This window comes from Streptomyces sp. NPDC032822 (assembly GCF_055578825.1).
In genome coordinates this window covers 135991-225830 of record NZ_JBVIOL010000012.1, presented here as the reverse complement: position 1 = coordinate 225830, position 89840 = coordinate 135991, and the positions used below count along the sequence as shown (strand labels likewise).

General features: G+C 68.8%; 69 protein-coding genes and 3 pseudogenes. 35 read left to right on the top strand and 37 right to left on the bottom strand.

All coding sequences use genetic code 11. From position 1 onward, the window contains the following. Window positions 1-182: 182 nt before the first annotated feature. A complete protein-coding gene (locus ACZ5VD_RS30905; RefSeq protein ID WP_468683995.1) occupies window positions 183-758 on the bottom strand; it encodes a CGNR zinc finger domain-containing protein in 576 nt (191 codons plus the stop codon). Window positions 759-861: 103 nt separating this feature from the next. Between ACZ5VD_RS30905 and ACZ5VD_RS30900 the strand changes: the two genes are divergently transcribed. From ACZ5VD_RS30900 to ACZ5VD_RS30890, 3 genes are all read left to right on the top strand, one after another. Continuing rightward, entirely contained in the window at window positions 862-2043 is a 1182-nt protein-coding gene (locus tag ACZ5VD_RS30900) for an epoxide hydrolase family protein (protein ID WP_468683993.1), read from the top strand. Window positions 2044-2687: 644 nt separating this feature from the next. After that, window positions 2688-3821, top strand: a complete 1134-nt coding sequence (locus tag ACZ5VD_RS30895; protein ID WP_468552524.1) for a S1 family peptidase — start codon at window positions 2688-2690, stop codon at window positions 3819-3821. Window positions 3822-3859: 38 nt separating this feature from the next. After that, window positions 3860-4051 (top strand): hypothetical protein, encoded by a 192-nt coding sequence (locus tag ACZ5VD_RS30890; RefSeq protein ID WP_468683992.1) that lies wholly within the window; start codon window positions 3860-3862, stop codon window positions 4049-4051. 200 nt (window positions 4052-4251) lie between these two features. Here the strand turns inward: ACZ5VD_RS30890 and ACZ5VD_RS30885 are convergent, their stop codons facing one another. From ACZ5VD_RS30885 to ACZ5VD_RS30870, 4 genes are all read right to left on the bottom strand, one after another. Continuing rightward, entirely contained in the window at window positions 4252-5268 is a 1017-nt protein-coding gene (locus tag ACZ5VD_RS30885; protein ID WP_468552523.1) for a DNA-directed RNA polymerase subunit alpha, read from the bottom strand. Window positions 5269-6922: 1654 nt separating this feature from the next. Further along, the gene (locus ACZ5VD_RS30880) at window positions 6923-7249 is read right to left on the bottom strand and encodes an SCO4225 family membrane protein (protein WP_468683989.1); all 327 of its coding nucleotides are present in this window, start codon (window positions 7247-7249) and stop codon (window positions 6923-6925) included. A gap of 44 nt (window positions 7250-7293) precedes the next feature. Then, a complete protein-coding gene (locus ACZ5VD_RS30875) occupies window positions 7294-7974 on the bottom strand; it encodes a response regulator (RefSeq protein WP_468554086.1) in 681 nt (226 codons plus the stop codon). Further along, a complete protein-coding gene (locus ACZ5VD_RS30870) occupies window positions 7971-10367 on the bottom strand; it encodes a sensor histidine kinase (RefSeq protein WP_468683987.1) in 2397 nt (798 codons plus the stop codon). Before ACZ5VD_RS30870 ends, ACZ5VD_RS30875 begins: the two co-directional genes overlap by 4 nt. Before the next feature lie 278 nt (window positions 10368-10645). Between ACZ5VD_RS30870 and ACZ5VD_RS30865 the strand changes: the two genes are divergently transcribed. Beyond that, entirely contained in the window at window positions 10646-11095 is a 450-nt protein-coding gene (locus ACZ5VD_RS30865) for a DUF5707 domain-containing protein (RefSeq protein ID WP_468554084.1), read from the top strand. 199 nt (window positions 11096-11294) lie between these two features. On the opposite strand, the gene ACZ5VD_RS30860 is transcribed toward ACZ5VD_RS30865, so the two are convergent. Both ACZ5VD_RS30860 and ACZ5VD_RS30855 read right to left on the bottom strand, forming a co-directional pair. Then, the gene (locus ACZ5VD_RS30860) at window positions 11295-11900 is read right to left on the bottom strand and encodes an SLC13 family permease (protein ID WP_468684007.1); all 606 of its coding nucleotides are present in this window, start codon (window positions 11898-11900) and stop codon (window positions 11295-11297) included. 171 nt (window positions 11901-12071) lie between these two features. Further along, complete coding sequence (locus tag ACZ5VD_RS30855; protein ID WP_468683985.1) at window positions 12072-15203, bottom strand: FG-GAP repeat domain-containing protein; 3132 nt, start codon at window positions 15201-15203, stop codon at window positions 12072-12074. Window positions 15204-15634: 431 nt separating this feature from the next. Between ACZ5VD_RS30855 and ACZ5VD_RS30850 the strand changes: the two genes are divergently transcribed. From ACZ5VD_RS30850 to ACZ5VD_RS30830, 5 genes and pseudogenes are all read left to right on the top strand, one after another. Beyond that, entirely contained in the window at window positions 15635-22432 is a 6798-nt protein-coding gene (locus ACZ5VD_RS30850) for a polymorphic toxin-type HINT domain-containing protein (RefSeq protein ID WP_468683984.1), read from the top strand. A gap of 37 nt (window positions 22433-22469) precedes the next feature. Next, window positions 22470-22874 (top strand): hypothetical protein, encoded by a 405-nt coding sequence (locus ACZ5VD_RS30845; protein WP_468554078.1) that lies wholly within the window; start codon window positions 22470-22472, stop codon window positions 22872-22874. 48 nt (window positions 22875-22922) lie between these two features. Next, entirely contained in the window at window positions 22923-23192 is a 270-nt protein-coding gene (locus ACZ5VD_RS30840; protein ID WP_468554077.1) for a hypothetical protein, read from the top strand. Between the two features lie 323 nt (window positions 23193-23515). Continuing rightward, window positions 23516-23833 (top strand): annotated as a pseudogene (locus tag ACZ5VD_RS30835) (catalase-related domain-containing protein); the annotation flags it as partial. Between the two features lie 98 nt (window positions 23834-23931). After that, the gene (locus ACZ5VD_RS30830) at window positions 23932-25341 is read left to right on the top strand and encodes an IS701 family transposase (RefSeq protein ID WP_468683983.1); all 1410 of its coding nucleotides are present in this window, start codon (window positions 23932-23934) and stop codon (window positions 25339-25341) included. 107 nt (window positions 25342-25448) lie between these two features. Here the strand turns inward: ACZ5VD_RS30830 and ACZ5VD_RS30825 are convergent, their stop codons facing one another. From ACZ5VD_RS30825 to ACZ5VD_RS30815, 3 genes are all read right to left on the bottom strand, one after another. Beyond that, entirely contained in the window at window positions 25449-26240 is a 792-nt protein-coding gene (locus ACZ5VD_RS30825) for a class I SAM-dependent methyltransferase (protein WP_468683981.1), read from the bottom strand. 154 nt (window positions 26241-26394) lie between these two features. Next, window positions 26395-27513 carry an ACR3 family arsenite efflux transporter gene (gene arsB / locus ACZ5VD_RS30820; RefSeq protein WP_468554074.1) on the bottom strand — a complete coding sequence of 373 codons (1119 nt, stop codon included), beginning with the start codon at window positions 27511-27513 and terminating at the stop codon, window positions 26395-26397. Beyond that, entirely contained in the window at window positions 27510-27818 is a 309-nt protein-coding gene (locus ACZ5VD_RS30815; protein ID WP_468554073.1) for an ArsR/SmtB family transcription factor, read from the bottom strand. The genes arsB and ACZ5VD_RS30815 overlap by 4 nt, the downstream gene beginning before the upstream one ends. 94 nt (window positions 27819-27912) lie before the next feature. On the opposite strand from ACZ5VD_RS30815, the gene ACZ5VD_RS30810 reads away from it, so the two are divergent. Both ACZ5VD_RS30810 and ACZ5VD_RS30805 read left to right on the top strand, forming a co-directional pair. Next, complete coding sequence (locus tag ACZ5VD_RS30810; protein ID WP_468554072.1) at window positions 27913-28335, top strand: arsenate reductase ArsC; 423 nt, start codon at window positions 27913-27915, stop codon at window positions 28333-28335. 264 nt (window positions 28336-28599) lie between these two features. Beyond that, window positions 28600-29019, top strand: a complete 420-nt coding sequence (locus ACZ5VD_RS30805) for an ATP-binding protein (protein WP_468554071.1) — start codon at window positions 28600-28602, stop codon at window positions 29017-29019. Between the two features lie 158 nt (window positions 29020-29177). Here ACZ5VD_RS30805 and ACZ5VD_RS30800 read toward each other — a convergent pair. Next, a pseudogene (locus ACZ5VD_RS30800) lies at window positions 29178-29645 on the bottom strand (transposase); the annotation flags it as partial. Between the two features lie 338 nt (window positions 29646-29983). Here ACZ5VD_RS30800 and ACZ5VD_RS30795 point away from each other — a divergent pair. The 3 genes from ACZ5VD_RS30795 to ACZ5VD_RS30785 all read left to right on the top strand — a co-directional run bounded on the left by ACZ5VD_RS30795 (window position 29984) and on the right by ACZ5VD_RS30785 (window position 32430). Further along, complete coding sequence (locus ACZ5VD_RS30795; RefSeq protein ID WP_468554070.1) at window positions 29984-30409, top strand: DUF6003 family protein; 426 nt, start codon at window positions 29984-29986, stop codon at window positions 30407-30409. 742 nt (window positions 30410-31151) lie between these two features. After that, window positions 31152-31856 carry a hypothetical protein gene (locus tag ACZ5VD_RS30790; protein ID WP_468683979.1) on the top strand — a complete coding sequence of 235 codons (705 nt, stop codon included), beginning with the start codon at window positions 31152-31154 and terminating at the stop codon, window positions 31854-31856. 295 nt (window positions 31857-32151) lie between these two features. Next, window positions 32152-32430 (top strand): GlsB/YeaQ/YmgE family stress response membrane protein, encoded by a 279-nt coding sequence (locus ACZ5VD_RS30785; RefSeq protein WP_468554068.1) that lies wholly within the window; start codon window positions 32152-32154, stop codon window positions 32428-32430. Window positions 32431-32595: 165 nt separating this feature from the next. On the opposite strand, the gene ACZ5VD_RS30780 is transcribed toward ACZ5VD_RS30785, so the two are convergent. The 5 genes from ACZ5VD_RS30780 to ACZ5VD_RS30760 all read right to left on the bottom strand — a co-directional run bounded on the left by ACZ5VD_RS30780 (window position 32596) and on the right by ACZ5VD_RS30760 (window position 39654). Then, window positions 32596-35151: a CBM35 domain-containing protein gene (locus ACZ5VD_RS30780; protein ID WP_468683978.1), complete on the bottom strand. Its 2556-nt coding sequence runs from the start codon at window positions 35149-35151 to the stop codon at window positions 32596-32598. 130 nt (window positions 35152-35281) lie between these two features. Then, window positions 35282-36136: a carbohydrate ABC transporter permease gene (locus tag ACZ5VD_RS30775; protein ID WP_468554066.1), complete on the bottom strand. Its 855-nt coding sequence runs from the start codon at window positions 36134-36136 to the stop codon at window positions 35282-35284. Further along, window positions 36133-37089, bottom strand: coding sequence for a carbohydrate ABC transporter permease (locus ACZ5VD_RS30770; protein WP_468554065.1), 957 nt, complete (start codon window positions 37087-37089; stop codon window positions 36133-36135). Before ACZ5VD_RS30770 ends, ACZ5VD_RS30775 begins: the two co-directional genes overlap by 4 nt. Before the next feature lie 73 nt (window positions 37090-37162). Continuing rightward, window positions 37163-38473 (bottom strand): ABC transporter substrate-binding protein, encoded by a 1311-nt coding sequence (locus tag ACZ5VD_RS30765; protein ID WP_468683976.1) that lies wholly within the window; start codon window positions 38471-38473, stop codon window positions 37163-37165. Window positions 38474-38583: 110 nt separating this feature from the next. Beyond that, on the bottom strand, window positions 38584-39654 hold the full coding sequence (locus ACZ5VD_RS30760; protein WP_468554063.1) for a LacI family DNA-binding transcriptional regulator: 1071 nt from the start codon (window positions 39652-39654) through the stop codon (window positions 38584-38586). A 105-nt stretch (window positions 39655-39759) separates the two neighbouring features. Here ACZ5VD_RS30760 and ACZ5VD_RS30755 point away from each other — a divergent pair, with 105 nt between their 5' ends. The 3 genes from ACZ5VD_RS30755 to ACZ5VD_RS30745 all read left to right on the top strand — a co-directional run bounded on the left by ACZ5VD_RS30755 (window position 39760) and on the right by ACZ5VD_RS30745 (window position 44353). After that, the gene (locus ACZ5VD_RS30755; RefSeq protein ID WP_468683974.1) at window positions 39760-41985 is read left to right on the top strand and encodes a glycoside hydrolase family 36 protein; all 2226 of its coding nucleotides are present in this window, start codon (window positions 39760-39762) and stop codon (window positions 41983-41985) included. A 313-nt stretch (window positions 41986-42298) separates the two neighbouring features. Continuing rightward, window positions 42299-42814, top strand: a complete 516-nt coding sequence (locus ACZ5VD_RS30750) for a hypothetical protein (protein WP_468683971.1) — start codon at window positions 42299-42301, stop codon at window positions 42812-42814. Between the two features lie 105 nt (window positions 42815-42919). Continuing rightward, window positions 42920-44353, top strand: a complete 1434-nt coding sequence (locus ACZ5VD_RS30745) for a flotillin family protein (RefSeq protein WP_468554060.1) — start codon at window positions 42920-42922, stop codon at window positions 44351-44353. 196 nt (window positions 44354-44549) lie between these two features. On the opposite strand, the gene ACZ5VD_RS30740 is transcribed toward ACZ5VD_RS30745, so the two are convergent. The 6 genes and pseudogenes from ACZ5VD_RS30740 to ACZ5VD_RS30715 all read right to left on the bottom strand — a co-directional run bounded on the left by ACZ5VD_RS30740 (window position 44550) and on the right by ACZ5VD_RS30715 (window position 53639). Continuing rightward, window positions 44550-46130: an RICIN domain-containing protein gene (locus tag ACZ5VD_RS30740; RefSeq protein WP_468683970.1), complete on the bottom strand. Its 1581-nt coding sequence runs from the start codon at window positions 46128-46130 to the stop codon at window positions 44550-44552. Window positions 46131-46316: 186 nt separating this feature from the next. Then, entirely contained in the window at window positions 46317-47675 is a 1359-nt protein-coding gene (locus ACZ5VD_RS30735) for a poly(ethylene terephthalate) hydrolase family protein (RefSeq protein WP_468683968.1), read from the bottom strand. A gap of 102 nt (window positions 47676-47777) precedes the next feature. Further along, entirely contained in the window at window positions 47778-48833 is a 1056-nt protein-coding gene (locus ACZ5VD_RS30730; protein ID WP_468683967.1) for a glycoside hydrolase family 5 protein, read from the bottom strand. A 234-nt stretch (window positions 48834-49067) separates the two neighbouring features. Continuing rightward, a pseudogene (locus tag ACZ5VD_RS30725) lies at window positions 49068-49781 on the bottom strand (SGNH/GDSL hydrolase family protein); the annotation flags it as partial. Window positions 49782-51384: 1603 nt separating this feature from the next. Continuing rightward, the gene (locus ACZ5VD_RS30720; RefSeq protein ID WP_468683965.1) at window positions 51385-52611 is read right to left on the bottom strand and encodes a lactonase family protein; all 1227 of its coding nucleotides are present in this window, start codon (window positions 52609-52611) and stop codon (window positions 51385-51387) included. 257 nt (window positions 52612-52868) lie between these two features. After that, the gene (locus tag ACZ5VD_RS30715) at window positions 52869-53639 is read right to left on the bottom strand and encodes an SDR family NAD(P)-dependent oxidoreductase (protein WP_468683964.1); all 771 of its coding nucleotides are present in this window, start codon (window positions 53637-53639) and stop codon (window positions 52869-52871) included. A 515-nt stretch (window positions 53640-54154) separates the two neighbouring features. Between ACZ5VD_RS30715 and ACZ5VD_RS30710 the strand changes: the two genes are divergently transcribed. The 5 genes from ACZ5VD_RS30710 to ACZ5VD_RS30690 all read left to right on the top strand — a co-directional run bounded on the left by ACZ5VD_RS30710 (window position 54155) and on the right by ACZ5VD_RS30690 (window position 58090). Continuing rightward, complete coding sequence (locus ACZ5VD_RS30710) at window positions 54155-54517, top strand: fumarylacetoacetate hydrolase family protein (protein WP_468683963.1); 363 nt, start codon at window positions 54155-54157, stop codon at window positions 54515-54517. 87 nt (window positions 54518-54604) lie between these two features. Then, on the top strand, window positions 54605-55348 hold the full coding sequence (locus tag ACZ5VD_RS30705) for a methyltransferase domain-containing protein (RefSeq protein WP_468683961.1): 744 nt from the start codon (window positions 54605-54607) through the stop codon (window positions 55346-55348). 96 nt (window positions 55349-55444) lie between these two features. After that, a complete protein-coding gene (locus ACZ5VD_RS30700; RefSeq protein WP_468683960.1) occupies window positions 55445-56434 on the top strand; it encodes a hypothetical protein in 990 nt (329 codons plus the stop codon). Further along, entirely contained in the window at window positions 56434-57537 is a 1104-nt protein-coding gene (locus tag ACZ5VD_RS30695) for an alcohol dehydrogenase catalytic domain-containing protein (RefSeq protein WP_468683959.1), read from the top strand. Before ACZ5VD_RS30700 ends, ACZ5VD_RS30695 begins: the two co-directional genes overlap by 1 nt. Window positions 57538-57943: 406 nt before the next feature. Further along, complete coding sequence (locus ACZ5VD_RS30690) at window positions 57944-58090, top strand: hypothetical protein (RefSeq protein WP_468554050.1); 147 nt, start codon at window positions 57944-57946, stop codon at window positions 58088-58090. A 262-nt stretch (window positions 58091-58352) separates the two neighbouring features. Here the strand turns inward: ACZ5VD_RS30690 and ACZ5VD_RS30685 are convergent, their stop codons facing one another. From ACZ5VD_RS30685 to ACZ5VD_RS30675, 3 genes are all read right to left on the bottom strand, one after another. Further along, window positions 58353-58982 carry a TetR/AcrR family transcriptional regulator gene (locus tag ACZ5VD_RS30685; RefSeq protein ID WP_468683958.1) on the bottom strand — a complete coding sequence of 210 codons (630 nt, stop codon included), beginning with the start codon at window positions 58980-58982 and terminating at the stop codon, window positions 58353-58355. Between the two features lie 187 nt (window positions 58983-59169). After that, window positions 59170-59631 carry a MarR family winged helix-turn-helix transcriptional regulator gene (locus ACZ5VD_RS30680; protein ID WP_468554048.1) on the bottom strand — a complete coding sequence of 154 codons (462 nt, stop codon included), beginning with the start codon at window positions 59629-59631 and terminating at the stop codon, window positions 59170-59172. 146 nt (window positions 59632-59777) lie between these two features. Further along, window positions 59778-60773 carry an ABC transporter permease gene (locus ACZ5VD_RS30675; RefSeq protein WP_468554047.1) on the bottom strand — a complete coding sequence of 332 codons (996 nt, stop codon included), beginning with the start codon at window positions 60771-60773 and terminating at the stop codon, window positions 59778-59780. Window positions 60774-60992: 219 nt separating this feature from the next. Here ACZ5VD_RS30675 and ACZ5VD_RS30670 point away from each other — a divergent pair, with 219 nt between their 5' ends. From ACZ5VD_RS30670 to ACZ5VD_RS30645, 6 genes are all read left to right on the top strand, one after another. Next, on the top strand, window positions 60993-61385 hold the full coding sequence (locus ACZ5VD_RS30670; protein WP_468554046.1) for a MarR family winged helix-turn-helix transcriptional regulator: 393 nt from the start codon (window positions 60993-60995) through the stop codon (window positions 61383-61385). Between the two features lie 383 nt (window positions 61386-61768). After that, window positions 61769-63304 (top strand): aldehyde dehydrogenase family protein, encoded by a 1536-nt coding sequence (locus ACZ5VD_RS30665; protein ID WP_468554045.1) that lies wholly within the window; start codon window positions 61769-61771, stop codon window positions 63302-63304. 406 nt (window positions 63305-63710) lie between these two features. Beyond that, the gene (locus tag ACZ5VD_RS30660) at window positions 63711-64793 is read left to right on the top strand and encodes an amidohydrolase family protein (protein WP_468554044.1); all 1083 of its coding nucleotides are present in this window, start codon (window positions 63711-63713) and stop codon (window positions 64791-64793) included. Between the two features lie 80 nt (window positions 64794-64873). Beyond that, window positions 64874-65794, top strand: coding sequence for an NADP-dependent oxidoreductase (locus ACZ5VD_RS30655; protein ID WP_468554043.1), 921 nt, complete (start codon window positions 64874-64876; stop codon window positions 65792-65794). A gap of 79 nt (window positions 65795-65873) precedes the next feature. Next, window positions 65874-67379, top strand: a complete 1506-nt coding sequence (locus ACZ5VD_RS30650; protein WP_468683955.1) for an aldehyde dehydrogenase family protein — start codon at window positions 65874-65876, stop codon at window positions 67377-67379. Between the two features lie 265 nt (window positions 67380-67644). Further along, complete coding sequence (locus ACZ5VD_RS30645; RefSeq protein ID WP_468683953.1) at window positions 67645-68052, top strand: PNPOx family protein; 408 nt, start codon at window positions 67645-67647, stop codon at window positions 68050-68052. Between the two features lie 159 nt (window positions 68053-68211). On the opposite strand, the gene ACZ5VD_RS30640 is transcribed toward ACZ5VD_RS30645, so the two are convergent. Beyond that, entirely contained in the window at window positions 68212-69093 is an 882-nt protein-coding gene (locus ACZ5VD_RS30640) for a helix-turn-helix domain-containing protein (RefSeq protein ID WP_468683952.1), read from the bottom strand. Between the two features lie 9 nt (window positions 69094-69102). Next, window positions 69103-69927, bottom strand: a complete 825-nt coding sequence (locus tag ACZ5VD_RS30635) for an alpha/beta fold hydrolase (RefSeq protein ID WP_468683951.1) — start codon at window positions 69925-69927, stop codon at window positions 69103-69105. Window positions 69928-70399: 472 nt separating this feature from the next. On the opposite strand from ACZ5VD_RS30635, the gene ACZ5VD_RS30630 reads away from it, so the two are divergent. Then, window positions 70400-71269 (top strand): helix-turn-helix domain-containing protein, encoded by an 870-nt coding sequence (locus ACZ5VD_RS30630; protein WP_468554038.1) that lies wholly within the window; start codon window positions 70400-70402, stop codon window positions 71267-71269. A 5-nt stretch (window positions 71270-71274) separates the two neighbouring features. Here ACZ5VD_RS30630 and ACZ5VD_RS30625 read toward each other — a convergent pair whose 3' ends face one another. The 7 genes from ACZ5VD_RS30625 to ACZ5VD_RS30595 form a co-directional block, all read right to left on the bottom strand. Beyond that, window positions 71275-72234 carry an amidohydrolase family protein gene (locus tag ACZ5VD_RS30625; protein ID WP_468683950.1) on the bottom strand — a complete coding sequence of 320 codons (960 nt, stop codon included), beginning with the start codon at window positions 72232-72234 and terminating at the stop codon, window positions 71275-71277. Between the two features lie 50 nt (window positions 72235-72284). Next, window positions 72285-73871: a Na+/H+ antiporter gene (locus tag ACZ5VD_RS30620; protein ID WP_468554036.1), complete on the bottom strand. Its 1587-nt coding sequence runs from the start codon at window positions 73869-73871 to the stop codon at window positions 72285-72287. 67 nt (window positions 73872-73938) lie between these two features. Beyond that, on the bottom strand, window positions 73939-74310 hold the full coding sequence (locus tag ACZ5VD_RS30615; protein ID WP_468683948.1) for a DUF2255 family protein: 372 nt from the start codon (window positions 74308-74310) through the stop codon (window positions 73939-73941). 448 nt (window positions 74311-74758) lie between these two features. Then, a complete protein-coding gene (locus ACZ5VD_RS30610) occupies window positions 74759-75775 on the bottom strand; it encodes a zinc-dependent alcohol dehydrogenase family protein (protein ID WP_468554034.1) in 1017 nt (338 codons plus the stop codon). A 36-nt stretch (window positions 75776-75811) separates the two neighbouring features. Then, on the bottom strand, window positions 75812-76219 hold the full coding sequence (locus ACZ5VD_RS30605; RefSeq protein WP_468554033.1) for a (R)-mandelonitrile lyase: 408 nt from the start codon (window positions 76217-76219) through the stop codon (window positions 75812-75814). A 95-nt stretch (window positions 76220-76314) separates the two neighbouring features. Further along, window positions 76315-76647, bottom strand: a complete 333-nt coding sequence (locus tag ACZ5VD_RS30600) for a carboxymuconolactone decarboxylase family protein (RefSeq protein ID WP_468554032.1) — start codon at window positions 76645-76647, stop codon at window positions 76315-76317. A 31-nt stretch (window positions 76648-76678) separates the two neighbouring features. Continuing rightward, complete coding sequence (locus tag ACZ5VD_RS30595) at window positions 76679-76918, bottom strand: hypothetical protein (protein ID WP_468683946.1); 240 nt, start codon at window positions 76916-76918, stop codon at window positions 76679-76681. Between the two features lie 262 nt (window positions 76919-77180). On the opposite strand from ACZ5VD_RS30595, the gene ACZ5VD_RS30590 reads away from it, so the two are divergent. Together ACZ5VD_RS30590 and ACZ5VD_RS30585 are read left to right on the top strand one after the other, a co-directional pair. Further along, window positions 77181-78059 carry a helix-turn-helix domain-containing protein gene (locus ACZ5VD_RS30590; RefSeq protein WP_468554031.1) on the top strand — a complete coding sequence of 293 codons (879 nt, stop codon included), beginning with the start codon at window positions 77181-77183 and terminating at the stop codon, window positions 78057-78059. 107 nt (window positions 78060-78166) lie between these two features. After that, window positions 78167-79036 carry a helix-turn-helix transcriptional regulator gene (locus ACZ5VD_RS30585; RefSeq protein WP_468683943.1) on the top strand — a complete coding sequence of 290 codons (870 nt, stop codon included), beginning with the start codon at window positions 78167-78169 and terminating at the stop codon, window positions 79034-79036. Window positions 79037-79307: 271 nt separating this feature from the next. On the opposite strand, the gene ACZ5VD_RS30580 is transcribed toward ACZ5VD_RS30585, so the two are convergent. Continuing rightward, the gene (locus ACZ5VD_RS30580; protein WP_468684005.1) at window positions 79308-81353 is read right to left on the bottom strand and encodes an MDR family MFS transporter; all 2046 of its coding nucleotides are present in this window, start codon (window positions 81351-81353) and stop codon (window positions 79308-79310) included. Window positions 81354-81893: 540 nt separating this feature from the next. Between ACZ5VD_RS30580 and ACZ5VD_RS30575 the strand changes: the two genes are divergently transcribed. The 4 genes from ACZ5VD_RS30575 to ACZ5VD_RS30560 all read left to right on the top strand — a co-directional run bounded on the left by ACZ5VD_RS30575 (window position 81894) and on the right by ACZ5VD_RS30560 (window position 86972). Further along, window positions 81894-83162 (top strand): MFS transporter, encoded by a 1269-nt coding sequence (locus ACZ5VD_RS30575; RefSeq protein ID WP_468683941.1) that lies wholly within the window; start codon window positions 81894-81896, stop codon window positions 83160-83162. 48 nt (window positions 83163-83210) lie between these two features. Continuing rightward, a complete protein-coding gene (zwf, locus tag ACZ5VD_RS30570; protein ID WP_468683939.1) occupies window positions 83211-84605 on the top strand; it encodes a glucose-6-phosphate dehydrogenase in 1395 nt (464 codons plus the stop codon). Window positions 84606-84788: 183 nt separating this feature from the next. After that, the gene (locus tag ACZ5VD_RS30565; RefSeq protein ID WP_468683938.1) at window positions 84789-85961 is read left to right on the top strand and encodes an MFS transporter; all 1173 of its coding nucleotides are present in this window, start codon (window positions 84789-84791) and stop codon (window positions 85959-85961) included. A gap of 48 nt (window positions 85962-86009) precedes the next feature. After that, entirely contained in the window at window positions 86010-86972 is a 963-nt protein-coding gene (locus ACZ5VD_RS30560; RefSeq protein WP_468683937.1) for an SDR family NAD(P)-dependent oxidoreductase, read from the top strand. Window positions 86973-87238: 266 nt separating this feature from the next. Here ACZ5VD_RS30560 and ACZ5VD_RS30555 read toward each other — a convergent pair whose 3' ends face one another. Together ACZ5VD_RS30555 and ACZ5VD_RS30550 are read right to left on the bottom strand one after the other, a co-directional pair. Next, complete coding sequence (locus ACZ5VD_RS30555) at window positions 87239-88171, bottom strand: NADP-dependent oxidoreductase (RefSeq protein ID WP_468683936.1); 933 nt, start codon at window positions 88169-88171, stop codon at window positions 87239-87241. Window positions 88172-88725: 554 nt separating this feature from the next. Then, complete coding sequence (locus ACZ5VD_RS30550; protein WP_468554024.1) at window positions 88726-89595, bottom strand: helix-turn-helix domain-containing protein; 870 nt, start codon at window positions 89593-89595, stop codon at window positions 88726-88728. Between the last annotated feature and the right edge of the window lie 245 nt (window positions 89596-89840).

The following is an 89840-nucleotide window of genomic DNA, read 5'->3' as shown; positions in this document are numbered from 1 at the left end:
CCTGACCTTCGATCAAGATCAGGTTGGTCAGAAGACCACGAAGTGGGTCAGTTTTGATCCGCCGTCAGAGGGTCACGATTCACCCGTCGCCGACAATGGCTCTCAGCGGTGCCGTTGGGGTGTGCCCGGCGCGACAGAGGTGTCGCAGGCGTGGGGCCCACTTGAATGTACCGAGGGCACGATCACTCCGCTGATCTGGGGTTTTTGCGCTGGTTGGCGTGGAAGCGCGCTTTCTTCTGACGATTCCCGCACGTGTTCATGTCGCACCATTTGCGGGTGCGGCTCTGGCTGGTGTCGAAGAAGGCGGCCTGGCAGGTGGGCGATGCGCACAGGGCCAGCTTTCCGTCTCGTTCGCCTGCGATGATGCTGATCGCGTCGGCGGCGATCACGCTGAGGGCGTCTTCCACGCGGGAAGCCGAGCTGAGCCGCCATCGCCGCTTGCCCTCGGGCGTCAGGATCGCCGCGGCCCGACCCTGAGTGCTGCGGTCATTGATGACTTGGACAGCAGACGCGGGGAGAGCGTCCTGGAGCGCGGCTGCTGTCGCGGCGGCGTGAATCGACTCCCTCAGTTCCCGAGCGAGGTCCAGCTGTGCGGTGGTGCAGGAGTCCACGGTGAGGCCGTTCACCGCCAGCCAGTCGATGAGTCGGTGCGGCGTGGGAATGCGCTCCACGGCGTCGCCGTGACGCTCCGACAGAGTCCCCGTGAAGCTGGTCGCCAACACGCTACCGAGGCGGAAGTCAGGGAATCCAGCACGCATGGAACCACCTTAGCTGGTTGCGTGCCGACGCAGAGGCCTGTTAGAACCGTCTTAGCCGGTTCGCGTCAGGTTGTAGCCGGTTCCGCGATGGCCAGGAGGTCTCATGCCCGGTCCGACCAGCGACGTGCAAGCATTTGAAGCCCACGCAACTGACGCTGACCTTGACGACCTGCGCGCCCGGCTGGCCGCGGCGCGGCTGCCGGAGGCCGAGACGGTCCGCCGCGCCGCGCCCGACCCTCGCCGATGGGAGCAGGGCGTTCCTCTCACCGACCTCGTCGATGTCGTGAACTACTGGCGCACCGGGTACAACTGGCGGTCGTTCGAAGAGCGACTCAACCGGATCGGCCAGTTCCGTACGACCATCGATGATCTGGGAATCCACTTCCTGCACCGCCGATCCGCGCGCGCAGATGCCACTCCTCTGATCTTGACGCACGGTTGGCCGGGCAGCATTGCCGAGTTCGTCGATGTGGTGGACGAGCTGGCAGATCCGAAAGGCGCGGACGCGCCGGCGTTCCACGTCGTGGTCCCGTCGCTTCCAGGCTTTGGCTACAGCGACAAGCCGGCCACCACCGGGTGGGGAACCGAAAGGATCGCGGCCGCGTGGGTGGAACTGATGGGGAGGCTCGGCCACAGCACGTTCCTGGCCCACGGCGGCGACTGGGGAGGAAATATCACCACGGTGCTCGCCGGCAGGTTCCCGGCGCACGTACTCGGCATCCACACATTGTTCGCTGAGGCGCCGCCCGGGCTGACAACGGACGGGCTGACGGCGACCGAGCGTAAATGGACCGAGGAAACCCGCGACTTCTGGCGCCACCGCGCGGCGTACGCAAAGCAGCAGGCGACCCGACCGCAGACCATCGGCTACTCGCTCGTCGACTCACCGGTCGGACTTCTGGCCTGGATCCTCGACAAGTTCGCCGAGTGGTCAGACACCGAAGACAGCCCGTTCGAGACGATTTCCCTAGACAGGGTTCTTGACGACGTCACCCTGTATTGGCTGACGCGGACCGGCGCATCGGCGGCCCGCATCTACTACGAAAGCCACAACTCGCTCGATCCCGAACTTCGGGTCGACGTCCCGTCGGCCATCACTGTGTACCCCCGCGACATCGAGAAGTGCCCGCGCCCCTGGGCACAGGAGCGGTACCGAAGGATCGTCCGATGGAGGTCACCCGAAGCCGGGGGACATTTCCCGTCGCTGGAGGTTCCCGAGTATTTCGTCAAGGATCTGCAAGAGGGACTCGCGGCAGTGCTGGCCGCTACTGAGCTTGACTCATGAAGTCGTCGGAGTGAGGGATGGTCCGGTTCCGGTGAGGCATCCGTCGATGCGGATGCCCTTCTCGTTGGGTGCAGGCGCGTTCGTTGCGTTCGGCGGTCAGGACGTCGCGGTGGTGTGCGTTGGCGTTGCGCCACCGCAGACGGGCGTGCGGTGCGGATCGACTTCAGCGCGGCGAGCGTGTTCACGGCACCTTTCTGGTGGCGGTTGACGCCCCACAGTGTGTCGTCGGCGATCGAGTAGCAGTCGTGGAGGTACCGGACGCCGTGGGCGCGGTGGTTGGTGGCCGGCAGCCGGTCGGGACGCCCGTGCCCAGCTCGGCGTTCCCGCGTCCGCGTCGACGGCGATCCGGCCGAGTTCCGCCACGGTCCCCGCGTGTGTCGAGATGATCTGATCGATCAGCGGCTGGGGCAGGCCGCGACTCGCGAGGCCCGTCGGGTGGAGGGCCGTACGCACCAGGGCACCCGAGGGCCTCACGCAAGGCCGGGAACCAGTGGCGTCGGTGTGAGCCGCGGGGCCGGAGTGGACGCAGCGCAAAGCTTCTGTGGACTCGCCGACAACGACAACTCCCGTACCCGGCAACCATTCTGCTTCCGTACACGGCGATCGACCACGCCGTGGTCCCTGACCGACGGAGGAACAAGCCCATGCGGAAACTCCTGACCCGTCGCACGTCGATGGCTATGACGGTGGCCATCTGCAGCCTGTTCGGGGTGCTTGCCTCGCCGACCGCGAACGCAGCCCCGACGCCGGCCCCGATCACCGACCCGGCCCGGGCACGGGCGCTGGCCGCCACGATCGGCACCGACCGTACCGCCGGCGTCTATTACAACGACTCCAGACAACTCGTCGTCGCCGTCACCGACGAGGCCGCCGCCCGGACCATCCGGGCCGAGGGCGGCACCGCAGAGATAGTGAAGTACAGCACCGCCGCCCTGAAGTCCGTTCACACGGCTCTCGACGATCGGATCGCCGAAACCGACCCGATCCCCAACACCGCCTGGGGCATCGACCCGAGCACCAATCAGGTGACCGTCTCGATCTTCGGCAGTGTCTCCCCTGCTGACGAGAAGCGGCTCATGGCCTTCGTCGCCGGCTACGGCGACGAAGTGCGCGTGGAGAATCTCACCGGCTCCATCCGGGACACCGCCTACGCGTCCTACGGCGGCATCGGGATCGTCTCGGCGGACAGCGGCGTGGGATGCACCCTCGGGTTCAACGTCCGCAACTCCGCCGGGCAGAAGTACTTCGTCACCGCCGGGCACTGTGCCGACACCGCGAACGACCTGTTCTGGCACAGGGAGGAAGGGAACATCTATTTGGGCAAGCGGACGGAATGGTACGACTCCGGCGCGAAGGAGCAGAAGGACTACGCCGTGGTCAAGTACAACGAGGACGACAACACCGACGTCGCCGCCTACGGGGCAGTCAGGGCGGCCGGCGCCACGTACGAGATCACCGACTCCCGCTATGCCGACGACGGTGATGTGTCCAAGCGCGCCGGTGCCACCAGCAGCGACCTCGTCGGCGAGGTGCTGTCACCGAGCGAGACCATGACCAACAGCAACGGCGTGGTCCGGAAGAACATGATCAAGACTTCGCACTGCGCCCTTGGAGGGGACAGCGGCGGCCCTCTGTGGAGCGGGACCTACGCACTCGGCATCACCTCCGCGAGCAACACTCCGGACAGCGCGTCGTGCAACAGCGCCCAGGGTAATTACCGGACCTGGTTCCAGCCGGTGCACTGGGTGGTGGGGCACTACGGGCTGAGCGCCTTCTAGCGCCAGTCGACGGGGGCCGTGGCCAGGACGACCTCGTCGTGCTGGCCCTGCTCGGCAGGCTCTACCCCGAGAACATCGCCCTGCGGTTCGACGGCCGGTCCGGCGGCCGTTCCGCTGCTCGGACCACCGTGGACGGCACCGGACCGAGCCGTCTGGTGACCCTCGTCGATCCGCCGCAAGCCCACCGACACGCGTATCGCCCAGTGCATCAGGAAGGTGGGAAGGCATGATGTTCGACCATGAGGGAACGCCCGTCCGCACGGGCCGAGCCGCCGTTGACGGAACGAGCCCGCACCACGTGCGGACAGGGTGACGATCCACCCGCGCGCGGGCGCCGACCCGGCCGGGGTCACCCGGCCGGCTGGAAACAGCGTGGAGGTTCTCGTGTCCCCGTACGCGGGGTGTCTCCATGGTCGGCGCAGCGCGGTGTTCAGTACTGCTCGGTCTCCACGAAGCCCGCGTCCGCGTCGTTGTCCACGCCGATGGCGGCGGCGGTCGGATCGAATCCGGCCGGGCTGTCCTTGAGGCCCAGGCCCATACCGGCGAGCTTTTCCTTGACCTCGTCGATGGACTTCGCGCCGAAGTTACGGATGTCGAGCAGATCCGCCTCGGACCGCGCCACGAGTTCGCCCACGGAGTGGACGCCCTCGCGCTTGAGGCAGTTGTACGACCGGACGGTGAGGTCGAGTTCCTCGATCGGCATCACCAGATCGGCGGCGAGGGCGGCGTCCACCGGGGACGGGCCCATGTCGATGCCCTCGGCGTCGATGTTGAGCTCGCGCGCCAGACCGAACAGCTCGACCAGGGTCTTACCGGCCGACGCCATGGCGTCACGGGGACGCATGGCCTGCTTGGTCTCGACGTCGACGATCAGCTTGTCGAAGTCGGTGCGCTGCTCGACACGGGTCGCCTCGACCTTGTACGTGACCTTGAGCACCGGCGAGTAGATCGAGTCGACCGGGATGCGCCCGATCTCCTGACCGACCTGCTTGTTCTGCACGGCGGAGACATAACCACGGCCACGCTCGACCGTGAGTTCCATCTCCAGCTTGCCCTTGCCGTTGAGCGTGGCGAGGACGAGGTCGGGGTTGTGCACCTCGACACCGGCCGGGGGCGCGATGTCGGCGGCGGTGACGAGCCCCGGGCCCTGCTTGCGCAGGTACATCACCACCGGCTCGTCCTGCTCACTGCTCACGACGAGCTGCTTGATGTTGAGGATCAGGTCGGTGACGTCCTCCTTGACGCCCGGCACGGTGGTGAACTCGTGCAGGACACCGTCGATACGGATGGACGTGACCGCCGCACCCGGGATCGAGGAGAGGAGCGTACGACGCAGGGAGTTGCCGAGCGTGTAACCGAAGCCCGGCTCCAGCGGCTCGATCACGAACCGGGAGCGGAACTCGTCGACGACTTCTTCGGTCAGGGACGGACGCTGAGCGATCAGCACTTGGTGTTGCCTCCAGTGGTCTGGCGCCCGCTATGTGACGCCGTGGACACCACGAAGGGTACGGGCGATACGCGGGATACGGCCGCCACAGAGGCCGAACCGCCCGACTCAAACCCGGCGAAGACGCTTCTGGCCTCCCCTCCGCCCGCAGCCCCAAGGCCGTTTTTTCGCTGAGAAGCTGTTGTCTGCCCGCACGTGATTGCCGCGTTTTCGCTGGTCAGGGAGGAGACCGGTGATTCCGTGGGAGTGGTGGCCCGCCAGGTCGTTCCCGGGGAGGCCGCGGATGCCTTCGATTGTCGGACTGCTGGAGCGCCAGGAGGTTGCTGCCTGTCGCCGTGTGGACGAACTGCGGGAGGCGGCCGACCGGATCCAGGCCGGGCCGGCCGCGGCCGCGCACGACGGGCAGGAGTGGAAGATCGCTCATAGGCGGGTTGCCGTGGTGCTGACTTCGAGCTGTGAGAGCGCTGCAGACACGCAGGGTGTCCAGGAGGCGCGGGGAACGGCCGGGCTGCCAGTGGGCAGGGAGGCGGCGAAGTCGCAGGTGCCGGTGTGGTGCCAGGGGCTGCGGTGGTCGGTGCGCTGGGCGGGTATACCCCAGGGCGGACAAGCAGGTCCTCCTTCGGGGTGATGCGGCCTCCCGTCCCGGTCAGAGAGGCTGCTACGCAGGATCAGGGGGAAGAGGAAGGCAGCATGGACACGTCCTGGCCCCTCGGCTGGAACCTTGTGGGAATCCTGAGGGCTGCTCGGGGCGGGTAGGGGGGCTGGGGGAGTCGGCGGCACCGGGCATCTACTGGCCGGCATCGCTACAAGGGGGGTGGCGTGCGACGCACGCGTGGATGTCGGGGTGACGAAGAGGCGCTGCCGGAGCTGTTGCCGAGGGCGGGAGGCGCGCTCCCAGGGCCCCTTCGCGGAGGACGCGGTAGACGAGGGCCGAAGGTGATTTCCGTGCCGGCCGGTTGGACTCCTGGGCCTTGATGTCGGCGAGCCGGGCGGAGAGTCGCGCGGGCGACCGTATCCCAAGAGGCATGAGGAAGGGATGCGGCGGTAGGAGAGGATGAGATTATGGCGAAGTGTAAGAAGTGCGGTGCGGGTAAGCGCAGTTGGACCCGTTCCTGCTCCCGGTGTCGTTCCAAGTCGGACCGGCTGGACGCTGCTGCAGACGCCGCCGATCTTGCTGTGGCGGGAGGACTGTTCAATTGGATCTGGCGAGGAGTCATGGCAGTGGTGCGGCTCGTGCTGCGTGCGTTCAACTGACCGGTTCCAGCGGACGCTATCCGCCTGGCGGGCCCTACTGAACGAGACGGGTGAAAGCGAGCCCTTTGGGCGACTCCTCAGGCGTACCGACCCCTCTGCTGAACGGGACACAGCTGGGCCCCGGGCCGAGCCGTGGCAGCTTCTTGCTGTCCACCGCAAGGGTGTCGACCCCGGCCGGATCCGCGCCGATCCGCAGACCCGCCTAGGCAGGCGGTATGCGCGATTCTGCGCAGGTGTCAGGGTACCCTGCGCGTGCTCCGACGACGCGCTCCGCGGGAAGGGCGGTATGGATTCCGCGGGCTGCCTGTGGCTGGCAGGGCCCACGAGGCTGCGCCGCATGCCGTCACAGGCTCGTGCCTCTTCGGGAGGGCTGTGCCGCACCGGACTTCCGCGATTCCTTCTAGTCCGTGCGACCGCCGCGGCGCAGTGCGCGGGTGCACCAGCTGATGATCGCGGTGTTGACCGCTGCCCCGAGAGCGACGGCGATGATGGCCATGACGCTGTGGTCCGGCAGCACGAGGAGTACGAGGCTGACAGGGGCGGTGGCGAGGAGGGGGATGACGCCGGCCATGGACTCGTCCGTACTGTCGAGGGCGGTCACCACCAGTGCCCACACGAGCAGGACGACGCAGACGCCGAAGTAGGCGACGGCGACGACGCCGACGTGGTCGAGCAGTCGGCGGGTGGCGGATCGGCCGGAATCGGTATCCGTATCGGTGCCGGTCATGGGGGAGGACTCCTTCGTTGCGTAGGGGTGGTCGGTCGCGGTGGTCAGAGGTGGGAGCCGGGCGGGTTCGGGCGGGCGAGGCCGAGGTCGTACGCGAGGATCGTCGCCTGTACGCGGTCGCGTAGGCCGAGCTTGCGGAGCAGTGCGTTCACGTGCGACTTCACGGTGCCGACGGTGATGCCGAGTTGCTCGGCGATCTCCGTGTTGGTGAGTCCGGCCGCGACCAGGGTGAGGACGCCCCGCTGGCTGCCGGTCAGGCTGTCCAGTTCGGGGGCGCTCCCGGCCGGGACCGCGGCGGGTGGTCCGGACGCGTAGTGGCCGATGAGGCGGCGGGTCGCGGACGGGGCGAGTACGCTCTCGCCGGCCGCCACCTCCCGGATGCCCTGCAGTAGTTGGGAGGGGTGTACGTCCTTGAGGAGGAAGCCCGAGGCGCCGGCGCGCAGCGCGTCGAAGACGTACGCGTCGAGGTCGAAGGTGGTCAGGACGAGGACCCTGGGCGCGTTCGCCCCTCCGGTGATGATGCGGGTGGCGGCGATGCCGTCCAGTTCGGGCATGCGTACGTCCATGACGACCACGTCGGGAGCCAGTTCTTTGGCGAGCCGCACCGCGGCGGCGCCGTCGGCGGCCTCGCCGACGACCGTCATGTCCTCCTCGGCGTCGATCACGGCGGCGAACCCCGCCCGTACGATGCCCTGGTCGTCGACGACCAGCACGTTGAGGCTCATCGGTGTCTCTCTTCGTTGTCCGGGTTGTCCTGCGCGACGGTGAGTGGCAGCCGGAGGTGGACCGTTCCCTGCGGGCCGGTGGTCAGGGTGCCGCCGAGCGCCGCGACCCGCGTGATGAGTCGCTGCCGTACCGCGGAGTCGGCGGCGCGGGGCACCCCGGTGGCCGTGAGCGTCAACGTATCGCTGTCCACGTCGAGTTCGAGCATCGCAGGCTCCTCGCCGCCGGCCGTGAGTACCGTCTCGGCGGCGTGGTAGGCGGCCAGGTCCACGGCGGTGGGCAGCCGTTCCGGTACGCGGTCGGTCAGCCGTATCTCGACGTCGCGGCCGGTGGCCCGGAGTTGGTGGGCGAGCAGATCGAGCGCCTGGAGGGTGGGCTGCGGCCGCAGTTCGGCCCCGGTCTCGCCCTCCCGCACGGTGTCGAGCAGGGCGCGCATCGCGGCCAGGGCCTCACGGGCGCGGGTCGCTGTCGCGTCGAGTCGGCCCGCCGCCGCCTCGGTGACCATGTCGGCGGTGCGGGCCAGGACGGTGGTTTCGAGACCGGCGGCGATGCGGCGGCGCTCGGTCCAGGCGTCACGGACGGCCTCCTCGGTCCACGCGGCGAGGCGCTCGTCGTGGGCGCGGAGGTCGGCTTGCCGGCGCCGGATGCGCAGGCCTCCGGTCAGGTGAGCCCCGGTGACTGTGAGGGTTGCGCCGGCTGTGGTTGCCGCGATCACCGCCCAGATGGGAACCGTTGTGCCGCGGTCAAGGACCGCGGTGGTGGCGGCCGAGGCGTGCACCAGCACCGTGAGGAGAAGCGTCGTGACGTAGCCGCGGCCGGGTGTGGGCCGGTCGCTCTCCCGTGCCTGGGGGACCCCGCTCGGGGCGGAGCCGGATTTCGCTACAACTCCGCGCCTCGTTCGGGGCGTCGCGGTTGGGGTCGGTTCCCTCACGAGGGCCGCGCACGTGGCCAACAGGCTCAGCGCGGGCGGGAGGAGGACCGGGCCGCTGTAGTGCCCCATCGCCATCGCCACCGGCCACAACAGCGAAAGCCCCAGCAGCATCCCGTACGCCGTCCGCGGAGCCCTCCGCAGCCACAGCAGGGCGACCGCCTGGCCCGCCGCCAGCAGGGCGAAGAAGACACCCGCGGACACCTGCGTCGTGTTCGACGTCTCCTCGGCCCGGATGACCAGTACGGGCAGCAGCGGCTGCAGGACCAGGCCCGTCGCGGCCACCACCTGTGCCACGCGGTAGGTCCTCGGTGTCGACGGTTCCACCGTCGTGGCCGTCCGGCCCGGCAGTACCGCCCGTACCTCCCAACCGCCCTCCGCCGTCGGGCCGCTGTGCACCGTGCCGCCCGCCTCCCGTGCCCGGGAGCGCAGGAAGCCCTGCCCGCGACCGCCGCCGAGTCCCGCACCGTGCGCCACCGCGCCGGCCGGCGGGGGCGTGCTCGTGACCACGATGTCCGTGCGGGTGTCGCCGTACCGGCACAGCACCCTCGTCTGCGCGCCGGGGGCATACCGGGCCACGTTGGTCAGGGCCTCGCGCACGATGCCGTACGCCGCCTCCGCGACGGCGCCGTCCGGCAGGGAGTCGATCTCGCAGTCCACCCGCTGGTCCAGGCGGCGGAACCCGGCGACCAGGTCCAGCAGGCGCTCCTCCGGTGACGGCACATCCCCTCGGGAGGGCGCCGGTGCTCGTACCGCGCCGAGCGCGCGGGTGACCTCGCCGCCGGTCTCGACAGCGAACTCCAGCGCCTCCTGGGCCAGTTCGGGACGGCGGTCGCGCAACCCGAGGGCCGCACCCGCCGTGACCACCACCGCCGTCAGATGGTGGGCGCTGACGTCGTGCAACTCCCTTTCCATACGGCGCCGTTCGACCGCCGGTAGACGATGGCGCTCGGACTCGGCCCGCTTCAGCACCTGTCCGGCCGCTCGCCGTGCGCGACGGGTCCGCCGTGCGAGGAGGCCGGCGCCACCGGCGGCGGCGTACAGCACAACGGTCAGGACGAGGTCGAGCCCGTCGCGGTCGCTGAGCCCGTGCAGGCTGATGCCCTGCAGGAGCTGCCAGAGGGCAAGCGCCACCACACACAACACGGCGGTGAAGGCGTCGCGTTCGGTCGCCACCGTGAACAGCGCCAGCGCGACACCCGCGGTCCCGAGCACCGCCACCGCCCCGGCGGGCAGCGGCCCGGCACCCAGCGCGCAGGCGGCGGCGACCACGACGAGGGTGGCCACCGGGCGGCTACGGCGCAGGGCGAGCGTGGCCGTCACCACCGCGGCGACCAGGGCCGCCACGAGAAGGGAGGCCATGGTGGGGGCCGGAACGGCCCCGCGCACCAGCGGCGCTCCGGGCCACACCACGGCCTGGGCGCAGATCAGCAGGACCGGGAACAGCCGGTCGTCGGTTCGATTCATGACGGATCAAGGCTATGGCTCCAGGTGAGCGGACCGGCTCCGACTGGAGGCGGATTCGGGTCTCTTACCTGGGTTGCAGAGTCTCTACCTGTGGTTCGACGGGCTATTCGTCCCGCAGCACGAGGACGGCTCCCTGTCCCCGGCCCTAGTGTCGATCACATCGAGAACGTGGTCGGCCGGCGCTTCTACGGCCGCTTCCAAGACCGGCTCCACCAGCGGTACTTCCACGCTCTTCGGTGTATCCGACGCAACTCTCCAACCATTCAGGGGGATCTCCCATGTCCAAGCGCATTCTCTTCTCGTCACTCATCGGTGCCGTCGCCCTCGGCGGAGTGGCCGCCGGCGGCATCGCCCTGGCCTCGGCACCCACGGAGCCGACCCTGGAGAACGGCTCGGCTCGTTACGCGGCTCCGTCCGACAGCGGCGCGGGCTCGTTGGCCTACACCGTGGATGTGAGCGACGACTCGGGCATCCGGGGCCTCAAGGTCATTGCCTGGCCCGCGAGTTCGAAGCTCGACCCGACCGAGGCGGAGCTTCGCGAGGTCGACAGCGCCAAGTGCCGGAGCACCTCGGACGAGACCACCCACTGCACCTACACGCTGAAGGTCACGAAGCAGCAGGCGGCCGAACTGGCCAAGGGCACCTGGTACGTCTCGGCACTGGCGACGGCCAAGGACGGCGGTACGACGTTCGTGCCCCGTGCCGCCACGTTCGACGTCACACGCTGACACACCCTTCGCACCGTCGTCCGCTGAGCTTCTTCGCGCTGGTCACCGATCGGGTGACGGTCCGCGAAGCGCAACGAGCGAGGCCCCCGGCTGCTGGTCGAGATGTCCGACGTCTCCACCACGCTGCTCGGGGGGCTCGTCGGTCCTGCACACAGAAGCAGGACGGAGGGCGCCCTGTGCTGTCCGTGGGCGGTCTCTGCTACGACCAGGGCAGGACCAGGGCGCCCCAGGCGACGACGGGGCCGAGGGCGACGATCCCGCCGGTGTAGCCGAGGACCTGGCGGTAGAAGCGGCGGGTGTCCACCCCACGGGCGTTGCTGAGGACGAGTGCTCCGTTGGTCGAGAAGGGAGAGGTGTCGACGATCGTCGTGGAGACGGCGAGCGCGGCGATCAGTCCGGCGGCGCTGAGGTGGCTGGAGAGCAGCAGCGGTACCGCGATGGGGATGATCGCGGTGAGGATCGCCGTGGAGGAGGCGAAGGCGGAGGTGATGGCCACGGTGAAGCACAGCAGCAGGGCGACGACGACGGGGGCGCCCAGGTTGGCGGCATGTTCGGAGATCTCCTCGATGATGCCGGCCTTCTCCAGCATGGCGATGTACGTCATCATGCCCGCGACCAGAAGCAGGGTGGACCAGCTGACGCCGTCCACGGCCTTCTCCTGCCGCTTCATGTCGACCAGGGCCAGCAGTGCGCCGGATGCCAGGGCGAGGAAGCCGATCTCCAGGTGGAAGCCGAGCGCGCCGACGACGAGGGCCACCAGGGAGGCGAGGGTGAGCCACTGCCGCCAGTCGGGCCTGCCGGAGATGGTGAGGTCCTCGCCGTCGGCTGCCTCCGCGGCGCCTTCGAGCAGCGGGGCGTGTGCGTCTGGAGTCTGTGCCGGAACGCCTCTGACCTGCTGATTCCTCCGCTTTGACAGCGATGCGGCCGGTTGCCGGTCGCGCCGGCAACCGGCCGCATCAGTGACGGGGCGGTCGGATCAGGAGATCTGCTTGATGGCCTGCCATCCGCCCGTGCCGACCACGGTCGGCGGGCCCACCAGACCGGTGCGGCGGCCCGGGAGGAACTCCAGCCCCGCGGTGGTGTTCGCCGTTGTCGACCACAGGTCCGGGATGCCGTCGCCGTTGCTGTCGCCGGAGGCGGTGAACAACGGGCGTGCGGTCGTGGTCCAGCCGGTGGCATAGGCCGTACGGTTGGCGCCCGCCCCCAGTGACCCCGGATCGGTGCCGCCGTCCGGGACGCCGTCGCCGTCCGCGTCACCCGCGCTCTTGCCGTGGTAGACCCACAGGTCGCCGGTGGAGGTGTTGCGGGCGACCAGGTCGGCGAAGCCGTCGCCGTCGACGTCGCCCGGCGAGGCGAGCTGCATGACACCCCAGCCGGAATTGCCGATCAGGTAGCCGGAGTCGACCGCGCCGGAGAAGGAACCCGGCAGGAACCACAGCTGGTCGCCGATGACCGCCACGAAGTCCGGGTAGTGCTCCTCGCTCTCCTGGGTGATGTCGCCGACCGAGACGATCTGCTTGATCGTCGCCGGGTCGATCGCCACCTCGGTCTCCTGGTCGGGGAAGAAGTACACCTCCTGCTTGGTGTCCTCGGTGAACTCGCCCAGCCCGTTGTTCGGGTAGAGCCACAGCTTGCCGTCGGAGCGGCGGGCCACCAGGTCCTCGTAGAAGTCGCTGGTCCAGTCGCCGCGGTGGGACAGCAGTGCGCCGTTCCAGCCGCCCGCGGCGGACAGGGGGAGCATCGTGGCGACCTTGCCGCCACCGATGCCGCCGTACAGACGGAGGTTGCCGGTGCCGTCGACGGCGAGGAGGTCGGGATCGCCGTCGCCGTTGACATCACCCGGCTTGTCAGGGATGCCGGGGCTCTTGACGTAGAACCGGTAGGGATAGATCGGGCCGGGGTTGCCTCCGGCGTCGACCATGCGCACGTACAGGGTGTGCGGTCCCGGGGTGAGGGGGGTGACCGGTGCCGTTGCCGGGCCGCCCTTGGTGGCGGGCTTGGCTTCCTTGCTCGGCGGGGTCCGGTCGAGGTCGTACAGGTACCGGGTGGTGTCCGCGACGTTGTTGGCGCCGAACTGGAACACCCCTTCGGTACGGGCCAGGGCGCCCTCCACCGGTTCCATGTCAGCGGTGGTTTCCGGGAACAGGTCGCCCTCGGAGTCGACGGTCGGCATCACGGTCGGGGCGTTCGGGTCGAAGCCGAAGCGGCAGCCCGCGGCGCCCTGCGTCGGTGTCCAGTCGGAGGCGAACGCCGCGTCGGAGACGTCCTCCGCCTGTGCCTTCCAGGAGAACTGCCCGTTACTGGCACCGAGATGCTTCAGCAGCGTGGCCTTGGGCACCTTGACCCGCGCCTGGGCACCCTTGGAGTTGCCGGAGACGACGGTCACCTGGACTCGGGTGTCGAAGATGATGCCCGGTGACACGTCTTGCTTGCCGGTGGCCCACAGGTGGAACTGGACGTTGACCTTGCCGCCGTCGGGGTCCCACACCTGAGCGGTGAGGGTCACGTCGGTGTTGCCCAGCGTCACGTACGTCGAACCGTTTCCGCACTCGGTGGCGCCGACCTTGGTGCTGGGGATGGTGTCCAGCGCCCAGGGGGCGTTCGGGCGGCGGTTGAACTCGACGATGAGCTTGGCGTCCGGCTTGAACTTCTTCCAGCTGTAGGCGTCCTTGTTGTCCTCGGCGCTCTGCGGGGCGCGCAGACCGAAGGTGATGTTGGGCCACTTGCCGGCGGCGGCCTTGACCGCGGCGTCCTTGGCGGTGAAGTCGACCGGCGCGTTCGCACAGCCGTATGTCTCGTTGCCGTGCGCGTAGTTGCGGCTGTCCTGACGCGTGGACCAGGACGGCTGTGCCTTCCACGTGGTCTTCGAGGTGATGCCACCCGTCAGCCACAGTTCCACCGGTTTGGGCGTGCAGGACCACGAGTGCGTCTCGGTGATCTGGAACTGCGCGTCGACCACCTTCACCCCGGCGAGGAACTTCGAGCCCACCCGGAAGAAGGAGCGGGCGGTGCCGCCGGTCGACGACTCGTAGCCGACCCTGGCCTCGCTGGTGGTGCCACCGCTCCAGCCCGTGCCGTTCCAGTAACTGTCCGTCGGATGCGGCTTGTAGGCGATGGTCCACGCCTCGCGGGTGCCGGTCATCCGGGGGTCGATGTACACGGGGAACTCGGTGTCCGCGGCGTCGAGCAGTTTCTGGTCCGGAGTGAGCAGGATCTGGTCGTCGGTGACTTCGACACCGACTTCGCTGCTCTTGGTGCCGGGAGTGAGCGGGGACGGTTCGGGTTCGGCCGCCGGTCCCTGCGTGGCGGCGCCGGCCGCGGTGCGTGCCGCCTTCGACGCGGGCACGGAAGCCTGCTCCGCCGCGGTGGAGGAGTCCCACATGCGGGCCGTCGAGGTCGCGAACACCGTCTGGCCTGCCGCGTTCACGACCTGGAGGGTGCCGCTCTCACCGTCCTGGCGCACCTGAAGGTTCTCGGTGTGCAGGCCGAAGCCGACCTCGGCGAGTTCCGGACGCTGTGCGGCCTCGGGCGTCTTGACGATCAGCGCTTGGCGGAAGCCGTCGACGCTGGCGCCCACCGCCAGGTCCACGCCGGGGAAGACGTCCGGGTAGGTGGCGGTGGAGCCGTCGAGGACCGGGGCCGGCAGCGGCTCGGGCCAGGTCAGGCTGAGAGTTCCGCCCTGGTCGGCAAGGGTCACCAGCCGCGGGTCGCCGCCCGCGGAGAAGCTGACGTCACCGGGCACCGCCTCGGGCCGCACCCGGCCGGCCGCCTCGGTGAGCGTGGTGTCCACCGGGAGCCAGGTGCCTTCGCGTTTCACGCGCACGGGCAGGGTGTGCTGCGTGGTGCGCAGATTGCCGTTGGGCAGGGCGTGCGTCTCGCTGGTCTCCGAACGGGCGGACACCACCTCGACGGGCTCACCCGTCTCGGCGGCCCGCTCCCGCGCGCGTTCCTCGGCACTCGTGGCCGTCGGGGAGCCTGAGCCGGCCGGCGTGTCGGACGCCAGAGACGTGAGCGGTGTCAGCCCCATTGACGTACCGGCGAGCACCGCGACGAGCGCGGCCCTGCTCAAGCGTCCGGCCCGACGCTGTCTTCGGGATGTTTCTGGCATGGGCGAATCCCCCCGGAATCGTTGCCAGGCGGACCCCTCCACGGGGTCCGCCGCGCACCCGCCGACGCGGGCCGCAGCGCCGAACAGTACACGTCACAAGGGGAGTTCTTTGCTCAAAAATGATCAGAGTGGGGATAGTCGCATTGCCTCCCCTTTGCTTGCCAGGGTGATCTTCACGCTTTACTGTCTGACTGTTCACGACTTAATCACACAGAGTGAGCAAAGGGGGAGGTCCTTCAGTGGACCAACTAACAAGACAGCTGCGCTATTTCGCCCACTGGCACAGATCCGTGTCCCTCATCGTGGGACTCATCCTCTTCGTCGGACTCATACCCGACGATGCCAGTGCGGCCGACGGTGAATCACGACTCGGGGACATACGGCGCGAAAAGTCCGTCCCTGGCAGGGACTTCGACAAAGAGCGCCCGAAGGTGCGCAACGATGCCGACGGAGCCTTCCGGCCGTCGGCCGGAAAAACCACAGCCGACACCTTCACAACCCTCGTCACCGACCGCGACAACAAGCCGTCCCGACGGGCGCCACTGACCACCGGCACCGCCGTGGACGGGTTCGCCGGCGACGGCCTGCTGAACCACATGGTGAAGGTCCGTCAGGCCTCGGCCCAGGCATCGACCACCGGCACCGGCCGCGGCGTCCGCGCACGGGGCGCGGCCCCCAAGCGCGCCGCCGCCGAGCCCGGCACGGCCGTCCAGGTCCAGGTCCAGGACCAGACCGTGGCCGACCGGGCCGGCGTGCGAGGCGTGGTCTTCACCGCCGCGCCGACCGACGACGGTCCGGCCACCGCCGCTTCCGGCTCGGTCGAACTGGAGTTGGACTACAAGGCGATCAGGGACACCTACGGCGGTGACTGGGGCTCCCGGCTCCGGATCTACCGCCTGCCGGCCTGTGCGCTGACCACGCCCGAGCTGGAGAAATGCCGTACCCGCACCGCACTGCCGGGCGCCAACGACCCGGCCGCGCAGAACGTCACCGGCACCGCCGACCTGGCCGCGGCACCCACCGTGTTCGCCGCGACGGCCGCGGCCTCCGGCCCCGGCGGGAGCCACGAGGCCACCTCACTGTCGCCCTCCGGCTCATGGATGGCCGGCTCCTCCTCCGGCGGTTTCGCCTGGACCTATCCGATCGAGGCTCCCGAGGTCCCCGGCGGCCCGCAGCCCGAGGTCGAACTCTCCTACTCCTCCCAGGCCGTGGACGGCCGCACCGCCTCCACCAGCGCGCAGTCCTCCTGGCTCGCCGAAGGCTGGGACTACGAACCGGGCTTCATCGAGCGGCGCTACCGCTCCTGCTCGGACGACAAGGCGGCCATCAAGGACGACAACGGCAAGGAGCTGAAGCCGAACAACACCGGCGACAGCGGCGACCTGTGCTGGGGCTCCGACCATGTCGTGATGTCGCTCGGCGGCAACACCACCGAACTCGTCAAGAAGGACGGCACCGACGACTGGCGTCCCGCCGACGACGACGGCTCCCGCCTCCAGCGCAAGAGCGGCGCCGCCAACGGCTCCAAGGACGGCGAGTACTGGGTCCTGACCACCACCGACGGCACCCAGTACCACTTCGGCCTGAACAGACTGCCCGGCGCCCCGGACGGCACGCTCACCAACTCGGCACTGACGGTACCGGTGTTCGGCAACCACCCGACCGAACCGTGCCACGCCACCGCGTTCATGGACTCCGACTGCAAGCAGGTCTACCGCTGGAACCTGGACTACGTGGTCGACCCGCTGGGCGACGCCATGACCCTGTGGTGGACCAAGTGGGCCAACTTCTACGGCCAGAACATGAAGGCCGACCAGCAGGCGTCCTACGACCGCAACGCGCAGCTCTCACGCATCGACTACGGCCTGCGTTCCGACAAGCTGTTCGGCGTCCTGCCGGCCGGCCGGGTCGCGTTCACCCTGGCCGAACGGTGCATCGCCGACGCCGCGTTCGACTGCGCGGAGTCCAAGCGGACCACCGCCAACGCCAAACGCTGGCCCGACACCCCGCTGGACCAGGAGTGCGCGTCGGGGGCCAAGTGCACCGACAAGTACGCGCCGACGTTCTGGTCGACCAAGCGCCTGACGAAGATCAGCACCAGCGTGCTCTCCGGCTCCGCGCTCAAGCCGGTCGACTCCTGGGCGCTGGACCAGTCCTTCCCGGCCACCGGTGACGGCACCTCGCCGGCGCTGTGGCTGGAGTCCGTCACCCGCAGCGGGCACGGCGCCGGCGCCACCGCCGCCATGCCGAAGGTCACCTTCGCCGGACTCCAGCTCGACAACCGCGTGGACGGGGTCGAGGGCCTGCCGCCCTTCTCCCGCTACCGCGTCCACGCCATCGACACCGAGACCGGCGGCCGCATCGGCGTCACGTACTCCGACCGCGACTGCCGGGTCCTGGAACCGAGACGGATGCCGGCGTCCCCCGAGTCCAACACCATGCGCTGCTACCCGCAGTACTGGACGCCCAAGGGCGCCCTCAACCAGGTGAAGGACTGGTTCCACAAGTACCTCGTCACCGAGGTCACCGAAGAGGACCTGGTCACCGACAGCCCCGCCAAGGTGACCGGCTACGAGTTCCTCGACGGCGCCGGATGGGCGTACGACGACGGCGAGTTCACCGAGAACAAGCACCGCACCTGGTCGCAGTTCCGCGGCTACGAACGCGTCCGCACCCGCCAGGGCGCCGGCGACGACGTCAAGCAGCTCACCGAGCACCGCTACTTCCGCGGCCTGCACGGCGACAAGCAGCCCTCGGGCACCCTGACGTCGGCCGTCGTGACGAGCGACAACACCAGCTACGACGACCTTCCCCAGTACCAGGGGCAGTTGCTGGAGCAGATCAGCTACGCGTCCGACGGCGGACCCGTCGACTCGGCCACCGTCACCACCCCCTGGGCGGTGAAGACGGCGACCCGGACCCGAGCCGGAACCACACCCCTTGAGGCGTGGATGACCCGTCCGCAGACCGCCCGCACCCGTGAGCGCGTCAAGGGCGACACCTGGCGGACCTCCACCGAGACCACCAAGTACGACAGCTACGGTCTGCCGTACGAGGTGGAGGAGAAGACGACGGGTGGCCGGCTCCGCTGCTCCACGGTCGACTACGCCCGCAACACCACGGCGTACCTGATCGAACTGGAGTCCCGCGAGAGGACCACGCTCGGCGCCTGTGGCACCACCGGCGGCGAGGTCGTCGAGGACACCCGCACGCTGTACGACAAGCTGGCCTTCGGCGCGGCCCCCACCAAGGGGCTGCCCACCGAGGTCCAGGAGATGAACGCCACCGGTGACGGCTACGTCACCATCGACCGCACCGAGTACGACATCCACGGCCGCGAGACCGTGACCTGGGACACGGACAACAACAAGACGTCCGTCAAGTACGTGCCCACGACGGTGGCCCGCCCCACCCAGCAGACCTCCACCGACCCCCTCGAACACACCGAGACCACGGTGTTCGACGACGTCCGTGGTCTGCCGCTGACCGAGGAGGACGCCAACGGCAAGAAGGCCACGATGGAGTACGACCCGCTGGGCCGTCTCCTCAAGGTCTGGGAGATCGACCGCGACCCGACGGCCCAGACACCCACCGCCACCTACGACTACACCGTCCGCCGCGACGGCCCGACGATCGTCACCTCGCGCACCCTGAAGGACAACGGCCAGTACGCCGTGTCCTACGAGATCCTCGACGGCCTGCTGCGCGAGCGGCAGACGCAGGACGAGGCGATCGGCGCGGGACGGATCGTCAACGACACCTTCTACGACAGTGCCGGGCGCCAGTGGAAGGAGAACGACGGCTACTTCAACGACGCCGAGCCCGAAGCGGTCCTCCTCGAGGTCGGGGACAACGCGGTCCCGTCCCAGAACCGTGTCCTCTTCGACGGCATGGGCCAGCCCACCGCGGAGATCACGTACTACCGTGGCACGGAGAAGCTCCGCACGACGACCGAACGCGACGGTGACGTCTCCACGACGATCCCGCCCAAGGGCGACACCGTCACGGCCGTCTTCGAGGACGCCGAGGGCCGCACGGAGCGGCTGCGCGAGTACACCGACAGCGCGCGTACGAAGTGGCGGGACACCGACTACGAGTACGACGACCTCGACAACCTGAGGAAGGTGACCGCTCCCGGCGGCGCCGTCACCTCCTTCGAGTTCGACAAGCGGGGCCGCCAGACGGCGGTCACGGATCCCGACGGCGGCCGTACCGAGATCCGGTACGACAACGCGGACAACGTGATCGCGACCGTCGACCCGTTCCAGCGGGCCCTCTACACCACTTACGACGCGGGCGGCCGTCCGACCTCTGTGCGCGAGGACAGCGACACCGGCCCCAAGCGCGTGGAGTGGACGTACGACACTCTCGGCAAGGGGCTGCCCACGGCGGAGATCCGCTACGAGAACGGCCGTGAGTACCGGGAGGAGGTCACCGCCTACGACAGTGCCTACCGGGTGAAGTCGACGAAGACGGTGATCCCCACCGAGGAGACCGGCCTGGCCGGTACGTACGAGTACGAATACTCCTACACTCCGACCGGTCACCTCGCCTGGGTGCAGGTGCCGGGTGTGGGCGGCCTGGTGACCGAGCGGGTCGTCTTCCGCTACAACTCCGACGATCTGCCGATCGCCATTGGCGGAGCGGCCACGTACCTCGCGGACGTCGAGTACTCGGCGTTCGGCGAGATCCTGCGCACGGACGCGGGGCCCGCCGGCAAGAAGGTCTACGGCAGCTACGTCTACGACGAGTTCACGCGGCGCCTCCAGACGGCCACCTTCGACCGCTCGGTCGCCCCGGGCCGCATCAGCGAGACGCGGTACGGGTACGACGAGGCCGGCAACGTCACCAAGATCACCGACGTGCCCGGCAGCGCGGCGCCCGGAGCGGGCGGGACGGACACGCAGTGCTTCGTCTACGACCAGCTGCGGCAGATGTCCTCGGCCTGGACGGCGAAGACGGACGACTGCACGGCGGCTCCGTCCAAGGACACCGTCGGCGGTCCGGACGCCTACTGGAACTCGTACGCGTACGACACGGCGGGCAACCGTAAGACCCTCGTCGAGCACGACCCGACGGGCGACACGACGAAGGACGTCACCCGCTCGTACACGTACGGCAAGGCGGGTGTCGGCGGCCCGAACGCGCTCGCGGAGATCAAGTCCGAAGGCCCGCAGGGGGAACGCCTCAACACCTTCTCCTACGACAAGGCCGGCAACACCACGGGACGCCAGCACGGCGGCAGCAACCAGACCCTTGAGTACGACGTCGAGGGCCAGCTGCGCAAGGTGACCCTGCCGGTCGAGGGTGGCGGCACGAAGACCACGTCGTACCTCTACGGCGCGGACGGCGGACGACTGATCCGCACCGGCGCGGACGGCAGCCGCACCCTCTACCTAGCCGAGGCGGAGCTGACCGTCAACGCGGCCAACACCAGCGCGAAGGCGGAACGCTTCTACCCGCACCCCGACGGCTCCACGACCGTCCGGGCAACCGGAGGCGTCCGGCAGCTCATGGTGGCTGACCATCACGGCACCTCCCACACGGTCGTGGACCTGGTGGACCCGGCCATGGGCGTCACCCGCCGCAAGGCGATGCCGTTCGGCGAGGCACGGGGGCAGCAGCCTGCGGCCTGGCCCGGACAGAGCGGCTTCGTCGGCGGAACTGTCGACCAGGACACAGGTTTGACCCGGCTGGGCGTCCGTGACTACGACCCGGTGACGGGACGGTTCATCACAGTCGACCCGATGGTCGACTACGGCAGTCCGGCCACGATGAACCCGTACGCCTACAGCAACAACGCGCCGGCCACCTTCTCCGACCAGTCCGGGGCGTTCTTCCCCATCCTGATCGGGATCGCGGCCCGTATCGCCATCCAGGCGGCGATCCGCGCGGCGGCCCGCCGGGCGGCGATCATCGCGGCCCGCAAGGCGGCCCAGGCGGCTGCCCGTAGGGCGGCGGCCCTGGCCCGCAAGCGGGCGCTCGAAGCCGCGAAGCGTGCGGCGGCGAAGGCGAAGCGGGAGGCGGCCCGTAAGGCCGCGGCGGCGAAGCGTGCGGCGGCCAAGCGGGCAGCGGCCCGTGCGGCGGCGAAGCGGGCGGCGGCGCGTAGGGCGGCCTCTCAGGCCCGTGCGCGCGCGGCGCGTGCGGCGGCCAGGAAGGCGTCGGCCAAGCGGGCGGCGGCCCGCAAGGCGGCGGCTCGTCCCAAACCGCGTGCCAAGCCGCGTTCCCAGCCGAGGCCCCGTCCCAAGCCGTCGCAGGTGAGACGGGCGGTCAAGAAGGTCGCGAAGGAGGTCAAAGAGACCGTCAAGGAAGAGGTCCAGTCAGCGGCCTGCGAGTCCAACAGCTTCAAGCCCGGCACCCGGGTGCTGATGGCCGACGGATCGGCCAAGCCGATCGAGAAGGTCAGGGTCGGCGAGAAGGTCGTGGCCACCGACCCGAAGACGGGGAAGACCTCCGTCCAGACGGCCACGGCGACGATCATCGGCAAGGGCAGCAAGGACCTGGTACGGATCACGCTGACGGTCCACGACGGCTCCGCCAGCCGGGCCGAGGCCACCACGACGGTCACCGCCACAGCCGGCCACCCCTTCTGGGTGCCGTCCCTGGGTGAGTGGATCGACGCCGGTGAACTGAAGCCGGGCCAGTGGCTCCAGACGTCCTCGGGCACCTGGATCCAGATCGGCGCGGTTGAGGCGTGGACGGCGCGGACGGCGACAGTCCACAACCTGACGGTCACCGATGTCCACACGTACTACGTGCTGGCCGGTTCCGCACCCGTCCTCGCTCACAACTGCGACAGCGTCGTACTGGGAATCCAGGAACACTCCGACCCGCTCGCGGCGAAACTCCGCGCGGGCGGCGACTCCGCGGCCCACACCTTCAACGGGCCGGCCTACGGCGGCAGGGATTCCGCCGGGGTCCCGGCGTGGATGAACGGAGTGATGGGCAGCGCGCGGGACTCCAATGTGACCCTCTCCATCACGCTCGACGGGATGCCGGGGGCCAACAACGACCCTCGCCACATCGCGAACGCGTTCCACACGGCCGTGCTCCGCGGCCGGAAGTTCGGAATCGGTCCCGGGCAGGAACTTCCCGGCCCGACCAACGGCACCGCGTGGGAGATGAGCGTGGTGGAACGGCAGGTCAGAATGGGCAATCGCTCATGGAGCTCGATCCGGTGGTATTCGGGAGGCAGACGGATCGAGGGGGTGGTGAACCCGTTCTCGTGACATCGGCGGCCGAGCACGACCCGACAGGAGGCAGGACATGGAATTCAGCCAGCCGGACCGGCTTTTCAAGGTGTGGGACTACTCGGTCACGCATCGGAGCCTGCTCCTGCGCAGCGACGCGTATCTCGGCCTTGAAGCCGGGCCGCGCATCGAGGTGTCCGCCGGCCATGTCGAGGCCATGTTCCTCCGCTCGTCGATGAGGGGACTGACCATCCGGAAGGTCTCCGCCGCCGACGAGGTGGAGGCGGTGGCCGAGCGGTACGGCATCACCGAACACCTGGACTACATGTTCTTGCTGGAGTCCGCCGACGGACCGGGCCTCATCGTGTCGGGGAACCCGTCCTGGGCCATGGCCGAATGCCCCGTCGACGCACCGTCCCTGTTCTCCAGGGCAGGGGAGGTCGACCGCTACCCCGGTGGCGTCATGAGGGGGATCGATTAGCAGGAACCAGCCGCTGCGCGGCGGTCGAGTCCAGTTCGAGGGATGGCCATGAGATCGTTCTCCGTCCAAGGGCGTCAGTTCATGGCCCTGATCATCCTGAGCGACCACAACGACTACGAGTCGATGGAAGTCGTCGAGATGATCGACGGCAAGCGGGAAGAGCTCCTGCTGGAGTTCCGCTTCGACGACGGTTCGGCCCGGCTGAGCTACATCCGTCCGGAGATCGACATCCCTCTTCTCAGGACTTCCCTGGACGTGTTCCGGGAGGAGTTCCTGGAGCCGAGGAAAGCGAGTGGCCTGCCCTGTCCGCCCTGGTGACAGGGTGTGACGCGGCGCCCTGCCGGGCCTCGCGGGACGAGTGAGACGACAGTTCCCCCGGAGATTTTTCCGGGGGAACTGTCCGTTGCGGGGCCCCAGGACCGGCAGGAATTCCGTCCAGTCGGCCACGGCGACGATCGCCGGAAAGGGCAGAGAGGATCTGGTGCGGATCGGAGTGGATGCGCGGCAGGGTGGTGAAGTTGTGGCGGGGTGGCGGCCAGGAGGTGGCCCACTCCAGTGAGCGGTCGTAGCCCCAAGGGTCGTCGACCTCGACTCGCTCGCCGACTTTGGCGCTCTTCCATATGTTGTACAGGAAAGGGAGGGCGCACATCGAGGTACCGGCCGAGGTCCCTGCCGCCCGCAAGATGTGGGACGCGCCGACGTCCTTCGACGGCCACTTCAGCCAGGCCCGGTTGTTCTGGCTCAGCATGTCTCCCACCAAGCGCGAACACATCGTCGCCGCCTACACCTTCGAGCTCGGCAAGTGCGGGGAGACGGCCATCAAGGAATGGGCACTGCAGGTGTTCGCCAACACCGACCCGGAGCTCTGCACGCGGATCGCCGCCGGTCTGGGTCTCCCGGTCCCCGAGGTGAGCATCCCGCCGGCAGTGGTCGAACCGAGCCCCGCGCTCTCCCAGTTACCGGTAGTTCGTTGAATCCGGTGGTGGTGCGGGTTGACGGTAGGCCAGGGTGGTCGTAGGCCGGTGGTAGGAGTCAACTGCCTGGCTGGGGGCTGAAGATGACCGCTCGCCGTCCGTGTCCGCCCGCGCCGGGACCATTGGAGGAGTACGCGGCCCGGTTCGACGACCTCTTCTTCAGCCTGGCCCAGCGGCGAGGGTTTCGCGAGTACCTGACCGGGCTGCTGGCGCCTCGGGAGCGGAACAAGACGATCACCTGCCTGGCGGGGGCGGAGCCGGTGACCGGGGCGGGCATGCCGGGGGTGCAGCGGCTGCAGTTCTTCCTGTCCGAGTCGCCGTGGGAGGGCGAGCGGGTCAACGACCGGCGGCTTGAGCTGCTGCGCGAGGAGCCGGCGACGGCTCCGCACGACGGTGGGGTGATCGTGATCGACGATTCCGGGGACCGCAAGGACGGCACGGCGACCGCGAACGTGGGCCGGCAGTGGCTGGGCCGGTTGGGAGAGACCGACAACGGCGTCGTCACGGTGACCACGGTATGGACCGACGGCCGCGTGTATGACCCGCTGCACGCGAGTCCTTACACCCCCGCCCACCACTTCGCCCGCGGCCGCTCCGACCCGGCGTTTCGTACGAAACCGCAGCTGTCCGCTGCTCTCGCGGCCCGTGGGAAGGAGGCGGGTTTCGGCTGCCGGGCGGTGGTTGCCGACTGCGCCTACTCCGTCAGCGACAATTGGTACCTCGCTCTGCGCGAGGCCGGCCTGGCCTATGTGGTCGCGCTCAGGCCGCACCGCGGCACCTGGGCCCGAGCCGACCAGCCGCACACTCCCATCGAAGCAGCCCACGCCCTGGCCTGGCACGATGCCAGGCGTCCCGGCGAGTGGACACCCGTGGAGCGTCACTTCCGTGACGGGCACACCGAGACCTGGTGGGCCGCCGATGCCCACTTGAGTGGCTACGGTCCCGGCTCACGCTGCCGTCTGGTCGTGGCCACCACCGACCCGGCCACTCTGCCACCGAAGGCCACCTGGTATCTGGCCACCAACCTGCCCCACCCCGACGCACCCCACGCCACCACCGGCCCCCACCCCTCGGCTGACCTCGCCGAAATCGTCCGCCTCTACGGCCTGCGGCCCTGGATCGAGCAGAGCTACAAGCAGGTCAAGGACGAGCTCGGCTGGGCCGACTTCCAAGTCCGCTCCGACCGTGCCATCCGCCGCCACCAGACCCTGGTCAACTGCGCCTTCTCCTTCTGCTGGGACCAGTGGTTCACCCCATCCGGACCCCTGGATCCCATCGCACCGGACCCGTGCCCCGACGACCGGCCAGAGAGGGGGACCAAGCGAACCCCACCCACCCCAACTGCCCTGCTGGCCCAGGGCATTACGTTCAGTCCGCGCATGGCTCACCCCCGCCGCCACCCTGAACCGATGGTGGCTAGCCTGGACGGACAAGGACCCGCCCGCCGAGCTCCAGGCCCTGATCCACGCGGTCACCAACGGACACGGCATTGACCTCTACCGCCGCATTTAACGAACTACCGGTAGTGGGGGTCGGCCCGGCACAGCGCTCCACTTGGCCATTCGGAGACACGGCCGTCTCGGACGGCCCCACGGCTGGGTCAACCCGGCTTGACCGCCAGCGTCGCAAAATAGTTCGACATGTATTGAGCGGATGCGTTGGATTGGTGCGGCGCTTCCGCGAAGCCGGTGAGGACGAACCCCGCGGCGAGTTGCCCGCCGATCTGGTCGGTGAGGGCGTGGCTGTATTCAAGAGGGGCATCCGCGCCGAACTTCGTGGCGCGTTCCTCGGCGGAGTACTGCGTGACATCGCTGTAGGGCAGTTTGTGCACGACGATCAGCTCGCCGCGCTCGTCGAGCGCCTCGTGGTCGAACAAGTACGCATCAGGATTGAGGAAGCCCACGAGCAGAGTTCCGCCCGGTCGCAGGACACGGAAGCACTCAAGCCACACCGGTGCCAAGTCTGGTACGAAGAGGTTGGAGACCGGATGGAATACGACGTCGAATGCTGCGTCGCCGAAGGCGCTGAGGTCGCGCATGTCGCCCAGGACGGTGCGCAGCTCAAGTCCGTCGCGCGCCGCCACCATCTGGTCCTGGCCGAGCTGGCGGGGTGAGTTGTCGAATACGGTGACCCGCGCCCCTGCGGCGGCGAGGATCGGACCCTGCTGGCCACCGCCGGAGCCCAGGCACAACACGTCCTTGCCGGTCAGGTCTGTCGGCAGCCAGGAGCGGTCGACTGGCTCACGCCCGATGAGGACAATCGACCAGTCGCCCATGCGGGCGCGCTCGACATCCTCAGCACTCACCGGCCTCGACCACTCGTTGCCCTCTTGGACACACTTGTCCCAGGCTGCCCGATTGTGGGCAACGGGGTCGACAACAATGTCCTGCACGTTTAACTCCCTGCTACAGCCAAGCGGACACCCGCGGTACTGACAGTTCGGTGCCGTTAGCCAACACGACTGCAGGGTGCGGGCTCAACGAAATTAGCGGGTCACGCGGCCGGGTGGCCCGCCGGCTCTCCGGTCACCACATCCGCGTGCTGCGTCACGGGGCCGTCGTCACCGCATCGGGGGCGAACCTCTTGCGCCAGGCGAGCGCGACGTACACCAGCCCGATCAGCACCGGCACTTCGATGAGTGGGCCGACGACGCCGGAGAGGGCCTGGCCGGAGGTGACGCCGAAGGTGGCGATGGCGACCGCGATGGCCAGCTCGAAGTTGTTGCCCGCAGCCGTGAACGCCAGCGTCGTGGTGCGGTCATAGGCAAGACCCAGGCTCTTGCCGAGCAGGAAGGTGCCGAAGAACATGATCGTGAAGTAGACCAGCAGGGGCAGCGCTATCCGGGCGACGCCCAGCGGCTGAGCAGTGATCGTTTTACCCTGAAGGGCGAAGAGGATGACGATCGTGAACAGCAGCCCGTACAGAGCCCACGGGCCGATCTTCGGAAGGAACTTCGCCTCGTAGTCGGTACGGCCCATCTTCTGCTCGCCGATGCGGCGGGTGAGGAAACCGGCCAGCAGCGGGATGCCGAGGAAGATGACGACGTTCAGCGCGATGTGCCCGACGGACACCTCCAGGCCGTGGCCATCGCCCAGGTTCAGCCAGCGCGGCAGCAGGTCGAGGTAGAACCAGCCCAGCAGGCCGAACGCCAGGACCTGGAACACCGAGTTCAGTGCGACGAGGACGGCCGCGGCCTCCCGGTCTCCGCACGCGAGGTCGTTCCAGATGATGACCATGGCGATGCAGCGGGCCAGGCCGACGATGATGAGGCCCGTACGGTACTCGGGCAGGTCCGGCAGGAAGATCCATGCCAGGGCGAACATCAGGGCCGGGCCGACCATCCAGTTGATGACCAGCGAGGAGATCAGCAACTTCTTGTCGCTGGTCACCTGGTCGAGCCGGTCGTAGCGGACCTTCGCCAGGACCGGGTACATCATGACCAGCAGGCCGAGGGTGATCGGCAGGGAGATCCCGCCGATCTCGATCTTCGCGAGCGCGTCGTTCATGCCGGGAATGAGGCGTCCCAAACACAGGCCGACGGCCATGGCCAGCAGGATCCACACGGCGAGGTAGCGGTCGAGGGTGGAGAGCTTCTTGACGATCGAGTCGTCCCCGGCCGGGCCGGTGCCTTCGGCGGAGGCGGTGGTGGGCTCGGAGGAGGTCACGGGCAGGCCCTCTTGTTCACGGAAGCGGTACGGGCGGAGGCGGCGAGCGCGGCGAACTGCTCGGACAGCCCGGCCAGGACCTCGGGCTTGAGCTTGTAGTAAATGAAGCGGCCGCACGGCTCGGTCTCCACCAGCCCGGCCTCGCGCAGCACCTTCATGTGGTTGGACAGGTTGGTCTGCTTGGCTCCGGTTTCCTCGACGAGGTGCGTCGTGCAGAGTGTCTCGCGCGCCAGCAGGGTCACGATCTTCAGGCGGAGTGGATCGCCCAGTACCCGGATCACATCAGGATCGACTGAAGTCAGCATGCGCTGATATTTTCACACCGTCGCTCGCTGATACCAGCGGGGGCTGAGTCATTGGCGGCTGGGTTCCGCCATGCGACGAGGGAGAACGATCACCATGGCCGACAAACCGTCCGTCCTGTTCGTCTGCGTCCACAACGCCGGCCGCTCCCAGATGGCCTCCGCGTGGCTGACCCACCTGGCCGGAGACCGCGTCGAGGTTCGCTCCGCCGGATCCAACCCCGGCCATCAGATCAACCCGGCCGCCGTCGAGGCCATGGCCGAAGTCGGCATCGACATCTCCAAGGAGACGCCGAAGGTCCTCACCATCGACGCGGTCCGGGAGTCGGACGTCTGCGTCACCATGGGCTGTGGCGACACCTGCCCCGTCTTCCCAGGCAAGCGCTACCTGGACTGGAAGCTGGAGGACCCGGCCGGCCAGGGCGTCCAGGCAGTGCGCCCGATCCGTGACGCGATCAAGACGATGGTCGAGGGCCTGATCGCCGAGATCGCTCCCACGAAGCCGGAGGCGACGGCGTGAGCGAGATACGCGAGGTCGTCATCGTCACCTCCGGCCCCGCCGACTACACCGCTGCCCTCACCCCGCCCGCGCCCAGCTGAGGTCAAGACAGCTCAGTGCGACAGTGGGCGGGCGCTGTCAAGTCGGTCGGTGGCCTTCGCGGTTGGCGATCACCGGGACGGGGCATCACGACGGAACGACACCAGCCGCGCACCACATACTCCGGCCCCGGTGAGCGACCAGCGCGCGGGGTGCCGGTTGTCCTAGGAGGGGAAGTGATCCGCCATGCGTACGCATCGGCGTACCCATAGGCGTTCCGTACGAGTGGAGTACCTGCTGCCCGACGAGGCTGCAGCGCCGGGGAGGGCGCGGAGGCTGACCACCGTGTTCCTCACCCGGTCCCGCCACCGGATGGCGCAGGTGGATGCCGGGCACATCGACGACGCGAGCCTCATCGTGTCCGAGCTGGTCACCAACGCCACCCAGCACGGCCGCAGTGCCTGCCGTCTGCGCCTGCAGGTGTCCGACGAGCGGGTGACCGTCGAGGTCTACGACGACAACCCGAACCAGCCCTGTGTGCGGCCGTTGACCGCCGAGGCCGAAAGCGGGCGGGGCCTGGCCATGGTGCTGTGCCTGGCGCAGCGATTCGATGTCACCCCGGTCAGCGGGGGCGGCAAGAGAGTGCGCGCGGTCCTGGCCATCTGATTCCAGGGCATGGGCGTTGATCGCGCCATCGGTGTCTGGTGCACCGCACGGAGCGTGCGACCGACCGGAGTAACACAGGGTCGTCACAGAGCCCGGAATTCTTACGGAGCACCAAAGGGCGAGATCACCGCGGTCGTCGTGGGTATCAGCCACGGCGCGACGTGCTCCAGGTGGGTCTGGACCTCGCCGGTGGGCAGCCCGTTCGCGGCCAGCGAGATGACCATCTCGGCGAGGCCGGGCAGGCGTTCTTGCCGTTTCCTGCCGACCTTTGGTTCGAAGGAGCCGTCCCGGTCACGCGGCACGGTTGTCTCCACCGGCCCGACATCGGGCACAACGTTCTTGGAGCGTTTGCCGTTGCGGGAGTTGCCGCCGTCCTTGCCGGCCGGATCGTGCTTGTCATAGCCAAGATGATCGGTGATCTCGCCCTCAGAAGCGGACTCCAGCAGTCCCTTGGTCACCTGCTGCAGCAGTCCGCACTCGCAGGCCAACTGCAGGTCCTTGGCCTGGGCCCGGTCGACCAGTTCGTCGATCAACTGGTCATCCACGGCCTTCGCCGACACAGCCGCTGCCGACACGACAGCCTCCTGCTCGGCCACGTTCTCACTGACCGTCGATGCATCTTCCATGATCGGGAGTTACACCGAACGTCTCTACAATCCCAGTGTCCGCTTGCGCGAGAGCATCCTGCCGTTGAGCTGGCCGTAGGGGATCACTTTCGCCGAGTCAGAGTGCCAGGACGGCACTCACCCCTTGCCTTCGCAGCAAGCCAGTGACCAGGTGCGGGATCTCGGCCATTCCGAAGCCGCGGGTGTTCGGGAGGAATCCTGGCGAGAGGCAGGCGTACGTGAGACCGAGCCGGACACCCACGCGGGTGAGTTGGCGATTCCCTTGGGTCGGAGTGCCTCCGGCGGGTATTGGCATCACGTTCGTGTCCAAGTCTCTCCGAGAGAGTGGTGCCGTAGCTATGGCCGATGATGCCTTGCTGTTCGTCCTCCCCGAGCGCCATCCGCGTCTGGGCGCGGCCCTGTCCGCTGTCGGGGGGTTGGAGTGTGCCGAGACTCCTGCGGTGCTGGGGTGGCTGCACGCCCACGGCGTCCCCGTCTCCTCCGAGTGCGTCAGGATCGTCCCGTCCGGAGCCGAGGTGCTCATCCCCGAGGATGCAGAGCGCCTGCCGGTCCCTCTGAGCGAGGAAGAAACCCTGCGGGTGGAGCACGCGTGTGCACCCCAGTCCGTGACGGACATGGAGGCCGAGTTGCTCTGCTTCCGGGACACCACCCAGGACTGGCAGTCCCTGGTCCATCGGGCGCTCACCTCCGGAATTCCCGAGCCGCGCATCGTGCAGCTCACCGGTTTGGACCCGCAGGACATCGTCCAGGCTGTCGACGGCTGATTCCCTGCCGATTTCACGGGACTCAGGGCTGGTGGAGATCATCGAATGTTCAAAACTCCTGGAGGCGGCCCGGGGTGCGGCCAAACGGAGGAGGCAGCTCCGGCAGTGCCGAGCACGTGGCGTTCGCGAGCTTTACCCAGGCGCTGATCTATCTGGCGGACCTGCAGTGCGAGACGCTGCAACTGCTGACCGGCCGCGGACTGGACGCCGCGGGCGAAGCAGGCGGTGAGGAAGCCGGGATCAAGATCGAGGATACGCTGCCGGGCCGGGCGTTCCAGTACGGGCAAGCACTGCCGGCGAGTCCGGCATTGGTCTGCGTCCGACTGCCCACGCCCGGTAGCCCCCTTCCCGTCCCGCCCTGGCGGGATACTGGACAGCCATGTCGGAGGTCCGGCTCACGGCGGGCAGCGGCCGTATCGGCGAACACCTCGACCGCGGAGTCCAGCCCCGTCAGCTCCAGCAGCCGGCACACCTGCGTGCCGGGACCGGCCGGCCTCAGCCGACCCCCCAGCGCGGCGGTACGCCGAAACGCGTACGTAACGAGGCGGGGCCGATTCCGGTGTCCGACGTGTTCGCGGCAGGCGTCGGCATCACTGTCACCTCCGCTTCGGCTCGACGTAGGGTTGCGGATGCACCCGGCCACGCCCGTTCTCAACTACCGCTGGCCGCCGCGGTAAGTGCCGCCAGCACCGGAAGCGCTCTGGTAGGGCTGAAAAGCTCAGAATCGGGGCACACGGCGAACATGGACACTGACCCGCTGGACGGTCCGTCCACGACAAGCGACGCCACACGGCCCCCGCGGACACACGGGCAAGAGGTCGAAGAGCAGCAACGGGCGGCCGACGAACGGGGCCGCGCCGCTGACGTCCGCGAGGTCACGGCCGATGAGCGGGAGGCCGCCGGCGACAGACGGGACGCCACTGCCGATGAGCGGGAAGCCGTTGTGGACGCGTGGCAGGACCAGCTCGCCATTCAGGAGAGCCGCCTGGACTCACGGCGTCGTGCAGCGGGGGCTCCGGCTCCCAGCGTGCGGAGGCGCTCGTACGAGCAGATCGACCGGGCCCAGGGTCGGTTGGCGGCCGGCCAGGAGCGTCTGGACCGCGGCGAGGCGGCACTGCGCCGGACGGATGCGGCGGACCTGCGGGAACAGGAGACCATCGACCGGGAGACGGACGTCTCCTCCGCGCAGATGGCGGCGCGGGGCCCGGTGTCACTCACGGTCCTGCAGGCCAGGGCCGAGCGGCTTCGTGAGCAGGCCGCAGCGGCGGCCGAGGCACTGAGCAAAGCAGAGGACGACCTGGTCCACGAACACGAACAGCATCACCGAGCCCAACAAGCGGCCGAATGTCGAGGCCGCGCCACGCAGGCCCGCACCGCGGCCGGCATCCTGCACGACATCACCAAGCCGTCCGACGGTGAGGACGGCACCTCGGTACTTCCCCGCTGACCAGCGTGGACACCGGCGTCGCTGAGCACTGCGTCTTTCGGGAAACCGGCACCACGACGGCCCAGCCCGGCACCCGGTCGGGAGCGCCGTGTGGCCACCGGTTCCACGGACGTGGCCTGCGTGGCCGTCCGGTCCGTACGTCCACCACAATGCCTGCAGCCGCGGGGTGGGCACGGCGCGGGGCCACCGCGAAGAAAGGGTGACGGGGCTGGTGTACGGAGAGGGCGTTTGGTCGGGCGTATTCGGTGTACACGATGAGCTGACAAGGCCTTTATCCGAGGAAGCGGAGGAAAGCGTGGGTATCATCGCGTGGATCGTCATCGGCTTGCTCGCCGGCATCATCGCCAAGACCCTGATGCCGGGCAAGGACCCGGGCGGCATCATCGTCACCATGCTCATCGGTATTGTCGGCGGTCTGCTCGGTGGCTGGCTCGGCAAGGTGATCTTCGGCGTCGATTCCATCGACGGGTTCTTCGACATCTCGACCTGGATCGCCGCGATCGTCGGCTCCTTCATCCTGCTCGCTCTCTACCGCGTCGTCACCGGTAACCGGCATTCGAGCCGTCACGCATGACCCGCTGACGGCAGTACGTGTGCAACGCGCTGGACGGCTCCCCCTGTTCGCCAGGCCGGGAGCCGTCGGTCTGCCAGGGAGCAACAGTGAGGGGCCTTGGCGCCGCGGCTTCCTGGGCGGAAGCCGCGGCGCCGGTTCGAGCAGGGGCTGTTGTGCGCGGTGCCGTCAGTCGTTCAAGGGCGCGACGGTCACCTTGTCGATGTCGGGTGCGTATGCCGTGGAGTTGGCGAAGGTGATGGTGTTGACGCCGGTCTTGAGGGTCACCGGGACCGGCAGGGCCCAGAAGTTGGACCAGCTGTAGGAGTTGCGGAACATGACCGTCTGGGAGGTGTCGTTGACGGTGATGTCCGCTGCCCGGGAGATGACGTTGGTGTTGTAGTTCCCTGAGCCGGCGACCTCGTTGTTGGCGTAGCGCACGTTCATCACGTAGCGCCCGGCCGAGGGGGCGTTCACCTTGAAGGTGAGGGTGTTGCCGGTACCCAGGCCGATGTGGCCGACGTACTTGTCGCCGGAGGCCCAGGAGTTGCCGGAGACCGACGCGGTCCCGGCGGGGGTGGCGTCCTCGGCCTCGTAGGCCTTGGCCCCCGAGGTGCTGACCACGCCGGTGACGCGCAGGTCGCGCAGGGTGAGGCTGCCGCCTCCCGGGACGCCGGCGGTGATGCGGTTGTTGCCCGCCGACAGGTACAGCCGCAGGGCCTTGTCGGTCACGCGGCCCCGGGTGGAGGAGAGGACGGCGGCGCGGGCGCCGTCCAGACTCAGGGTGGCGTCGCCGGTGGCGGCGTAGTCGGCGTGCACGGTGTAGTAGCCGTCGGCCGGGGCGTAGACGTCGAACGCGGCCTTGTCGCGGCGGTCCAGGACCAGGGCGCCGGCGCCGCTGATGCCGGAGGCGCTGTAGTCGTACGACGGGGATCCGGTGATGTCGGCGTAGGCCGCGGGGTAGACGGAGTCAGGGGTCCTGGACGTGGTGAGGTCGATCTTGTCGAGGGTGACTTCGTTCGTGCCCTTGGCCAGGGTCAGGGTGTGTGTGCCGGCGGTCAGGGACACGGGTGTGCTCGCGGTGGCGCGATAGGTCCAGTTGAGGGTGGACCCGTAGGTGAGGGTCTGGGGCGAGCCGCCGTCGACCGTGAGGGTCTGGGTGGCGGGTCCGCCGGACTGGTTGCCGTAGAAGACGTCCAGATCGTAGGTGCCGGTCTTGGGGACGTCGACGGTGAAGGCGACCTTGCTGTCGGACTGGTTCAGGCTGCCGACGTCCTTGGTGCCCGAGGTGGCGAAGCCGTAGGGGTTGGTCACCGAGCCCTGGGAGTAGACCGTGCCGCTGGTGATCGTGGCGTTCTCCGCCTCGTACGACGTGGCCCAGGGCAGGCTCGTCGCGGTGGGTGAGCCGCTGCCGGCCGGGTTGACGGTGACGCGGTAGGCGGACATGGCGTCCAGGCCGGCCAGTGGCACGTCGACGCTGCCGTTCCTGGCGACCTTGCTCGTGGTGCGGGACACCACGCTGGGCGCGGCGGCACCCTCGTAGCCGCTCCAGCCGATGCGCTCGACGGTGACGTTGACCTTCTTGCCGAAGCGCGAGGGGACGTTGCGAATCACGGTGTCCACGGTGCCGGAGGTGCCGCCGAGCAGGACTTGGGCCTGCTTGCGGCCGGTGTCCAGTGAGGCGATGCCCTGGACGGTGTCGATGGTGTTGGGCTGTGGCGGGTCCAGTTTGACGGTCTTGCCGGTCAGGCCCGCGTACCAGCGCAGCAGCCACCAGGTGCCGTTGGGGATGTTGGTCTGGGCGGCGTTGTCGTTGAGGTTTCCGGCGATGTTCCAGTACGCCTGGTCGGCGTAGACCTTGTTGCGCTCGAACATCGACATCCACTGGACCATTTGTCCGGGCACGGACTGGTCGCGCCGGTTGCCGTACTCGTTGATGCTGACCGGCCGCTTGGTGATCCCGGCGTTTTTCTCGATGGTGCGGTAGTCGGCGAGGTGGGACTCGAAGTCCTTGAGGGAGTCCGGGCCCAGTTCGTGCCAGGTCGTGATGTCCGGGAGCACCTTGTTGGCCTTGGCCCATGGGTAGAAGTCGCCCATGAGTTTGCGGTCGTAGTGGGTCTCGTTGGGGCCGGCTATCCGGGCGTCGGGGATGATGGAGCGGATTTTTTTGTAGACGGTGGTCCAGTCGCTCTGGAACGTGGCCAGCGCGCTCGCGTACTTGGCACTGTCTGAACTGCCCAGATCCGGATACCAGATGCCGTTGGGTTCGTTGAACGGCACCCACACGAAATCGTCCGCGTCGGGGCGTGCGGCGACCTTGCGGACCATGGTGTCGACCTTGGTCAGGTAGTCGCTCAGGCCGAGGTTCTCGTACGGCCACTGGGCGTAGATGTCCTGCATGTAGATGTGGACCTCGCCGCCGCCGTTGCGGTCGTATCCCTTCTTGATGGTGAGGGCGTCCCCGTTGGGGTGCTGGGCGCCGTCGGGAGCTTTCTGGATGACGGTGGTCATGTGCAGCGGTGCGACCAGCTCGTCACCGGGGACGCCGTCGTCGCTGAGCCCGTACAGCGTTCCGTTGGCTCCGTGCATCACGTCGCCGGTGGTCTGGCCCAGGTCGACGGTGATCCGTGGGGTGGCGGCCTGGGCGGACGGCACGGTCACGGCCGTGCCGATCAGTGCGGCGGTGAAGGCGACCGCTCCCATGAGGCGCGCGGTGCCGCGTGATCGGTGAGGGGTTCGGGGCATGTGTGTCCTCCGCCTCCCGCGTCGTTGCGGGAGGATCGTGAGTGGGCCCGGGGAACCCGGGTGGGCCGGGTGACCCGGAGGTGAGGGCCGGGGCGCGCGCGGGGAGTCACGCCCCGGAGCTGGTGAGCGGCTACTTGACGGCGCCGCTGGTGATGCCGGCGACGATCCGGCGCTGGGCGATGACGAAGACCGCCACCATCGGCAGGCTCATCATCACGACGTAGGCGAAGATGAGGTGCCAGTTGTTGAGGTACAGCTGGGCGTTGGCGACCTGGTAGAGGTTGAGCGGGAGCGTGGCCTTGTCCCCGCCGCCCAGCACGAAGAAGGCGTAGAAGACGTCGCTCCAGGCGAAGAGCATCACCATGATCGTCGCGGTGGCGATGACCGGGCGCAGGAGCGGAAGGATCACCTGGAAGAAGACCCGGGCCGGGCCGGCGCCGTCCATGCGCGCGGCCTCCTCCAGTTCCTCCGGGAGGTTTCGGATGAAGCCGGTCATGAAGAAGATCGACGTGGAGAGGTACATCCCGGTGTAGACCGCGATCATGCCGAGCTGGGTGCCCGCCAGGCCGATCTGACGGAGCTCCATGACGATGGTGATGACGGCCGGCGGGAGCAGCAGGCCGCTGATGCTCAGTGCGTACAGCGTGCCGGCCAGGCGTCCCTTTCGGCGGGCGAAGACCCATGCGGCGCCGGCGCCCAGTAGCAGGACGAGGACGACGGAGGGGACGACGACCAGCAGGCTGTTGACGAATCCCTGGACGACCTTGCCCTGGTCGAAGGTCTGCTGGTAGTTCTCGGTGGCCTGCAGCTGGTGCGGCAGGGAGAGGTTGGGTTTGATCGCCTCGGCCTGGGGCTTGACGGAGGTCACCGCGACGAGCCAGAGCGGGATGCCGATGGTGACGGCCGCGACCAGCAGGACGGCTGTGGGCTGCAGCCAGCGCGGGGCGCGGCGGCGCAGGGGAGTCAATGCGGTGGCGGCGCTCACTGGTTGATCTCCCTCCGGCGCAGGCCGACGATCACGGGCACGGCGAGGACGACGACCACGAGGAAGAGCACCAGGCTCATCGCGGACGCCTGGGCGTACAGGCCCTGGCCGAAGATGCGGAACATGTAGATGTTGAACACTTCGGTCTCGCTGCCGGGGCCGCCGGTGGTGGTGGCCTGGACGATGTCGAAGGTGTTCATGGAACCGATCAGAGCGGTGGTCACGTTGAACGTCACCGCGGGCGCCAGCAGCGGGAACCGGATCGACCAGAAGGTGCGCCAGGCGCCGGCCCCGTCGATGTGGGCGGCCTCCAGTACGTCCCCGGGCATGCTCTTGAGACCGGCCAGGTAGATCAGCATCGCCAGGCCCATCCACTTCCAGCCGTGGATGAGGGTCACCACGACCAGGGTCCACGTGGTCGACCCCAGCCAGGGGGTGTCGACCTGGTGTCCGGCGAGGGAGGACAGCACGCTGTTGAGCGCCCCGTCCTGCGAGAGCAGGGCCCGGAAGATGTAGCCGACGGCCAGGGCGGAGATCAGCACGGGCAGGAAGAACACGGTGCGGAAGAAACGGTTGAAACGGGTGTCCCGTTCCAGCAGCAGGGCCAGGCCCAGACCGAAGCCGTTCTGGAAGAGGGCCACCAGGACCGCGTACTGCAGGGTGATGCGGATGTCGCGGGCCATCGAGCCGTCGTTGAGGATGGTCTCGAAGTTGTCCAGACCCACGAAGCCGATCTGCGGGTGGAACGCCGACCAGTCGGTGAACGGGTAGACGAAGTTCAGCAGGTTCGGCAGCAGGAAGAACAGGCCGAACACGGCGAGCGCGGGAAGCGCGAACCACCACGGCTGGTCGGCCTTCTTCCGAGTGCGCTCGCGCCGCCCGCGACGGGATGAGCCGCTCTGGTCCTTCGCACGTGTGGGCTCGATGACGCCCCTGGTGGCGGTGTCCACCACTTTCTACCTCCGGTTGCGGGCCCCGGGTGCGCCGACGGACGGCCCGGGGAAGGGGCTGGCGAAGGGACGCCGGTCAGAAGCCGGAGACGCCGCGCGCCTTGAGGACCTGCTCGAACTGGTCCTGAGCGGCCTGGGCGACCTGCCCCGGGGTCTTCTTGCCGTAGATCATGTCGGCGAGGGCGAGGTGGATGTCGGGTGCGGTCAGGGCCTTGACCTGGAAGACGCCGGTGGCGGTGGACAGCGCCTTGGCCTGGGCGATCGCGGTCTGCGGCAGACCGTCGGGGTTGGGGACGGACGGTTGCACCGACACGAGCTTGTTCGCCTTGATGTAGGCCGGGTAGTCCTGGCCGAGCCAGAAGGAGAGGAACTGCCGGGCGGCGTTCTGCCGCTTGGTGTCGCCGGTCTTGAAGGCGACGACGCCGTTGGTCTGGTCGGGGGAGTACTCGGCGCCGGCGGCGCTGTTGGCGATGGGGAACCAGCCCAGTTTCTCGTCCATCTCCTTGGTGCTGGAGGTGGCCTGTATCTGGGCCTGGAGCGAGGTGACGTTGAGGGCCATCGCGGCGCTGCCGTCCATGATCGCCTTGCCCTGGTCGACGAAGGTGGCCGTCTTGTAGTTCTTCTGGGCCAGGCCGCCGTCGAGGACCTTCGTCTTGTACTTGGTGATGGCGTCGACGATGACCTTGTTGGTCCAGCTGTCCTTGTTCTTGTTCAGGTTGTCCCAGAAGGTCTGCGGCAGGTCCGTCATCTGGACCTGAACCTGCCATTGCAGGGGCCACTTGTCGCCGCCGACCTCGAAGAACGGGGCCGTGCCCGTCTTGGACTTGATCTTCTTGGCGGTGGCGAGGAGGTCGTCGTAGCTCTGGGGCATCGAGGTGATGCCGGCCTTATCGAAGACGTCCTTGTTGTAGTAGACGCCCAGGACCGCCGGGCTGGTGACGATCGCCGCGTAGCGGTGGCCGTCGACCTGGCCGAGGCTCTTCTCCGTCTTGCCGAGTGTGGAGACCCAGGTCTCCTTGTCGAGTTGGAGCAGGTTCTGCTGCGGCTGGATGAACGGCAGTGTGCTGCCTGTGGGTTGCCAGAACATCAGGTCAGGCTTGACGCCCGAGGCGAGCTTGGTGGGGACGTTCGACTCGTAGGGGTCGGGGATCACCTCGGTGTTGATCTTGGCGCCGGTGGCCTTCTCGAACGCCTCGATGGCCTGCTTGGGCTGTCCGACGCTGTTCTGGGCCGTCCACATGGTGAGCTCGACGCCCTTGAGGTCCGCGGTGGGGTCGACCGATCCCTCGGGTGCGGTGCCGGTGCCGCCGGCGGTGCTGTCGCTGCAGGCGGTGGCGGTCAGCCCGAGCAGACAGGCGGCGGCAAGGACGGAGAGGGCTCTTCTCATGGCGGGATCCTTGGTCGTAAGGGGAAGGAGGCGGAGCGGTTCTGCCAAGACGGGTGCGGGCTGCGGGGTGGTGACCTGGGGAGACGGTGAGCGTGAGCTGCCGGTGCGGCTCATGTCTCTCGGGAGCTCGCGCTCTCGCGAAGGATGAGGGCGGGTTCGGCCGGCACCGGCGCGGGTTCCTGCTGTTCGGTGTCGAGCTGGGTGCGCAGCAGCCCGAAAGCGGTGCGGCCCAGCCCCTGGAAGTCCATGCGGACCGTGGTGAGGGACGGTGTGACGAACGCGGAGTGCGGAGCGTCGTCGAATCCGATGACGCTGACGTCCTGCGGAACGCGCCGGCCCGCGTGGTGCAGGGCCCGAAGGACACCCAGTGCCAGGTCGTCGTTGCCGCAGAGGATCGCGGTGACGTCCGGGTCCCGGGCGAGTTTCTCCCCGGCCTCGTATCCGGCCTGGGAGTCCCACCCCTTGCCGGACGGCTCGGGGGCGGCGACACCGGCCGCTTCCAGTGCCTGGCGCCAGCCCTCGGCACGCGGTCCCACCGAGCTCCGGGTCCCGGTCGAGGTGGGAATCGCCACGTAGTGGACGGTGTCGTGTCCGAGCGCGAGGAGGTGCTCGGTGGCGGCACGGGCCGCCTCACGGTCGTCGGCCCACACGGCGGGAAGCCCCGGTGACTGTCCCTGGGGCGGCGCTTCCACCACCGCCGCGCAAGGCACGTGGGCCGGTACCCGCTCAAGGGCCGCTGCGCCGAGCCGGTCGAAGCCGATGACCACCAGCCCGCCACCGGCGTCGGCGGCCGAGGCGATCGTGCGGTCCAGATCGTCCTCGGGGGTCAGGACGCGCACACCGAGCGTGTAGCCCACGGCGCGGGACGCCTCCTCCAAGCCCTGCAGGGTGGCTGCGTAGCCGTAGAGAACAGTGTTCGACGTGAGGACCGTGACCGACCGGGTCACGCCGCTGGCCAGCGCGAACGCGGTGGCGTTGCGCCTGAAGCCCAGGGCGCCGATGGCTTCCTGCACCCGCTTGCGTGTCTCGTCCCGGACGTTCGGGTGGCCGTTGATGACCCTCGAAACGGTCTGGTAGGAAACGCCGGCCGCCTGGGCGACATCGCGGATACTGGCAGCCTTCTGCTGCCCCTGTGGGGGGTCGGCGCGGCTGTCCGACCTTGTGTGACCGGTCACATGCATGCGAGGATTGTGAGCGGTCACAACGTGGGCGTCAAGAGACCGTAACCGGGGGATTACCGCCCCGGAACATCTGCCGGGGTTGCCCGCCCTCACCGCCGGGTGTGAATGTGCAGATCAGCTCCACGAGAACCAACCGCAGGACCGAACCATCCCGGAAGGGGAATCGCGTTGACCGCTGCCGTCGAAGCTGCCGAGGGATCCCGGCTCTGGTCGCATCCGGAACTCGGCCTGCACGCCGTCACGGACGCCACCGGCGCGGTGAGACTGGGCAGACCCGGCCAGGACTGGGCCGGCCTGGTCCCCCTGGTCGAGGTCACCGCCACCGGCCACGGACGCATGTGGTCGGGAGAACGCTTCATCGAGACGGCCATCGGTGACCGCCTGACCTACGTGAGCCATGAAACGGTCCAGGACCACGGCCAGGAGCGTACGACGATCCGGCTGGCGGACTCCGCGACCGGCCTGACCGCCGACGTCATCCTGGAGGCCCGCCGGGGCAGCCATTCCCTGCGGGTCCGGGTGCGCCTGGCCAACGAGGGCGGCACCACCCTTCGGCTGGAGAGCGTCACCACCCTGACCCTCGGCGGCATCGTCGATGCGGACGGCGGTCTCGACGACCTGACCCTGCACTGGGCGGACAACGACTGGCTCGCCGAATGCCGTTGGCGGCAGGACGCTTTCCGCAAGCGGGTCGTCCCGCTGAGCCGGTCCGCCCACGGCCATGAAGGCCGTGGGTGCTTCGAGCGGTACTCGCAGGGAAGCTGGTCCACCGGCCGCCACCTGCCCGTGGCCGGCCTCACCGACACCGGAGGCCGCGCCTGGCTGTGGCAGATCGAGTCCAGCGCGGGCTGGCGCTTCGAGACCGGTGAACGCGAGGGCGCCGCCTACGTGGCACTGTTCGGCCCCGACGACGCCCACCACCAGTGGCACCACAACCTGGCCCCCGGCGAGGAGTTCCACACCGTCCCGGCCGTCCTCGTCCACACACAGAGCGGCGGACTGGACGCGGCCTTCGGCGAACTCACCGACTACCGCCGGAGCATCCGCCGCGACCATCCCGACCACCGCGCCCTGCCGGTGATCTACAACGACTACATGAACACCCTGATGGGCGACCCCACCACCGAACGCCTCCTGCCGCTGATCGAGGCAGCCGGTGCGGCCGGTGCCGAGGTGTTCGTGATCGACGCGGGCTGGTACGACGACGACGCCCAGGGCTGGTGGGACGCCGTCGGCGCGTGGGAGCCCGCCGCCCGCCGCTTCCCGGGCGGCCTGCTGGAGGTCCTGGACGCCATCAGAGCCCACGGCATGACCCCGGGACTCTGGCTCGAACCCGAAGTCGTCGGCGTACGCAGCCCCCTGGCCCGCACGCTGCCGCCCGAGGCGTTCTTCCAGCGCGGCGGCCTGCGCGTCACCGAGCACGGACGCCACCACCTGGACCTGCGCCACCCGGCCGCCCGCGCCCATCTCGACGAGGTCGTGGACCGGCTGGTCGGCGAGTGGGGCGTCGGCTACCTGAAGCTCGACTACAACATCAACATCGGCCCCGGGACGGAGAATGGCTCCGAAAGCCCGGGCGCCGGCCTGCTCGGGCACCACCGTGCCCACCTCGACTGGCTGGCCTCACTCCTCGACCGGCACCCCCATCTCGTCCTGGAGAACTGCGGGTCGGGGGGCCTGCGCATGGATTACGCGCAGTTGGCCGTGGCTCAGCTGCAGTCCACCAGCGATCAGCAGGACTTCCTGCGCTATCCGCCCATCGCCGCCGCGGCGGCCACCGCCGCGACGCCGGAGCAGGCCGCGGTCTGGGCCTATCCCCAGCCGGACCACACCCTCGACGAGATCGCCTTCACCCTCACCGGGGCGCTGCTCGGCCGTGTCCACCTCTCCGGGTTCCTCAACCTGATGAACGACGAGCAGTTCGGCCTCGTCCGCTCGGCGATCTCCGTCTACAAGGAACTCCGGCCGGAGCTCGGCGGCGCGCGGCCGTTCTGGCCTCTGGGGCTGCCCGCCTGGGAGGACACATGGATTGCCCACGGACTGCGAGGCCAAGGGGCCACGTTTCTCACCGTCTGGAGAAGGGAGCCGGGCACCGTCGAAGCACCCACGCCAGGCGGACACGAACGGAACGGATCCACCGACACCGACCGCATCCTCACCATCCCCCATCTGCGCGGCGTTGACGTTCAGCCCGTGGTCCTGCACCCCGTGACAGCCGATGCCACCACGAAGTGGGACGCGGACGCAGGGCGGCTCACCGTCTCGCTCCCGCGTGAGAACACCGCCGTCCTCCTCCGCCTGAACTCGCTCACGGTCGACGCGGCGCATTGACTTCCGCCCCCTCCTGGAGGAAAGGGATTGCCACGGCTCGCGCAGTAGGGGCTTCCGCTTCCGGAGAGGAACTCGCGGCTGGGCCGCGCCGCGAGTGAAGAACGCCCGGTTCATCGGCTGGGACGTCGCTGTCGACATGCCGGAGCGCAAGCGCTGCCGCGCCCGGCGTTCGCCGTACTCCGGCCGGGCGGTGCGGAGACCGGCATCAACGGGGCATGGACATTGCCGGAACCAGGCAGTGTTTTCCTCCGGGCCCCGTGTGAGTGTTCACCTCACCGGCGCGGTGACAGTGGGGGAGAGGCGGTGGACGCGGATGACCTGGTTTCTGGGTCTCGGTATCGCAGGAGTCGTCGTCCTCGTGCTCTCCCTCCTCTTCGACGGTGTCCTTGAGGGCCTCTTCGACGGCGTCGACGCGCTCGACGGTCTCTTCGACGGCTGGCTGTCGCTTCCGGTCGTCGCCGGGTTCGTGTCCATGCTCGGCTTCTCCGGCGCGATCGTCATGGGATCCACCGGGCTCGGCGCGATCGGGGCCACCGCGATCGGAGTGCCCGCCGGAGCCGCCACGGGCTGGCTCGCCTACCGGCTTGGCCGCGCCTTGCTGAGCGACGGGTCCGGTGCCGCCCCGCGCGACGACGACCTGATCGGCGCCGCGGGCAGCGTGGTCACGGCCATTCCGGCCGGCGGCTACGGCGAGGTACTGGTGCACCGGGCCGGGCAGCCGGTGAAGCTCGCGGCGAAGAGTCCGACCCCGGTGGCGCGAGGCGCCGAGATCTGGGTGGAGGAGTCGCTGTCGCAGACAGCGGTCTCCGTACGCCCCATCGATCGCTGACCCGCCGCGCACCCCACACCATGGGCGCCGAACACCGGTGCTCCGTCACCCCCATGTACTCGTATCGATCTGCCGTCCCCTGGGAGGGCTGAGGGGAGAAACGTCATGAGTCCAGTCGTCTTCGCCGTCATAGGAGTGGTCGTACTCCTGGTTCTGCTCGGCCTTGTCGTCGTCACCCGATACAAGGTGGCGGGTCCGAGCGAGGCGTTCATCGTCACCGGCCGGCGCGGCAAGCAGGCCACCGACCCCGAGACCGGCCGGGTGTTCACCGACAACAGCGGGCAGAAGGTCGTGGTCGGCGGCGGGGTGTTCGTCGTGCCCTTCGTGCAGCAGAAGTTCACCCTCGACCTGTCGTCCCGGCACATCCCGGTCGCCGTGCGCGGCGCCGTCACCCTGCGGGGCGTCAAGGCACACCTGGAGGGTGTCGCCATCGTCAAGGTGGGCGGCACCGAGGAGTCGATCCGCGCCGCCGCGCAGCGGTTCCTGATGCAGCAGAACGGCATCGTCGGCTTCACCCAGGAAGTGCTCTCCGGCGCACTGCGGGCCATTGTCGGCCGGATGTCCGTGGAGGACATCATCCGCGACCGCGCCGTGTTCGCCGGGCAGGTCGCCGAGGAGGCCGAGGCCAGTCTCTCCGGGCAGGGCCTCGTCCTCGACGCCTTCCAGATCCAGGACATCACCACCGAGGGCTCCTACCTTGAGGACCTCGGCCGCCCCGAGGCGGCCCGCGCCAAGCAGGAGGCCGACATCGCCGAGGCCGTCGCCCGCCGCGCCGCCGAGCAGGCCCGGCTGAAGGCCGAGGAGGAGATCGCGATCGCCCAGCGGACCTTCGCGCTGAAGCAGGCCGAGATCAAGGCCGAGACCGACGAGGCCGGCGCCCGCGCCGCGGCCGCAGGCCCGCTGGCCGAGGCCGCTCGGCAGCAGGAGGTGCTCGCGGAGCAGGAGAAGGTCGCCACCCGGCAGGCTGCGCTGACCGACCGCGAACTGGACACCAAGGTGCGCAAGCCCGCCGACGCCGCTCGCTACCAGGCCGAGCAGGAGGCCGAGGCCCGTCGGATCGCGCTGGTCAAGGAGGCCGAGGCGACCGCCCAGCGGGCGAGGCTGACCGGTGAGGGTGAGAAGGCGCAGCGCGCCGCGCTCGCCGACGCCGTACGCATCGAAGGCGAGGCGGACGCCGCCGCCATAGGTGCCAAGGGGTCCGCCGAGGCCGAGGCCATGCGGAAGAAGGCCGACGCCTTCGCCCAGTACGGCGACGCCGCCGTACTGCAGATGCTGGTGGAGGTGCTGCCTCAGGTCGTCGCCAAGGCGTCCGAGCCGCTCAGCGCGATCGACAAGATGACGGTGATCTCCACCGACGGAGCCGGCCAACTCCCGCGCACGGTCGCCGACAACGTCGCCCAGGGCCTCGAACTCCTCGGTTCCACCACCGGAGTCGACATCACCGAGCTGCTGAAGGGCATCACCGGCCGGGGCGGCGGTGCACAGGCCGCGACGACGGCACCCACCCAGGCCAACGGCAAAGTCGAGATCACCGGCTGACGCCGACAGCGACCGGAGAAGCCGGCCCGGGCGGTCCTGGAACCGCCCGGGCCTGTGCGCGAAGGCGCAGCAGCTGTCCGGCACCGCACCTGAGGCAAGGATGCAGATCCTTCCGCCGCCGGGGCGGCTTCGCGCACGGATCACCGCTCCTCGCAGCCTTCGGTGAACACGGCGGGCGTCGGTCACCAGGGATCGGTCAGACGCGGGTCCACTTCTGGTTGGCTGCGGCGCCGCAGTCCCAGATCTGGACCTTGGTGCCGTTGGCGGTCGCACCGCCGACGACGTCGAGGCACTTACCGGAGTGGACGGCCGTGATGGTGCCGTCGGCATTGAGGCGGAACTGCTGGTTGGACTGGCCGTTGCAGTCCCAGATGTTCACGGCGGTGCCGTTGGCGGTGGCGGCGCCGACCACATCCAGGCACTTGGCGCCGCCGTAGACCCGCAGCTCGCCCGCACTGGTGCTGGTGAACCGCTGGTTGGTCTGGCCGTTGCAGTCCCAGATCTCAGCGAGGGTCCCGTTGGACTGGGAGGCGCCGGTGATGTCCAGACAGCGGCCTGAGCTCTGGCCCTTCAGTGCGTAGGTGCTGCTGCCGGGCGGCGTCCCGCCGCCGGAGACCACGTACATCGCGGCGCCGTGGGCGGGGACGGAGGCGCTGATGGAGCCGCTGGTCGTGCTGGTGGTGTGCGCCCACAGGTCGCGTACCGAGTAACCGGAGGCCGAGCCGAGGCCGATCTGGGTGGCGGACGTGGAGACGGTGGCCGTGCCGCTGCCGCGGTTGAGGAGGACCACCGCGACCGAGCCGTTGGCCATCGGCTTGGTCCACACCTCGGTGTTGCCGTTGTCGACGATGCGGTTGCCCTGTCGGCCGCCCCAGTCCTGGTTGACCCCGATGACCTCGGTGTTGGTCAGGATCGACCGGGTGGCGGCGCTCATGGTGCGCAGGTCGTTGCCCGCGATCAGAGGGGCGTTCAGCAACGCCCAGAGACTGAAGTGGGCTCGGGACTCGGTGTCGGACAGGCCGTTGCCCACTTCCAGCATGTCCGGGTCGTTCCAGGCACCGGGGCGGGAGTAGCCGGCCCAGCCGGGCTGGGCGTCCAGGATGCCCATCACGGAGTTCCAGTTGGCCTGGATGTCGCCGGTGTTGCGCCAGGAGTTGCCGGTGGCGGGGCCCCAGGTGCCGACCTGGTCGTTGCCCCAGTTGCAGAGGGCGAACAGGATGGGGCGGCCTGTCCTGGCGAGCGCGTCGCGCATGGCGGTGTAGCGGTCCTGGCCGCTGCGGCCCTGGTGGTCACCACAGTTGTCGTACTTGAGATAGTCGATGCCCCAGGACGCCCACAGGTTGGCGTCCCGCTGCTCGTTGCCGAGGCTGGCGGGGTAACCGGCGCAGGTGGTCAGGCCGGCCGACGAGTAGATGCCGAGCTTGAGTCCCTTGCCGTGCACGTAGTCGGCGACTGCCTTCATGCCGCTGGGGAACTTGGCGGGGTCCGGGACCAGGTTGCCGTTGACGTCACGGTTCCGTGTCGACCAGCAGTCGTCGATGTTGACGTACTGGTAGCCGGCCGCGGCCATACCGCTGGAGACCATCGCGTCGGCGGTCTCCCGAATCAGACGGTCACTCACGTTGCAGCCGAAGCTGTTCCAGTCGTTCCAGCCCAACTGAGGGGTACGGGCAAGGCCGTTGTCGAGTGCCAGGGCCTGGGGAGCGGGTATGAGGGCGAGAGGTACCGCGGCGGCGACCAGGGCCGCGGACAGGACCGTGCGGATGAGTCTGAGCATGGGTTCTCCTCGATCGGTCGTGTGTGTCCGAGGGCGTCGAGCGTGGGCCCGATCCCGATGTGCGCGGAGGGCCGATGGCGTCCCCGATCGTGCTGTGGTCCGCGCTGACCGGCAGGTCGAACCGGGTGTTGGTGCCGAAGGGCTACGGCGTCGGTTCGATGCCTCGGAAGCCGGGTTCAGTCCTCGTCATTGAAGGATCCAGCGCTGGGTGGACGTGCCGTTGCAGGTCACCAGGACGCTCTGGGCCCCGTTTCCGGAGCCGTTCGTGTCCAGGCACAGGCCGGACGGGACGCTGGTGATGGTGCCGTTGGCGTTGACGTTCCAGCGCTGGTTCTGGCCGTGCTGACAGTCCCAGACGATGACCCGTGTGCCGGGGGAGGTCCCCGACGCCTGGGCGTCCAGGCACTTGCTGCCGTACACGCGCAGTTCCCCGGCGCCGGTGTGCGCCCACTTCTGGTTGACGTTGCCCGAGCAGTCCCACAGCTGGACCTGGGTGCCGTTGCTCTGCGACGCGTTCGGTACGTCCAGACAGCGCCCGGAGCCGGAGCCGACGATCTGCCCGCCACCGGGCGGAGTGGTCGTGCCGCCGGGCGGCACGTAGGGGCACTTGGTCTGAGACCGTGAGATCCCGCTGCTGTCCGCCAGCGACGGGCAAAGGAACTGGGTGTAGCGGGTGTCGTTGTCGAGGAAGATCTTGAGCCAGGGGATCGTACGGCGCGTCACATCAGAGTTCCCCCAGGTGGGGAAGGCGTGGCCGCCGCTGGTGAGCTCGATGTACGCGCTCTGCGTGGTGGCCGGCATGCCGCCGTAGAGCCCGCCCAGGTAGGAGGGGGTGACCGTGCCGTCGTCCCGTGCGCCCATGATCATCGTGGGTACGCGCAGGCTGGACAGATTCTGTGAGGGCGAGAAGGGCGCGAGCGGCAGGGCTGCCTTCAGCGACGGCCGGCGTTCGGCTGCGCTGATGGCGCCGCCACCGCCCATGGAATGGCCGAGCACGCCCAGCCGGTTGGGGTCGACCCGGTCGCGCACCGGGCTGTTCCGGGTGAGGTAGTCCAGTGCGGCGAGCAGCTGGGTGCCGCGGGCGGTGTCGTAGTCGTTGGGGCTGTTGGTGTCGATGCCGATGACGACGAACCCGAAGGACGCGAGCCACGGCCCCATCCACGCGCCTTCGGCAGCCCACCGGGCGGTATAGCCGGGCACGGCCGCGACCGCGCCCCACGTACCCAGCGAGGTGTCCGTCGGGTAGTAGATCTTCCCGCCGTTGAAGCCGTTGCCGGCTGGCACGGTCACCTCCGCGGTCGCGAACGTGCCCCGCTGGGCCGCGACACTGCTCACCGTGGGAGCCGGGCCCCGCTCGTACGGGTTGGCCGCGGCCGACGACGGTCGCGCCGACGCCGGCTGGATCGCCACCAGTGCGGCGATCAGACCGGTCACGGCCGCGACCACGGCCGCCTTCAACGTGACCGTCCTGCTCCTCCTGCCGGATCTCGTGAGGAGGGTGGTGGCGTCGCCGGACGCCGGGACATCGGTGATGCTCCAGTGCATCGTCCTGTTCCTCCATGCCTTGGCCGTGGTGACGGGGAGCGCGCTGAACTGGTCGGATGGTTTACATATGGCACGTGCATGACAGGTATGGGTCGAGTGGCGTCAGCGGTGGAGCTGGGGAAGGGCCGGGGGAGCGGTGCCCGTGGCGCCCGCGGAGTAGACCGCGGCCTCCTTCGAGGTGGCGGCTATGCCGTTCGTTCCGTTGATGAGACGCCGGCCCCAACTGGTGAGCTGGTTGGGGTCGAACCCGGTGACCAGGTCCAGGTACTGCACATCACTGCTGTTGCCGCTCCACGACCAGCCCAGGTAGCCGAGGCGAAGCCGCTGGGCGGCGGCCAGGATGGCGTCCTCGTCGGGATCGCCGTCGGAGTGGATGTGGCCGAACTCCCCGACCACGACGGGGAGTTTCGCGGCCACGAAACGGTTCAGGTAGTCGTTGACCTTCGCGGCCGTGTTGAAGACCCCGTACATGTGGACCGAGAACACCGTGTTGCGGTCCGGGTCGGCGGCGAACACCGACGCGGCGTTGTCGCGCATCGTGAACGCCCAGTCCTGGCCCCAGTTGGGCGCGTCCACCATCAGCGTGTGGTTGAACCCGGCGCTGCGCAGCTTCTGGACGGCGGCCTTGGTGTCGGCCGTCCATCTGATGTAGTTGCTGTTCCCGTACGGCTCGTTGCCGATGTTGACGATGACGTACTTCTCCTGGCCGGTGAGGGCGCTCTTGATGCTGATCCAGTAGTCGGCGGCGCGGGAGAGGGTGGTCGCGCCGCTCTGGTCGCCGTAGCCCGTGGTGTCGTGGACTTCCAGGACGCAGATGAGCCGGTTCTGCTTGCACTGGGCGACGACGTTGGCCACGTCGGCGGCGTTGTTGCGTGTCCAGCGGTCACCGCTGGCGAGGACGACGCGGACGGTGTTGGCGCCCTTGGCCTTGATGTGGGAGAGGGAGCTGATCTGGTTCGGATACCAGGTGTGGGCGTGGTTGACGCCCCGCATCACGAAGTCGTTGCCCGAGGCTTCCAGCAGTCTGCCGTTCTGCACGCGGAAGCCGGTGGGCGCGGCCTGGGCCGGGGTGGCGAGGCCGAGCAGGGGGACGAGGAGACCCAGGAGAGCCGCCAGGACGGCGGCCGGTCGTGAGGTGGTTCGCGTGCGGAATCTCATGGTGGCGGCTCCAAGACGGGAAGGACCGAGTGCTCAGGAGGCGGTGGCTCCTGCCGTGCGGTTGACAGCGATGGCGAGGGTGACGGCGACGGTGCGGGCGCCGGCCGTGACGTGTGACGCAGACCTGCTGTCCCTCGTCCTTTCGCCTGATGGCCTCCTTTCGGAGGGCGAGGGCCCCGAGGGCGGCCGGGGAGGCGGGGGCACCGTTGTCCGGGACGCTCGACGCACCTTTCACAGGAGAGCGGCGAGGGTGGGATACCAGCGGGCGGCGATCTTCGTGTTGCCGGAGGCGGACGGGTGCACTCCGTCGTAGGTGTCACCCGAGGTGCTGAATCCAGTCCACTGGTCGACCACGGTCACCGGGGAGCGGCTGGTGCTCGTCGCCCGGACCCAGGCGGGGATCCTCGCATTCAGGTCGACCACTCGCTGGGCACAGCCGGTGCAGTTGGTGGGGTTCATCGGGATGATCTGTGCGACGAGGATCTTCATGTTCGGGTTCGACGCCCGCATCTGGGTCACCAGCTTGGTGTAGGCGCTGAGGATGCGGTCGGGCGCGATGCTGCTCCAGACGTCGTTCGTGCCGAAGTGCATGGCAACGATGTCGGGACGGGTGGCCGAGAGCCGGGCGGGGAGCAGGTTCTGGTTCGCCACGGTGGTCACGAGCTCACCGCCGTGACCTTCGTTGTCGCCGTCGAACGCCTGAGGGCAGCCCTGCTGGTTGAGGGTGCCGACGAAATCGATGTTCGAGTGACCGGCACTGCGCAGTCGGTTCCACAGCACCGCCCGCCAGCAGCCGGGCGACCCGGTGATCGAGTCACCCAGCGGCATGATGCGTACGGGAGCGACCGCGGGGGCTGCGGCGACCGCGGGCGCGAGGGTCACGCCGAGGGCGAGCAGAAGCAGGGTCAGAAGGATCCGGAAGAACGGTAAGGGCGGGGTGCTGCGCATGTCAGTCCCTTCCTGCGTGAGGGCTCTGAGAGAGGTGACCGCCCGCCTCGCCGCCGACGTGGCTGTCCGCGTCGGCGCGCCTGGTTCGTGCCCATCACCGGTCAGGTGTGGGGGGTCAGGCGGTGCAGACGCCAGGGCGAGGCGAAGTGGACTTGTTGTTCCCCAAGGCAACACCCAGGGTGCGGTGGGGTGTCGGCGGTGTTCTGCCGGGCCGGCGCGGTACTTGGGTGTCGCGTAGCCGCGTGGTGACGTGTGACGGTCAGTGCGACGGTGGTGATGCAGCCGAGCAGTCATCCTCGGGAATCCGGAGCGTTGCTCTTTGCGGTGGTGGTGCGATGCCGAGGCGTGCGTCGGTCACGATGGCCTCCGATGCGTGGGGGGTGCCGAGCGGACCGGTGTTCCTGAGGACCGGAAGGTGATCATTCACTCGGACGAGCATGGGAACGCTCCCACGGAGCGTAGGAAGGTGCCGAGGGACCGTCAAGGATTCTGCCGAAACTTGGTGTTCGGCCATGCTTGAATTCGTCACCTCGGTCGTATGCGCTGATTGCCGGTCACTCGCGGCTGGGTAATCCGAGTGATGCGTCGACTATTGAACGATCCCGTTGGTGATACGCCAGAGTTGCTGGTTCATGTCTACGCGTGACACTTTCCTGTTTCAACCCGTTGAGTCGGTGAATACGCACAACACTCGTAACCAGCTGCGGCGGTTCTGCCTGACGACCGGGCTGTCGGCCGGGCAAGGGATACCGCGTCACCGTCGTTGGGCCGCGCACATTCGTCGGCCCCGCCAGCAGGCCGACCGGCGCTCGCTGCGGCATCAATGGGGTCGCCGCGGTAGACAAGAAAGCCAAGACCGCGTGAATGTCGAACAAGTTCGACTACGCGTTCGGTGTGGGAACTCCGTCGGCGTGCGGGCCCCACCCGCCGCCCGGAGCAATATGAGCTGCTCCGGGCGTTGTCAGTCGGCGACTTCGTGCGTCAGGCGCCACACTTCGAAGCGTTGATCTTCACTGTGTTCGCCGAGGAACTATGCACCGGTGATGTCGCGGTGGCCGGTTCCGAAGGAGTATGCGGACTGGTTCGAGCTGCTGCTGACTGCATGCGCGGTCGAGGCCGGCACCGAGCCTGTCGTGCGGGGCGGCAGCGGGCCTTCGCCCGTGACGGGGTGAGCCGTCGAACGTAGTCGGGTGGCGTGGGCCGGCCCGACCCGAGGAATGCGTGTACTGGAGGACACCTAGCGGCCGATGGACTGGCCGCTCGGGCAGTGTCATGACGCCCATAGGCGGTTCAACCCACCGTGAAGGAAAGGTAGTTGGGGTCTACTTGCCCGCGGCCGTGGAAGACCTTCGCGTCTGCCTCATGCCGGAGAGATACGTGGACTTGGCGATCGGGCCCCGGTCCACCAGTGCGTTGGTGAAGTGCCCTGACCGGGCTCACCGGTCCGGTTCCAGCGGGTGTTCCGGTCGGCCAGGCGCGTCAGGCCCCTGACTTCTTGACCGCGGGAGCGGTGACTGTCTTCGCGCATCGCGGTTTCGCGTCCGAACGGGTCGGCCCGCCCTGGAGAGAGATCTCCAGGGCACCGGGCCGCAGCAGCCGGCTCCTACACCGCGGCTATGCCCTCCATGCCGGATTCGGCGAAGGGGGGCAGTCCGGTGGCTGTGGTGACTTTGGTGAGGGATCCGTTCCTGCCGATGCGGAAGCCGTCGACGGTGCCGGAGGTCCCGTTCTGCACGTAGAGGAATTTCTCGTCCTGCGTCACCGCCAGGTCGATGACGCCCTGGGACATGGCTGACGGAGGGGTGGCGATGCCGACCTCGTTGGTGAGCGCCAGCCGGCCGTGCCGGTCGGTGCGGTAGCCGGTGACGGTTGAGTTGCCGGTGTTGCCGCCGTAGAAGAAGTCGCCGGCGCGCTCCAGCCAACACAGGGTGTTCTGACCGTTGGCCAGGGGCTTTTGGACGACCTTGAGGCCGCCGTCGGCGAGCACCTTGTACGTACTGACCGTTGACTTCTCGGCTTCGGCGACCAGCATCCGGCCCGCCTTGTCGAAGGTGATCGCGAACGGTACGCCGCCGGCCGAGTCATTGACCTTCGCCCGGTGTGCGGGGCGTCCGTCGCGCCGCATCGGGAACACCTCGATGGTGTTGGCGGACTTCGTGGTGACGACCAGCTCACGGCCGCCCGGCGTGAACGCGACCTGACCCGGCGAGCTGGTGAACAGCGGCACCTTGTCGTTCTTCAGCCCTAGCGAGCGATATGAACCGCCCAGCGCCTTGAGCCCGTTGGCTGTGATCTTGAAGCCCTGGATGCTGCCCGCGCCTCCCGCGTTCATGACGTAGGCGAGGTCGCCGGCCACCGTGATGGACGCGGGGAAGTCCCCGCCCGAGCGCACCACCCGACGGTCCGTCAGTTTCTGCCCTTCGACCCGGAACGAGGTCACGGTGCCGCTGCCCGCGTTGACCGCCAGCAGCAGATGCGAGCCGCGGTCGTAGACGAGTGAGCCCTGAGAGGCGAGGGAGTCGGTGGGTGCGTCGACCTGGTCCCCTCCCTTGCCGCCGGTTGCGTAGGTGCCTGAGGCGGTCAGCTTTCCGTCCTCGCCGCGCTTGAAGACGTGGATGGTGTTTCCGGCGAGCTCGTTGCCCTGGACGAAGACGGCGTGGTCGGCTCCCGCCTTGGCGCTCTTCGTCGTCGCGCCTTCGTGCGTGCGGGGGACCTCGTCTGCAGAGGCGATGGTCATGGTGGTGGCGACCGCCGCCGACGCGAGGATCCCGGCCCCGGCGATGGCCATCCGGACCTGAGACTTCGACCTGCGCTTGGTATGCCTGCTCACGTCTGACTCCTCGCTACCTCGCCGTCACCTCTGGTCGGTGACGTGCAGAGCCAGCGTTGCCCGTGGGGCGGGTGGGATGAGGGTGTTTCGGTCCCGCGTCAGCCTCTCGTAAGAACTTCCGCTTCGGACAGGCCACATGGAAAGGAGCGCCGACCGGGTAGGGGAGCCGCACGGAGAGCGGTCGAGCGTCATGAGGCCCCCTCTGGTGAGGAGGGCCGGGACTGTGGGATGCCCCCGCCAGGCCTACGCCGGCTGCGCTATCTGGAGGCCAGGCGCCGGAGGACCGCTGAGGAGACCGCGGTGGGCAGGACGCTCAGGGTGCGAACCAAGGCGGTTGTCGGCCACGGGAAGTACGCCTGCGCCGGTTCCCTCTCCAGCGCACGTATGACATGGCGGGCCGCGCGCTCCGTGCTGACCTGGAAGGGTTTGGGCAGGCTGTCGGCGCTGACCCGGTCGGTCATCACGAAGCCGGGGTGGATGCTGGTGAACCTGATGCCCTTGGGCGCCAGTTCGACGCGCGCGGCGTCGATGAGCGTGCGTGCGGCCGCCTTTGCGGCGGAGTAGGGGCCTTGGCGGGGGGTGCCCATGAGCCCTGCGAGGGAGTTGGTGTGTGCGATCAGGCCGCCGTGCGGCTGGTCTCCCATCTGCGCGATCAGCGGGATGAGGTAGTTGACGACGACGTCGTAGTTCAGTGCCATGATCCGTGACACGTCTGCCACGGTGACCTCGTCCATCGACATGTCCGGTCCCTGGCCGGCGTTGAGCAGGGCGACGTCGATCGAGCCGTACTCGGCGACGGCGGTCGCCACCACGTCGGCGGCCGCCTGCCGGTCCAGGGCGTCGGCGGGGATGTCCAGGCAGGCACTGCCGGCCGCCCGTACATCCTTGGCCAGGGCTGCCAGTTCGGGGGCCCGTCGTGCGGTGACGACCAGACGGTTGCCACCATGGCCGAGCCCGCGCGCGACCTCCGCACCGATCCCTGAGGAGGCGCCGACGATCAGGACGGTCCTGCCGGTGATGCTTGCCATGGTCTTCCTTCTGTTCTTGGCGCCCTGTGGAGAACCATGATCGCCCGCGTTTCGCGGAGTGAGCTGGTTCTGCATGGTGGACTTCCCGAAGGACGGGGGACGGCTGCCGCCCTGTCATACCTCCCGCGCCCGCCCCGCATGCTGACACACCGCGAAGGGGATCCGACCCCCACGGCACTGCGTCGCCTGCGGCCATCACGCGCACGCCGACACAGGGCTCGCAGTGACCGCGTCGACGGCGTGGCGACGGTGGTCGGCGAAGAGACTGAAGGCGGTCTCGGTGTCACGGGCACGCAGGACGGTGACGAGTTCGCGGTGTTCCTCGGGGGCGCGGGTCAGGTAGCCCTCGGTGCTTCGGGTGATCGGTGGGTGGGACCACCTTTGGCCCCAACTCTTGAACGCGGGTCAGAGTTGCGCGTGCATGCCGTTGTACGGAAGAGCTGGAAAAATACAAGACTTCTGACCGATCGTGTGCGGTGCTACGCTCATCTCGGGTTCAAGAGACTGGGAACGTTATGGTGACTCCTGCTGGTCAAGGCGATGTCGGGAGCCACTGCCTGGCTCCGGTTGCCGGCTGTCACCACGACCTCGAACAGGCGAGATTCCGGTCACGCTCGACGAATTCACCGACCCCGAAGACCTGCGCCTGCGCACCAGGGTCGATGGCGAGCTGCGCCAGGACGCACACACCACTCATCCCGTCTGTTCCCGCGCTCGTCTTCCATCTGTCCCGGCAGACGCCCCGTGAACCCGGTGACGTGATCAGCACCGAAGCCCCGGTCGGCGTCGGCCACAGGCAGGGACTCTTCCTGCGGTCCGGCACCGAGGTGCGCATCGAGATCGAAGGCGCAGGCGCCCTTGCCGACACCTGCGCCTGATCGACCGGGCGCGTCGGGACGGCGTTCCGGCCGGAGGAACGGCGCCCTCATCACACGATTCCGGCATGCTACGGAGGACTTGACGACATGAGTACAGAAACCAAGAACAGCTTCGGCGGCGGAGACCCGTGGGAGTACATCCAGCCGTGGGACGAGGAGCGTTTCGGTCCGGACGTCCACGACGTCGACCAGCGGGTGAAATGGGAAATGGCCATGGCCATCGCCGGTGGCCTGCCCTACATCTGGCAGGAACTGGCCCGGCCGATCTCCGAGATCGTCTACGGTCTCCTCGAACTCCGAGCCGGAGACCGGGTTCTGCTCATCGGTGAGGGCATCGCTCCCGCCGGCTGGGTCGAGGACATGCGGGCCCTGGTAGGGCCGGAGGGTGTCATCGACACCGTGGAGATCATCAAGGACGGACGAAACGCCGTCCTGGGCAAGGTCCCCGGCCGCAACGGCCAGGTCGGCTGCTGGCGCTGGTCGTACACGGACTCGGTGGACGACGAGGCATACGACTGTGTCGCCGTGCTGCAGGCGACTCAGCACTGTGACGACTGGCACGATACGGCTGCGGACCTGCTGCGGGTGATGAAGCCCGGCCGCCGCATCGTGCTGGCCGAAGCGGTCTTGAAGGGATCGACGTTCTACTCCCGTATCGACTCCGACGTCCACCTTCGGCAGTGGTTCGACAAACTCTTTGGGCACGTCCCCGCGGACGACATTCCCTACTACTCCGGAGAGCAGATCCGTGAGGCGTTCGGGGACCAGGTCGACAGCCCTCAGGTGCTGGAATGGAAGGGCATCGAGATGTACTGGGGCCGAAAGAGGTGACCCCTGCCACGGGCGCCCGGCAACAGGCCGCGGCACACGTTCCCTCCCCGTCACCCGCTTCGATCCACCCTTTCACCCAAGGACAAGGAGGGCCCCGTGAGTGTCGTTGAAGACGTCATGGTCTTGGGCTCCGACCATCCGTTGCGCAGTATCGTCCGCGACGAGCACCTGCTTCTCTCGCCGCCGCATCCCCCGAAGGTGCCCGTCAAGCTGTGGGCGGAGCACCCGCCGCTGACCGTGGTGCACTACCCGCAGCAGTACGAGCCGGAGGCGTTCGCCCCGCCGCGCGGCGTCTTCGAGAACGACGAGATCCGCGTCGAGTGGCAGAAGCTCCACGGCCGGCAGCCGTTCTACCACCGCAACTGCGACGTCGACGAGATCTCCTACCAGATCGGCGGCGAGCGGACGCTGATGTCCGAGCTCGGCGTGATCGAGTTCCAGCCCGGCGAGTTCTCCCGTATCCCGCGCGGCGTCGCTCACGACAACCACTGCCGCGAGGACAGCCACCTGCTGTTCTACATCCCCGCCCCGGTCACCGAGCTGGCGCCGGCCCGGCGGGAGTCCGCGGCCATGTTCCCGCCGTTCCCCGGCTGGCAGCCCGGTCAGGCCAACGAGGCGATCACTCAGTGCATGGCCGCGCTCGGCCATGACATCACCGTGTTCGGGGTCGACGAACAGGTCCTGCTGGAGCAGGTGCACCAGGAGGACCGGCGGATGGCGGTGCTGCGGGCCGACCCCGGTCAGGACGTCACCTGGCTGTATGCGACGGACCGCATCCGCCTCGGCATGGTCACCACACTTCCTGGTGGGCAGCGCCGCTACCGGCGCACCCTCGACGCCGACGAGATCCAGTACCAGGCCCATGGCCACCGCACGCTGATCACCCAGCGGGGCGTCGTCGACCTTGAGCCGGGCGACTTCGTGCGCATCCCGCTCGGCATCTCCCACGCCAGCGACGTGACCGAGCCCGGCGACTACGTACGTCTTCTCTCGCACCAGGAACTGCCCCAGGTCGCCCAGACCACGCGTACGGCGGATGCCTACGCCGCCGAACGGTTCCCGAGCCTTGCCGTGGAGGTCCGCTGATGGCCACGATGCTCGCCCTGCGAGCGCGCCAGGGCGCCGAAGCACTCGTCCTGGAGGAGGTGCCCGTTCCCGAGCCAGGTCCCCTCGACGTGGTCGTGAAGGTTGCCTCCGCCGGCCTGGCGCCGGGCATCATGCGCCTGCTTCGGATGGGGGCGCTCAAGCATCTGCCCACCACACTCGGCCACGAGGCCGCAGGCGTCATCTCCGCCGTGGGCCGGGACGTCACGGGCCACGCGGTCGGAGACCGGGCGCGGGTGCACCCCTTGCTGAACTGCCGTGAGTGCGACTACTGCCGTACCGACCGGGACATGATGTGTGCCCAGCAGGCCATGATCGGCCACGCCGCTTTCGGCGATGCCTCGATGCCGCTGTACGAGCAGTACCACGACGGCGGACTCGCGGAGTACATCCGTGTCCCGCACTGGCTGATCGATTCCCTGCCGGACTCCGTCGGCTTCGACGTCGCGGCCAAGGTCCAGGATCTGGCCAACGCCGTGCGCGCACTCAAGTGCGCCGAACTTCCCGAACAGGCCACTCTCGTGGTCACCGCCGCGACCGGGACCATGGGAACCGCGACGGTCAAACTCGCGGAGCACTTCGGGGTCGCCCGTCTGATCCTCGTCGGCCGCGACGCCGAGCGTCTCCAGCGCGTCACCGGGCTCGCCGGCGGCATACCGGCCAGTGTCGTCGCACTCGACGAACTGCCGGAGGACTGGTCGACCGACGGCACTCTCACGCGTCGGCTGCGCGAACTGGCACCCGAGGGAGCTCATGCCGTCATCGACTTCATTCCGGAGGGTCCTGCCCTCGGTCAGAGCATGGCCGGCATGGCCACCGGCGGCACACTCGTGCACATGGGCGGCAACTCCACCCCGCTGTCGTTGCCCCCCATCGCGCTGATGATGCATTGCTGGCGCTTTGTCACCACGCGCGCCTACACCCGCCAGGACGCAACGGACGTCCTGCGCCTGCTCGCGACGGGAGCCCTTGCCGCCGACGAACTCATCACCCATCGGTTCCCGCTCACCGAGGCACTCAAGGCCATGGACGCGATACAGCAACGGGCCGACGACCCCATGTGGATGACCGTGATCAACCCCTGACCCGACGCGCGAGCGCGTCACGGTTCCGCGGAGCAGCTCCTGCTCGCGGTGATCACGGTGAGCGGGGCGGCCGGGCTCTGCGGCAGGTACGTGCTGGAGGCCGGCCGCGCTGCAAGCTGCCTTCCGGGTCCGGTCCGTGGCGCACGGCCCGGCAGCGCGGGAACGCGTGGCTGTCCTGGGCGTGGACGACATCGTCGAGGCCGACCTGGAGAAACCGGACACCGTCCGTCAGGCGCGTGAAGGTGCTTACCGAGCAAGAACACGACTCGGCGACCTATGAACTCGCAGAACCCGCGCTGACGTCGGCCGGGGCGGTGCGCTTGGCCGGGTGTGCACGAGGAGTGGATCTGGGGGCGAGGAGGGTGGGCTGGGCGGACGTAGCGCTCGCGCCGGCAGTGGCGACTCCGTGTCCCGGGCCTTGGACAGGCGCGCCATGTGGCAGGACTACGACCGGAATGGTCTGCGTGGCAACAGCAACGTCCTGCGGATGCTCCTCGGCCGTGAACCCGCGTCCATCGAGGAAACGGCCACCGCGTTCGCCGCGCGAGGCTGAGCGGCCTCGACGCAGTCGCGGGGTGTCTGCCCAGGCGCAGGGGTGACACCCCGCGCAGGGACTGCAACGGAGGACAACCGCGGAGCCGACGACTGCTCGGTGGGCGGCAGCACGGTGACCTGCGGCGTGACGCCGTCCAGCGCATGCGTCAGCTCTCCGCGGGCGAGCGGTCGGCGGTCACCGCCAAGTCGGGTGCGTACTCCCGCCGGGTGCGGTGCGGCGGACGTGGGCGGCAGCGGCCGAGCCCCGGGTGCCTACGTGTTCAACCGCGCGGTGAGCTGACGGGCTGGAGGCCATGGAGGATGGTGTCGACGATCTGTTCGGGCAGGCCATCGGGGAGGTCGGGGTCGTCGCGTACGAACGCGCGGAGCAGCAGCGGGCTGACGAACAAGTCGATGGTCAGTTCCAGGTCGATGCCCGTACGGAGTTCTCCGTTCAGCTGGCCGCGCCGGAGAATCTCCAGTCCGAGGTCGCGCCGGGGAGCGATCACGCCGGAGTGGTAGGCGGCCCATATCTTCGGGCTGCTTCTCATCTGGGCGTGTGCGTTGTGCAGGATGGCCGACGACCGGCCGGCCAGGCTGCGTTGACGCAGTGACTCCAGCAGAACGACCAGGTCGTCCCGCATCGACGTACCGGGGAGTTCGCGCTCGGAGGGCTCGGCGGCGCGGATGACGTCGACGAAGAGGTCCTCCTTGTCGCTCCAGCGGCGGTAGATGGCCGCCTTGCCGACGCCGGCCGTGCGAGCGATGCGGTCGACGGAGAGATCGGCCAACGGGACGCCGTCCTCAAGAAGGATCAACACCGCTTCCAGGATGGCCTGTTCCACGGCCGCGCTGCGAGGACGACCGCGGGTGGAACCGTACGACGGCGGACGGCTCTCGGCATGTCTCATGGCACTCCGGCCTTTCGTTCGCGGCGCACCGGTGAACGTCGCGCGGTCCGCGTGGTGACTCCGCCGCCGGAGCAGCACTCACCTGCGCCTGGTGACCCGTGTCCCGCTCAGCCTTTCCACGTCTCTTCCTGTCTCGTCCCCATGCCGAGCGTCGGATCCGGAAGTGGCATCCGCTGGACGGCCAGGGCTAGTTCGGCGAGCGAGTGTCGACGGCGAGGGCGTCGGGGTTCAGTTCCTCGACCAAACGGTAGAGCAGACGGTGAATGGCGTCCTTGTCATCGGGGGAGAGCGGCGAGGTCGTCGCCTGTTCGATCCGCCTCGCGATGGACGCGGCACGAGCGGCCGTCGCGCCTCCCTCGGCCGTCGCGAACAGGCGCATGCTGCGGCGGCTGGTCGGATGGGGCTCCCGTCGCAGCAGTCCTCGCTCGACGAGCTGGCTCACCGCGGCTCCCATGGACTGGGCCGTGATGCCGGAGCGGCGCGCGATCTCCGCCGCGGACACCCCCGGCGTCCAGAGGACCTGCTGCAGAGCGTTGTGCTGTGCCAATGTGAGATCCTCCGCGCGCAGCGCCCGCTCCAGTCGTCCGGCGATGATCTGGGAGAACTGCCAGGCGAGGTATCCGGTGGTGGGAAACGCGGCGTCGGTCACGGCCGCAGTCTACGAGAGTGAGATGTGCCGCTCGCGAGCGTGTCACCGGCCGGTGGAGCTGGGGCTGTCGTGTCACGGACCCTGGGCGGATGCCGCTGTGCCGTCCCACGGGCGACAGGGGGAACCGTGCTCGGCAGGCCGGCGGGTCAGCCGGCGGCTGCGCGACGTGGTCCGCGGGCATCAAGCCAGAAGAGCACCACGGCGGCGACGAGGATCCACGCCACCAGGACGACGACGCCCGCGGTGAGACCGTCGTTGTTGAAGTGGGACAGGCCCTGGACGGCGCGTACGCCGACTCCCACCGGGAGGATCTCAGAGAGCGGATGCAGCCAGCCCGGCAGGTAGGCGGTGGGCAGCGTGCCACCGCTCGTACTGTTGCCGAAGGTCAGCAGGACCACGGCGGCCAGTGACATCCCGGCGCGGCCGAAGAGGCGCATGAACATCATGGTCGCGCTGCCGATGGCCGCGGCCATCAGTGCGATGACCCCCGCGATGCCCAGGAAGGGGCCCGGCAGCGCGGAGAAACCCAGGCTGCCGGCCATCGCCGCCACGAGGACGCCGGCGAGAACGCTGAAGGAGGCCAGGCTGACAAGCCTCCACCGGTACTCCAGTCTCGGAGCCATCTGGTAGGTCATCATGCCGAACAGGAATCCGGCCAGTACGACGCCGAACCCGGCGTAGAACACCGACATACCGCGGGTGTCGCCGGCCGAGGCCGGCACGACGTCCTGCACGGTCAACCGGTCTCCGCCGGCCTTGGCGACACCGGAGAAGGCGCCGGTGACCGTCGAGGTCACCGAAGGGCCGTTGGCTCCGGCGTACAGCAGCTGCGCGGACCTGCCGGGGCCGGCGACATAGGCGGCGTACACCTTGCGGTCCTGCAGTGCGTGGCGGGCCGCATTCGCGTCGGGGTAGCGCTTCACCTCGAAGCCGCCGGGCAGCCCGAGTTCCAGCCCTCCGGTGATCTGTGCGAGCCGTTGGGTCGTGCCGACCACGGCGACCGGTAGGTCATGAGGCCGCGGCGCGTGAAACGCGGCCAGGAACACGCTGACGAAGATCGAGCCGATGGCCAGCACGATCGCGACGGGAAGCAGAACCCCCTTCATCCCGGTGGCGCCCTGCGGCGCCGGAGCGGTGTCCATCGCGTGGTGATGAGGCGCAGGGCGCGGCTCGGCGGAAGTGGTCGGTGACGTGGACATAGGGGTGGCCCTCTTGTCTCTCTTTGTAAGGTACCTTCTAAGGTGGCTTATATTTGTACCATAGAAGTATCAGGCACCTTACGTTTGGAGTTGCTGATGGGGCGCCCTGACACACATCCCTCGACGCGTATGGGCTACCTGGCGTGGCAGGTGGTGCACGTGATGGGAACGCGTCTTGAGAGAGCGCTGCGCTCGCTCAACCTCACGGCCGCCCAGCACAACGCCCTGCAGCACGTCGTCTGGACCCCGGGCATCTCCGCGGCGGAAATCGCGCGCCGGACCGGCTTCACTCCCCAGTCCATGGGTGCCGCCGTCAACGCGCTGGTCGACCGCGGCCTGCTGGCTCGCCGCGAACACCCTTCGAGCCGCAGGACCGTACAGCTGACCATCACCGACGGCGGCGCGAAACTCGCCGAGCGGGCGCGGGGTGTGGTGGAACGTCTCGACGAGGAGGCGCTCGCGGTCCTCGCCCCCGCCGAGCGGGAACTCGTGCACTCCCTGCTGCTCCGCATGCTGGTCGACCTCCACCCCGATGCCTTGCCGACGGCTCGATGACCATCCGCACGCTCTGGTCTTCCCGGCCGCCGTCAGCCGTGTGCCTGTCTCATCCCTCGGCGTGCCGGTCCGGGCGGTCCGGATCGATCGAGGAGGTCTACCGCCATCACGGTCTCGTCGCGAACGGCGTTATCCGTGTCTCCCTTGACTCGACCGCCCGGTAGACAACAACCTTGCCAACTATCAAACGCTTAACATCAGCCACCTTCTTGATAACTTAGAGATTGCTGAGGCCTTCGAGGCATCGCTGAAGTCATTCACGTCGGCGCGCGCACCTGCTGTCACGCAGGGGTCTTCACCGCGCCGAAGACCGCGTCCTCGCCTGCCGTCACCCTCGGGGTGCTGCTCCGGCGCAGGCGGTCGTAACAAAGTGGGAGAAACCCGTGACCAACAACACTCCGACGATCACGCGTGATGGAGTCCTTGGACAGGACGGGAGCGAGGTGGTCACCGTCGATCAGGCCACCGGGGCCGAGTTCGCCCGGTATGCCGTGGCGGGCAAGGAGGAGGCGGCCGCGGCTGTCGCTGCCGCCCGCTCGGTCGCCGGAGCCTGGTGGGACCTTGGATTCGAGGGCCGCGCTCAGCGGCTGCACGCGTGGCGGCGCGAGATGGCCGTGGGCGGTGAGGAGGCGGCCGCCCTCATCCACGCCGAGAACGGCAAGCCCCTCGACGAAGCCCGTGTGGAGGTGCTCGGGATTCTGGAGCACGTGCAGTTCGCCGTCGAGAACGCCGAGCGGGTGCTGGGACGCCGTGAGCTTCCGGGCAGCGCCACCGTGCCCAACCAGCGTGCGTGGGTCGAGTACCAGCCCTACGGCGTCGTCGGTGTCATCGGCCCGTGGAACTTCCCGCTGCTCACACCCGGGGCCATCCTGATCGAGGCGATCGCGGCAGGAAACGCCGCCATCCTCAAGCCCAGCCAGATCACCCCCGGCATCGGAGAGTGGCTCGTCAGGGCCTGGCAGCGTGCGGCCCCCGACTTCCCGAACATCCTGCAGTGCCTCAACGGGTTCGGTGCCACGGGCCAGGCGCTCATCGAGTCCGGCCTGAACAAACTCGCCTTCACCGGCAGCGTCGCCACGGGCAAGACAGTGGCGGCCCAGTGCGCACAGACCCTGACCCCCGTGCTGCTGGAACTCGGCGGGAAGGACGGTGTCATCGTGGCCGAGGACGCGGACCTCGACGAAGCCGCCAAGCACATCGTGTGGGGCGCCATGCAGAACACCGGACACGGCTGCATCAGTCTCGAAGTGGCCTATGTCGTCGAGTCGGTGCACGACGCGTTCGTCGAAAAGATCAGCGCCCTCGCCCAGCAGGTCCGTGTCGGCAGCGACGAGGACGCGGAGATCGGGCCGGTTCCCCTGCCCACCCAGATCCCGATCATTCGCGAGCACATCCAGGATGCTCTCGATCGCGGAGCGACTGCCACGGTCGGTGGCGTCGAGGCCGTCGGGGAGCGCTACGTCAACCCCACCATCCTCGTCGGCGTGAGCCCCGACGCCCTGGCGGTGACCGAGGAGACGTTCGGGCCCACGCTCGCGGTCGTCAAGGTCACCGACACCGAGGAGGCCATCGCTCACGTCAACGACGGCCGGTACGGACTGGGCAGTGCGGTCTTCAGTCGCGACCGCGGCGAAGCCATCGCCCGTCAACTCCGCGTCGGAATGACCAGCATCAACGACGCCCTGGTTTTCTCCATCAACCCCGCGGTGCCCTTCGGCGGTCGCGGCGACAGCGGATACGGGCGCAAGCAGGGTGAGGAAGGGCTCCGGGAGTTCGCCTACCCGCACTCCTTCACCGCCAAGACCGGCCCCGCCCAGTTCTCGGCCACCACCTTCGGCAGGCCCGCGGGCGCGATGGCGGGAGCCCTCGCCGGCGTACGCAACAGGATCCTGGCGGAGGACGGCCAGAAGACCGACTGACCGCCGGCCGACGGGCAGAGGCGAACGGCCCGGCCGAGCCCGGCCGGCACTGCTCCCGTCACGAGACCGGCCATGGACCGGAGATCGGCACCGGGTCGGAGTCGGCGCGCCCTTTCGGGGCCGGTCGCCGGAGGCGGCCGGCCGATTCCGCCGGCCGACGCGCACTGACCGACGCCATGCCCAGGCGCCCGCGGCTCGGAGGGCCTTCGGACCACTGAGGAATGCCGCGCACCTTCGCGGAGCGCAACAAGACCGGCAGGTCCCCGGCAGCCACCCGCGCGATCACCGAAGAGGAGTGGACATGTCCGACGACCGTCCCTTTCAAGTCGTGCCCCTGTCCGCCGAGCCGCCCGCCGACGCCACCCGGCGAAGATTCATCGCAGGGACTGCCGCCGCAGGGGCCGCGGTGGCCGGCGACCTGGTCGCAGGGGCGCCCGCGCCGGCAGCCGAGACCGCGCCCGGCAACCGTGTCTCCACGACGGCCGGCGGAGCGAAGGGCCATCGGAATACCAAGAAGGAGAAGAAGATGCGCATCGTGGCCGTGGAAGAGGCGTTCTCCATTCCTGGAGCCATCCGCCAGGAGGCAGCGATCCGTCAGCGTATGGACGTGCCGGAGGCGATCAAGCAGGAGTGGTTCCGGCGCCTGGAGGATCTGACCGACCTGCGCCTGGCGGACATGGACGCCAACGGCGTCGATGTCCAGGTCCTGTCGTACTCCACGCCGGGCCTTGAAGTGATCGAGGATCCGGTGGAGGCGGTGGCCGTCGCGCGGCGGGTCAACAACGCTCTGGCGAGGGCGGTGGCTGGTCATCCGAAGCGGTTCGCGGGCTTCGCGGCCCTTCCGTTGCAGGATCCGAAGGCTGCGGTCGTGGAGCTGCGCCGGGCGGTGGAGGAGCTCGGGCTCAAGGGCGTGCTGCACAACGACCATGTGCGGGGGCATTACCTCGACGAGCCGCAGTTCAGGCCGGTATGGGCCGAGCTGGAGCGCCTCGGCGTGCCCCTGTATCTGCATCCGGCTTTCATTCCGGCCGACAACTGGCGTGTCTTCGACGGGTATTTCGTGCTGCTCGGGCCGTCCTGGGGGTGGACCGCGACGACGGGTGCCCATGCGCTCCGGCTGATCTACGGCGGAGTGTTCGACGAGTTCCCGCGCGCCACGTTGATGCTGGGGCACATGGGCGAGCTGCTGCCGTTCCAGATGGCCCGGCTCGACAGCCGCTACGACCAGGTACCCGGCGAGCGCAGGGTGCAGCACCTGCCCTCGTACTACCTGCGGAACAACATGTACGTCACCACCAGCGGAGTCATGTCGCATGCCGCGCTGCTGGGAGCTGTCCATGCCGTGGGCGTGGACCGGGTGCTGTTCTCCATCGACTACCCGTTCGAGTCCAGTGCCGAGGCGGTGAAGTTCCTGCGCTCCGCACCGTACGCGCCGGCCGACCTCGCGAGCATCGCGCACGGCAACGCCGACCGCGTTCTGGGGCTGTGACCGACCGACAGCCCGGGTAGTCCCGCTGTCTCTGGACAGTCCCCGCTCTCTTCCCCCGCAGTGCGATCAGAGGAGACACCATGCCAAAAGCAGTGCGATTCACGGAGTACGGGGGCATCGACGTACTGAACGTGGTCGACGTCGAACGGCGCACACCCGGTAGACGTCAGGTCCTTGTCAAGGTGGTGGCCGCCGGCATCAACCCGGGCGAGGCCGTCATCCGGCAGGGGTTCTTCCACGACAGGTTTCCGGCGACGTTCCCCTCGGGCCAGGGCAGTGACCTCGCCGGGATCGTCGACGAACTCGGCGCGGGAGTGAGCGGGTTCGCCGTCGGCGACGAGGTGATCGGCTTCACCAACCAGCGGGCCAGTCACGCCGAGTACGTGATCGTGGAGGAGGATCAGCTCACCCACCGACCGGCAGGCGTCCCATGGGAGCAGGCCGGTGCGCTCTTCATCGCCGGAGCCACGGCGTACGCGGCGGTCCACGCCGTCAACGTCGAGCGCGGCGAGACGGTCGTCGTCTCCGGGGCCGCCGGCGGGGTCGGCTCCCTCGTCGTACAACTCGCGCGGCACGCCGGCGCCACCGTCATCGGTCTGGCGAGTGAGCCCCACCACGCCTGGCTCGCCCGGCACGGAGCGATCCCCCTGACCTACGGAGAAGGCGTCGGCGAGCGCATCCGCGCCGCGGCCGACGGCACGATCGACGCCTTCGTCGACACCTTCGGCGCCCCGTACATCGAACTGGCGCTGGAACTGGGCGTACCCGGTGAACGGATCAACACGATCATCGACTTCGCGGGTGCGGCGAAGCACGGCACCAAAGCGGACGGCTGCGCGGCGGTGGAAGGCGCCGACGTCCTGAGGGAACTCGCCGTGCTGATCGCCGACGGCGACCTGGAGATCCCCATCGCCCGCGTCTACCCGCTCGACGAAGTCCGAGACGCCTTCCGAGAGCTGGAACGCCGACACACGAACGGCAAGATCGTTCTCAGGCCCTGAGAGGCCGACATCGACCGGCGGCCGCCGCGGCTTGCGAGCGAGTCGTCACACCCAGCGCGCCCCTGAACGGAGCAAGACCATGGCAACAACGTCACCACCCGAAGACGCGATCCGCCGCACTCGGTGGTCGTCCGAGGACGCCGCCGACCGATTCACCGTCGACAACCCCGCGACCGGCGTGCCCCTGGCCGTCGTGCAGGGCGCCGGCGACAAGGAAGTCGGCCAGGCCGTCGCGGCGGCCTACGACGCGCACTTCTCCTGGAAGGCCCGCACCGCCCGCGAGCGCGGCAGCTGGCTGCGGAAGATCGCCCAGGCGATACGCGAGCACGCCGACGAGATCGCGGCCCTGGAGTGCAGCGACAACGGCAAACCCCTGTCCCAGGCGCGCAACGGGGACGTGAACGCGGCGATCGGGCTCTTCGACTTCTTCGCCAGCCTGTGCGACTCCATGCCCGGCCAGGCCCACGACGGCGGAAGCCTGCTGGACATCACGGTGCTCGAACCCTACGGCGTCATCGCCGCGATCGTGCCGTTCAACTGGCCGCCGATCCACACCGCCAGCAAGCTGGCCCCGGCGCTGGCCGTCGGCAACGCGGTGGTGATCAAGCCGCCGGAGCAGGCCCCGCTGTCGGCCATGCGCATGGTCGAGATCATCCAGTCCGTCCTGCCCGACGACGTGGTGCACATCCTTCCCGGCACCGGCCCCGTCGGATCGCAGCTCGCCGGTCACCCGCTCGTCGGGAAGATCTCGTTCACCGGATCGCCCACCACCGGCGTCTCGGTCATCAAGACCGCGGCCGACAACCTGACCCCGACCCTGATGGAGCTCGGAGGCAAGGACCCGTTCATCATCTTCGAGGACGCGGACCTCGACCTCGCGCTGCCGTGGGCCATCGAGGGCGGCCTCTACAACCAGGGCGAGGCCTGCACCTCGGCATCCCGCGTCCTGGTCCACGTCGACGTCTACGACGAGGTCGCGCGCCGCTACGGCGAGGCGGTGAAGCGGCTGCGCGTCGGCAACGGCGCCGACCCCGGCACACACATCGGACCGATGGTGTCCGCCGCCCAGCGCAAGCGGGTGCTGGACTACATCGACATCGGCGTCCGGGAGGGTGCCACGATCGCCGCGCAGGCGCCGCTCCCCGACGACCCGGAGCTGGCAGGCGGCTTCTACGTCGCACCGACGCTGTTCACCGGCGTCCGCCCGGACATGCGCATCGCCCAGGAGGAGATCTTCGGTCCGGTCATCTCGATGATCCCCTTCCGTGACGAGGACGAGGCCGTCAGGATCGCCAACGGCACCGACTTCGGCCTGGTTGCCGCAGTGTTCACACCGGATTCCGAGCGCGCCCTGCGAGTCAGCCGCGCCCTGCACACCGGGTTCGTCTTCGTGAACAACTACAACCGCAATTTCACGGGCACGCCGTTCGGTGGTGTCGGTGCGAGCGGCTACGGCCGGGAGACCTCGGCGCAAACCCTGGAGGAGTACGGCTACAGCAAGAACATCCGTCTGCTCTCCGGGAGGGGCGAGCTCCCCCGCTGGGCACCCTCCCTCGAAGTCACCGTAGCTCCTGAGCGCAAGTAGGGGACCAGGGGAAGACTCCGCTCCCGGGTGGCCTGTTCGTCACCCGCGGTGCGGGGCGCCACGACGGCAGGCCTCGCCTCCCGCCACCGGTCTGCTGCGAACTGGCGGCCGAGCCGGATCGCCTGAGGAACCTCCAGGGGCCCCGTAGCAAGTCTCTCGACAGGCGTCACCGACAGCAGGCTCGTGCGAGCCGCGACAGCTGGTCGTCCCGCGCAGCCCGGCGATCTCCGGAACAGGTTCCGGGGAGTCGGAGGAAACCAACGATATGGAGATCGACATGAGTAGGTTCAACGCGCAGGAAGTCGGCTACCTGCAGGAACACCTCCTTGGGCGACTCGCCACGACGGGCAAGTCCGCCAAGCCGCACGTGGTGCCCATCAGGTATCACTTCGATCCTGAGCACGAGGTGATCAAGATCGGGGGGCGCTCGCTGGAAGGACGCGGCCAGGAGCGACTGTACATTCGTCACCTCAAGGTCAACCCGCAGGCGGCATTGGTGGTCGACGACGTACCGGATCCGCAGGCGTGGCAGCCGCGCGGGATCCTGATCAAGGGAACGACCGTCCTGCACACGGTGGGTGGCGAGGTGCTGGGGCCGGGGTTCGGTCCCCACTGGATCGAGGTGGTACCCGACTTCGTCACGTCCTGGGGCATTGACAGCCCTGCCCTGTAGCCACCCTTCCCGACTGGGCCTGAGTACGGAACCGCGGAGTAGGGGGTGTCCTTTGACAGCCAAGTCAGTCCGGTGCGATGCCCTGACCTGGGGCGACTAGGGTGGATGTCAAAGGACAGCTGTCGGTCGGGAGCACAGTGAGCGCCGCGGCCGGGCGGTTCAGCGCCGGCCGGAACCGCGTGCGCCATCTGCCACGGGCCTCCCTGCCCGCCAGGAGTCCGGCCACGCGACGTCGTCGATCGCCAGCCACGGCGCGGCGCCGACTGCAGTCGGCGTGAGCCCCGTAAACGCCTTCACTTCGCGGTGCAGATGGGACTGGTCGACGTAACCGCTCTCGGCCGCGACACCGGCGGGAGGGACACCCGCCGCGAGCAGATGGGCCGCATGGTCGAACCGCACCAGCTGGGCGGCCCGCTTGGGGGTGACGCCGAGCTGCGCCCGGAAACGCGCCCACAGACGCTTGCGGCTCCAGCCGACATCGTCCGCCAGGCCGTCGATACGCATCCGGCCCCTGCCGGCGACCGTCCGCCTCCAGACGTGGACGACCTCCGGATCGACCCGCAGGCCGTCCCCGATCCGCCGGCGGACGGCGTCCGCCGCCATCGTGAACCGCTCGTCCCACGATCCGGCTGTACGCAGCCGCTCCTCGAAGCGCCCGGCGTCGCGGCCCCAGACGTCCGCCAAGGACTCCACGCTCCCGCTGCCCCCGGCCGGCGGGCCGAGCACTGCGGCCGCCACACCCGGCTGCAGCCGGATCTGCAGGCACTCGCCCACCAGGCCGGACGCCCGCAGCTCCCCAGGGGCCAGGCCGATCACGACACTGCCGCGTCCGTGCCGCCCCTGCGTGTCGTAGACCAGGCCGTCATCGTCGCTCAGATCGATGAGCAGGGTGACGGACGGATGCGCGACCATCGCGATGTCGACGGGCGCGGGGACACGGTGGCGGAATCCGGCCATGCTGATGCCCGGCAGCCGGTCCGAAGGCTCCGGTACTGCGATGTCAACGCCCGACCACGCGGGTGGCACGCCCTGCGACAACACCGCTCCAGTCTAGGCCGGGCCTGCCGGCGGGGTTTCGGCGCACAGGGTCGCGAAGTCCAGCAGCAGTCGGCCCACCGGCTCGGGCGCTTCCAGCATGGGTATGTGCCCAACGCCCGGCAGCATCTCGACCCGCACGCCCGGCACGACGTCGTACTGGCGCGCCGACGCCGGATCCCACCGGGGATCGGCGGCGCCGAAGACCACGAGCACCGGGAGCCCGAGGACGGCGAGCCGCTCGGGCACGGACTGCTCGGCGAGGTACACGGTGTTCTCGCGCAGTACCTTGCGGAACACGCGGTACGTGGTGCTTCGCACGTCGGCGACCATGCCGGGCGGAATGGGCGCAGGCCCGGCGAGCGTGGCGCCGATGCCTTTGCGGATCATCGCATCCGAACGCCGCCACCACAGCAGCGGTCCGAAGGGCGGTGCCAGCATCACGCGGAGGACGGCAGGCTGCGGCAGGAGCGCGTCGAGGTGCGGGCCGGTGCTGATCATCGCCAGCGAACCCACCAGATCGGGGCGCTGCTCCGCGAGCGCGGTGGCGACGTATCCGCCACTGGAGTGGCCGGCCACGGTGACGGCGCGCAGCCCGAGTTCGTCGAGCAGCGCCGCCACGCGGCCCGCCTGCGCCGGAACGTCGTAGGACGTGGCGCGCGGGGACTGACCGCAGCCCGGGAGGTCTATCCGGACGACATGATGACGGGCGGCGAGGGCCGGGACCACCGGCCCCCAGGAGGCGCTCGAGGCTCCGGATCCGTGGATGAGCAGCAGTGGCGGCGCGTCCCGCGGTCCGTCACGGTCCACATGCATCGGCTGTGCGTCGTGGGCGTTCATAGAGCGATGGTGCGGGGGCGGCGGCTGCCGGTCTTGTACGAATGTCGCCAACGGCCCGCGGCGGGCCCGCCGCGCATCTGGATGTCAACGATTCTGCTCGTGCTGGCGCTGCCCGAGTGTCCGGGTGTGCATCCTTTCTCCATCCGGTGTTGTTCTTGGTGCTGGATATCGGGTCGATCGTGCAGTCGAGCCTCTTCGCCCGGTCGGCCCGAACGGTGGCCGGACGAGTCCAAGAACGGGCGGCGCACTCGACATCCATGGATTCGAGCCGTCCTGCGGCTCTCGGACTGCAGAGCCGGAGGACGGCTGTGGCGATCTCCTTACCGCTGGGTGGCTGCGGAGCGCGACCGAGGCGCGGACCGCGGTCGCTGCCACGGCCACTGGTCGGTGATCGACGGGGTCTCCAGGCGGCTGACCTCGGCCGGCCCTCGGGTTGATGTGCAGGATCGCGGCAACGTGCGAAGCTGTGTGTGTGCAGCGGGAGCCGAGCCTGGAGGAACTGGGAGCCTTCCTCAAGGCTCGCCGTGCACGGCTGAGCCCTGGCGGGGTGGGACTGCCCGACACCGGTGAGCGGCGGCGTGTTCCCGGATTGCGCCGTAACGAAGTGGCCCTGCTGGCCGCGATCAGCACCGACTACTACATCCGGCTCGAACAGGGCCGCGTCCAGGCGTCCGCGGCCGTTCTCGACGTCCTCGCACAGGTGCTCCGCCTCGACGACGATCAGCGCGAGTACATCCTGACCCTCGCGGGGAAAACCGCCTTGCCCACGGTCAACGGGAGCGCTCGGCAAGAAGTCGACCCACAGATGCGCCACTTGCTGGACGACCTCACTCTGACGGCGGGGTTCGTCATCGGGCGCAACACAGACCTTCTGGCGTGGAACGCCATGGCCGCCGCTCTGGTGATGGACTTCGAGTGTGTCCCCGAAGAACAGCGCAACTACGTGCGCATGTTGTTCACCGAGCCCGCCATCCGGGTCCGGTACAGGGACTGGGAGCACATGGCACGACTGGCCGTGTTCCACCTGCGCATGGACAGCAGGCGAAATCCTCACGATCCGCGGCTGGCGGCACTGGTCGAGGAGCTCTCCGCGCTGGATCCGCAGTTCCGGCTGTGGTGGACCTCGCACGATGTCGCCGTGCGGGCCGGTGGTACCAGACTGCTCCGGCATCCCGTGGTGGGTGACCTGGCGTTGCAGCGGTCCACCTTTACTTGCGCGGAGGATCCCGAACAGCAGCTCGTTGTGTGGACCGCCGAACCCGGCAGCCGGACCTACCGGGCCTTGCGTTCCCTGACCGATGGGATCGAGCGGGTGTCAAAGGGGCTGGACGGCGCCGCCTGACGCGTTCACCGCGCCGTCGGCGGGAGCAGGCGTGTGGCGTTGGCCGTCGTCAGGGACCGCCATGTGGTCCCCTCTACCGGTGACTCGGTCGCGTCGATCGCCGCGATGTGGGCGTCGGCCAGCGGGGCAGGCGTCCAGCAGTAGTCGCTGCCGAACAGCACCCGTTCCGGATCGACGAGCTTGAGCAGCGCGGGGACCTGGCGCGGGAAGGCTGTGCCCGCCATGTCGTAGTAGAGGCCGCGGAGTTGCTGCACCGCGTCGAGGGAAGGCGTGTGGTCCGAAGGCAGGAACAGCTTCATGAACTCGTTGATGCGGTCGGCAAGGACGGGAACTGCGCCTCCGCAGTGCGGAACGATCACCTGCATGTTCGGCCAGCGTGTCAGGACGCCGGCCATCACCAGGTCCGTGACGGCGCGGGCCGTGTCGAAGATGTATTCGACCATCGGTCGCGGTCTGCCGAGCGCTGACTGTTCCCAGCACACCGGCGAGGTGGGGTGCAGGAAGACCACGGCCCGGCGGCGGTCGAGTTCCGCGAAGACCGGGTCGAGGCGCTGGTCGCCCAGGTACACGCCGTGCGTGTGCGTCAGCAGGGCGACGCCGTCGGCGTCGAGTTCGTCGAAGGCGAAGGCGATCTCCTCCAGCGCGCCGTCCACGTCCGGCAGGGGAAGCGAGGCGAAGTTGCCGAAGCGGCCGGGGTGGTCCCGGGCCAGTTCGGCGGTGTACTCGTTGACGCGCCGGGCGAGGAGGCGGGCCGCCTTGTCGTCGCCGAAGTGCACGCCGGGAGACGACATCGACAGCATCGCGGTCTCGATGCGGTTGCGGTCCATCAGGTCCAGGTGGGCTTCGACGGACCACGACGGCCAGCCGCCCATGCCGTCGGGGTGGGCGTGGCCCGCCGCTGTCGCCTGCTGGATGTAGAAGTCGGGCAGGAGGTGGGCATGGACGTCGATGAGGCCGGAGGACATGACAGGGATCCGTTCTGGTGAGGTGGGGGGACTGGAGGGGCGAACTCGGCTCACTCCACCTGCTCTAGACCGGCCAGCCGCACCTCTTCGTTGTCCAGGGCGGCCTGAAGCCGGCGCAGCACGGTGTCGTCGATCTGCGACTCGTCCCTCAGGCGGACGACGGTGGTGCGTTTGTGGGCGATCAGGGCGAGGCGGAGGTCGGTGTAGTGGCGGTTGTGCAGCAGGGCGGGATCGTCGTCGGTGCCCGCGCCTTGGGCCCGTACGGTCGCCAGGTGGGCCTCGTACTCCTGGCGCAGCCACTCCATGACCTTCGGGGTGGTGCCCAGGTCGGCAGCGAGGTGCGGCAGTGCCTCGATGGCTTCTTCGGTTGCCTTGGTCTCGGCGAGGATGTGCTCCTCGTCGACGGAGGTGTCGCGCGGCAGCCGGGCCCAGCGCACCACGCGCGGCAGCAGCAGTCCCTGGACGACGAGGGTCACCACGATGACGCCGGAGGTGACGAAGACGATGAAGTCGCGGTCGGGGAAGGGAGCGCCGGAGTCGAGGGTCTCGGGCACCGAGAGCGCCACGGCGAGCGACACCGCGCCACGGAAGCCCGCGAACCCGCTGACGGCACGGGCCCGGTGACTCATTCTCCGCAGCCGCTGCTCGGGGCGCCGGTCGATGGCGCGGATCAGGTAGGCGGAGGAGAACAGGAACGCGAACCGGACCGCGACCAGCACCACGCTGACCACTCCGATGGCGATCAGCGCGTCCCTGAGATCGGACCGGCTCAAGTGCCTTAGCGCGTACTGGAGTTCCACTCCGACCAGCACAAACAGCGCGCCGTTGATGATGAACGTGGCCAGCGGCCAGAAGGCCAGTGCCTGGCGGCGGTGCTCGGCGCGGATGAGGCTCGGTGCCACCTGGGCCATGATCAGCCCACTCACGACGACCGCCAGGACACCGGAGGCGTGAATCAGCTCCGCGAGCAGGTACGCCGTGAACGGGGCCAGGATCATGACGAGATTGCCGAGCAGGGGGTCGTCCAGGCGGCGCCGCAGGTTCATGTTGATCCAGGCGACCGCCACGCCCACCGCGGCCCCGCCGCCGTATGCCAGCAGGAACAGCGCTCCGACGTGCGGCAGGGTGAGGTGTTCCTCGCCGACGGTGATGCCGACCGCCAGACCGTAGATGACCAGTGCGGTGCCGTCGTTGACGAGGCTTTCCGCGCGGAGCACGGTGATCTGACGGCGCGGCAGCGAGCCGGCCAGGGCGCCGACCGCTGTGGCGTCGGTGGGAGCCACGGCCGCGCCCAGCGCCCACGCCGGTCCCCATGGCAGTCCGAGCGCATGCCCGGCGACCGCCACGGCCCCCGCCGTGGCGATCACCAGGACCGTGCTGAGCAGGACGATGCCGCGCAGGTTCGTACGGATCTCCCGCATGGACGTGGTCAGGCTCTCCCAGTACAACAGGACAGGAAGGAAGAGCAACAACACCACCTCGGGCGGGAGTTGCGTCTGGCGGACGGCCGGGACGAGACCGAGCAGTGCGCCCACGATGAGCAGTACGACGGGCGGCGCGACGCGGAATCGCCGGCCCAGGACGTTGCCCAGCAGTACGGCCGCGCCCAGGGCGACGACCAGTTCGAGACCGAGCATGGTGCTTACTCCTGGGAGGGGACGGATGTCGACGGGGGCGCGACGGCATCCACCGGGATCGTCGTGTTCATCGGGGGACCAGTCGCAGGGTTGTCGAGCGGGCGGCGACGAGGGGATCGACGTACGCGTCGCCGAAGCGGCCGTACTTGGTGCGGTACGCGGTGTCGACGCGGTCGTTGATCTCGGAGTCCGTCACCTCGACGAAGGCGACGTCCTTGTCGACGCCGCCGGAGAGGACGTGCCCCTCGTGGGTGGTGCGCGCCGTGCGCCACCAGCCGCCGCCCGTACCTCGGAAGGAGCGGACGTACAACTCGTCTCCGTCGCGGACGACCCAGATCGGCACCGGCGCCCGCAGGGTGCCGTCACCGCGGCGCGGCGCCATCTCCAACTCGTCGGCCTTCGCGATGCGGTCGAGCTCGTCGCTCGTCCATGTCGTCATCGGTGTTGCTCCAATCCCTCTGGATCCGGTGAAGGCCGGATGGACGCCCACCGCGATGGATGGGGACGCGGCGAACGGAGCGGACAGGCGGAGGCTCCTGAAATGCGGGGAAATACGCGAACGGGGCCGTTGTCGCGCGGGCAGGGCCGGGAGATCCAGGTCATGGGGGAGCGGTGGTGAGCGGCTCGACGGCGGCGAAGGACGTGGTCAGGCACTGACCGGTCCCCTCCGGCCCAGGGCGTCAGCGCCGGGTCGCCCGGGATCATCCAGGTCGTGGCAGGTGCGCAGGGGGCGAGGATCCGCTCCGGGCCACGGGTGCCGAAGGCCTGGAAGTAGGCCTCGGCGGTGGCGATCGCCCTGCTGGTCATGACAGTCGGGCCCGTTCTGCTCGGTGGTGGCGGCGTGGTGGGCGCAGGTGATCCGGCGCCCACCACCGCCCGGCTTCAGATCACGGACGCAGCAGCGTCTTGATGGCGCGGCGCTCGGCCATGGCTTTGTAGCCTTCCGCGACCTCGTCCAGCGACAGGGTGAGGTCGAAGACCCTGCCCGGGTTGATACGGCCGCTGAAGACGCGGTCGATCAGGTCGGGAAGGTAGGCGCGCACGGGGGCGGGGCCACCGCGGAGTCCGACGTGGGAGAAGAAGAGCTCCTGGCCCTCGATCTGCGAGCCGTGCGGGAAGCCGACGAAGCCGACGTTGCCGCCGGGGCGGGTGGACTGCAGGGCCTGGTGCATCGACTCCTGGGTGCCGACGCACTCAAGGACCGAGTCGGCGCCGATGCCGTTCGTCAGTTCCTTGACGCGGGCGACGCCTTCCTCGCCCCGTTCGATGACGATGTCGGTGGCACCGAACTCCAGGGCCAGCTTCTGTCGGGACTCGTGCCGGCTCATGGCGATGATGCGCTCGGCGCCCAACTCCTTCGCGGCGATGACGCCTGACAGGCCCACAGCGCCGTCCCCGACGACCACGGCGGTCGAACCGGGCTTGACCTCGGCAGCCTTGGCGGCATACCAGCCGGTGCCCATGACGTCGGACAGCGCCAGCAGGTCCGGGATCAGCTCCTCGGCCGGCTGGTCCGGGGTGGCGACCAGGGTGCCGTCGGCGAGGGGGATGCGGACGTACTCGGCCTGGGCGCCGTTGACCCACTGCGCGTGCTGGCAGGAGGTCTGGTAACCGAACTGGCAGATCGGGCAGGTGTTGTCGGAGGCGACGAAGGAGCCGATGACGAACTGGCCCGGCCTGACGCTCGATACGTCGCTGCCGACCTCCTCGACGATGCCGACGTACTCGTGGCCGATCGGCTGCGGCTCGGCTACCGGCAGGACACCCCGGTAGCTCCACAGGTCGGAACCACACACACAGGTGGCGACGGTGCGGATGACCGCGTCCGTCGCTGCTGCGATCCTCGGCTCGGGTGCGTTCTCCACCCGGATGTCACCGGGTGCGTGAATGATGGTTGCTCGCATGGTGCCTTCCCAGCTCTTGTCGGGGCTGTCGTGGTGTCAAGGACGGGTGCGGGTGCTGACGCGCGGGCCGTTGTAGTCGTCGTCCGAGACGTGTTCGAGCCAGGTGGTGTCGTCCGTCTCCCACAGAGCGAGGTGGACCATGAACTGGTCGGGTGCGGCACCGTGCCAGTGCTCCTCACCCGGCGGTGTGTGGATGACGTCGCCGGGACGTGCTTCGAGGATGTCGCCGCCACGGGACTGCAGCAGGGCGACGCCCTCGACGACGTAGAGGGTCTGGCCAAGAGCGTGGGAGTGCCACGCGGTGCGGGCTCCGGGAGTGAATCGGACCAGGTTGGCCCGCATCCGGGAGGGATCCTCGCCGCGGTAGACGACGTCGGCGTAGGCGTCGCCGGTGAACCACTCGGCAGGAAGCTTCATGGTGGGGGGCTGCTTCAGCAGTTCCATGGGTGTCGTCCCTCTGGTGTGGTGCTGCCACCGGGCCGCGCGGCGGCGGTGTGCGGGAGAGCACGCGATGTGGGGTGCGTGCGGGCGGAGGACCATCAGCCGGACTGGTCGGACTTCTCCACGATCTCCTTGAGCTGGGTCATCGCGGTCATGGCGTTGGGCCATCCGGCGTAGAAGGCGAGATGGGTGATGGCCTCGACCAGTTCGTCCTTGGTCACGCCGTTCTCCAGCGCCTTGCCGAGGTGAAAGCCGAGCTGGTCGTTTCGGTACAGGGCGGCGAGAGCGGTGACGGTGACCAGGCTGCGATCGCGCGGGGACAGGCCCGGCCGTTCCCAGATGTCACCGAACAGGACGGTGTCGGTGACCTCCGCGAGCTTGGGGGCGAACTCCTGGATCGCCGGCGGCGCGAACTTCTTCCGTTCGGACATGGGGTGGTGCTCCTAGCGTGTGTTCAGGGATTCAGGCCACGCCCTCGGCCCGGGCTTCACTTTCGCCCGGGTGGGCGGCGTCGCAGGCGAGGGCGGTGAAGCCGTGCTCAGCCAAGCGCCGGGCGTAGAGTCCGACGGTTTGCTCCTCGGCCCCATCCCACGGGTGGCTGAGCATGATCGTGGACAGCGGGTGTCCGGTGGGGGTGTCGGGGATGTGGAAACGGGCGGCAGGTGTCCGGCCATGGCCGGCGAGGGTGTCTTCCGTCCGCACGTTTCTTTTCTCCTCTTCCGTCTGCCGCAGGGGAATACCGAATACCGGTGACGTTCGGAAAACAATTACTACCCTGAGGTTGGCGGCCCCGCCTGTTCGGGTGAATGCTCTCCGTGGGCCGGTTCTGGGCACCGGCCGCGTGGTCGACCCTGCCCTCTTCTTGGAGGCTCGCAAAGGGGAGAATTCCATCCTGGGAATGGCTTATCCAGGGGAGGAATCCTTACCCCCCTCGCGCAGACCGAGCGGTGCGAGACTGGCTGTCATGACCAGCGACGCGCATCTGAACGAGCTGGGAGAATCCCTCAAGGCGCGCAGGGCCGAGTTGAGTCCGCGCACCGTCGGTCTGCCCGACACCGGTGGCCCTCGGCGGGTGGCCGGCCTGCGCCGGGAGGAGGTAGCCCAGCTCGCCGCCATCAGCACTGACTACTACACGCGGCTGGAGCAGGGCCGCATCCAGCCGTCCGCGTCCGTGCTGGCCGCTCTCGTCCATGTCCTGCATCTGGATGATCACCAGCGTGACCATCTGTTCGAGTTGGCCGGCCGGCAGCGGACGCGACACCGCCGCCCGGCCGCGCAGAAGGCGCAACCCCAGTTGCGCCGCCTGCTGGACGATCTCACCGCGAGTCCCGGCGTGGTGATCGGCCGCCGTATGGACATCCTGGCGTGGAATCCTCTCGCCGCCGCCCTGTTGACCGATTTCGCCCAGGTGCCGAAAGAACAGCGGAACTGCGTTCGTATCCTCTTCACCGATCCGTCCATGAGGACGCTGTACGTGGACTGGAGGGGCGTCGCCCGTGGCTGCGTGTCCCATCTGCGCACATGGGCCGCCAAATGCCCGGACGATCCGCGGCTGACCAGTCTGGTCGGTGAACTCTGCATGCAGGACAAGGACTTCGGGCGGTGGTGGGGAAGCCGTCACATGCCGTCGCGCATGCTGGGCATGAAAAGGCTCCACCACCCCGTCGTCGGCGAACTCGTCCTCGACTGGGACACCTTCATCTCCAGCAGCGACCCCGATCAGGAACTCGTCGTCTGGACGGCGGAGCCCGGCACGCCCTCGCACGACGGACTACGTGACCTCGCCTCACGGGCCGCCGGTCAGCTCGGCGGACCTTCCGACCGGACCGGCCGACTGACCTGACGGTCTGATCCGGCGCCGCGCACCCGGGAGGCACATCATGAACTGCCGAACCCTGGGAGAGAACTCTCCCCCTCATTTTTCGGGTGGATGCTGCGACACTGGCTGCTATGCACAGCGAAGCGCATGGGCCTGAGCTGGGAGAATTCCTCAAGGCGCGCCGAGCCCAACTCAGCCCGCAGACCGTTGGCCTGCCCGAGTCCGTGGCCCCCCGGCGTGTGCCGGGGCTGCGCCGTGAGGAGGTCGCCCGACTGGCGGGGATCAGCACCTACTCCTACACGCGGTTGGAGCAGGGGCGTGCCCCCGTGTCGAGGTCGGTGCTCACCGCCTTGGTCCGTGTCCTGCATCTCGACGATGATCAGCGGGACCATCTGTTCGAGCTGGCGGCGAGGGGCGCGTACGAACAGCGCCGCCGACCGGCGCAGAAGGTTCACCCACAGCTCAGGCGAATGCTGGACGAGCTGACAGCGACTCCCGCGCTCGTCCTCGGCCGGGGCCTGGACATCCTCGCCTGGAACTCTCTGGCAGCGGCTCTGCTCACCGACTTCGACCGGGTCCCGGAGAAGAAACGCAACTACGCTCGGCTGCTTTTCACCGACCCGGCTTTCCGAGAGCTCTACCTCGACTGGAGAACGAACGCCCGGACTTGCGTCGCCCACCTGCGCCTGGAGGCCGCCAGGCGCCCCGGTGACCCTCGACTGGCCGCGCTGGTCGGCGAGCTCTCCGTGGCCGACGCCGATTTCCGGCAGTGGTGGGCCGGCCGTCAGATGACCGGCCTGCTGATGGGCACGAAGAGGTTGCGACACCCGGTCGTCGGCGACCTCACCCTCGACTGGGACAGCCTGACCTGCACAGCCGACCCCGCACAGAAGCTGGTGATCTCGACCGCCGCTCCCGGGACCCCGTCCCATGACGGGCTTCTCATCCTCGCGTCGTGGACTGCACACCCGGATCAGCCCGCACGGGATGCGGCAGCTTGAGGGACTCCGGGCCCAGGTGGTCCCACGTGCGGTCACAAGACCGCCGGGACCAAGGGGCGACATCGTTCGTCCCCTCACCTGCTGCCGAAGCCGGTCGAGTCCGGCCTTGTCCCTGCGTGTAACGCAATTCGAGCCGGCTGCTCGTCGACGGCTGTCCGGCTCGCCGGGGCCGTCGTAGCCGCGCCGTGTGACTGCCTGGGCGCCGTGGTGGAGGGCCCGAGCGTGAGGAGATCCGGCTGCTGCCCACGGCCGGGCGCTGCATACCCCGGGATCATGTGCGGCGGGCGCGGTCCCGGGGCACCGAGGACTGGGGCCGCTCCTCATCGGAGCCTGACAGCTGCGATGACAGCTCCTCGACCAGTTCGACCAGGTCCGTCGGCCGGTCGGGTCCCCACCAGTCGCCGAGTAGTTCGGCGAAGGAGTCCTGGCGGGCCGTCGACAGCTTGGCCGCAGCCTCGCGGCCCGCATCGGTGAGGAGCAGGTTCATGCCCTCGCGGGTGGCCAGTCGGCGCTGCTCGATCTCATGCAGGGCGTCCTGGATCACCGGCAGCGGCACCTGGCTGTACTCGGCGAGCCGCGTCGGCGACAGCGACCTCTCCGGTCGCAGGGCCCGCAGCAGCAGCCAGCTGGAGGCGGGCAGCAGGTCGTATCCGGCGGTGGCGGTGATCTTCTCGTAGATGCCGCGCCGCCCGTCCCGCGATCCGAGCACGGACAGGGCCCGCTGCACCTCCTCGCGCGAGGAGCGGTGCACGGGGTGGACGCTGAGGGTCTGCGCCATGTCGGGGGCGGTGACCGAGCCGCGCAGCCTGGCCTCCTTGAGCAGCCAGGTCAGCGCGAAGGCGAACAGGACGATCGGAGCCGCGTAGAGGAACACGTCGGTGATGGAGGTGGCGTACGCGTGCAGTGCGGACGGGCGCAGTTCGGGCGGGAGTTCGGCTATGGCGCGTGGGTCGGCTTCGAGCGCGGCGGCCGCCTCCGGCTGCGCCGTGCCCGCGAAGGCTCCGCGCAGCCTGTCGTCGAGCCGGCTGGTGAAGATCGCGCCGAATACGGCGACGCCGAACGCGGAGCCGATCGACCGGAAGAACGTGACCCCCGCGGTGGCGACGCCCAGGTCCTCGTAGGACACCGCGTTCTGCACGATCAGCACGAGCACCTGCATGACCAGGCCGAGCCCGAAGCCGAACACGAAGAAGTACAGGCTCATCTCGATGTCGCCCGAGGATTCCTTGAGGCGGTGCAGAAGCAACAGCCCCACGACGGTGGCGGCGGTGCCGAGCACCGGGAAGATCTTCCAGCGCCCGGTACGCGAGACGATCTGGCCCGACATCGTGGACGTCAGCAGCAACCCGAGCACCATCGGCAGCATGTGCACACCCGACATGGTGGGCGACACACCACGCACGACCTGCAGGAACGTCGGCAGGTAGGTCATCGCGCCGAACATCGCGAAGCCGATCACGAAGCTGATCGCCGAGGAGAGCGTGAACGTACGAATCCGGAACAGCTTCAGCGGAAGCACCGGCTCGGCGGCCCTGCGCTCGACGAACAGGAACGACACAAGCAGTACGGCGCCCAGGACCGCGATCCCGATCAGCGGGGGCGAAGTCCACCCCCAGGTCTTGCCGCCGAGCGAGGTCACCAGGATCAGACAGGTGGCGACAGCCGCAATCAGGAGCGTACCGAGGTAGTCGATGCGGTGTTTCTCGGCCCGGACCGGGATGCGCAGCACCGCGGCGATCACGAGCAGGGCTACGGCACCGACGGGCAGGTTGATGTAAAAGACCCAGCGCCAGGTCAGCTGGTCCACGAACAACCCGCCGAGCAGAGGCCCGAGGATGCTGGTCGCGCCGAAGACGGCACCGAACAGGCCCTGGTAGCGGCCACGGTCCCTGGGCGGCACGATGTCGCCCACGATCGCCATCGACAGGACCATCAGGCCGCCACCGCCCAGGCCCTGCAGCGCACGGAAGGCGATCAGCTGAGGCATGTTCTGGGCCAGGCCGCACAGCGCCGATCCGATCAGGAAGATCACGATCGCGGCCTGGAAGAGTTTCTTGCGCCCGTACTGGTCGCCCAGCTTGCCCCACAGGGGGGTCGCCGCCGTCGCGGCAAGCAGATAGGCGGTGACGACCCATGAGAGGTGGCTCATCCCGCCGAGATCGCTGACGATCGTCGGCAGCGCGGTGGAGACAATGGTCTGGTCGAGTGCCGAGATGAGCATGCCGAGCAGCAGCGCGCCGATGGACATATGCACCCGGTGCCGGTGCCCCGCCGCCGGCTGTGGGGCAACTGCCTGTTCGCCCACGTCCTGGACCATTGCCGCCTCCTGAAGCGAGTTCTTCCTGACCTGGTCGTGGTCGGCACAGCGCGTCATGGCCCGAGCGAGGGTGGAGCGGCGGCCACGGCTGACGCCTGGGCCAGCCCGGATCTGCCCCGACGTGTCGCCCCGGCCCGCGGGAGCGCGGGCTGCGCAAGCCTCGACCGAACTGCGGCCTCAGGGTCTTCCGGAACCCTCATATCGGGCAATTTCACGCCTGTCGCGACAAGGGACAAAACAAAAGGGAAGGATTCCCTCTGTCGACTCCTCCTCGTCCGGCCAGGCCGCGCCATTGACGGTAGCTGCGCGGAATCCAATGCACATCGCTGTAAGGGGGGAGGAGTTCATCCCCTGGACAACGTGTACCGGGGAACGAAACCGGTCTCCTTATTTTGTTTTCGACAAGGGAAAATTTATCGTCGAACGCAGAACTGCGGAGAGGGATACGCAGACTTGGCGCGTGCCGACCGCCGGACGGCGTGTTGTCACGACCTCCTGAACGGTCCTCGCGTGGAGTCTGCCGAAGGAAGCGAGTCGCGGATGACCAGAGCCGTACCTCCGCCGAGCAGGGCCGTCGGTCCTCCGGCAGCCACGGCACGCGCCGGCGCGCTACTTCCCGTTGCGCTGGTCGCCGCGTACTACGGCGCCTACATCGCGGTGATGTCCCCGCCCACCGTCAGCATGGCGCTGCGCGTACGTGACGTGGTCGGCCAGGGACAGCGGGTCTCCACCCTGAGCACGGTGCTGTCCGTCGGCGCCTTCGCCGCCGCGATCGCCTCCCCGCTCCTGGGCGCCCTGTCCGACCGCACCACCCTGCGCTTCGGGAAACGCCGGACATGGTTGGTGATCGGCCCGCTCGTCGGACTCACCGGCCTGGCCTGCATCGGCTTCGGCGGCACGGTATGGCTGCTGGTCGTGGGCTGGGTGCTGGCACAGGCGGGCTGGTCGGGCACGCTGATGGCCGCTCAGGCCGTGCTGACCGAACGCATCGAGCCAGGGATGCGGGGCCGGGTCAGCGGCCTGATGGGCCCTGCCATGCCCTTCGGGATGGTCGCCGCGACCCTGTTGGTCAGCCTCCTGGACTTCAGCCCCGCACTGATGCTGCTCGTCCCCGGCCTGATCGGAGTGGCCGGTGCGGCACTGCTCGTAGCCGTCGTCTCCGATGCGCCCGCCGACAAGACCACCCTCCCGCCCTTCGGCCCGCGCGAGTTCTTCTCCAGCTTCTACGTGAACCCGCGCCGCCACCCCGCCTACGCCTGGGCCTTCGCCAGCCGGTTCCTGATGTTCTCCGGTGTCTTCATCATCCTCACGTACCAGACGTACATCGTCTCGGACCGCATCGGATACGGCGGCGACACCACCGCGGGCAGGGTCTTCCAGTCCACCCTGCTGCTCGGCGCCGGATCAGTGGTGGCCTCGCTGGTGTTCGGCATGCTCGATGACCGCACCGGTCGCCTCAAACCCTGGCTCCGACTGGCTGCCGTCGCGTCGGTGGCCGGACTGCTCGTCATGTGTGCCGGCAGCTCCTTCGGGATCTTCCTCACGGGCATGGTGCTCATCGGCATCGCCCAGGGCGGCTACCTCTCCAACGACCTGCCCATGGTCAGCCGCGTCCTGCCCGACCCCGAGCACGCCGCACAGGAACTGGGCGTCTACAACCTGGCCCTCGTCATCCCGCAGATGCTCATCCCGCTGTACGGCTCGCTCATCATCGGAGCCGACGACAACTATCCGCCGCTGTTCGTGGTCGGCGCCATCTGCTCGGCCCTCGCCCTCGCCACACTCGCGGGCGTACGCGGCGTCAGGTGATCCGCGCACGACATCCCGTTCGTGACCCGCACGTTCCCAGGAGCGACCATGACCACCCAGACCCCCCGCGCGGATGCCCTCGTCCTCTTCGGTATCACTGGCGACCTCGCCAGAAAGATGCTGCTGCCCGCCTTGTACGACCTGACCCGCCAGGGCTTCCTCGATGTGCCCGTCATCGGCGTCGGCCGCAGCGACTGGGACGACGAACGACTGCGCCGGCACGCTCGCGATGCCCTGAGCGCCGCGGAAGTCCCCCTGGACGAGGGTGTGTTCGACACGTTCGCAGCGCTGCTGGGCTATGCCCGCGTCGACTACGACGACCCCGCGAGCTTCACGGCACTCGCCGACCGGGTCACGTCGTACGGCTTCCTGACGCACTGCGTCGCCCTGCCGCCGTCCACCTACCCCACCATCGCCCAGCGACTGGCCGAAGCCGGTCTGGCCGACAACGCCCGGCTCGTCGTCGAGAAGCCCTTCGGTCACGACCTGCGGTCCGCCCGAGCCCTGCAGAGCGAACTGACCCGGTATTTTCCCGAGGAACGGCTGCGCCGCGTCGACCACTTCCTCGCCAAGGACGTCATCGAGGACCTGCTGACCTTCCGCTTCGGCAACACCGCCGTCAACGCCATCCTGGACCGCCGCTTCGTACGCAGCGTCCAGATCACCATGGCCGAGGACTTCGACGTGGCCGACCGCGGTGGCTTCTACGACGCGACCGGCTGTCTGCGCGACGTGGTCCAGAACCACCTGCTGCAGATGCTCGCCTACTTCGTCATGGACGCCCCGCGGACCGGCTCGGCCGCCGACGTCCTCGACGAACGCATCCGAGCCCTCCGTGCCGTCCGTACCATCCGGCCCGAGAACCACGTACGCGGTCAGTACGACGGCTACCTCGACGTCCACGGCGTCAAGGCAGGATCGATCACCGACACCTACTGCGCCCTGCGCACCTGGGTGAACCTCGATCGCTGGACCGGAGTCCCCTTCACCATCCGAGCGGGCAAGGCAATGGCCGCCACCGCCATCGAGATCGTCGTAGAACTGCACCGACCCGTCGAGGGCTACTACCACACCGCCGGCGCTCAGCAGGCCCCTGCGAACCTGCTGCGTTTCCGCATCAGCCCTCGCGCCGGCGTCACCTTCGACCTCCTCGCCCAGCACGAGGGAGAAGCCACGGAGGTCGACCAGATAGCCGCCAGGGTCGACTTCGCCCACCTCACCGGAAGCAACTCCGTCGCCTACACCCATGTCCTGGCCGACGCGATCACCGGCGACCCGCGCCGCTTCACCACCATGGACATGGTCGAGGAGCTCTGGCGCATCGTCGGCCCCGTCCTCGACCTGCCCGGCACGCCCTACCGCTACGACATCGGCAGTTGGGGCCCGGAGGAAGCCGACCACCTGGCCACCGACAGCCGCTGGCTACCCCTGGAACAGGCCTAGCCCGGCTCTGAACCGGATGGCCGACCCGGCGCCGCGAAACCCTCCACCGCCGTTGAACAGATCCGCCTCACCCTGGCGATGCCGTCAGCCGGCCCGTACTCACCTGGACACCCACCCATGGCCACCCCGGACACCCCCACGCCGCCCACCGCGAGCGCCTCCGCCGCAGCGGACAGGAACAGAATGAGCCGCGGCCTGACTCTGCTGTTCGCGATCGCCGGCGGCACGGCGGTCGCCAACCTCTACTGGGCGCAACCGCTCCTCGAGTTCGTCGGCCGAGACCTGCACACCTCCACCGCGCTGGCAGGCTGGCTCGTGACAGTCACACAGATCGGCTACGCGGCCGGAGCACTGCTCCTGGTGCCACTCGGCGATGTCCTCGACCGGCGCCGGTTCATCCCCGGAATGATGCTCTGCGCGGCCTTCGCCCTCGTCGCCTGCGCGCTCGCTCCGTCCATCGGCGCGCTCCTGGTCGCGACCACCCTCCTGGGCCTGACCACGGTCAGCGGCCAGCTGCTCACCCCGCTCGCCGGTGACCTCGCCGACGACACCCACCGCGGACAGGTGGTGGGGACGGTGGTCTCCGGACTGCTCATCGGCATCCTCACCTCCCGCACCATCAGCGGACTCATCGCGGACGCCGCCGGATGGCGCGCCATCTACTTCGCTGCCGCAGCGGTCTCCGTCGTCTTTGCGTTGCTCCTTCGCCGCGTGATTCCTCCGCTCGCCCCGAAGGTTCACTTGTCCTACCCGCAGCTGCTGCTCTCGGTCTGGAAGGTGATCAGGCAGGAGCGTGCAGTGCGTTGGACTCTGTTTCTCGGCGCCACCGCCTTCGGCGTCTTCACCATGTTCTGGACCGCGCTGACCTTCCTGCTCAGCGCACGGCCGTTCTCCTATTCGGTCTCCGCCATCGGCCTGTTCGGCCTCATCGGCCTGTCCGGGGCCCTGGCCGCCCAGCGTGCGGGGCGGCTCCACGACCGGGGCTGGTCCCTGCCGGCGACCGGATGGGGCTGGGCCGCGATCGTGGGCTCGTTCGTCGTCGCGGTCTTCGCCGGACGTTCCGTAGCGGGAATCATCGTGGCCGTCGTGCTGCTCGACATCGCCGTGCAGGGCGTGAACATCCTCAACCAGACACGGCTGTTCGCGCTCTCGCCGCACGCCCGAAGCCGCCTCAACACGGCTTTCGTCACCTGCAACTTCATCGGCGGCGCGATCGGCTCCGCCGCGGCCTCCGTGCTGTGGTCCGCCGGCGGCTGGACCGCCGTCTCCCTGACCGGCGCCGGGCTCGCCTGCGCCGCACTCCTCGTGTGGGCCCTCGGCCGCCGCGGACCGCTTCTCAACGAGCGAAGCAACTGAACGACCGACCCAAGCCTTATCCGTTGCTCTAGTTTGGAGCGTTTGGACATGACCACCACACAGCACAAGATCGGCTCCGGCTTCGACGCCAAGAGCACCGCCGACGACGTCCTCCAGGGCATCGACCTGAGCGGAAAACTCGCGATCGTCACCGGAGGCTACTCAGGCATCGGCCTGGAGACCACCCAGGCCCTCACCCGGGCCGGTGCTCACGTCGTCGTCCCCGCGCGTCGCCCGGCTGACGCGCGGGAGGCGCTCGACCGGGTTCCCGACGTCGAGGTGGACGAGCTGGACCTCGGAGATCTGGAGAGCGTACGCGGCTTCGCGGAGCGGTTCGTGGCCTCGGGTAGGAGTGTCGACTTCGTCATCGACAGCGCCGGGATCATGGCATGCCCCGAAACGCGGGTCGGGCCCGGCTGGGAGGCTCAGTTCGCGACCAACCACCTGGGTCACTTCGCGCTCGTCAACCGGCTGTGGCCTGCCCTCGCACCCGGCGGTGCCCGTGTCGTCTCCGTCTCCTCCGGCGGCCACCACATGTCCGGCCTCCGCTGGGACGACATCCACTTCAAGCACGGCTACGACAAGTGGCAGGCGTACGGGCAGGCGAAGACCGCGAACTCGCTCTTCGCCGTGCACCTGGACAGGCTCGCAAAGGACTCCGGCGTCCGCGCCTTCGCCCTCCATCCCGGCGTCATCATCACGCCGCTGCTGCGGCACGTGGACGAGGAGGAGAAGAGGCAGCTCGGCTGGTTCGACGAGAAGGGCAACCTCCAGAACCCCGAGTTCTTCAAGAACCCTCAGCAGGGCGCGGCCACACAGGTGTGGGCGGCGACCTCACCCCAGCTGGCCGACCTGGGAGGCCTCTACCTCGAAGACTGCGACGTAGCCGAACCCGCTCCCACCGACGGTGAGATGCGCGGTGTGAAGGACTGGGCGATCGACTCCGAGCAGGCAGCGCGCCTGTGGGAGCTGTCGGCGGAGCTGACGGGCGTGAACGCCTTCGCCGCGTAGCGCGTGTCCGGAGTGGGGGAGCGCCCCGGGACGCTCCCCTCTCCTGACGCCCCGAAATCGGGTGACCGGTGCCGACCGCAAGACGGTGGCCAACCATGCCACGGACAGCGCCGATACCAGGGTGGTGTGATTCCTCGCGAAGGGTCCAACGGGTGGCCCAGCTCGGACCGATTCCTCATGGCTGTGGCCGGACTTCGTACGAAGTCCGGCCACAGCCATGAGGCGGTGTTGAGGGCCGCCGCCCCTGAGCCCATACGTGCCTCGGATCAGAACGTCAGCACCAGTCGGCCCCGCACACCGCCTGCGGCGAGAAGCCGGTGCGCCTCGGCGGCCTGCTCCGCAGGGAACGTTCTGGCGACCCGGAGGGCGATACGGCCTTCCTCCGCCTGCTGCCGGAGCCGGTCGAGCTTGGCGTGCTCCTTTGCGTAGCTGAAGACGACGATCGGCTGGAAGACGATGTCTCGTTCGCCGGGGCCGTCGTAGCCGCGCAGCGTGACCACTCGGCCTCCGTCGCGGACCGCACGAGCGGTGAGCGCGCCGAGCGACGCGGCGTCGACGAGTCCGTCGACGCCCTCCGGAACCTCCGCGCGTACCCGGTCCGGGTACTCGGCGCCGCGACGGAGTACGACGTCGGCGCCGAGGTCCTTGATCAGGGTCTCGTCCTGGTCCGAGGCGTCGGCCACCACGTGCAGCCCGTCCGCCTCGGCCAGCTGGACGGCGTAGCCGCCGACCGCGCCGGCGGCTCCGGTGATCGCGACGGTCTGGCCGGGTTCCAGTCCGAGCGTGTCCAGGGCCAGGCGTGCGGTGAGGCCGTTCATCGGCAGCGACGCGGCCTGTGCGTAGGTCGCGTCACGAGGAGCGCGGACGACCGAGTCCACCGGGACCACGATCTGCTCGGCGTAGGCGCCGTGCGCGCCCTCGGGGAGCACGATCGCCATCACGTGGTCGCCGACGCTCAGATTCGTGTCCGTGCCCGGGCCGATCTGGTCCACGACCCCTGCGGCTTCCATGCCGGGAACGAACGGCGGCTGGGCGTCCGGCGACTGGGCGGGTCCGCTGCGCTGGAGGGCGTCGACCGCGTTGACGGTCGCGGCGTGCACTCGGATGCGCACCTGGCCCGGACCGGCTTCGGGCGTGGGCAGCTCCAGGATGTGAAGTACCTCCGGCCCGCCGAATTCCGTGAAACCTACAGCCTTCATCGAATTACCTCATCGCTTGGCATGCGGTCGTTGAGGTGCTCGACATTTCCGCCTCGCGCACGCCAGGAAAAGGGGAAGGTTCTTGGCTGGGCTGCGGCTATAGGGGGGATGAATCCCTCCCCCTATGACACCGGTGCCGGCGAGAGATCCGATGCTCCTCTCTTCGCGCTGGGGCATGTCGATGAGGGCAAGTGCGTGGGGCAGTCTGAGGCAGACTCACCCCGAGGGCGGAACGAGCGGTCCCGGCGGTGCGAGCGCCCGGACGGCGTGGACGAATCCGCTGAGGATGCCGACTGTGGTCACGGCCGTCCAGCCGACCGCCGCCCACAGCACCGAGGCGGCGGCCGAACCGATCGCGCCGCCGGGGAAGTTGCTCGTGACAAAGGCTGTTCTCTCCGCCGGGCGGGGCTCTGTAGAGGAGGCAGGCCGGTGAGATGTACTCGTTCAGCAATGCCCGCTGACTACTTTTCGAGCCTGTGCAGACGAATCCTGTTCAGCAGGGCAGCCCTGGCCAGGGGAAGGACTTCCCCCAGCGGACGCACGTGGGAGAGAGCTCACATGACGGTGTCGGACGCCGTCCGTTTCTGGTCGGCGGCCCAGGAGGCCAGGAGGCGCAGTCCGTCGTGGGACGGGGATCCGGGTTCGGCGTTCCACACGATGATGTGCTGGTCGGAGTCCGTGCCGCAGGTGAGCGTGTTCCAGTCGAGGGTCAGCTCGCCCACCACCGGGTGATGAAGCTTCTTGGTGCCCTTGCCCCGCGCCGCGACGTCGTGTTCGGTCCACCATTTCTGGAACTGTGCGTCACGAGCGGAGAGTTCCTCGACCAGCGCGGTGAGGCGCTGGTCGTCGGGGTAGCGCGCGCTCTCCATGCGCAGCTGGGCGATGGCCAGCCGGGTGACCTCTTCCCAGTCCGCGTACAGTTCGCGCATCCAGGGTTCGGTGAACAGCAACCGGACGAACACGCGCTCGTGTTCCGGGTACTGTCCGAAATCGGTCCACAGGGCGGCGGCGAGCTGGTTCCAGCCCAGGATGTCGGTGCGTCGGCCGATGACGAAGGCGGGGGAGGCGGTGAGATCGTCCAGCATGCGCTGCAGCTGTGTGTCCACCTGCTGGCGCTCGTGTGACGCGGGCGGGCGCGCTCGTCCCTTCGCCGCGAGGTCGAAGAGGTAGGTGCGCTGGTCGTCGTTGAGGCGGAGCACCTGGCCGATCTCGTCGAGCAGGGGGGCCGATGCCTGGAGGCGGCCCTGCTCGATGCGCGTGTAGTACTCGGTGCTGATCGCGGCGAGGAGGGCCACTTCCTCGCGGCGTAGACCGCTCACGCGCCGCCGTTGCCCTCCGCGGAGTCCGACCTCGGAGGGGCTGAGCTCGGCGCGGCGTGCCTTGAGGAACTCACCCAGCTCGTTCAGATGAGGGTTGCGGTTCATGATTCGCAGCCTCGCACAGAAGCCCGGCGTTGTAAGGGGGAGAGATCCTGCCTACGTTGGGCTTTGCCGATACATATCAAAAATAGTATCGGCTCCGACCTTCATGTCGGCACAGCACGCGGAAGTGGGGGCGGGGGGGGGGGGGGGGGGGGGGGGGGGAAGAAGCCCCTCCTCTTTGGGGCGGGGTTTTATGCTGGTTTTCTTTGGAGGTGTTTTTTGCGGGTGGGGGGATGGAATAGGATCTT

Excerpts from the sequence above, each read along its gene's own strand:
- ACZ5VD_RS30645 (WP_468683953.1), top strand. The coding sequence starts at position 67,645 with ATGGAGATCGACATGAGTAGGTTCAACGCGCAGGAAGTCGGCTACCTG.
- ACZ5VD_RS30810 (WP_468554072.1), top strand. The coding sequence starts at position 27,913 with ATGGCCGACAAACCGTCCGTCCTGTTCGTCTGCGTCCACAACGCCGGC.
- ACZ5VD_RS30815 (WP_468554073.1), bottom strand. The coding sequence starts at position 27,818 with ATGCTGACTTCAGTCGATCCTGATGTGATCCGGGTACTGGGCGATCCA.
- ACZ5VD_RS30555 (WP_468683936.1), bottom strand. The coding sequence starts at position 88,171 with ATGAAGGCTGTAGGTTTCACGGAATTCGGCGGGCCGGAGGTACTTCAC.
- ACZ5VD_RS30705 (WP_468683961.1), top strand. The coding sequence starts at position 54,605 with ATGAGTACAGAAACCAAGAACAGCTTCGGCGGCGGAGACCCGTGGGAG.
- ACZ5VD_RS30840 (WP_468554077.1), top strand. The coding sequence starts at position 22,923 with ATGAGATCGTTCTCCGTCCAAGGGCGTCAGTTCATGGCCCTGATCATC.
- ACZ5VD_RS30875 (WP_468554086.1), bottom strand. The coding sequence starts at position 7,974 with ATGAGCCTCAACGTGCTGGTCGTCGACGACCAGGGCATCGTACGGGCG.
- ACZ5VD_RS30600 (WP_468554032.1), bottom strand. The coding sequence starts at position 76,647 with ATGTCCGAACGGAAGAAGTTCGCGCCGCCGGCGATCCAGGAGTTCGCC.
- ACZ5VD_RS30710 (WP_468683963.1), top strand. The coding sequence starts at position 54,155 with ATGGTGACTCCTGCTGGTCAAGGCGATGTCGGGAGCCACTGCCTGGCT.
- ACZ5VD_RS30610 (WP_468554034.1), bottom strand. The coding sequence starts at position 75,775 with ATGCGAGCAACCATCATTCACGCACCCGGTGACATCCGGGTGGAGAAC.
- ACZ5VD_RS30745 (WP_468554060.1), top strand. The coding sequence starts at position 42,920 with ATGAGTCCAGTCGTCTTCGCCGTCATAGGAGTGGTCGTACTCCTGGTT.
- ACZ5VD_RS30735 (WP_468683968.1), bottom strand. The coding sequence starts at position 47,675 with ATGCACTGGAGCATCACCGATGTCCCGGCGTCCGGCGACGCCACCACC.
- ACZ5VD_RS30670 (WP_468554046.1), top strand. The coding sequence starts at position 60,993 with ATGGGAACGCGTCTTGAGAGAGCGCTGCGCTCGCTCAACCTCACGGCC.
- ACZ5VD_RS30620 (WP_468554036.1), bottom strand. The coding sequence starts at position 73,871 with ATGCTCGGTCTCGAACTGGTCGTCGCCCTGGGCGCGGCCGTACTGCTG.
- ACZ5VD_RS30865 (WP_468554084.1), top strand. The coding sequence starts at position 10,646 with ATGTCCAAGCGCATTCTCTTCTCGTCACTCATCGGTGCCGTCGCCCTC.
- ACZ5VD_RS30655 (WP_468554043.1), top strand. The coding sequence starts at position 64,874 with ATGCCAAAAGCAGTGCGATTCACGGAGTACGGGGGCATCGACGTACTG.
- ACZ5VD_RS30550 (WP_468554024.1), bottom strand. The coding sequence starts at position 89,595 with ATGAACCGCAACCCTCATCTGAACGAGCTGGGTGAGTTCCTCAAGGCA.
- ACZ5VD_RS30905 (WP_468683995.1), bottom strand. The coding sequence starts at position 758 with ATGCGTGCTGGATTCCCTGACTTCCGCCTCGGTAGCGTGTTGGCGACC.
- ACZ5VD_RS30760 (WP_468554063.1), bottom strand. The coding sequence starts at position 39,654 with ATGCATGTGACCGGTCACACAAGGTCGGACAGCCGCGCCGACCCCCCA.
- ACZ5VD_RS30650 (WP_468683955.1), top strand. The coding sequence starts at position 65,874 with ATGGCAACAACGTCACCACCCGAAGACGCGATCCGCCGCACTCGGTGG.
- ACZ5VD_RS30635 (WP_468683951.1), bottom strand. The coding sequence starts at position 69,927 with ATGAACGCCCACGACGCACAGCCGATGCATGTGGACCGTGACGGACCG.
- ACZ5VD_RS30715 (WP_468683964.1), bottom strand. The coding sequence starts at position 53,639 with ATGGCAAGCATCACCGGCAGGACCGTCCTGATCGTCGGCGCCTCCTCA.
- ACZ5VD_RS30895 (WP_468552524.1), top strand. The coding sequence starts at position 2,688 with ATGCGGAAACTCCTGACCCGTCGCACGTCGATGGCTATGACGGTGGCC.
- ACZ5VD_RS30580 (WP_468684005.1), bottom strand. The coding sequence starts at position 81,353 with ATGGTCCAGGACGTGGGCGAACAGGCAGTTGCCCCACAGCCGGCGGCG.
- ACZ5VD_RS30880 (WP_468683989.1), bottom strand. The coding sequence starts at position 7,249 with ATGACCGGCACCGATACGGATACCGATTCCGGCCGATCCGCCACCCGC.
- ACZ5VD_RS30750 (WP_468683971.1), top strand. The coding sequence starts at position 42,299 with ATGACCTGGTTTCTGGGTCTCGGTATCGCAGGAGTCGTCGTCCTCGTG.
- ACZ5VD_RS30585 (WP_468683943.1), top strand. The coding sequence starts at position 78,167 with ATGCACAGCGAAGCGCATGGGCCTGAGCTGGGAGAATTCCTCAAGGCG.
- ACZ5VD_RS30805 (WP_468554071.1), top strand. The coding sequence starts at position 28,600 with ATGCGTACGCATCGGCGTACCCATAGGCGTTCCGTACGAGTGGAGTAC.
- ACZ5VD_RS30855 (WP_468683985.1), bottom strand. The coding sequence starts at position 15,203 with ATGCCAGAAACATCCCGAAGACAGCGTCGGGCCGGACGCTTGAGCAGG.
- ACZ5VD_RS30615 (WP_468683948.1), bottom strand. The coding sequence starts at position 74,310 with ATGACGACATGGACGAGCGACGAGCTCGACCGCATCGCGAAGGCCGAC.
- ACZ5VD_RS30790 (WP_468683979.1), top strand. The coding sequence starts at position 31,152 with ATGGACACTGACCCGCTGGACGGTCCGTCCACGACAAGCGACGCCACA.
- ACZ5VD_RS30795 (WP_468554070.1), top strand. The coding sequence starts at position 29,984 with ATGGCCGATGATGCCTTGCTGTTCGTCCTCCCCGAGCGCCATCCGCGT.
- ACZ5VD_RS30870 (WP_468683987.1), bottom strand. The coding sequence starts at position 10,367 with ATGAATCGAACCGACGACCGGCTGTTCCCGGTCCTGCTGATCTGCGCC.
- ACZ5VD_RS30590 (WP_468554031.1), top strand. The coding sequence starts at position 77,181 with ATGACCAGCGACGCGCATCTGAACGAGCTGGGAGAATCCCTCAAGGCG.
- ACZ5VD_RS30605 (WP_468554033.1), bottom strand. The coding sequence starts at position 76,219 with ATGGAACTGCTGAAGCAGCCCCCCACCATGAAGCTTCCTGCCGAGTGG.
- ACZ5VD_RS30560 (WP_468683937.1), top strand. The coding sequence starts at position 86,010 with ATGACCACCACACAGCACAAGATCGGCTCCGGCTTCGACGCCAAGAGC.
- ACZ5VD_RS30730 (WP_468683967.1), bottom strand. The coding sequence starts at position 48,833 with ATGAGATTCCGCACGCGAACCACCTCACGACCGGCCGCCGTCCTGGCG.
- ACZ5VD_RS30740 (WP_468683970.1), bottom strand. The coding sequence starts at position 46,130 with ATGCTCAGACTCATCCGCACGGTCCTGTCCGCGGCCCTGGTCGCCGCC.
- ACZ5VD_RS30845 (WP_468554078.1), top strand. The coding sequence starts at position 22,470 with ATGGAATTCAGCCAGCCGGACCGGCTTTTCAAGGTGTGGGACTACTCG.
- ACZ5VD_RS30900 (WP_468683993.1), top strand. The coding sequence starts at position 862 with ATGCCCGGTCCGACCAGCGACGTGCAAGCATTTGAAGCCCACGCAACT.
- ACZ5VD_RS30575 (WP_468683941.1), top strand. The coding sequence starts at position 81,894 with ATGACCAGAGCCGTACCTCCGCCGAGCAGGGCCGTCGGTCCTCCGGCA.
- ACZ5VD_RS30675 (WP_468554047.1), bottom strand. The coding sequence starts at position 60,773 with ATGGACACCGCTCCGGCGCCGCAGGGCGCCACCGGGATGAAGGGGGTT.
- ACZ5VD_RS30765 (WP_468683976.1), bottom strand. The coding sequence starts at position 38,473 with ATGAGAAGAGCCCTCTCCGTCCTTGCCGCCGCCTGTCTGCTCGGGCTG.
- ACZ5VD_RS30780 (WP_468683978.1), bottom strand. The coding sequence starts at position 35,151 with ATGCCCCGAACCCCTCACCGATCACGCGGCACCGCGCGCCTCATGGGA.
- ACZ5VD_RS30565 (WP_468683938.1), top strand. The coding sequence starts at position 84,789 with ATGAGCCGCGGCCTGACTCTGCTGTTCGCGATCGCCGGCGGCACGGCG.
- ACZ5VD_RS30830 (WP_468683983.1), top strand. The coding sequence starts at position 23,932 with ATGACCGCTCGCCGTCCGTGTCCGCCCGCGCCGGGACCATTGGAGGAG.
- ACZ5VD_RS30755 (WP_468683974.1), top strand. The coding sequence starts at position 39,760 with ATGTGCAGATCAGCTCCACGAGAACCAACCGCAGGACCGAACCATCCC.
- zwf (WP_468683939.1), top strand. The coding sequence starts at position 83,211 with ATGACCACCCAGACCCCCCGCGCGGATGCCCTCGTCCTCTTCGGTATC.
- ACZ5VD_RS30685 (WP_468683958.1), bottom strand. The coding sequence starts at position 58,982 with ATGAGACATGCCGAGAGCCGTCCGCCGTCGTACGGTTCCACCCGCGGT.
- ACZ5VD_RS30695 (WP_468683959.1), top strand. The coding sequence starts at position 56,434 with ATGGCCACGATGCTCGCCCTGCGAGCGCGCCAGGGCGCCGAAGCACTC.
- ACZ5VD_RS30625 (WP_468683950.1), bottom strand. The coding sequence starts at position 72,234 with ATGTCCTCCGGCCTCATCGACGTCCATGCCCACCTCCTGCCCGACTTC.